The organism is Prosthecobacter sp. GW821-HT29F12, assembly GCF_058803405.1.
This window is the reverse complement of record NZ_CM179517.1, coordinates 3,043,301-3,158,643: the sequence shown is the minus strand read 5'-3', so window position 1 is coordinate 3,158,643 and position 115,343 is coordinate 3,043,301. Positions and strand designations below refer to the sequence as shown.

The following is a 115,343-nucleotide window of genomic DNA, read 5'->3' as shown; positions in this document are numbered from 1 at the left end:
CTACATAGGCAAGTAATTGTGATAGCTCAGGCAGGGAGGAGGGGCATCGGTGGCGGTATTCGTCACCCGTCGTGCCCCCACGTGTTTGGGCGAGGGCCGTCCGTCGATAGACCGGCGGGCCGCAGCGCCCGACTTCACGCGGTTGGTCATTGGCCGAGGGCGGGTAGCCCGGTTCCGGCCATGACCTTTATCCGTAGGTCGATCAAGTCCTTGTCGCCGAAGGAAACCGCGTGAAGTCGGGCGTTGAGCCCGAACACGTGGGGGCACCCGTGACAAGGCCCTGGCGCGAATCGCCGCTCAGTGAGGCCGTGCAATCGTCGTTCGCGCGTCAGCGCTCCGCCGCGATTTTTCGCGTGCCCTACATACCATGTAAATAGGGGTGAAGAGAGGGGTTCGACCGTGTCGCCCAATTCAGAGCGCAGTATCCGGCGTGGCCGTGTCCTTGAGCGTGAAAGTCGCACAGGCGTTGTCGGCCATGCCGGATACTGCGCTATTGAACGAAGCCGCTTCGGCCCATCGCTTGGAAGGCCGGTTGTCCGATACGGGGGAAAGTAACCGCGCGGGCTCGGCCAGGAGGCGGGTTTTTGGCTGGGGCATGGTACTGGCGCTCTGCTGCCGGGGCAGAGTTCCATGAGCACGGTGAGTATCGTGGGTGGTTCAGAACCATGGAAGTGGTGTCAGGCGAGTGAGGACGACAAATGCCGACGGATTGAGACAACGGCACCCCATGCCCATGCGTTGCCGGTTGCCGCGACGAAGGCTTGTTGGTGATTGACGAAGCTGGATTGCGAAATGGATGTTCATGAGCTGTCAAGGATCGCAGGAGCGCGGCTGCCAGGTGGAATGACGATGCGGATCACGACGAGCCGGATGTCCTGGCAGAACGGGCACTTCATTGGTTCGGTCTGCAGACGAGATGGTGCCTGGGGGCTGGCTGTCGTTGCCGATGTGTTCGCCGCTCGTGTGTCCAGCAGTGCTCTGGCTTGTTCGACTCGCCGGGTGCGCCCACGGTTGGCAAGCAGGCCGTAGTGCCTGATCTTGGTGAACCTGGGAGGCAGGATGTGCTGGCGGAACCTTCGCACAAACTCGCTCATGCCGAGCGTCATGGTCTTGTGTTCCGACGCATGAGCGTAGTCCTTGTAGCGGAAACTCACGGTCTGGCTGTGCTCATCGCAGGCCGCGAGACGTGAGTCGCTGACTCCCACCCGGTGCGTGTAGCGCGCCAGATAGGCGAGCACGGTTTCGGGGCCGTTGAACGGGCGTTTGGCATGCACGACCCATTTGCGGCGGCAGATGTCGCGCAGCAGGGCGTCAAACCGGCTGCGCTCTGCCAGCTCCTGGATGTGGCCGTGGAACTCCAGACGGTTCCGCTCATGAAGATCCCGCAGGCCGGAGCAGAACTTGCCGCGATACATCTTGGAAAGAGCGCGAACGGGAAAGAGCCAGTGCTTTTGCGCAGAGACCCATTGGCTGCCGTCGGCTGTCAGTCCGCCACCAGTCACGATGCAATGCAGGTGGTAGTGGTCGTTGAGCGTCTGGCCCCAGGTGTGCAGCACGGCGGTGATGCCGAGCGCGGCCTTGAACCTGTTGCGCCCGAACTCCAGCAGTGTCGTGCTGGCGGCGTTGAAGAGCAGCTCGTAAAGGGCGGTCTGGTTCTGGGCGATGAGCGCGTTGAGCTGGTGCGGCAGCGTGAAAACGAGGTGGAAGTAGGGAATGGGCAGGAGCAGCTCACACTGCCTGCGCATCCACTCCGCGCCGCGTGCGGGCTGGCAGGTCGGGCAGTGGCGGTTGCGGCAGGAATGCGGCACGAAATGCTCGCGCCCACAGCCGGAGCATTGATAAACATGGCCTCCGAGGGCGGGAGTCCGGCATGCCATCAGTGCGCGCAGCGTGCGCCAGTGGTGCGTTGGCATCTTGTGCTGGCAAAGATGCGCGGGCATGCAGGCGCGCAGAACCGCCGCCATGGTCAGCCGCTCATCCTTCGTTGCCGCCACCTTTGAAGCGGGCGGGGAATGCATGGCCGCCTACGCCTGGGTTTTGAGCTGTCCAACGTCCACCAAATCCAGCGGGCTGCGCACATTTTGCAGCCGTATCTGGCTCACATGCAGGTAGGTGGAGGTGGCGCTGAGGCTCCGATGTCCCAGCAGCCGCTGCAGCACGACGAGATCAACGCCGCTCTCCAGCAGATGCGTGGCGAAGCTGTGGCGCAGGCAGTGGATGCCGCCACGGTCAGGCAGGCCTGCCTGGCTGACCGCCCTGCGAAACACCCGCTCCGCTGTTCGCTTGGTGACCGGCCGTCCGGTTGCAGGAGAGGGAAAGAGGCTGCCTTTTGGCCGAAAGGTGCGCCAGTATGTTCGCAGCTCGTCAAGAAGACGGCTCGACAGGACGGTGTAGCGGTCTTTGCGCCCCTTGCCCTGAACCACGCGGATCTGCATGCGCTGGCTGAGGATGTCCTCGGCGCGCAGGTGGCAGGCTTCGCTGACGCGCAGCCCGGCGGCATAGACGATCATCAACAGCACGCGGTGCTTCGGGTTCAAGCCCGGCGTGCTGAACAGACGTTCGATCTCCTCAATGCTGTAAATCTGCGGACGCCTGGTTGAGGGGCGCATGCGAGGCAGAGTGTCCTCGATCTCGCTCAGGGAGCGGCCCAGCACATGCTGGTAAAAGAACCGCAGGGCGCTGACGGCCACGTTGATCGTGGAGCGTGCGAGCCTGCGGACGCGGATCAGGTGCAGCAAATACTGCCTGATCTCGTCGTCGGTGATCTGATCCGGCGGCTTGCGCCAGTGGCCGGCCAGGCGGCTCACGGCGGAGACATAGCTGTCGCGGGTCTGCACGGAATAACCGCGCAGGTCGAGTTCATCAATGAAGCGTTGGCGTAGTGGTGTCATGGGCAGACACCATCACCCGCATGTCGCACAAGATAACCTCTGCGATATGACGCGACACTCGCGTTCCTCCCAGCGCACCGCGTGGCGAAGGCTCCTGGCTCTCCGCGAAGCGGTTTAGTTCAATATTAGTTTCGCGACATGACCCCGCAAAAATGGCTTCAATGCTGGGTTTTTGCCCCGTGCGTGTCCTTGATGAACTTGGGTCGCCTGTAGTTGTTGAGGCGTGTCCTTGATCGACATGCGAGAAAATCAAAAGAGCTGCTTCGCAGCAGCCCTGTAAAAGTCGTGGTCTTGACGGATTCGGCGTCGTGTGGTGTGAATCGCAGTATTGGTGGGTGAGTTTGTGTACCGCTGAAGCGAATCAGAACAGCTTTTTCGCCTCACCGATACGCTTGCGCCAGTAGTACGGGCGGCGTTTGGCATGGGCAATGGCAAGAATGACGACACGTTCCCGCCAGACCATGTAGGCGATGTAGTGTTCGTCAAAGCGCGGAGTGAGATTGGCGCGGCGGATCGGAGGACGGCGGAGATTGTAGAGCAGCGGGTTGTCGAGGATGAGGCTCAAATGCCGGTTAAAGGTCGCATCGAAGGCGGCTGCGAGGGGTTGATCCTGATCCTGTTCATCAAAGGAGGCGTAGTGCCGGATGGTGTCGTAGAACTCGGCCTGTGCAGCGGGATGAATATCGAAGTCGATCCTCATGCCAGGCGCTTGATGCCGAGTTCGGCAAACAAGGCATCGGTGCCATGCTGCAACTCTGCGCCTGAGACGAGAGCGACGCGCCCTTCTTCAACGTCCTTCACACGCTCGGTAATTTCGGCATCCCATGCCGCTTCAACAACGGAAGCATCCTCTCCGACCAAAGGCATGGTGTATTCACTCTGAAGATCACGCAGCAAGTGATCCACCTCGTTGGGTGCGAGGCTGCGGATTTCCTGTTTGATGTGTTCAATGGTGATTGGCATGGTTGGATTGTATCAAATGGTGCCGGGGTTGTCGAGGGGGCGAATCAACGCAGCGAGTCGTCTTCGCGCACCTGCTTCTCCAGATGGCGCAACGCTTCGAGCATCGCTTCCCTCGCCTGCGGTTCGCGTTTCGCCCGGAGGGTGGCGGTGCAGCTTCCCTGCCGGTGCTTGAATTGAATGACCGAAGTAAGGCGAGGGTTTCGAGACGGACTGACACCTTGCTGGGCATGACGAGTCTCAATGCGAGCACGAATGCTGTGGGTGCTCTCCCCTGCCTTGGCGGCAGTGACCAGTTCCTCTTGAAGCTGGGAATCCCCCACCCTGGCGATTCGCAGGGCCATCTCGTAGCCGATGCCGGGCGTGGTGCGCATTTCCTCCTGCAGCCGTGCAGGCAGTTCCAGGATGCGGAGAATGCCACTCACCCACTGCTCGCTCTTCCCTACCTGGGTGGCAAGTTCACGCTGGGTCGCCACGGAATCGGAATCAAGCAGCGCGCGCAGGGTTTCTGCCAGCTCCACAGCACCGATGTTTTCACGCTGGATGTTGGAAATGAGACTCTTAAAACGGCGGGTGATTTCATCATCCGGTTCACGCACGAGCACCTCGACTTCGGCGAGACCGACCGCCTTCGCGGCACGAAAGCGGCGGTGGCCGGTGAGAATGCGGTAGCGGTCGCCGTCCTGTGTGACTGTGATCGGTTCGATAATACCGTGACGGCGGACGGACTCGATCATGTCGTCCATGTTGTTAAAATTTTTGCGTTCGTTGTCTGGATCTTCCTGGAGCCGCTCAATGGATACGATGAAGCGGCCTCGCTTTGGCAGTCCTCCCATGAGGCCGGCTTTGACGAGATCGAGACGACTTTTGCCTTCGGGTAATTTGGTCATGCTGTTGGGGCGGAGACTGCATCAAGTCGAGGTTCATCAGATGAATCCGTGCTCTCTGCTGCCTCCGGGTGGGCCTGCGGCCCGTTACTGAATAATTCCCGCACCTCTTCGACGAGGGCGGCCATGTCCTGCGCGCCTTTGGACAGCGGGCGGTAGTGGAAAATACTGCCACCATTTTCATCCACCTGTGCCATCCAGCCGCAGGAACGAATCTCGCTGCGAGCGGCGGCGATGCCATCATCACGGAGCAGCGTAAGGACACGCTTCCGTAAACCCGGCAGACGGGTCAAATTGCTCAGCACATGCAGCATGTGAAAGTCACTGCCGGAGCGAAGCTTAACGAGGAGCTTGTAGATGCTGGCGTAGCTCCTCACGGCCTTTGTACTCTCAAACGGGACGATGAAGGCATCGGCGGGAAAAATGGCGTTCTCCATGATTGGCGAAATTTGATTCGGCGAGTCGATGACGATGAAGTCAAAGCGGTCGGCGATGTGCTCCTCAGCGAGCAATTGAGTGAGCATGGACGGATAGCCTTCTGTCTGGCTGATTTCGCGTCCGAGGTCTTCGAGTCCATCGGAACTGGCGGCGAACGACAGGCGTTCAAAGCCGGTGGGCTGGATGACCTCGCTGAGCGACTGCTGCTGCGTTAGCGCAGAAACGAGTGTGCCCTCCGAGGTGAGGCCGTCCCCTGCGGCGAGCCACTGGGTGACCTGGGCCTGAGGATCGAGATCCATGAGTAGGACACGATGGCCGTAGCGAGCCAGGCCGCTGGCGAGGTTCATAGCGATGGTGCTCTTGCCACAACCGCCCTTGGCATTGATGACGGTGACAATTTTCATGCGTTGGTTTGAAATGATTGGCTGTTAATGTCGGCATCCCACTGCCAGAAGTCCGGGAGGCCGAAGAATTCACGAAAAGCGTGTGCCTGCGCTGTCTCGGTATCGAAGTGATCGAGCACGCGCTTTGCCCAAGGCTTCGGATCGGCGGCCAATTCGGCTCGTTCGCGCTCACGCTTGACCGTGTAGCGGACGTAGTCGTCCGGGCTGCTGTGTTGCATTTCCGCCTGCTGCTCGTTCAACCAAGCGAGCCATGTCGCACGGTAGGTCTGCTCGTGCTGTTCCCGGCGCTCGGTGATCGTCACGAGCTGAGTATGCAGGCGCAGCTTCTCGACCCGGACGAGGTAGCCATCGCCTAGCTGTCGAATCGCGAGCTGGAGCGATGGGAACGGATTGCGCTGTTCACGCGCCATCTGGCCGATGACGCGCCCCCATTCGGCGGGAGTGTTCTGACCGCCACTGGCGCGGACGAGACGCTGCACGAAGACTTCCGCCACCTGGGCCTCGCTTGGCGAAGGCTCATTCACCGGCTCGCCGCGATTCCCACCATAAGCGGCGTAGAAACATCGGGCGAATTCCCAACCAGAAGTGCCCAAAACTTGGGTCGCCCGTAGTTTTGCGGGTGCGGGCCATCCCTGTTCAATCGCCCGTCGGAGCAGTCCCGCTGGACTCCTTGCCGGAGCCCTAAGCGGCAGCCATGCGATTTGTTCTTCGATGGCTTGTGGGCGATTCTCCCGGATCAACTTGGCAGCCGTCTTCTCGCTGAACCCGATTGCGATGAGTTTTTGCGCAAGCGAAGTGTCAGCCGCCGGTTGCCTGTTTATAATTTCATTTCCTGGTTTCGTTTTAATACTGGTCTGAATTTCCGACTGATCGACTGGTGCGGAAATCTGACCGATGCTGGTCTGCTTTTCTGACTGACCAACCGCTGGTGCGATTTTCTGACCGATCAGGGAATCCGACCAGCGCAGGGCATAAGTCGCGCTGCGGCGTTCATCGAAACGATGGCTGAACACGCCATCGGCCACACGGATGATGTAGTTCTTTTCCAGTGCAGTGCGCACGGCCTTGGCGAGATCGGAACGGCTGCCAATGCGGGCGTAGTTCTGAATGTGCTGGAAGGAGAGCGCCACTTGCTGCCGACGACGGCCATGCTTGGTCTGAAAGCCAATGCTGTGGCGGATGACCGAGCCGACGACCTTGATGACTGAGAGCGGTTCATTGGGAATCACGACATCAAAGAACTCGTTCGGGATGTCGGTGCGATTGCCGTCGCCTTCAAAAAATCCCCGGAACTCGGCAGGCCGGGTGGTGTAGGACGCCCCGCTCCAGTTCAAGGCATAGTGCGCCGACTGACCGGCATCATGCGCAAGTTTCGGTCGTCCCTCTCGAATGCATTCGAGGATGTGACCGGCAAGGGCATCATCAAGAGCATTGCGGATCATGTCGCGGCTCACACCCGCCTTGTGCTCCAGCTCACTGTAGGACGCCTCGATCTGTTCCTCCTGCGGGTTGCCGTTGGTATCGCACCATCCCAGTGTTTTGCGAATGAGGTAGCCGACGATACGAACGACACCACGCGAGAAGTGTGGAATGACCACGTCAAAGAACTGGTTCGGCGTGTAAGTCGTGTTCGAGGTTGGCGGTCTGAAGCCCCGAAATGTCGAAGCCGCCGGGCTGGGTGCCTTGGGTGCAGAGAGGACGATTCGATTTTCCGCAACCGTGTGCTCCATGGTTGTGCGCTAAAGCCGGATTACCGGCTCGGGCTTCGCGGTCTCGACCTTTAGTTCATGCTGCTCCGCCAGCCACTTCACATACCACCGAAGGATGGCATTGATGATATAGCTGCGGCTGCGCTGCTGCTCGCGCGCCAGCCCGTCAATGAATCCGAGCACATCGCTCTCGAACTTCACGCCCGCAGATTTTCGAATGATTTTTTCCATGCCCTCATCTTACCATGAACGTGACACGACCGGTCACATAGCCCTGTGGATAACCTGCGGTGCCTCGAAACTTGGGTCGCCCGTAGTTTTGCACCTTTCTGGTTTCGTCGTATCGTTTCGAGCGAGGCTGCGGATGAGCGGGCAAGATCCCCAGGACAAGGAGGCGGGAGAAACCCTCGATACCGATACAAGGACCGAAGAAGCGCCCGGTCTTTTCATCGTCCTGCCAATAGTGGGCGACGAGGTCAGCAACTAGGCTGCGTGTGATTTGCTTTTCATTCTCGGCGGAAGCAACCGAGTTTCACAGCAGTAGCGCGAGGGTGTTATCCCGGTGCGTCCTTGGTGGACGTAAACGTGTCACGCCTGCGTGCACCGCTACTCCTTACTTGCTATTTCCAGTTCTTCCGTTAGAGACTTGTCTGTCATGTGTTCCAGCTCAAAGAAACGTTCCGTCGCCGTATTCGCCCTTGTGGCGATGATGGTGGTGCAGTTGTCGGGCGGCATTGTCAATTACTACTGCGATTGCACAGGCACGGCAGTCATCACTTTTGATGAGCATTGCCATGGTGAACATGGAGAAGAAGGGCCTCTGGATCATGCGCCTTCAGGACATCAGCATCATGACGAAGACGACCATGATGCCCCAGCGGATTCTGACAGCCATCATCACCACGAGCTGGTGAAAACGCCAACGGATGCGGTAAAGCCGACGGTGGCTGCAGCTCCGACGATTTGCGTTGCTCCTGTTCTTTGGATCGAAATCCCAGATGTGTTCGCGGTTCCCACGAAAAGGACCTGTTTGGTCATTCGGCCACCGCGTGATTATTGCGATCCACCACCGTTGCCGCTGATAGTGGCACGTTCGGTTGTCTTCCTGATTTAAGAAGGTCTGGCTGGCGGGAACCCCGTTCAGCCCTTGCGTGATGTTCCACGGAGCTTTGTGCCCGGATCACACGCTTGTCACTGTGGCGGCAGTTCATTCCGCCAATTCCCGGCATGTCGTTCGTGCCTGGACCGCTTCTGCACTCATGCACCTCCACCTTCTTTCATCATGCACCCCCGTGTACTTCCATTATTTTTACTGATCGCTTCTTATGCCCACGCTGCTGACCCTGGCGGCACCTTGTCACTGTCAGATGCGCTTGCGCTGTCTCTCCAGAAAAACCCGGAACTCAAGTCCTTTGACTGGGACATTCGCTCCGCTGAGGCCCGCCGGATCCAAGCAGGCCTGAAACCAAATCCTATACTCAGCTTTGGCGGACAAAATTTGCCTGGCAGCGGCCCCTACCAGCATGGGACGATCATGGAGCATACACTGGAGCTGAGCCAACTTGTGGAGCTTGGCGGCAAGCGTCAGGCCCGGGTCAATGAAGCGGATGCCGGACGCACCGTAGCGGAGTGGGCTTATCAGGTGCGCCGTGTTGAGGTGCTCAAGAATACGACGCAGGCTTTCATCCAGGTGCTGGCGTCGCAGCGGCAGGTGCAACTGGCCGCAGAAACCGCTGAACTTGCGGAGAAGGTCACGCCAATGACCCAGAAACGTGTGGAAGCGGGCAAGGCGAACGCTGTAGAGGTCATGCGTAGCAATGTTGCCGTGGCTTCAGCAAAGATCGAGCTGGAGCAGGCTAAGCGCATGCTTGTAACGGCCAGAATCAATCTGGCGGCTGAATGGGGATCACAGACGGCCGATTTTGATTCGGTGAAAGGCAGTCTGGAGTCCATCAAGGAAGTTCCAAAATTTTCTGAGTTGATCGCACGCATTCAGAGCAATCCTGAGATTGCGCGCTGGTCTGCTGAGCGCCAAAGACGGCAGGCATCGCTGGCAAAGCAACAATCGCTCGCGAAAGCGGACATCACCCTTTCCGCAGGACCGCGTGTGCTGGGCAAGGCGGAAGACATCTCATTCGTGGTCGGTTTCTCCATGCCGTTGCCTTTCCGCAACCGCAATCAGGGAGCCATTGCCGCCGCCGAGGCGGAAGTGGCAAAAACCGAGAGCGAACGCAAGGCCTCCGAGATGAACGTCTTTACGCAGCTCAATGCCGCTTATCAAATTCTCCTCCGTGCCACGAAAGAAGTGGAGCTGCTAAACAAGGACGTGCTGCCAGTCGCACAGCAGGCAGAGGAGGCCATCCGGCAGGGCTATGAAGCCGGGAGGTTCACCCAGCTCGAAATTCTCGACGCACGCCGCACCCTCATTCAGGCACGCAACCAGAACCTGCGCGCCCTGGCAGACTATCATCAGGCAGTCGCCGAGATCGAAGCACTCACCGCCGCACCCATCACGCTGTCTCGTGCGGACGTGCCCACACCTGCCAAAAGTCGCAATTAAGAATCTTTTCAAACTCATCTCTTCATGAATTACAAAGCCATTATCAACGCCGCCATCATCGCCATGCTGCTTGTCAGCGGCGCATATGTAGCCAAGCGCATCTTGAGCATCGAGGTCAGCACCCACAGTGAAGCCGGCGGACATGGTGGAGCCACCGCCCCAGACGATGCCAGCAAACGACGCGGCCCCCATGGAGGTCGTTACTTCGGCGATCCAGACTTTGAGTGCGAAGTGCAGATTTACGAGCCGGAGGGCATCACGCCGGAGTTTCATGTCTATTTCTTCAAGGACGGCCAGCCCTATGATCCCAAAGACGCTAAGATCGTCATCAAGCTGGAGCGCATCAACCGCACCGATACCATCCAGTTCAAAAGGGAGGCCGATTACTTCGTGGGCGATGGTCCCGTTGTGGAGCCGCATTCCTTCCACGCCTTTGTCAATGTGGCGCATGCCGGGAAAAGCTATGAATGGAAGTTCGACTCCATCGAAGGCCGTGCGGAAATGCCCGAAGAGATCCTTGCCAGAGCAGGCGTCGAAATGCTCAAGGCAGGCCCGGCCAAAATCAGGCAACGCGTGAGCCTACGCGGGCGTGTGCGACTCAATGAGCAGACGCGCGTCAGCATCATCCCGCGCTATGACGGCATCGTGAAAGCGGTGAAAAAGGAGCTGGGTGACATGGTGCAAAAAGGCGAAGTGCTGGCCCTCGTGGAGGGCAATGAAAGCCTCCAGACTTATGAAGTGCATGCCGAAATTGCCGGCACCGTCATTGAAAAGAATGTGAGACTTGGCGAGTTCGCGAACAATCAGCGCACGCTGTTCGTGGTCGCTGATCTCAGCAGTGTGTGGGTGGACTTCATCGTCCATCGCAATGATTTTCCACTGCTCAAGACCGGACAGGCAGTGACTCTTCATGCCGACGAAGGAATCGAGAGCGTGCAGGCCACGCTTAGCTATCTCTCACCTTTCAGCGCTGAGGGATCACAGACCATGATGGCACGTGCCGTGGTGCCCAACCCAAAGGGTGAGCTGCGTCCAGGTTTGTTTGTCTCCGGCGATGTCGTCTATGCGGAAGCGGATGTGCCCGTAGCCGTCAAGGCCAGCGCCCTGCAGACTTTCCGTGACTGGGATGTCGTCTTTGTCCGTGTCGGCACTCTCTTTGAAGCCATGCCCTTCAAGATAGGTCGCCGCGATGCGGAGTGGGTCGAGGTTGTTGAAGGCATTCCCTCAGGCACCTCCTACGCCGCCGAGAACAGCTTCATCATCAAAGCTGACGTGATGAAATCCGGTGCCACACACGACCATTGACCCCTGACCGCCATGATTGATTCCATCATCCAGTTTTCCATCCGGCAGCGCTGGGTCATCCTGCTGCTCGTGCTCTGCACCGCTATTCTCGGTGCCTATAATTACACCCGGCTGCCTATTGATGCCGTGCCGGACATCACCAATGTCCAGGTGCAGATCAACACCGGTGCTCCGGGCTACTCGCCACTCGAAGTCGAGCAGCGCGTTACCTTTGCCGTCGAGAACGCCATGGGTGGCCTGCCACACTTGGACTACACACGCTCTGTGTCACGCTACGGCCTGTCCCAAGTCACCGTCATTTTCAAGGATGGCACCGACATTTACTTCGGACGCCAGCTCATCGCCGAGCGGTTGCAGGAAGTGAAAAGCAAGCTGCCATCTGGCCTGGAGCCCCGCATGGGACCAATCGCCACCGGCCTCGGTGAAATTTTCATGTTCACTGTCACAGCCGATCCCGGTACCCGCAACGAAGCAGGTGAACCCTACACTCCCACCGACCTGCGCACTATTCAGGACTGGATCATCAAGCCCCAGCTTCGCAACACCCCCGGTGTGATCGAAGTCAACTCCATCGGCGGTTACGCGAAGCAGTTTCACGTCACACCCTATCCCGACAAGCTCGCCGCCTTTGATGTGACTATGCGTCAGCTCATGGAAGCGCTGGACCTAAACAATGCCAATGTCGGCGCTGGCTACATTGAGAAAAATGGCGAGCAGCTGCTCATCCGCGCCCCAGGCCAGGCCAACAGCATCGAAGACCTTCGCAGCATCATTGTTGCGCAGCGCGATGGCACTCCCATCCTGGTCAAGGACGTGGCAGACGTCATCCATGGCCGCGAGTTGAGAACCGGGGCTGCCACCGTAAACGGGGAGGAAGTCGTGCTGGCCACCGTCTTCATGCTCGTTGGTGAAAACAGCCGCACCGTTTCCCGCCGCATCGCCGCCAAACTGGAGGAGATCAATCGCACCCTCCCTGAAGGCATCCACGCCAATGCTGTATATGACCGCACCACGCTTGTGGACTCCACTATCGATACTGTGAAGAAGAACCTCTTTGAAGGGGCCACTCTCGTCATTGTCATCCTGTTCCTTCTGCTGGGCAATTTCCGTGCAGCACTGATCACCGCATGTGTCATCCCTCTTTCGATGCTGCTCACCATTTCAGGCATGGTCGGCGCGAAGATCAGCGGCAATTTGATGAGCCTAGGCGCACTCGATTTCGGCATCATCGTTGATGGGGCGGTCATCATCGTGGAAAACTGCATCCGCCGTCTCGCGGAGGAGCAGCATCAGCATGGTCGCTTGCTCACGCGGGACGAGCGTTTCAAAATCGTCTTTGCCGCCACTCGTGAGGTGAGGAAAGCCAGCATCTTTGGCGAGCTTATCATCATGGTCGTCTATCTGCCCATTCTCACCCTCACCGGCATCGAGGGAAAGATGTTCTTTCCCATGGCCTTCACTGTGCTCGCCGCTCTGAGTGCCGCGATGCTGCTGTCCGTGACGTTTGTGCCTGCCGCAGTGGCCATCTTTCTCGGTGGCCGCATCAGTGAAAAGGAAAACATCCTCATCCGTGTCTCAAAGGCTATCTATGAACCGATGCTGCGAGCCGCGCTCGCCGCGCGCAGTGCCGTCGTAGCCGGAGCCGCCGTGCTTGTTCTGCTCTGCCTGCTCCTTGCTTCACGAATGGGCAGCGAATTCATTCCACGGCTGGATGAGGGTGACTTCGCCCTCCACGCCCTGCGCATTCCGGGAACCAGCCTCACCCAGGCCGTGAATATGCAGCGCACTCTTGAGGCAAAGCTCAAGCTGATTCCCGAAGTGAAGGAAATTTTCACCAAGATCGGCACCGCAGAGATCGCCACCGACCCGATGCCCCCCAGCGTCGCCGACTGTTTCATCATGATTAAACCACGCAGTGAATGGGCTGATCCTCACATGCCAAAGTCTGACCTCGTCGAAAAAGTCCTCGCTGCTGCCAGATCCATCCCCGGCAACAACTACGAGTTGCTGCAGCCCATCGAAATGCGCTTCAATGAACTCATTGCCGGTGTGCGCAGCGACCTGGCTGTGAAGGTCTTTGGCGACCAGATGGAGGTCATGGAGGAAACTGCAGGGCAGATCGAAAAGGTGCTGAAAGGGGTGCCAGGGGCCGTGGATGTGAAGCTGGAACAGACCACGGGTCTTCCCGTGCTCACCATCGTCATCAACCGCCCAGTTCTCGCTCGTTATGGTCTCAACATCGCGGACGTGCAGGAGGTCATTGAGATCGCTATCGGCGGTAAACAAGCCGGGCAGATATTCGAGGGTGACCGGCGATTCGCCATTCTCGTACGCCTTCCTGAAAAGCTCCGCACTGATCTGGATGCGCTCAAGCGCCTCCCCATTCCATTGCCGCAAAAGGCCGACAATGGTGCCAGGCTCGCCCGCATCAACTACCTGCCCGAGTCCAGCCTTGCCAAAGCAGACACCATTCCGCTCGGTGAGCTGGCCGACTTCACGCTAGCTCCCGGCCCAAACCAAATCAGCCGTGAGAACGCCAAGCGCCGTGTCGTCGTCACCGCCAACGTGCGTGGCCGTGACATCGCCAGTTTCGTCGGCGAAGCACAGAAACGCATCGCTCAAGAAGTCACCGTGCAGCCCGGTTACTGGGTCAGTTGGGGCGGTCAGTTTGAAAATCTCATCTCCGCCAGCCAGCGCTTGAAGATCGTCGTCCCGGTCGCGTTGCTGCTCATTCTTATTCTGCTGTTCAGCGCCTTCGGTTCCGTCAAAGACGCGCTGCTCATCTTTACCGGGGTGCCTATGGCGCTTACCGGCGGCATCATCGCTCTGTGGCTCCGGGACATTCCACTGTCCATTTCTGCAGGCGTCGGTTTCATCGCCCTCTCAGGTGTGGCCGTGCTCAATGGCGTCGTCATGATCAGTTTCATCAAAAAGCTCATAGCCGATGGCATGGGGCTGGATGAGGCCATTCTCGGCGGTTCTCATACCCGTCTGCGTCCTGTTTTGATGACCGCTCTCGTCGCCTCGCTTGGTTTCGTACCCATGGCGCTCGCCACGGGTCCGGGTGCCGAAGTCCAGCGTCCGCTGGCCACCGTCGTCATCGGCGGCATCCTCAGCTCCACGCTGCTCACTTTGCTCGTGCTGCCAGCGCTCTACCGCATGTTCCACCGAGTCACACCACGCGGTGAAGTCTTAGCCCAACGAATTCTGCCATCCAACATCCCACTATGAATCCGCCACCTCCCACAAGCACTTCCATACGCGCCCTCCTCACACCGGCGCGCTGGAGGGAGATAGGGCGCATCATCATCGTGGGTTTCCTCACGCTGCTTTACTGGCGTGGCCTCCTGCCGCAGTCGGTGCTGTATGGGGCGATCGTGTTAGGTTTGTATCCGCTGGTGAAAACCGGGCTGCGTGACCTCATCCATGAGCGAAAAATTGGAACGGAAATCTTTGTCACGGTTGCCACGATTATCGCCATGGTCGGTGGGGAATACGTCGCAGGCGCGGTACTGATGACCATTATCTTGATCGCCGAATTCATCGCCGAGCTGAACACTGACCGCGCCCGCGCATCGATTAAGGCATTGGTCGGCTCCGTGCCACAAACCGCGCTGATTCGCGCCAACGGCCAGGAGCGCTCTGTCCCCATCAACGTGCTGAAAATTGGTGACACTGTGCTCGTGCGTGCTGGCGAAAAGATTCCTGTCGATGGCACGGTGGTGGGAGGACAAGGTGCGGTGAATGAAGCGCCGATTACTGGTGAAAGCCTGCCGCAGGAGAAGGGATTGGATGGCTCAGTGCTGGCTGGTACGATCCTAGAATCGGGTGCTTTGGACATTCGTACCGACAAGCTCGGCAAGGAAACCATGTTTGCTCGGATCATTGCGCTGGTGGAGGGAGCAGAAGAACTCCAGGCACCTGTGCAAAAGCTCGCGGACAAAGTTGCTGCATGGTTGATCCCCGCCGTCTTTGTCTTCTTACTGGGGGTCTATCTCGTCACGCACGACCTCCGCAAGATCGTCACCTTGCTAATATTCACTTCGCCGGCCGAACTTGGGCTGGCAACGCCACTGGTCATGATCGCTGCCATCGCCCGCGCAGCTCGCACTGGAATTCTGGTCAAGGGTGGCATCTATCTCGAACTGCTCGCCAAGGCGGACGTGATGGTATTCGACAAGACTGGCACGCTCACCGTTGGCCAGCCAAGCGTCGCGGGAATTTATCCGATTGACCCGGCTTTCGACGAGGCCGCGTTGCTCACACTCGCCGCCGCCGCAGACCGGCGCTCGGGGCATCCGCTGGCGAAAGCCGTGGTGGCGCGCGCTCAGGAAATGAAGCTGATTGTGCCGGAGCCGGAGGAGTTCGAGATGATCCGGGGTCGCGGGGTGAAGGCGATGATCGAGGGCAAAAATATTCTCTCTGGAAACGCGGCGCTTCTTACCGAGCATGGCGTCAACGCGCCTGCGCCTGCCTATGAACCGAAGGGGACTACCATCTACATTGCGGTCAATGGCAAAGCGGTAGGGACTCTTGACCTCGCCGACCAAATTCGCGTCGGCGCAAAGGAAGCCGTCGCGCGCTTGAAGGCCACTGGCGTGAAGAAGGTCATCATGCTCACAGGCGACAACGCAAAGATCTCCCAACGAGTTGGAACAGAACTTGGACTCGATGATGTAAAGGCAGGCCTGCTGCCCGAGGACAAGGTGAACGCAATCACCTCGTTGCAGCAGGCCGGGCATTTCGTGGCAATGATTGGTGATGGCGTCAACGATGCCCCGGCGCTGGCCCGCGCGAATGTTGGCATCGCTATGGGCGCGCGTGGCACGCAGGCCGCACTTGAAGCTGCGGACGTGGCTTTAATGACCGACGACCTTTCAAAGATCGTATTCGCCCGCGCCCTTGCCCGGCGTGCGTATCGCACAATCCAGGAGAATTTATACGTGGGTGTCGGCGTGGTGCATGTGCTCGGCATCACGGCAGCGCTCCTCGGTTGGATCGGTCCCGTTCAAGCAGCGATGATTCACCTTGGTCCCGACATCCTAGTGTTTCTAAACTCAGTCAAACTACTGCGTGTCAGGATCGAAACGTAAAAGCCTTTCTACCACGTAACTCAACCTCCCAATTCCATGACAGATATCACACAACTCATTCAAGGCGGTAGCGCCCACGTCTGGCTATATATCCCCGTCGCTATTCTGCTTGGTGCATTGCATGGCCTGGAGCCAGGACATTCCAAAACGATGATGGCAGCCTTCATCATCGCCATTCGCGGCACTGTCTGGCAAGCGGTGCTGCTGGGGCTTTCTGCTGCCATTTCACATTCACTTCTCATCTGGGTGCTCGCTGCGCTGGCGTTGTATTATGGTGGTCAATGGAATGCCGAAAGCACCGAACCTTACTTCCACATTGCATCGGCTTTGATGATCTTCGGACTCGCGGTTTGGATGTACCTGCGCACGCGACGCGAGGTCGCCGAAGCGCATGATCATCGAGACGGTCAAAATCATGGCCACTCCCATGCGGAACCTGTCAAAGCCGAAACTCACGAACCTGATCATTGGCAGGCTCACTCTCACTCGCACGCCCCCGTGCCAAGCCTGTTTGCGGGCGAAACGATAACCGCCGGTGGTCTCATCCTGCCCGCCGGCATGAGCCCGTCCGCAGCTGTGCCTGCAAGCAACAGCAAACAAGGCCCGCACAGAGGCATGCTGCTCGACACCGGTCATGGTTGGCTGGAGGTCTGTATATTTGAAACCGGCGTGCCACCGCGCTTTCGCATCTATCCTTGCAAAGCCTCCGGCGAAACTGTGCCCCTTCCCAAAGGCACACTGCTCAGTATTGAAACCGCACGACTCGATGGCCGCACCCAAAAGTTCGCCTTTGAATCCAAAGACACTTTCTGGGAAGCCACCAGCGAGCTCCCCGAGCCGCATGAATTCCTTGCCACCGTCAGCCTAGGTCATAACGACCATGCCCATACCTACCGGCTGCGTTTCACCGAAGATCATCACGGCCACAGCCATGCCCCAATCGCCGTTGAGGAGCCCGCAGATGATGGCATCGAATATCAGGACGCCCATGAGCGCGCGCATGCCCAGGACATCGCCAAACGCTTCGCCAACCGTACGATAACCACACCACAAATCGTCCTGTTCGGCATCACCGGCGGTCTTATGCCATGTCCCGCCGCATTCACGATTCTGCTTGTGTGCCTACAGGTTAAAAAAGTGGTCCTGGGGTTCTCCCTCGTTGCCGCCTTCAGCTTCGGCCTTGCGCTCACCATGGTGATTGTCGGAGCCGTAGCCGCCTGGAGCGTCAACCATGCGCAGAAGCGTTTCAAAGGCTTCGGCGAATGGATGCGACGAGCGCCTTACATTTCCTGTGTGCTGCTTGTTCTCCTCGCAGCCTTCATGGCGTGGCAGGGCTGGCAAGGATTGCACGGGCATGGCGGTCACGCGCATTAGGTCCATAACAGGCATGAGGCAGACTTTGAAATCGAGACGGCCGAAGTCCAATTTGCGGGATGTCATCAGGTGTCGGATTCATGCGCGTGACTTTGGAGCTGCCCCTGTGGGCTGCAACTTGAACACCTCATCATTCGCGCCTTATTTCCCCACGGCGCGTTTCAGTGCATGCTGTGCTTTGTTGAAGTCGGTCACGGCCATGACACGGCTCTGGCGGGCGCGGGTCAGTTCTTCGCGTGCGAGCAGGTATTCCAGCACCACGCCCACCTGGCTGGCCTGGCGTTCCTTGGCCAGCTTGGTCATCTCTTCGGCGGCATTGACGGCTTCGTCGTTGATCTTGATCTGGTCATTGGCGGACTGCGCACGGGTCGCGGCTTCGACGACTTCGCGACCGACGGCGGCCTTGACCTGGCTGGTTTGCAGCGAGGCGCTTTCTTCACGGGCATCCGCCAGCTTTTGACGCTGACGATCAAACAGGCCGCCGGGGCCGATCTTCCAGCCGAGGCCGAGGTAGTAGTCCTGCTGGCTGCCGAAGTTGCCCCAGCGGTTGCCGACGTTGGGGCCACCGCCGAGTCCGCCTGCGGTGTAACCGGCCTGCACGCTTGGGATCAAGGGAGCGACACGGGCGCGATCTTTTTCGGCGTCCATCGAATTGTGAATGGCCTGTGCGGCATGAATCTCGGGCCGGTTTTGCTGTGCGAGCGAGATCATCGTGGCGACGCCCCTACCGGACATCATTTTGACGGGAACGAGATCCGACTTCGCCGGACGGAGCATGGCATCGGGAGTGAGGCGGAGAATTTCAGCGAGTCGCGCGACGGCAAGATCGCGCTGCTCCTCGCCCTGGCGAATGCCAAGCTTGGCACGGCTGATCTGCGATTTGACGCGCAGCAGGTCGGCACGGAAGGCGGTGCCAGCGGTGACGGCACCTTCGAGCTGCTTGCCATAATCTTCGGTCAGATGCAGGTCGTCTTCGATGATGGTGAGCATGGCCTCGGCGGCGAGGAGATCGTAGTAGCGTTCCACGGACTGAGTCACGATGTCGATGCGTGCCTTTTCAGCGAGGTGCTCGGCGGCGAGTGCGCGCTGCTTCGCGGCGAGCGCAGCATAATAAATGTCGCCGGGAGACCAGTCGATCATGACGCCGGTGCCGACGTTGTACTGCTGCTTGTTCACGTTGAAAACGTTGCCTGCAATGTCCTGCAAGCGGCCTTCATGGCCGCGATACCCTGCGCCAAGACTCAAGGTTGGCCAGAAGCGCTGCCACGCCTGCTTGGACTCTGCTATCGCCTCGTCATGCTTGGCGCGGGCGAGCTGGATCTCGTCGTTGTTGGCACCGGCGAGACGCATGACGGTGCGCAGATCGACGAAGGCGGGATCCGCGTGAAGAATGGAGGCAGTGAAGAGGAGTAGGCCCAAATGACGAATGATTGGAGTCATGGCGTGGGAGAGATAAATTTCGGGTTTCGTCATTTCACGGTGACCGGCTGTTTGTCTGTGAGCAGTGTGGTGCCGGGCAGGAGGATCACGTCCTCTGCTTTGAGATCAGGAATCTCGACATTCGTGCCGTCATTGAAGACGGGCTTCACGGCGGTCTTCATGGCTTTGCCATCCACGTGCTTGAAGACAAAGGCGTGGGTCTTTTCCATCACCAGTCCGGCGACGGGGATGAGGGTAGCTTTGTCGTGCTTTTCGACGGCGATCTTAGCTATCGCATACATGCCCGGGCGAAGCTTGAGCTCGGCATTTTTCAAATCTGCTTCGGCGAGCATTGTGCGGGTGGCAGGATCAAGTGCGTAGGCGATGCGTGAGATGCTGGCTTCGACGGGCGCGGGACCGCTGGCATCGATCTGGGCTTTCACGGGTTTGCCAACGGCGACGAGCGCGGATTCCATCTCGGTGACGGGGATTTGCAGGCGCAGCGTGCTGGCATCGACGATCTCGACGACCTTGCCGGTGTGGGCGTTTACCAATGCTCCGACATCGACGTGACGCGCGGTGATGATGCCGTCGAACGGGGCTTTGATTTCCGCGAAGGCGAGCATGGTGTTGACGCGCTCCATGCCTGCTTTGGCGATGGCCAGCCGGGCCTCCGCATCCTCAACCGACTGCGGCAGCACGATGTCGGGTGATTTTGCGCGGGCTTCGTGCATGCGCTTCGCCTCAAGGACGGCGGCGGCGACTTCGGCTTTGCTCTTGGCGAGGTCGGCCAGGAGTTCAGGCACTTCGAGTTTGGCGATCACCTGACCGGCTTTGACGGCATCGCCTTTATCAACGCTGATGGTGGCGATGTAGCCGGTGACCTTCGCATAAAGCACCGCCTGCTGAAATGGCGCGAGCGTGGCAGGCAATGCGACCCAACGGTGGATGGTGCCGGTGGTCGGCTTGGCGGCGGGGAGGTCCAGTGCCGAAGCGAGGGTGGTGAGGAGGAGGAAGATCAGCAGGCGCATGGGAGTGGCGGAGGATTGAAAACTGGGAACTGAAAATTTTAAATTGGCCTGAGGCTTGGTGTGTTGTCGTGAGAGTTCATCGATTAGCTCTCAAGTGGCTCCAGCGAAGCAGTCTTCGCTGTCTTGCTGGCGAGCAGAGCATACACGGCGGGCAGCACGAGCAGCGTCGCGACAGTGGCGAGTGAAAGACCGCCGATGGTGGCGATGGCCAGGGGGCTGGTCTGTGAGCGGGCGAGGGCCATGGGGATCATGCCGGCGATCATGGCGAGGGTGGTCATGAGGATGGGGCGCAGACGCGTGGTGGCGCTTTCCAGCGCTGCGTCGCGTTTGCTGAGGCCGGTGAGCTGGGCGCGATGGGCGAAGGTGACGAGGAGGATGGCATTGGCGACGGCGACACCGACGGACATGATGGCACCCATGAAGCTCTGCAGATTGAGCGTGGTGCCAGTGAGCATGAGAGCGAGCAGGACACCGAGAAGAGCGGCGGGAATGGTGGTGAGAACCATGAAGGCGAGGCGCACGCTCTGGAAATTGGCGACGAGGAGCAGGAAGATCGTCACAATGGCGATGAGCAGACCGGTCTGCAGGCCGCTTTGAAGTTCTTTGAGCGGCGGCACCTGGCCACGCAGTGTGACGCTGACACCGGCGGGGGCTGGATTGTCAGCGATGACTTTTTCGACCTTTTTGGCGATGACACCGAGCGGCTGGTCGTGAAGATTCGCGGTGATGGAAACGGTGCGGGCCATGTTGTAGCGGTCATACTGGCCGATGACGCTGCCTTCAGTGATCTTGGCGATGTTACGCAGCGGGACCGGCGGTTTGTTCTGCACCGTGATGGGCACATTGCGCAGATCTTCGAGGCTCTTCATCAGCGGCTGAGGCACCTGAACCTGCAGCGAGTAGCTGACGCCGGTCTTCGTGTCTGCCCAGAAATTCGGCACGGTGAAGCGGCTGCTGGTGGTGGCGGCGACGAGGCTGCGGGTGGCATCGCTCATCTTCACTCCGAGCAGGCCGGCGCGCTCACGGTCGATATGCACATCGACGCTGGGATAGTCGAGCGTCTGGCTGAACTGCACGTCGCGAAGGTCTTTGAGTTCAGCGAGCTTGGTTTTGAGCAGCTCAGCGTGGGCGCGGCTGGCGGCGAAGTCCTTGCCGCTGACGGCTACTTCAATGGGCGTGGGTGAACCTAGGGCCATGACGCGCGAAACGATGTCCGCGGGCTCGAAGGAGAACAGGACCTGGGGAAACTCGGCGGCGAGGCGGGCGCGGAGTTTTTCGCGCAGCGGGGAGATGGCAACGCCGCTGCCGTCTTTGAGCTGGATTTGCAGGATGGCCTCCTCGGGACCGCTGTTCCACTGATGGATGAGATTGATGGGATAGCTCGGCGAATGCACGCCGATGAGGCCCATGGTGATGGAGACTTTGTCGGGGCCGGTTTCCTCGGCGATGATCGCCAGCGTGCGCAGGGCGATCTGCTCGGTGGTTTCGAGGCGCGTGGCCGTGGGGGCACGCAGGCGGAGCTGGAGCTGACCGGCATCGATTTGCGGGAAGATTTCGGTGCCGATGAAGGGCAGCAGGATGCTGATGGCGAAGATCACGCCAACGAGGTAGGCGGGAACGAGGATGTGACGGAGGGCGATGGACGGTTTGAAGAGAAGTGCGAGTCGCTGGGGTGCAGATGCCAGAGCAACCGGGACGGTTGCGCTACGGGGATCTGCAACCGGGACGGTCGCACTACGGTGCCACCAGATGTTCAGGATGGGGACGAGCGTGCTGGAGAGCAGATACGAGGCGATCATGCTGAAGCCGACGGCGAGGGACAACGGCAGGAAGAGGGCTTTCGCAGCGCCGGTCATGAAGAAGCTTGGCACGAAGACGGCGAGAACGCAGAGCATGGAAAGCGAGCGCGGGCCGATGGTTTCTTCGGAAGCGTCCAAGACAAGACGGGCAAGCGAACGGCTGCCACCTTGTTTCATGTGGCGATGGATGTTTTCGATTTCGACGGTGGCTTCATCCACGAGAATACCGACGGCGAGCGCGAGGCCGCCAAGGGTCATGAGGTTGATCGTGTAGCCACCGATCCACAGTGCGAGCACCGCTGCTGCGATGGCGAGGGGGATGTTTAGTACGACGATGAAAGCGCTGCGGAGATCGCGCAGGAAGAGGAGCACCATGAGGCCGGTGAGCGCGGCTCCCAGGATGCCTTCTTTGACGAGATCGCGGATGGCGCGGATGATCCAGGGGCTTTGATCGAACTCGAAGGTGACGTTGATGTCCTCGGGACAGGCTGCTTTGAACTTGGGCAGGTTTTGTTTCACCAGTTCGACGACACTGAGAGTGGAGGCATCGCTGCGTTTCGTGACGGGCATGTAGACGGTGCGTTTGCCGTTCACGATGGCGATGCTGTACATCATGTCGCTGCCGTCGCTGACTTCGCCGATGTCGCGCACATAGACGGCACCCTGATCGGTGACCTTGACCGGCACGGCAGCGAGGTCCTGGATGTTTTTGACGACGGCGTTGGTGGGGACGATGGGGAAGCTGTGGGGCAGCGCGAGATTGCCGCTGGGGCTGATGGTGTTTGCGGCGGTCATTGCAGCCACGATGTCATCGGGGGAAAGGCCATAGGCGCGGAGACGGTCCGGCTTCACATTGATCAAAATGGTGCGCGCACTGCCGCCAAACGGTGGTGGTGCGGAGACACCGGGCAGCGTGGCAAAGAGCGGGCGCACCATGTTGAGCGCGGCATCCTGCATCTGGCCGACGGTACGGGTGGGGTTCTCGGTGGAGAAAACGAGATTGCCAACGGGAACACTGCCCGCATCAAAACGTGTGACGAAGGCTCCCGGTGTGCCCGGCGGCATGAAAGAGCGCGCGCGGTTCACATACGCGATGGTTTCTGAGAGCGCGGCGGACATGTCCGTGCCGGGATGAAACTGCAGCTTCATGATCGAAGCGCCCTGGATGTTCTTGGACTCCACGTGCTCGATGCCGGCGATGTAGAGAAAGTGGTACTCGTAGTAGTAGGTTAGGTAGCCTTCCATCTGCAACGGGTCCATGCCGCCGTAGGGCTGTGCGACGTAGATGGTCGGAATGCCCAATGTGGGAAAGACATCACGCGCCATCTTTTCCTTGGCCTGCCACGCACCGAGGAGGATCGCCACGACGATGACGATGACGGTCCATGGATGGCGGAGGGCGAAACGGGGAAGGGACATGGGAGGGTGGGCTGGTAACTTGCGGATACAATGATTCTATCGGTTGGATCAGCCGTGGATTAGATGCCTTAGAAGTCCCAAGCCTGCGCAAGCGCCGATCACGGGCATGAGTCCGACTTTAAGGCGCTGCATGGTGATGAAGGCGGTGATGGCAAGAACAGCGACGAAGGCATCAAAGCCGCCGCTGACGGGCCACAGCGCGTGGGTGGTGAACTTCACGCCTAGATTAAGAATGACACCGACCACCGCAGCAGTGATCGCGGTGAGCGCGGCGCTAAGGCGGGGCTGCTCGCCGAGTTTTTCGATTTGGGGAGCGCCGAGGAAGATGAAGAGGAAGCATGGAATGAAGGTGACCCAGGTGGTGATGAGCGCACCGACGGTGGCTCCGGCGAAGGGCGTCAGAGCGCCAGGCTGCTGCCAGCCGCCGACGAAGCCGACGAACTGAAGCACCATGATGAGGGGGCCAGGAGTGGTCTCTGCAAGGGCGAGTCCGCTCATCATTTGCGGATGCGAAAGCCAGCCATAGTTTTCCACGGCCTGCTGCGCAACATAGGGCAGCACCGCATAAGCACCGCCGAAGGTGACGAGGGCGGCCTTGCTGAAGAACAAGCCCTGCTGCGCCTGTGTGCTGCTCCAGCCGAGCCACCCGGCGATGGCGAAGACAGGCAGCCACCACAGCGTGAGGCACAAGGCGGTGATGGTGAAGGTGCGCGCCCACGTGGCCCTGGGCGCAGGCGGCAAGATGATGGAGGGGGCGCTCTCTTTGGCGGTACCGTGGCCTTTGCCAGCGGGGAACTGTTTCGGCAGCACTTTATTGCCGACGTAGCCGAACATTGCAGCGCCGAGCACGATGAGAACAAAGGAAATCTGGAAGAAGTAGATGGCGACAAAGCTCAGCGCGGCCACGAGCCAGAGCGTGGGGCTTTTGAGCGCCTTTTTGCCGATGCGAAGCACCGCCTCTGCCACGACGGCGATGACAGCGCCAAGGAGGCCGTGGAAGATGGCTGCGAGCCATGGGAGATGCCCGCCTGCCATGTAGAGCCAGCTCAGGCCGAACAGGATGAAGACGGACGGCAGCACAAACAAGGCTCCAGCCGCGATGCCCCCCTTGGCACCATGCAAGCGCCAGCCGAGGTAGGTGGCGAGCTGTTGCGCCTCGGGGCCAGGCAGGAGCATGCAGAAGTTCAGTGCGTGCAGGAAATGGGCGTCACTGATCCAGCGGCGCTTGTCGACCAGCTCCTTGTGCATGATGGCGATCTGCCCGGCAGGACCGCCGAAGCTGATGCAGCCGAGTTTGAACCAGTAGCGCAGGGCCTGGCCGAAGGTGGGCATGGATGGAACTTCGGCGTTCATCGTTTCCTGGTGGTCTTGCTGCGGGTGGAGAGCTGGCGGTGCAACGCATCGAAGCAGTCAAAGCCACGCATGAGGATGTCGTGATCCGTCCAGCCCATCTGCGCCCAGCCGCGAAAGATGGCGAGCAGGCCAGCTCCCTCCTGCGTGCCGTGGCGGCCATCACCCAGATCGGCGTCGTGAATGATGGCTGCGACTTTTTTTAATCCAGAATCGTTGAGTGTGAAGCGTTTGATGAGCGTCTCGAAGGTGCAGTCGTCGCCATGATGGCCGAATTCAACACCGACCATGTCATACGGCAGTGCGGTGGGATGCGCGCTGACATCGGCGGCAAAGACGAAGGCGGCCTTGGGATCAATGAAGCGCTGGATCAGCCACGCCGAGCCGACACGATCCACTTCAGGGCGCGGACGCGTAAGCCAGATGCGCTTCTGGTAGTTTTTGATCGAGAGCGATTTTGATTTTGAGCCTGACGCGCCCCCATCTAGACGGCGCAGGAGCATCTCCACATCTGCCGCTTTTGGACAGTCGAAGAAATCAATCTGCCGGATGGTCTGGAAACGTGAGGCAAGCTTTTCCACCTCCTCCGGGTCTGCCTTCGGTTTTTTTCCTTTCAGCGGCAGCAGCGGGCGCGCGGCTTCGATGACCTCAACGTAGTCCGCTGTGCGAGCCTCTTGAAACATCGTCATCAGTTCGTCATCGCTGACGCCGTCCACATCATTCGCCCGCACGAGCGTGGCGTTGCCGCCCTGCTCGCGCACGCGCTGGGCCAGCCACTGAAAGCTCTCGTAGAGATCCGGCCGGTCGGGCAGTACGGAGGCGGAGGTCTTCAATGACACTGCTCCCATGCGCTTGAGCTGCCGCCAGAGGGAAAGGCGCAAGGCTCCGGTGTTTGGCGGCAGGCTGTAGAGAAGCAGGAGCCAGGAAAGTTCCGTCATTTGAAACAGGTGTTACCAGACTGAAACGAATTTTGCAAGATTAGTCTTGATTATTCCCGTTTGGCACGGCCAGTATCCGCGCAGCGTGCGATCAATCATCATCATTCCTTAAAGGGCCAATCCCATGAAACCAACCACTCTGCTTTTCACCCTGCTTGTTTGCGTTCCTATGTACGCTCCGGCGCTCGACAACGCGAAAATTGAAGAACTGACGGGCCTCAAGGGCACGTTCAACGAATCGGAGAAAGTTTTCAAAGTCACCTTTCCGCGTGGCGATCTCGGCGTCACCATTGATGAATGGAAGATGCCCGCCTTCATGGGTTTGACGACCTGGGCCGCCTTTACCGAGGGCAAGACGGCGGAGGCGATGGTCATGGGTGACTTTGTGCTGATGCAGGACGAGGTGAATCCCGTGATGAGCGATCTGCTGGATGCAGGCCTGTCCGTGACCGCGCTGCACAACCATTTCTTCTACGATGAGCCGAAGGCGTACTTCATGCACATCGCAGGTGAAGGCACTACGGAGAAACTGGCGCAGGCAGTGCGTGCCGGGATGGACAAGGTGAAGAGCATCCGTGCGGCAGCGCCACAGCCAGTGAAGTCGTTTGGCGGCGGGATTCCCGATAAAAGCTCCATTGCTGCCGCGTCGCTTGTCGCCGTGATGGGTGGCAAACCCCAGGAGAAGGACGGCATGGTGAAATTCGTCATCGGGCGCACGGCGAAGATGTCCTGTGGCTGCGAAATCGGCAAAGAGATGGGCGTGAACACCTGGGCTGCGTTTGCCGGGACGGATGACAACGCCGTGGTGGACGGTGATTTCTGCTGTCTGGAGGGCGAACTGCAATCCGTGCTCAAGAGATTGCGTGCTGGAGGCATCAACATTGTCGCCATTCATCATCACATGACGATGGAGGAGCCGCGCTACATCTTTTTGCACTACTGGGGCCGTGGGAAGGCCGCTGAACTTGCGGGCGTGCTTAAATCCGCCCTTGATGTGCAGGGCAAATAATCAGGTCACTGATCCATATGAAAGCCGTGGCGCTGTTCATGGTTCTTATCCTGTTCCAGGGGTGCGCCAGCTCGTTTTTTTTTCCGGAGCTCAGGCCTCTGTTTGCGGGACTGGATGAGACGAGGATGTCCGCCAAATCGAGAGATGCGCTGGCCGAAGCGAAGTTTGATTTCGAGCTGGCGCGCAAAGGCAAGCCTCCACAGTTTGCGCGCTTCATCAGCGATGATCCGCCTGTTGAGCCCAAGACCTATCAGGGGCGGGGCTACAAGCTGATGATCTACAATGGCGGTCCTCGTCTTCGTGTGGGGCCGGCGATTGTGGTAGAGCCGACCATCACTGGTGGCGGCCCTTTCCACTACGATGAGAGCAATGAACAATGGGATTGAAGCCAGGCGACATGGAGGTGCTAACATCTCAATCACGGTCGGTGTTCATTGAACATTCTCTGGTGGGCCTGGCTGCTCCGCCCAATGTGCAAGGCCTGACGGGAATCAGAGTTTATTCAACGAATTCCCCCAAGCCATGAACTGCGACCACCTTATCATCCACAGTGGCAAAGGGGACTCCGGCAAAACGACGGTTGGTCAGCTGATTGCTAGGTCTTGAATCATCTCTCAGGCGACTGAACATAAAAACCCCAAGGCCAATAGCCTTCAATATTTGTGAAATATAGTTTTTTGTCGGAACCCGTGCCTCAGCGCGGCTGTGGATGAGCAAGCAGAAGCCTCGTGGAAGGGTGGGGAGGCATCAGCGAAGCACAGCCAACAGTGGCGCGGTCATGGCGGGCGGAGGAATCGCCTGGCTTGCCATTCGCGTAGCGATGCCAAGCGGGGCGATTGAGGTGGCTTGATGGCCCCACGCACTTGGGATGGCGCAGATGACGAGGTTGCCGAGAGGGCGGTTTGCATCTGGGACATCTGAAGTGCCTCGAAGCCGGCGGGCGGAGATGGGACTGCGCGAAGACGCAGGCTGACCGGAGCCGGGGCTGTGAAACTTGAGGGCGTTGCGGGACACCTCCCGCTCGAAGGGGTAGCGGCGCACGAAGTAGCCGCGAGGGGAAGGCCTTCCCCAACCAAAAGCTCAAGTCCAAGGATGAAAAATACCCAACGCATGGATCGCGAGCGCACCCGGTGTTGCTGCTACTTACTGACTTCTGGATCGTATCCCAAATAGGCCAACAACATCTGCCGATTCTGCTCAGATGGAGGGTTTTTATGCAGTTCCCAATATTTGAGCGTGCCCTTTGAAATCCCCAGTTGGCAAGCCAGTTCCTTCATCGTCAGATTCTCTTTCAACCGCTTGGCCCGCACATGATCAGCAAGGCAGGTCGGGTTCAAATGCCTGTCAGACCGCAGCCACCAACGCCGCTTATAGCGCCCCCGATTGACCAACAACCGCCGTTGATGAAAAGCCAACAAACGCATCCGGGAGCAAGAAGACGGGCGGGCTGATGCCAGCAATGTAGCCTTGTTGCTGTGCAACAAGGACTGTCTCCAAATCGCCCAAGTTTTACGGTGTTTCCAACCGCAGGTGTTTGCGGCGCTTTCCCTGTTCCGCAGGAACAGGGCTACTTTAATACACCGCCTTGCGGTGAAACAGAAAGCTCTCGGCGAGCAGCAAAACCAGCGCGAGCCAGATCAGGCGCTTGGGCCAGGTGCTGAAGGAGGAGGCGGTGATGACGGGGGCGGCGGGCTGAACGGAACGCGCGGCATCCGTGGAGAGGGCGGGGAGGTTCGTCTCGGCGGCGGAGATCAGGGCGCAGGCGCCGCTGCGGTCCTTGCCGGTTTCCCAGCTGCCGATGCGGTTCAGCGCGAGGAGGCCGTGCGCGGGATCGTCGGACACTTCGATGAAGGACTCGCCGTTCCACGCGTGCCATTGCACGAGGCTGTCGGTGTGCAGCATCTCGCCGGTGTGCAGGGTGCGCATGTCGGTGAGGGCTTCGCTGTTTTCGGCGCACCAGTAGAGCGCGTTGCCGAGGATGAGGGGAAAGGAGGGCAGCAGGGCGAGCTGCTCGGACTGCGAGGGTGAGAACGCGGTGACGACGAGGCGCTGGCCGTTGAACTCTCCGGCGGCGAGCACGGGCTCGTTGCCGGCAAACCACAGCGGCTCGACCGAGGCGGGCAGTTTGAGCAGGGTGGTCTGCGTGACGGCGATGCGGCTGCTGCTGGCGCGGAAGAGCAGGGGATGGTCCGGCTGCACGGAACGCACGCCATCATGCGGGATGCTCTTGATGGCGCGTGCCTGCAGCGGGCCGGAGCTGCTCTGCGGTGTGAGGGCGATCACCGGGCGGTCGGTGGGCAGTTCCTTGGGCAGCCAGTTTTCAAACACAAACACGTCGGGCTGCTCCTTCGGCGGCCAGGCCTTGGGGTCGCCTTTGCGCATTTCGATGCGGCCGTTTTCGATGAGGGCTGAGAGCGCGAGCTCGGTGAAGGGATCGGGTTTGTCAGCAAACCACGCGACAGTGAGGGGTCTTGTTTTGGGCAGCGGTGCGGCGAGGCCATCGTCCCAGCCGAAGCAGTCGCCGGCGGTCTTCAGGCGGATCTCCATCTGCTGGCCGCGCACGCCTTCCAGAGGCAAGATGAGAGCGCTGGATTCACCGGGGGCGAGATCGAGCTCGCGGAGCTGAGCGATGCGCCCGGCGATGGAAATTTCGAGCGTGGTGGTGGCCTTGTCCTTGTTGGCGGCGGAGGCGCTGACTTTCACGAAGGCCTCGTAGCGATCACGCGCCAGCGGGCTGTGGCGGATCTGAAAGCCGGTGAGGCCCACATTGAGCGGCTCCTTGAGGGCCACGGGAATCCAATCGACCGCAGTCGTTGAGGACGGCTGTGCATCACTCGCCATCCAGATGCGGGAGTGGGTTTCGAGATCCGCGAGGCGCTGGGCCACGGTCAGTGCCGACTCCGGTTTGCCCTCGATGGGCGTGGGCGTGAGCTCTTCGAGCAGGCGCAGGCATTCGCGGTGGTTGCGGCTGCGGGAGAGCAGCACGCGGGCGCGAGCATCAAAGGCGATGAGGGATACCACGGTCTGGTCTGGTAGCGCGCGGATGCGTTCCTTCACGCGCTGCTTGGCGGCGTCCAGCCGGGTCTGGCCCTGCAGATCCTGCGCGGCCATGGAGGCGGAGCAATCGACCACCATGACGACGGCGCTGATGGCATCGGCGGAGAGATTCCCGCTGGGCCGTGCCAGCGCCAGGATGGCGAAGAGCAGCACCAGCAGCGTGAGCAGCAGCGAGAGCCACTTCTTGATGCGGCGCAGCCACGCGGACTCCTGATGCTCACGCGCGAGCGATTTGAAAAACAGCAGCGTGGAAACCGGCACCCGCTTCGCCTGCCGGCGGAAAAGCCACAGCACCAGCGGGATCAGCGCGAGCCAGAGGAGGTGCAGGTAGCTGGGGGTGAGGAAGCGCACTTGGAATGACTAATGACGAATGTGGAATGACGAATGCCGGAGGAGCCGTGGTGGCTTCGAAGATGGTTGGAATTCGTCATTCGTCATTCTGCATTCGTCATTTTCTGAGTTCATCCAGCGCCTGCTTCAGATGCCCTTCGAGGACATCCTTGCTCACGTAGGCTTCGCCGATTTTGCGCAGCAGGACGAAGCGGATCTTGCCGTTTTCGAATTTCTTGTCGGTGCGGGCGATGCGCATGATCTCCTCGGTGTCGAGATCGTCCGGCAGGCGCAGGGGGAGATCGCAGAGCTTGAGGAGGTTGAGGATGCGCTCGTAGTGATCACTGGTGAGATCGGAGACTTGGGTGGAGAGCCAGGCGGCGGCGCGCAGGCCGAGGCTGATGGCCTCCCCGTGCAGCAGCCGGCCGTAGCCTGCAGCGGCCTCAATGGCATGGCCGAGGGTGTGGCCGAAATTCAGCAGGGCGCGGGTGCCGATGGTCTCATATTCATCGGCCTCAACGATGACGGCCTTGATGGCGATGTTCCGGCGGATGAGGCCGACGATGTCTCCCTTGCCGGCGGCGATGTCTTCGATGGCCTTGAACATGGACTCATCGCGAATGCAGGCGTGCTTGATGATCTCCGCAAAGCCCTCGTTCCACTCGCGGGTGGGGAGGGAATTGAGGGTGTCGAGATCGGCGATGACGTGCACTGGCTGGTGAAAGCAGCCGACCATGTTTTTCGCATTGGGCAGGTTCACGCCGGTCTTGCCGCCCACGGAGCTGTCCACCTGGGAGAGCACGGTGGTGGGCACCTGCACATAAGGAATGCCGCGCTGGTACACGGAGGCGCAGAAGCCCGCGAGATCGCCAATGACGCCGCCGCCGAGGGCGACCACGAAGCTCTTGCGGTCCAGGCCAAAGCGCACCATCTCGCTGAGCACGGACTCGCTCCAGGTGAGGGATTTGGAGGACTCCCCGGCGGGCACGGTGATGAGGTGGGGCTTTTTGCCGGCATCGCGCAGGCTTTGCAGCACCTTCTCAGCGTAGAGCGGGCCCACATTCGAATCCGTGACCACGGCGCAGCTCGTGCGGTCCGGCAGCTTTTTGTTCACCTCTTCACCCAGCGTTTTGAGCATGTCGCGACCGACTTGGACGAGGTAGCTGCGTGGGCCTAGATTGACGAAGACGGGGCGGACGGGCTGGACGGGCGGAGGCATGGAAAAAGTTCGAGGAGATGGGGGAGTGCGTACTCTGCCGCCGGAACGGAATCGAGGCAAATCGTTTGGAAGCAGCGCTCGCGCCGAAACCACGTGATTTGTCGCTTGGCATAATGCCTAGTGGACTGCTGAATGGCGGCGAGGGTGTCCGCCAGAGACGCCTGCCCGGCCAGGTGGGCGCGGATTTCCCGCACGCCGATGGCCTTTTCCGCCGTGGGGGAGAGCGGGCCCAGGGCGCGGACTTCCTCGATGAGCCCGGCGGCAAACATGTCCAGCGTGCGCTGATTGATGCGGCGGTAGAGCGTCTCGCGGTCCCATGTGAGGATGACGCCGTTCACCTGTGGCTCGGCTTGCTCAAACGAGCGCCGCAGGCCGGACTGCGGGCGGCCGGAGAGCAGGCAGATCTCCAGTGCACGCTCCACGTAGCGGGGATTGCGCAGGTTCACGGTGGTGGCGGCTTCGGGATCGCGCTGCAGCAGCCACACGATTTTCTCTCCGGGGCTGAGGTGCTGAAACTGCGCCCGGAGCTGCGGCGAGGCGGCGGGCAGGGGAGAGAGGCCATGGGTGAGCGCCTTGATATAAAGCCCGGAGCCACCCACCACGATGGGCACGCGGCCACGTGCGGCGATGTCCTCTATCTTTGGCAGCGCCAGCGCATGGTAGCGCTGCGCATCGCAGGCCTCTGTGAGGGGGATCACGCCGTAGAGGTGGTGCGGCACGCTCGCCAGCTCCGCCGGGGAAGGCTTGGCCGTGAGGAGGTCCATGCCCGCGTAGAGCTGAAAGGCATCCGCATTCACGATCTCCCCGCCCACGTGCTTTGCCAGGGCGATGGCCAAGGCGGTTTTGCCCGAGGCCGTGGGCCCGGTGATGAAGAAGGTGCTGGCAGGAAGCATTCGGGAGTCGCAGCGGGCTGCGCCTCAGAATTTGCTTTCGATCTTGCGGCCCACGTGCTCGATGCCCTCACCGGTCTTGTGGATGGCGTGGTCCACACCACGGCCCGCACGCGTCATGGGCCCGCCACTGCCACGGCAGGAAGCGAGGGAGAAAACAGCGACAATGAGGAAAGAGGCGATGATTTTCATGGCGGCGCAAACTAGTGCAAGGGGCGGAAAGGCTCAAGCGGGGAGTGAGGGCGCATGATTCGTCCTCGTTCTCCTTCTCGTCCTCGTCCTCGTCCTCGATCCTGCAGCGCCGCTAGGTCTTGAATGCGGAATCTTTCTCCTCTTGCAGAGACGGTGCATGTGTTTCGTTCCCGATGCTTTTCCAGCCCAGCGATCCAAACGCGGGCACCGTGAAAAGGGGGAGAGCGATGGGGCCGCACCGCATGCTGGGACGAAGGAATCTACGGACGCGCACAACGCGTCCCTACCATCCCCTGCGGCGTTTTCGGGGTGGTAGGGAACCGCTGCGCCCTAACTCTTACCCACAACATGAAGCAGCTTCCAGGTTTCGGTCATGTCGTGAAGATGGCGCAGACCTCGCCAGAGGACTTCCATGCCTGGCGGTGGATCGTTCTTGCGATCCAGGTAGCCTCCCAGCCGCGCGATCCAGCGCACCGCCTCGGCGATGCTGGGTGGACTTGGAGTTTTCGTCTTGAGCTGACGCGTGGCCCAGGCGTTTAACACCGCGCACTCCTCGGCCTCCAGCCACTGGGTCGCGGGCTCCTGCGGCTTTTGACGCGCGGCATCGCGCAAGGCCATGAGCCTCCAGGCCACGATCAAGTCCAGGCTCAGCGCCTTGCGCAGTCTCTCCAGGCTGCCCAGACGCCGCGCCTCGCTCTGACAGCCGCTCTTGAGCGTGCGGTGGAACACCTCGATGCCCCAGCGCTTCGCATACCACTGCAGCTGCCGTTGAACCTGCGCCGCATCCCCGCAGGGAATGCTGGAGAGCAGCTTCCAGTGCAACGCTTCGCTGCCTTCCGGCGCGCCAGTCTCCACCGCGTCGATGGCCCAGAGATCCAGCGGTGTGCTCGCACCAAAGAACCGCGCCTTGTCCCGCGGCACCCCCAGCTTCACCGGCGCGCTGCGCAGCACCAGCGTGGCCGTGCGCTCCTTGCGCGTGCCCTGCGCTGGCACCACGATCTCAACACGCGCCAGCTCCGGCTGCGCTTCGAGGTGGTCCCACACCACCTCTCCCGTTTCGTGCAGGCGGCGCGCATGCAGGGCGCGCACGAGCACCGCACATTGCTCGTCGTGCTGCCGGTTGCTCACAAAGAGCTCGTAAAGATCGCTCTCCCGGTCAGCGACGAGCACCAGCCGAGGCTGCCTGCCGGAAGCCGCCTGACGCTGGGCCACGATGGCTTCATAAGCGCTGACCCACCGGTGGCTCTCGCGCTGATCGAGCGCTTTGCGGTTCTTTTGCGCCTGCCGTTGCCGCCGCGAGGGGCCGTCACGCTCGCGCGCCCAGGTGTGGGCATGGAGCACGCCGAGAGCTTCGCCCTGCTCGCTGAAAGCCAGCACGCTGTGCAGCAAGAAGCCCTGCGCGCAGCCATTGCCCTGGCCGATGGGGCCGACACCCTCCGTGCCAGCATGAGTCGTGTGATTGAAGCTCGTCGTGTCAGCCACGGCCAGCACGACCTCATGGCCGGCCATGCGCCCCCAGGTGGCCTCTCGATGACTCTGCCCAATGTCAGCAGCTTCGAGCCGTTCATTGGAGAGCAGACGGTAGGAAGCTTTGGCAGCCGCTTTGCTGCGGCTGCCTTCAGGGATGGAGGCCTGCGGCTGCGCCGCCCAATCTTCAAGCATGATGGCCAGCCGTCGCACAAGACGCGGATCAATGCCACTGAGATGCGCCAGCTCGCGTTGCGACCAGCCCGCCGCCACGGGACTGCCAATACTTTTGCCTTTCGATGACTTTGCTGCTGTCATCTCCCATAGTTTAACCGCACCCGTTTTTGTACAGCGCTCCTTCCTCAAACTTGTGGGTAAGAGTTAGGCTGCGCCGGGTCCGTGATTTCGGGTCTGCAGCGTCTCAGGCGCTCAAAAAGGTGCGCCGTCCTTGGGGCGATGAAAATGCAGGGGGGGCGGCTCGCTCAGACGAGGCCTGCCTGCATCAGGGCTGCCCCGAAGTTGCCGAGTTTCCACACCTAAGCATGGCAACTTGGCAACTCGCGTCGCTGAGGCTCCGCCTGCCAATGGGGCTTCCACTGTTTCCACGGTTTCAACGGGGGAGTGTGTGTCTCCCGCCACCCCCACGGCGCAGACTTCCACGGTTTCCACAGTTTCTGCGGGGGAGTGTGTCTCTCCAGCCCACAACCGTGCGGAGACTTCCACCACTTCCACAGTTTCTGCGGGGGAGAGTGTGAATCAAGCCGATGCCGAGTGGGCCATGGAAGGCTCCGAAGAATGCCAGCAAACCATGGCAACCCAAACCCCCCTTCTGGTTGCCATCCTTGGAGGTGCTTTTGGACTTGAGCGCTTTCATCAGCCTGCATTGCATTGCCACCGTTTTCCAACGGCTGCATCCTGTTGCAGCTTCCTGCGCAGTGTCTGGCACTGGTCGTCAGCGTCGTGGTTGCCGGTTGCCCACCCTAGATTCTCGCGATGGCAACCGGCAACCAGCAGCGGTGGAGCGCAGCCTGCCGATGGGAGGTTGCCACTGTTTCCACAGTTTCAACGGGGGCTGGTGTGAGTTGGTCATGGCATAGTGTTTTGGAGTTTCGCAAAACCCCTGGTAGGATCGCTTCAGATATGGACTGCGGTCGCGCAGTGAGGAACGAACGGAGCTACCGCTTTCGACGTGCTGGTCGGCTCACGTGCATCAGGGATGTTCGAAGGCGGGAGCCGGTTGAGTACCGCAGGCCGGTCAGCCCACGCCTGCCACGAGACGCTCGAAAGCGGCAGCTCCACCCCTTCAGGATTGCGCATTCGCACTCCAAAAGCGCTGGAGCCTTTCAGGCATGGGGTTTTGGAAAATGATAGATACTTCAGGACGTGAATATTCCCATCAAGGGCGGTTTTCATTCCTTGCTGCCATTGTTTTTGATCTCAGCGAAGGCGTGGGCTAGGGCTTTGCTTCCATGACCCTCGACCTCGCCTGGCAGAACTGATTCGTGGAGTGGCTGGGGAAGCCAGTGATGGAAACAGATGGCGGCCAACGAGGAGTTGTTTGTCCACCTGTCATGCTGCGTGTGGACATCCCCCCCCCCGGCGAATGTGGAGAAGTTGGCGAACTTTCTCCCGGGGCCTTGGGTCGGAATGACACCAGCCCCCGTTGAAACGGTGGAAACAGTGGAAGTCATGTGTCGGCAGGCGAAGCCACACCGCCGATGGTTGCCGGTTGCCATCGCGAGAATCTAGGGTGGGCAACCGGCAACCGAGGGGATAAGACAGCCCGAAAATTTGGGGCAGGAAGTGGCAACGGGATGCATGAGGCGGCAACGCAGTGCAGGCCGATGCAATCCATTGAGGCCACGAAAGCGCCAAAGATGGCAACCAAAAGGGGTGTTTTGGTTGCCATGTTTTTTCGCCCCCGCTTCGGAGCCTGCCAGGGCCCACCGGCGCAGGATTGTTCTCACACCAGCCCCCGTTGAAACGGTGGAAACAGTGGAAGTCTCCGCGTCCGCTGGTGGAGGAGAAGGATCATCCTGAGCCGCAGCTTGCACGCCCTGAAATCATGGCAACCAGCAGGAGGCCATAAGTTGCCGTCAGGGTGCGTCCAGTGCAGCCATGAAATACCATGGATTGCCACTCAATGCTACCAGAGGCTTCTGTTTGCGCGGGTTTGCCATTTCTGAAAAGTTGAGTTGCCGAGCTGCCGTGCTTAGGCGTGGAAACCGGCAACTCAGGAGAAGGGGCGGTGGTTTTTGGGGGCAGATGCAGGCCTGCGGAAGTATTCATCATGAGGTTTCCTCACTCTATTTTCTTCTGCCACCCGCATCTCCGCCTTCCGCCTCCTACCCGCTTGCGCGAAGTCGCCACCGCGTGCTAGGTTGGATGAAGCGGCAGGCCAGCAGTGGCTGCTGTCATCTCTGCGCTGCGATCTTCTACTCTCAATCGACCCACGAAGACTCTTTCCCATGCGAACGCCTGCCTTGCTTCTAGCGCTGTCTTTCTGCATCACGGCGGCTCTGGCAGGCGGTTATGCTCCGGATGACTTTCCGAGCTACGCCACCCTTCCCTCGCGGGCAAAGCCGTGGTTCCAGCACCTCGCGGCGGCGCAGGACAATCCGAGCGAAGTCGGCTCGCTGGCCAAGGTGCCGCAGGCCGGGCCTGCCATCGAGGAGCTGATGCAAAAAATCGCCAGCGATCCCGCAGGCAGTCCCGAGCATCTCCGTCTTGTCATCCAGGCCATTCATTGGCGCCGCGGCTTGAGCGCCGCCCATCAGGCCTGGCTGCGCGAGATGCTGCTCTCCAGACTCTCGCGTCCTAATGGACCCGTGGACGAGGTCCTGAAGACCGATGGCCTGCTGCTGCTGGAGTATTCTCCCAGCCCGGACAATGAAGCGGTGCTGGTCCAGTACCTGACCGATACTTCGGCCCCATTCACTTCACCTTATGTTGACAGGCATGCCTCCTATTACGCCATAAAAACGCTGGGCAGGACTGGCACCCTTCGCTCCCTCAGACCGATCATAAAATTCGGAGAAAGTCACTTCTCAGACCCCACAGAAGCAGGCCGAAACCTTTATTATTACGCCGTGGATGCCATCCGACTCATCGAAGGCCGTGCCGCTCCCATGAGTCCCGCGCTGAGCAAGGCCCTGGAAGATGCTTTTCCGTGGTGTATTCCCGATGGTCCGAGCATGGCACGCGCTGAAAAAGCCCTGGCCACCCGCCCGGAGTTCAAGCCCCAGCTCTTCGCCCTTCTCCAAATTCAGTATTTTGAGATCCCCAAATGGGGCGGAAGGGCAGGCACAAAGGCCTTGAGCGCGCTCGCTCTTCGCAGCGATCTCACTCCTGCTGAGCAGAAGTTCATCACCACTGAACTGGAGACCCACGTCGCTCCTGAGGACGAAAGTCCCTTCATCTCCCCGGCCATCCGTCTGCTGGCGCATTATCCCAGCCCTGAACACGAGGCGTTGGTGTTACGCTTCCTCAATCGAGATGCCAAAGACCTCCACGGCGTTAAGGTAGTATTCAACACATTGTCCATCATCGGCGGAGAGAAATCCCTGGCCGCCATGCGTGAGGTGCATGCGAGCCTGAAGGCCAGAAAGGCCGATCAGTTTTTATTGCAGGATCTCGACGGGCACATCACCAACATGCAGCACTGGATCGACCGCGGCACACCCCCGGCTCAGCGTCATTTCTGACCCATTTGGTCTTGGAACCGACACCGGAGCTGTGAGCGCTCACGGCGGCACGGTAAACGTCCCGTCACACGCATCTGCGATCTGCTTGAGCAGGGAGGGCTCGGTGCTGCCGGGCAGGGTTTCTTCGCCGATGCTGATGCAGTGGATGCGGACCTTGTACTGGGTGTGGATGCGCTGGGCGAGGTCCAGCACCATGGCGGGGGTGCCGTCGCTGGGCTGGCCGTCGCTGAGGAAGACGAGGGTGTCGATGTTGCCCTCAGGGAGGACGCGGGTGAGGGCGTGATTGAAGGCTTCGCACATGGGTGTGCCACCGGCGGCCTGGATGCGATCCACAAACTGCACGGCCTGCTTGTGGTTCTTCTCATCGTTCAGCGCCATGCCGCGAGCAGAGAAGCAGGAGTCCACGCGATCCCCAAAGGTGAGGATGCCGTAGCGCAGGCTGGCGGGCTTGTTTTGCAGCGCGGTGAGGAGGTTGCTCATCTGCCCCTTGAGCTTGCCGATGCGGTCGTCGCGGCTCATGCTGCCGCTCACGTCGAGGATGAAGAGCGCGCCTTTGCCACGGATTTCCAGGCCGTAAAATGAGGCCATGTTCACGGCGGGATCCTCCTCCAGAGGCTTGAGCAATTTCTGCAGCTTGAGGAATTCCGCGTAGTCGCTGCGGGGCAGCATTTTCCACGGGATTTTCGACCCCTGCTCGGTGATCCACGCCTTCCATTTCACCGGGTCGTCCACGAAGTCCTGACCGGTGAGCTGAAACAGCGAGGCGTGCACGGCATCGCCGATGGCCTCATCGTTCAGATAGGGCAGGAGGGACTGCAACGCCACGGCACTGCGCATGCCGCCCAGAGCCTCCGCCGCGCAGGCACGCATCACGTGCGCATTGGCAGGCTCCAGCAGCGTGGCCACGCGGGCCACCACGGGGTCCGGATTGTCCTCAAACGCGCCCAGCGCCCGGGCTGCGAGGGCGAGGCGCTCCGGCTCCTTCGCCGCCGAGAGCGGGCCCTTCGCCTGCGCGAGCAGATTCCAGAAAAAGCTGCGCGTCTCCATCAGGTGAGCACCTGAAAAAAACATCAGGGCGTCGTAATCGCAGGCGGGGTGCTTCGTCAGCCAGTCCACCAGGGCTTTGCGCCCTTCGCCCGCAGGCCATTCGGCCACGATCTCCGCCAGGCGCAGCTTCATGCCCAGGCCCACGCGCTTGTCTCCCACGAGGGAGAGCACCGCATCGCCAGCCAGCTTTTGCGCGTACAGATCCTTCAGCGGCGCCAGTGCCTCCTGATCGCCAGCACGGGCGTTTTTCACGAGGCCTTTGAGCACCGCCGCCTCTTCCGCTGCGTGCAAGCCGGTGAGCAGCAGCAGGAATACAAGGCTGGCGAGGACGAGGCGCATGGCGGCTGCGAAGGTGCGGGAGTGAAGAAAAGCCCGCTCAGGGAAGGGGAGTGGCGCATTTTCCAGCCCAGAGTATGAACCTGAAGCCCTCATAACCAAGCCCTAAAGTGAGAACGGAAGGGCAGCGGGGGGAAGGTGAAAGACGAAAATATATTCGTCTTTCTTTCGCAAACAGTCGAAATAGTCTTTGACTGTGCCCCCAATCGTCCTAGTATCGCGCCACTTTTTCGGAACAAAGCCGGGGTGTACTGTCTCCTGACGCCAGTCATGGAGGTTGCCATATCCCGGTTTTCTTGTCGAAAGAGGAGGAGGTTTCTCACCAAACCGCCGCCGGTTACGCTGTTATAGCTCAGTGGTAGAGCACGTCCTTGGTAAGGACGAGGTCGAGGGTTCAAGTCCCTCTAACAGCTCCAGTGGCAGTCCGTGGGGATCTTCGAAACACGACAAACGAACCAGTCCCAAGCGCACCCCCTCAACTAACTCCACCCATGGCTAAAGAAGCATTCCAACGCAACAAGCCGCACGTCAACATCGGCACGATTGGCCACGTTGACCACGGCAAGACCACCCTGACCGCCGCCATCACGACCGTCCTTTCCAAGAAAGGTTTCGCTCAGGCACGTGCATACGACCAGATCGACGCAGCTCCTGAAGAAAAGGAACGCGGCATCACGATCAACACCGCCCACGTGGAGTATGAGACCGACAAGCGTCACTACGCTCACGTCGACTGCCCCGGACACGCTGACTATGTGAAGAACATGATCACCGGCGCCGCTCAGATGGACGGTGGTATCCTCGTCGTTTCCGCCGCTGACGGCCCGATGCCCCAGACCCGTGAGCACATCCTGCTCGCCCGTCAGGTCGGCGTTCCTGCCCTCGTGGTGTTCATGAACAAGGTGGACATGGTGGACGATCCAGAACTCCTCGACCTCGTCGAGATGGAAGTTCGCGACCTCCTTTCCAAGTACGACTTCCCAGGTGACGACATTCCGATCGTCAAGGGTTCCGCTCTCAAGGCCCTCGAAGGCGATCCAGAGCATGAAGCCAACATCCTCAAGCTCATGGAAGCTGTGGACAGCTACATCCCGCTGCCAGAGCGTCCGATCGACAAGGACTTCCTCATGCCAGTTGAAGACGTGTTCGCGATCGAAGGTCGTGGTACCGTCTGCACCGGCCGTGTCGAGCGTGGCATCATCAAGAAGATGTCCGAAGTCGAAATCATCGGCATCCGTCCGACCGTCAAGACCACCGTCACCGACATCGAAATGTTCCGCAAGCTGCTCGACGAAGGTCGTGCAGGCGACAACGTCGGCCTTCTGCTTCGCGGCACGAAGAAGACCGACATCGAGCGCGGTCAGGTCATCGCCAAGCCAGGTTCCGTCACTCCTCACAAGAAGTTCACCGCTGAGGTGTACGTTCTTTCCAAGGACGAAGGCGGCCGCCACACCCCCTTCTTCAACAACTACCGCCCGCAGTTCTACTTCCGCACCACGGACGTGACCGGCAGCGTGAAGCTTCCAGAAGGCGTGGAAATGGTGATGCCTGGTGACAACGTCTCGATCGAAGTCGAGCTGATCACCCCGATCGCCATGGAAAAGACCATCCGTTTCGCTATCCGTGAAGGTGGCAAAACCGTGGGTGCTGGCCGCGTTGCCAACATCCTTGACTAGTCCGCTTTAGTTCGTTTGTCTCGAATCCCGCCGGGTCTGGCGCACAGACCCGGCGGTGATTTCGTCTCCCAGCCGGGAGCGGAACGAGGCGCCGGACTTGCAAATTTGATTCCATCCGTTATCCATTCCGGGAAGTCTTTCTTCGCTAACACAGGTCAGTAGCTCAATTGGTAGAGTAGCGGTCTCCAAAACCGTTGGTTGTGGGTTCGAGTCCCTCCTGGCCTGCCAGCGAAAAATTCCCCGGAAACATCCGCAGAAAACGAAACGCTTCACATGAGTCGCATCCGCAAATACATCGGCGAAGTCATCCTTGAACTCAAGAAGGCCACGTGGCCCTGGGATCCTAAAGAAAAGGGCTTTGCCAAATATCGCGAACTGATTGAATCCACAGTGGTGGTCTTCATCGCGATGATCCTCCTCGGAGCTTTCGTTGCAGCGTTTGACATCAGTTTCAAGTGGGCCTTTGAGGCCGCGCAGAAGCTGGGTGCCTAATTCTCCGTTTCCCCCCACCCACCCCCTTTTCCAAATTCTCTTATGGGAGCTATCCCCGCACCTCGCGACCAGTGGTTTGTCATCCACGTCCGCTCCGGCCTTGAACAGAAGGTCCGTGACAGCATGCTCCGCCGCATTGAGAAAGAGGAGATGGGTGATTACGTCTTCCAGGTTCTCGTGCCGATGGAGCGCGTGGCCGAAGTGAAGAAAGGCAAGCGTTCCGAAAGCAACCGCAAGTTCTTCCCCGGCTACGTCATCGCCAACTGCCATCTCCTCGATGAGCACAACCGCCTGATCGAAAAGACCTGGTACTTCGTCAAGGAAACCGACGGCGTCCTGAACTTCGCCGGCACCAAGGATCACCCGATCTCGATGCGCGCCAAGGAAGTCGAGGCCATGCTGGCCCAGGTGGGCGACAAGGCCGACGGCGCCGTGCCCAAAATCGCCTTCAATCTCGGTGACACCGTGCGTGTGGCCGACGGTCCCTTCGAAAGCCAGAACGGCATCGTCGAGGAAATCGATCCGGAACGCGGCGTGCTGCGCGTGTCCGTCAATATTTTCGGGCGCTCCACACCGGTCGATCTCGAATACTGGCAGGTCGAGAAGGCATAAGCCGACCCGCCGCCCCCTGAATCTCAACTCAAGCAAGCAAGGAACACAAAGACATGGCCAAGGAAATCATCAAACTCATCAAGCTCCAGATCAAAGCTGGTGCCGCCAACCCCGCACCGCCCATCGGCCCTGCTCTCGGTCAGGCCGGTGTGAACATCATGGCCTTCTGCAAGGAGTTCAACGCCGCCACTTCCAAGCTCGGCGGAGACGTCCTTCCAACCGTGATCACGGTTTACAAGGACAAGAGCTTCACCTTCATCACCAAGCAGCCTCCTGCTTCCAACCTCCTGAAGAAGATCGCGAACATCGCCAGCGGCTCCAAGGAAGCGAACAAGATCAAGGTCGCCAAAATCACCAAGGCCCAGCTTCTTGAAGCCACCAAGCTCAAGATCGCCGACCTCAACACTTCCGATCTCACCATGGCGTCCCGCATCATGGCGGGTACCGCTCGCCAGATGGGCATCGAAATCATCGACTAATCACTTCAACCGAAGCAGGAGAACGTCACAGTTCGCCACCACTGCACACCTACCATGCAAAAGAGAAGCAAACGTTACAAGAAAGCAGCCGAGATGGTTCCGGCAGGCAAGGCATTCACGCTTGAAGAAGCGGCCGAGCTCCTGCGCAAACTCCCTGGCACCAAGTTCAACCAGACCGTCACCCTGTCGTTCCGCATGGGTGTGGATCCGAAGAAGAGCGACCAGATGGTTCGTGGCACCTGCCCGCTGCCTCACGGCTCCGGCAAGACTGTGCGCGTCGCCGTCTTCGCCCAGGGCGCCGCTGCTGAAGCCGCCAAGGCCGCCGGTGCTGACATCGTCGGCAACGAAGACCTCATCGCCAAGGTGAAGGAAGGCTTCACCGACTTCGACGTCGCCATCGCCACTCCGGCTGCGATGAATGAAGTTCGCAAACTCGGCAAGCAGCTCGGACCTCGTGGCTTGATGCCCAACCCACGTACCGGCACCGTGACTGAAGACACCGCCGCCGCCGTCAAGGCCGTCAAGGCAGGTCGTGCTGATTTCAAGCTCGACAAGAACGGCAACATCGCCTCCTCCGTCGGCAAGGCTTCCTTCGAAGTGGCCCAGCTTGCTGAAAACGCCACCTCCCTCATCGAAGCCGTGGTGCGCGCCAAGCCCGCCTCCGCACGTGGCCGCTACGTCGAAACCATCACTCTCGCCGCCACCATGTCGCCTGCTCTCCGCATCGACGTGTCGAAGTACGTCAAACTCTAATTTATAGAAGCACTGTATCATGAAAGAACTCAAAACATTGCTCATTGATGACCTTCTGAAGCGGGTCAATGCCTCCCCATTCCTGTTCGTCGTGGATTACACCGGCCTGAAGGTCGCGAAATTCGCCGAACTGCGCAAGCGCCTCAGCGTTGTCGGGTCGGAGATTCACGTCTTCAAAAACAACCTGGTGAAGAAGGCTGCTGAAAAGGCCGGCTATCCTGGTGATCTGAGTGCCCACCTCACCGGCCAGAGCGCCTTCGTGACGGGTGCCAAGGACGTCTTCGGCGCCGCCAAAATCCTCAAGAATTTCCAAGCCGAGTTTGAAAAGCCGGTGATGAAAGTTGGCGTCCTTGACGGCAACCTTCTGGACACCGCAGCCATCAAAGTCCTTGCCGATCTGCCTTCCCGTGAAGTGCTCCTCGCCCAGCTCCTCGGTGTGCTCCAGGCTCCGGCTTCCGCCCTCGCCCGCGTGCTCCAGGCGAAGGTCGACAAAGAAGGCGCTCCTGCTGAGGAAGCCGCTCCAGCCGCTGCCGCTGAAGAAGCCGCGCCTGCTGCTGAAGCCGCCGCACCTGCTGAACAACCCGCGTAAACCCCATTTGATTAGATGGCCCGTCACACGGCCTGAATACCCCAACACCCAATGGTTCCTCGCCGGAGCAAAAGCTTTTGCTCTTAATTTATCCGCAGCTGCGGAACGCGGCGACACCGACAAAATACTATGGCTGACCTGAATAAAATCGTTGAAGAACTGAGCACGCTTACCGTCCTGGAAGTTGCCGAACTTGTGAAATCCCTCGAAACGAAGTGGGGCGTTAGCGCCGCTGCTCCTGTCGCCGCCGCCGGCGCTGGTGGTGCTGTCACTGCAGCTGTCGTGGAAGAGAAGACCGAGTTCGACGTCATCCTGACCGAAGCTGGCACCAACAAGATTGGCGTCATCAAAGAAGTCCGCGGCGTTGTTCCTGGCCTTGGCCTTGCAGAAGCGAAGAAGCTTGTCGAAAGCGCTCCGCAGACCCTCAAGGAAGGCTGCAAAAAGGAAGAAGCCGAAGAGATCAAGAAGAAATTGGAAGCCGCTGGCGCCAAGATCACGATCAAGTAGTCTCACGTTCCTGCTCTTTTCCGCGTGGCGTCTGCCATCATCCGCAGCGCCGCGCGGTCAGGAGCCTTTTCAAGTTAGTGTCAGTCTCAATCCCCTGTTCGTTTCGTTCCATCGCATGCCCGCAACCGCCCGTGATCCCCGCTTGAACCTCCGCAGCCAGTGCTACGGTTCCGGGACACCACGCGAAGTGCCGCCTGCTTCCGACAATTTTTTTGGCCTGAATTCGGGTTCACACCTGGATTCCGGCTGCTTCGTTTTCGCGACAATCGCAAGTAATGCCGGGCTGGCCGCCTGACATTGCTCTTTTGTTGCTTCGCGGAACTCCCCTTCCGCATCCCGTGCCACCGCCCATCGCCCCCTAACCGCCTCATCACTGCCTTATGTCCCAGCGCACCAACTTTGGCAAAATCCACGAAGTCGCCGAGCCCCCAAATCTCATCGAGATCCAGCTCCGCTCATACGAGGAATTTCTCCAGAAAAACATCCTGCCCTCGAAGCGCAAAGACCTCGGCCTCCAGGCCGTGTTCCGGGAGGTCTTCCCGATCACCAGCTATGATGAGAAGATGACGCTCGATTTCGTCATGTACGAAATCGGCGAGCCCAAGCTCAGCTCCCTCGAAGCCATCCATGAGGCCGAGACCTTCAGCGCCCCGCTATACGTGACCTATGAGCTCAAGGACGAGCAGGGTGCGAAGCAGGAACGCGTGTACATGGGTGAAATCCCCCTCATGACGGTGCGCGGCACCTTCGTCATCAACGGTGCAGAGCGCGTGGTCGTCTCCCAGCTCCATCGTTCCCCGGGTATCTGCTTTGAAACCAGCCAGCATCTCAATGGCCGCTGGCTCCACGGCTTCCGCATCATCCCTGACCGCGGCACCTGGCTGGAAGTGCAGTTCGACACGAACGACCTCCTCTACGTCTATCTCGACCGCCGCCGCCGTCGTCGCAAGTTCCTGGCCACCACGCTCCTGCGCGTGATCGGCTTCCCGGGCGATGAGGACATCCTCAAGCTCTTCTACGAAATCCAGGACCTCAAGCTCAAGGACAGCCTTTCCGAAGAAGAAGTCGCCACCAAGATCCTCTTCAAGGACATCCTGGACGGCGAGCTCATCGTCGCACGTGCCTACGAGCCGCTGACCTCCGGCGTCATCCGCCAGCTCATCCAGCTTGGCCACAAATCCGTCAAGGTCGTCACCGCCTCCCCGGACGATCTCCTCATCACCTCCCTGCGCAAGGACACCGCCAAGGATGAAGATGAAGCGCTCAAGGAAATCTACCGCCGTCTGCGTCCGGGCGATCCTCCGACCACGCCGAATGCACGCGCCCTCGTGAAGCGCCTGTTCTTCGATCCGAAGCGTTATGACCTCACCCGCGTCGGCCGTTACAAGATCAATCAGAAGCTCTCGCTGAAGATCGACACCGAGACCCGCATCCTCACCGCTGAGGACGTGATCTCCGCTCTGCGCTACCTCTTCCACTTGCGTGAAGGTCAGGGCATTCTGGATGATATTGACCATCTCGGCAGCCGCCGTGTGCGTGCCGTGGGTGAACTCCTCGCCAACCAGTGCCGCGTGGGCCTTTCCCGCACCGAGCGTCTGGTGAAAGAGCGCATGACCCTGTTCGACGTGAACATGGACACCATGACTCCTGCCAAGCTCGTCAATCCGAAGGCGCTCTCCGCCGTCGTGCGTGACTTCTTCGGCCGCAGCCAGCTCAGCCAGTTCATGGACCAGATCAATCCTCTGGCCGAACTGACCCACAAGCGCCGTCTCTCCGCACTCGGGCCTGGCGGTCTGAATCGTGACCGCGCCGGCTTCGAAGTTCGTGACGTTCATCCGTCCCACTATGGCCGTATCTGCCCGATTGAGACTCCTGAAGGTCCGAACATCGGTCTGATCAACTCCCTCGGCAGCTATGCCCGCATCAACGAATTCGGCTTCATCGAAACGCCGTATCGTCCGGTGAAGGACAGCGTCGTGGCCGAGAAGATCGAGTATCTCACCGCCGACCAGGAAGAGAAGCACTACATCGCCCAGTCGAACAATCCGATCGACGAAAAAGGCAACTTCAAAGGCAGCAAGATCACCGTCCGCTATCGCGGCGAGTTCATCGAAGTCGAGCCTTCGCTCGTCACCCTCATGGACGTGTCGCCAAAGCAGCTCGTCTCCGTGGCTGCCGCGCTCATCCCGTTCCTTGAGCACGATGACGCCAACCGCGCTCTGATGGGTTCGAACATGCAGCGCCAGGGCGTGCCTCTCCTTGAAGGTGAGTCCCCGCTCGTCGGCACCGGCATGGAAGGCAAGGCCGCCCGTGACTCACGCTCCGTGATCGTCGCTGACGCCAACGGCACCGTCGCCGCTGCGACTGCTGACGTGATCATCGTCACCAAGGACGGCAACCTGCCCGTCAAGGACGACAAGTTCCTCGAAAACCCGATCAAGTCCTGCGTGACCGACGAAGACAAGGGCACCCACGTGTACCCTCTCCGCAAGTTCGGCCGCTCCAACGCCGGCACCTGCATCAACCAGAAGCCTCTGGTGAAGCGCGGTCAGAAGATCAAGAAGGGCGATGTCATCGCCGACGGTCCTTGCACCGACCAGGGTGAGCTTGCCATCGGCAAGAACATGCTCGTCGCGTTCATGCCTTGGAACGGTTACAACTTCGAAGATGCCATCACCATCAGCCGCCGCGTGGTCAAGGAGGACATCTACACCTCCATTCACATCGAAGACTTTGAAGTCATCGCTCGTGACACCAAGCTCGGGCCGGAAGAAATCACGCGTGACATCCCGAACGTCGGTGATGAAGCGCTGAAGAACCTCGACGCCCAGGGCGTTGTGCGCATCGGTGCTGAAGTGAAGCCTGGCGACATCCTCGTCGGCAAGATCACTCCGAAGTCCGAAACCGAACTCGCCCCTGAAGAGCGCCTCCTGCGCGCCATCTTCGGTGAGAAGGCCGCTGACGTGAAGGACACCTCCCTGCGCGTGCCCTCCGGCTGCACCGGCATCATCATGGATGTGCGCATCGCCCAGCGCGGCATGGGTGCTGACTCTGAGAAGGAGAAGCTCTCCCCGTCCGAGTACAAGAAGCACATCAAGCAGATCGAAGAAGACTATCGTGCGAAGAAGGAAGACCTCACCGAGCAGCTCACCGAGCGTCTCTCTGACATCCTTCTCAACGAGAAGATCCCTCTCGACATCGTGAACGGTCAGACCGGCGAGCCCCTCGTCGGCGCGAACAAGAAGATCACCAAGACGATGCTTCGTCACGTGGCCGAAAGCTACGACACCATCGAAATCGACCCGAGCCCGATCCGTAACAAGATCTTCGACATCATCCAGACCTTCGAACAGAAGTTCTCTGACGCCGACATGGAACGTGAGCGCAACCTCGACAAGATCGAGTCCAGCGAAGACACCGCCGACAGCGGCGTGGTCAAGCAGGTGCGCGTCTTCCTCGCCAGCAAGCGCAAGCTTTCGGTGGGTGACAAGATGGCCGGCCGCCACGGAAACAAGGGTATCGTTGCCAACATCGTTCCTGAAGAAGACATGCCGTTCCTCGAAAACGGAACGCCTGTTGACATCGTGCTGAACCCCCTCGGCGTGCCATCACGCATGAACGTGGGTCAGGTGCTTGAAACCCACCTTGGCCTCGCCGCCAAGGCCCTGGGCATGAAGATCGCCACACCGGTGTTCGATGGTATCCCTGAAACCAAGATCATGGAATACATCAAGGAAGCCAAGAAGGTTCCTGGGTATGAATGGATGGGCCTCAACGGCAAGTCGAAACTCTTCGACGGCCGCACAGGTGACGCCTTCAGCCTCGATGTCGTCGTCGGCTACATCTACATGCTGAAGCTGAACCACCTTGTCGCCGATAAGATCCACGCACGTGCGGTCGGACCTTACTCGCTCGTCACGCAGCAGCCTCTGGGTGGTAAGGCCCAATACGGCGGCCAGCGCTTCGGGGAAATGGAAGTGTGGGCCCTTGAAGCCTACGGTGCCGCATTCACGCTGCAGGAACTCCTCACCGTCAAGTCTGACGATGTTCAGGGCCGCACGCGCATCTATGAGCAGATCGTCAAAGGCGACCACGCTCTTGAAGCCGGCACGCCTGAGTCCTTCAACGTGCTCATCAAGGAAATGCAGTCCCTCGGTCTTGACGTCAAGGTGCACAAGCGCGCCAACGCCAATGCAGATGTGGAAGCCCTTGAAAACTTTGCCTCCTCGGCGGGTGCCTAACCCTCCTTCCCCCAGAAACCCAGCGCAAAAACCTGCCACCCATCTCCACACATCATGAATGCTGACGCGAGCTTGAAAGAAATCTTCGGGGAACCCCAACACGGCGAGGAGTTCGACTATGTGTCGATCTGCATCGCCTCTGCGGACCGCACCCGCTCCTGGTCCTCCGGTGAAGTTAAGAATCCAGAAACCATCAACTACCGTACGTTCAAGCCAGAAAAGGGCGGCCTTTTCTGCGAGCGTATCTTCGGACCCACCCGTGACTGGGAGTGCGCCTGCGGCAAGTACAAGCGCATCAAGCACAAGGGTGTCGTTTGCGATCGCTGCGGCGTCGAAGTGACCCTCTCCCGCGTTCGTCGCGAGCGCATGGGCCACATCGAACTCGCCGTGCCGGTGACGCACATCTGGTTCTACAAGTGCATGCCTTCCCGCATCGGCCTCATGCTCGACATGACCGCCCGTTCGCTGGAGCGCGTGATCTACTATGAAGACTACATGGTCATCGATCCAGGCAGCACCCCGCTTCAGCGCGGCCAGCTCCTGACCGAAGTGGACCTTCGTGAAGCCGAAGAGCAGTACGGTGCAGACGCCTTCCGCGTCGGCATGGGTGCTCAGGCCATCCGTGACATCTTCGCCCAGCTCAACCTGGCCGAAGTGACCAAGGAACTCGAAGAGGCGATGACCAAGACGCGCTCCAAGCAGATCCGCAAGAAGCTCGCCAAGCGTCTCAAGCTCTGCCAGGGCTTCGCCGAAAGCCACAGCCGTCCTGAGTGGATGATCCTGGAAGTGCTGCCGGTCATCCCGCCAGACCTTCGCCCCCTCGTCCCCCTCGAAGGCGGCCGCTTTGCGACCTCCGACTTGAACGACCTCTATCGTCGCGTCATCAACCGCAACAACCGTCTCAAGAACCTCCTTCAGCTTCGCACACCGGATGTCATCATCCGCAACGAAAAGCGCATGCTGCAGGAAGCTGTGGACGCCTTGTTCGACAACGGCCGCCATGGCCGCCCGGTGACCGGCGCAGGCAACCGCCCGCTGAAGTCCATGTCCGACATGCTCAAGGGCAAGTCCGGCCGCTTCCGTCAGAACCTTCTCGGCAAGCGCGTCGATTACTCCGGCCGTTCCGTCATCGTGATCGGACCAGACCTTCTGCTGCACCAATGCGGTCTGCCGAAGAAGATGGCCCTCGTGCTGTTCGAACCCTTCATCATCCGCCGTCTCAAGGAGATGGGCTTGGTGCACACCGTGCGCTCCGCGAAGAAGATGATCGAACGCCGCACGCCTGAAGTGTGGGACATCCTGGACGAAGTGACCAAGGGGCACCCCGTTCTCCTCAACCGCGCTCCGACCCTCCATCGTCTTTCGATCCAGGCTTTCGAGCCGAAGCTCATCGAAGGTGAGGCCATTCGCGTGCATCCCCTCGTTTGTACGGCCTACAACGCCGACTTCGACGGTGACCAGATGGCCGTTCACGTTCCGCTTTCCATCGAAGCTCAGATGGAAGCCCGCCTGCTCATGCTTGCGCCGAACAACCTGTTCAGCCCTGCCAGCGGCAAGCCGGTGATGAACCCCTCCCAGGACATTCCTCTGGGCTGCTACTTCCTCACCTACCTGCGTGAGTTCCCGAACCAGGACGCCAAGGCCAAGAAGGGTGATGTCGAAGGTCGCGTGCCGATCTTCAATGACGCCCCTGAAGTCGAATTCGCCATTTCCGAAGGCGGCTTGACGGTGAACGACAAGATTCGTTTCCGCAATCCTGACTGGAACCTGCCGAAGCGCCCGTTTGGTGATCCTACCAAGGCTGTCATCGAGACAACCGCAGGCCGTGTTCTCTTCAACGAAACCTGGCCTGAAGGCCTCGGCTTCATCAACACCACCGTCGGCAAGAAGCAGATTTCCGACATCATCTGGCGTTGCTTCCAGACCGTGGGCCAGAAGGAAACCGTCCACGCGCTGGATCGTCTCAAGCAGCTCGGCTTCCGTGAAGCGACCCGTTCCGGTTGCTCCATCGGTATCACCGACATGGTCATCCCGACCGCCAAGGCCGCTGGTCTTGAAAACGCCTACAAGCAGATCGAGGAAATCGAGAAGCAGTATCGCCGTGGTATTATCACCAACGGTGAGCGCTATCAGAAGATCATCGACATCTGGACGCAGGTGGGTGAAATCGTCGCCGACGAACTCTTCCGCACCCTGGAATACAACGAGGGCAAGAAGCACCACAACCCGCTCTACGTCATGGTGAACTCGGGCGCCCGAGGCAACCGTACGCAGATCAAGCAGCTTGCCGGCATGCGCGGTCTGATGGCCAAGCCTTCCGGTGAAATTATCGAACGTCCGATCACCTCGAACTTCCGTGAAGGTCTGAGCGTGCTCGAATACTTCATCTCCACTCACGGTGCTCGTAAAGGCCTTGCCGATACCGCCCTGAAGACGGCTGACTCCGGGTACATGACCCGCAAGCTCGTCGATGTGTCCCAGGACGTCATCGTCACTGAGGAAGATTGCGGCACCGTCAACGGCATCACGCTCTCCTCCATCTATCAGGGTGACGAAGAAATCGTTGATCTCAAGACCCGCGTCTATGGCCGTGTCTCCTGCGAAACGATCCATGATCCCGTGGACAAGAGCATCGTCATCAAGGCTGGTCAGCTCGCTTCCGAAAAAGAAGCCGCTCACCTCGCGAAGATCGGCGTCGAGAAGCTCAAGATCCGCTCCGTGCTCACTTGCGAAAGCAAGCGCGGCTGCTGCTCGAAGTGCTACGGCCTCCACCTCGCCACGCACCGCATGGCGAAGATCGGCGAAGCCGTCGGTATCGTCGCCGCACAGTCCATCGGCGAACCCGGAACGCAGCTCACCATGCGTACCTTCCACGTGGGTGGTGCTGCCACTGCCTCCTTCAAGCAGCCCTTCATCAACGTCAAAAACGCTGGTACCGTCAAGTACACCGACATGCGTGCGGTTACCACGATCGAAGGCACCTGGATCGCCCTTACCAAGAACGGCATCCTCTCCATCCACGACGACGACGGTCGCGAACTCGAAAGCCACAAGCTGGTCACGGGTGCCGTTATCTCCGTCGAAGACGGTGGCAAGGTCAAGAAGGGCCAGCAGGTCGTCACCTGGGATCCATATAACGTGCCGATTATCACCGAGAAGGCTGGTAAGCTGGAGTTCCGCGACATGATCAGCGGCATCACGATCACCAAGGAAAAGAACGAGTCCACCGGCAACGAAGAAACCGTCGTCATCGAGCACAAGGAAGACCTCCATCCGCAGGTCGTCGTGGTGAATCCGAAGACGCACGAAGTTCTCGCCAGCTACACCATTCCAGCGGGCGCCCACTTGAGCGTGAAGAACAACGAGAAGGTCGAAGCTGGTACCACCATCGCCAAGACGCCTCGTAAGGCCTCCAAGACGAAGGACATCACCGGTGGTCTTCCACGTGTGGCCGAACTCTTCGAAGCCCGTAAGCCGAAGGATGCCTGCGAAATCGCCCGTATCGACGGTGTGGTTGAAATCGGCGGTCTGGTCCGTGGCAAGCGCCGCGTGATCGTCACCGACAACAAGACCGGCCAGCAGGAAGAACATCTCATCCCCCGCAGCAAGCACATCTTGCTGTTCAACGGCGACCACGTCAGCAAAGGCGACCAGATCACCGACGGTCCAGTCGTTCCGCATGACCTCCTCGAAATTCTTGGCCCACAGGCTCTCCGCGAGCACTTGGTCAACGAAGTGCAGGAAGTGTACCGCGCCCAGGGTGTGGAAATCAATGACAAGCACGTTGAGATCATCATCCGTCAGATGCTGCGCAAGGTGAAGGTCACCGACACCGGCGACACCGAGTTCCTCTGGGGCGACCAGATCGACCGCGGCGAGTTCGAGAAGGAAAACAACCGTGTTTCCGAAGAAGGCGGCAAGCCTGCAGAGGCAGAGCCCGTCCTCCTCGGCATCACCAAGGCTTCCATCGAAACCGAATCCTTCATCTCGGCTGCTTCCTTCCAGGACACCACCCGTGTGCTCACCGAAGCCGCCACCCTTGCGAAGTCCGACTTCCTGCGCGGCTTCAAGGAAAACGTCATCATGGGTCACCTCATCCCGGCCGGCACTGGCTTCATCAGCAACCGCAACTTCGAACTCCACGAAACCGAGCGCCCTGCGCTGCCTGCCATCGTGGACGAAGACGCTGCGTAAGCCCGCCCGTCCGTTCAAACCTCACCCGCCTCCCTCGGTGCAAGCCGTCGGAGGCGGTTTTGCGTACCGGGGGCGCGGCTTCCGGATCGCTGGACCTCGGCGCCCACGTCCACCCTGAAGCTCTACGAAGGAGTGTCCGAGCACACCCGGCCCCCGGATTTCATGACCCAGTTCACCACCTGGATGGGAGCCATTCTGAAGCCCGTGGAGAAGCGCTGATTCACCTTGGCGCAGACCGTTGCAACATTCCCCGATGAGTGGCTCAGGGGACCGCTGGAGCAGGTGCAGACGAATTGAGGATGGTATCGTCATATCCGCTTTTGCGGCATGAGGTTTCTCCACCCCCAATCAGCAACGTCGATGAACACAATCCTAATCCAAGGCACCTGGAACATCCTCAAGGGCAAGCTCAAACAAGCTTGCGCATTGCTCACGGGTGATGATCAGAAGTATGAAAGAGGCAAGACGGTGGAATTCCTCGGACGCATCCAAAAAAAGACCGGCGAGAAACGCGCTGCCATCCAAAGAACGATGCGCGAGTGCGAAGAATTGCGGCAGCGCATCGGCGGGTGCTAGAGTCTTTGTGGCAGAGGAACGCTTGGTCCGCCTTGGAAGTGGGGCCCCTCACTTCGGCACGATGCCCAGATAATTCCTCACCGTGCTCCAGCCGGGATGGGTGTGTTCGCGACCGTCGTTGGTGCGGAAGTAGAGGGCGGAGGAATGGCCTCCATCGAGATTGAGCGCACGGTTGACCGTGAATGCAGGCATGACGCCGGGGGTGGTGAGCAGCTCGGCAAGTTCACTCAGGGTGATGTCTTGCGCGAGGCCCAGGCACCACTGATTGCCGCCATCGTTGGCGATGAAGGTGCGGGTGCTGCGCTTCTTGGCATCGAGTCCCGCCACGGCCTGACCGCCATCGACCAGGCGCGGTCCGGCCTGCAGGAGTTCACTGGCGCCTTCGGGATTCACATCCGCATTCCACAGCAGCTGGGGATGGGAAGTGACAACGACTGCGCCGGTGAGCAGCGCGCCCGTCTGCCAGGTGCCGGTGCGCTTGCCGCTGGCGATCATGAGGCCCATGGGCTTGAATTCAGGCGTGAAGAAACCGCCGTTCACGCCGGCCACGGCTGCGGCACCGCGCATGCAGTCGGTGAGACGGTTGCCGCCGGACCAGTCTTCCGGCTGGTCGATGACCTTGAGATCAAACTGGCGGTCGTCGAAGACCACGACTCGCATCTGGAAGGTGTGGCGCTCGCGGCCGATTTTGTATTCGATTACCGAGGCACCACCAACGAGCGGCTGGCCCTTGAAATCGGAGATGGCAGTCCAGCTTGCTGTCGGAGCTGACTTGGCAGGAGGAGTTTGTGCGGCCACTTCCTCCACTGCAGGGTAGGGCGGGACGAGGGATGGCTGCCCTGACTCTGCTTGAACGGGCGCGGGAGGTGGCGGCGTGCTGCAGCCTGCCAGAGCTAGAATGAGGATGAAGATCAGCGGGCGCATAAGCTCAGGCCAGTGAGGCGAGTTGTTCCTTCATCGCCGCGAGGGCACGCGCACGGTGGCTGAGCTGGTTTTTCGTTTCGGCAGGCAGGACACCGAACGTGTCCGTGAAACCATCGGGAATGAAAAGCGCATCGTAGCCGAAGCCGCCCGCACCCACTTCCTCCGTGAGCAGACGACCTTCCACGCTGCCGCTCGTGACGTGCAGGACTTCGCCATCACGTGCGAGAACCATGCAGCATTGGAAGCGTCCGGTGAAGCGGATGTCTTGCGGCAGCTTGGCGAGTTCGGTTTTCAATTTCGCGCGGTTGTTTGCGGCATTGGCGGTCTCTCCCGCATAGCGTGCACTGCGCACACCGGGCGCGCCGTCCAGCGCATCCACTTCCAGACCGGAGTCATCCGCCAGCACCAGCAGGCCGGGCACACCGCGGCTGCCGCTCACGGCTTTGATGATGGCGTTGGCCTCGAAGGTGTCGCCGGTCTCTTCATCCAGCGTGACACCGGGATGAGCGCGAAGATCTTCGACCTGCCAATCCTCTCCGAGAATGGCGGCGACTTCTTCAGTCTTGTGGGCATTGGAGGTGGCGAAGACGAGCTGAGGCATGGCCTATGGATGGCGGTGGCGGTGGACGTTTTCAACCGGCTCCATTTATGATTTATGATTTGGGAGCCCGATTTCGACAGGCGGCTTGGCCGTCCGTGAAATCGTAAATCGTAAATCATAAATTCCCGCTAATGCATCAGCGGCTCCAGCAGCCGCTCCTCCGTGATCAGGCCGATGGGCTGCTGGCGTTCATCCACCACGATGGCGAGGCGGCGGCCGGATTTGCGCATGCGCTGCAGCGTGTGCAGGGCGGGCAGGCTGGCGGGCACGGCATCCAGCGTACGCATGTGGTGGCGCACGAGACGGTCCGGGGGGATGACAGCGGGGAGGTCGGTGGTGTCGAGCAGACCGATGAAGCTGCCATTGTCTCCCAGCACCGGAAGCAGCGTGCAGTTTTGCTCACGGGCCACAATCAAAGCCGTGCTGAGCGGGATCTCTGCGGCAAGGGCCATGCTGCGTGCCAGCGGCTGCATGATGTCGCCGGTGTTCAGCTTTTTGTAGTCGAGCACGCGCTCGATGAGATGCATGGCGTTGGCAGAAAGCTGATGCTGGGCGGCGAGCTCCTGCGCCAGCGACTTCAGATCGTCGCGCCCGCGTGTCTGCCGTGCCTCGCTGGGGACTTCACTGGTGGTGGTGCTTTTTTTGCCGGTCACCACGCGAAACAGAGGACGCGCTAGGCCGACGAGATGAACGAGCGGCGAGACACTGCGCATGGAGCGGAAGGGATAGCTGCGAAAGAGCTTCTTGGGCATCACTTCCAGGCCGATGAGAAAAACGGGCAGCGCGAGCGTGAAAGCCAGCACGTAGCCCCACAGAGTCGCATGGTGGATGATGGGAAATGCGACGAGCAGGAAGGCCGCGAGATTGGTGAGGTGATTGGCCACGGTGATGCAGCCGATCAAGGCATCACGGTCTTCCAGCAGCGGCAGCAGGCCGCGTGCGCGGCGGTCGCCGGCACTGGCTGCATGGCGCACACGCACACGGCTGACGGCCATCACCGCGCTCTCCAGTCCGGAGAGCATGAAGGAAAGAGCGAGGCAGAGGAGCAGCAGGAGCCAGGTCATGTGAGAGGGATGAAATTAGCCGGCGCTGGATTCGTCAGAAGGTTTGAGTTTGAGGCGAAGCTCCACCTCCTGAATGCGGGCACGCACGATGCGGCGCACCTTGATGTCCGCGTCGTCAAGGTTGATGCGTTCACCGGGCTTGGGCACATGACCGAGCTGATTGAAAACAAGGCCGCCGATGGTGTCGATGCCGCCGACATCCAGATCGACATTGAGATCGACATTGAGTTCTTCTTTGATGTGATCCAGCCGCGTGCCGCCATCCAGCAGGAAACGACCGCCGCCCAGATCGCGAATCTCCGAGGTTTCACCATGCCAGGGCGCGGCTTCGTAAAGCAGCCAGTCGGCGATCTCACGGCGGGTGATCATGCCTTCCAGGCCGCCGTATTCATCGGCGATGAGCACCGGTTGTTCGTCACGCTGCAGATGGTGCTCCAGGGCTTCGAGCACCGGCATGGTCTCAGGCACAAAGGCTGGCGTGCGCAGGAGCGTGCGCCAGTCCGGACGGTTCGCGAGTTTCCAGGCATTGGTGTCGAGCACGCCTTCGACTGAGTCGGGCGTCTCGCCATACACAATGACAAAACGCCCGGCGGATTTTTCCAGGATGGAGGTCGTCTTTTGCGGTGAGTCCTCGCTGCTCATGAGCGCGAGATCCACGCGCGGGATCATGCAGTCCCGCACGGTGAGGGATTCGATGTCGAGTGCCTCATGGATCATGGCGCTGTCATCGCTGTCCAGCAGTCCCTGTTCCTGGCGCATTTCCACCAGGGTTTCGAATTCATCACGCGTCACCGGCATGCGCATCTTGATGTGCCGGGTGACGAATTTTTGCAGCAGCGCGTCCGTGGTGCGATCAACAAGCAGGGCGAGAGGGTCGATCACGTTTCTCAGCGGGTGCAGCAAACGCAGGCTGCCGAGCAGAACCACCGAGGGATTGCGAGCGGCAAAAAATTTGGGAGCCATATCTCCTAGCAGGACCGTTGCCAAGAATATGACGGATGCTGTGAGCCACACATTCCACCCCGATGCCAGCAGCGGCCCGGTGACAATCCACAGCCCAAGTGCGGCGAGGGAGAGATTCAGCGCCGCAGAAAGCAGCAGAGTGTGGTGCAGCTGTGCAAAGGGATTGGCGGTGATGGCGCGCAGTCTTTGCGCCACGGCGCCTTCACCAGCAGCAAGCAGCTGAGCTTCGACATCGCGCGCACTGTGGATGGCCGTTTCCGCAGCAGAAATAACCGCGAGCAGCAGGAGCAGCGCGAAGTAGATAAGGAAGGCAACAAACAGGGGCATTGAGAGACCTCTTAGTGTGGGTGGTGGCAGCACCGAGGGTCAAGGTGAATTACGCAGTGTTCCAAATGTTCGTTCTTGCCAAAATTGTGACGTACTGATAGCAACGTTTCAACCATGCGCTCCATCCTCCTTACCTTCCTCCTGTGTGCCGCCGCCAGCCTGCAGGCCGCAGACAAACTGAAAGTCCTCATTGTGGACGGTCAGAACAATCACAAGTGGGACATCACCACGCCCGTGCTGCGCAATGCGCTGGAGAGCAGCGGCGCCTTCACTGTGGAGGTCACCACCACGCCGCCCAAAGGATCGCCCAAGGAAGCCTGGCATGCATGGAAACCGATGTTCACCGATTACGCTGCGGTGGTGAGCAACTACAATGGCGAGCCCTGGCCGCAGAATGTGCGTGATGCCTTCACGAAGTATGTGGCTGACGGTGGCGGCTTTGTTTCGATTCATGCGGCAAACAATTCCTTTCCCGAGTGGAAGGAATACAATGAGATGATCGGTGTCGGTGGCTGGGGCGGTCGTAATGAAAAGTCCGGCCCCTGGCTGTATGTGAAGGACGGCAAACTCTTCCGCGACACCGTGGCGGGGAACGGCGGCGCCCACGGCGCGCAGCATGAGTTCATCGTCGAAATTCAGAACCCTGATCATCCCATCACAAAAGGACTTCCCAAGCGCTGGCTGCACGCCAAGGACGAGCTTTACAGCAAGCTGCGCGGCCCTGCCGAAAATGTGGAGGTGCTGACCACGGCGGTGTCTGATCTCACCGCCGTGAACGAGCCGAACAACCTGGTGCTCAGTTATCAAAAAGGACGCGTGTTTCACACCACGCTGGGCCATGCGGACTACTCGATGCTGGACCGCGGCTTTTACACCATCCTTCAACGCGGCACCGAATGGGCGGCCACCGGCAAGGTGGAGCGTACAGCAGCCGTGCCTGCGGATTTCCCCACTGAAACCGCGGTGAGCGTGGTGAAGCTGGAAGGATATCCCAAGCAGGAAGCGCCTAAGCCGAAGGCAAAGTAGTCCGGTTGCGCCGCAACCGGAGTGTCCCAGACCAGTTGCGGCGCAACTGGTCTACTGGGCTGCCAAAATATCCCGCGCGATCTGCGCCTTGAGCTCATCCAGGCTGCTGAATTTCATCTCGCTGCGCAGGTGGCGGGTGAAGCGCACCTCCATGTCCTGGCCATAGATGTCGCCGCTCCAATTGAGCAGGTGGACTTCGAGGGAAGGATCAGCGTCTGCCGCGACGGTGGGCCGGCGGCCGAGATTGGCCACGCCCGGGAACCATTGCTCACCCACACGCGCCTCCACCGCATAAACGCCGAGCGGCGGGAGCTGCTCGTTTTCCACATCGACATTCGCCGTGGGGAAGCCTAGCTGGCGGCCAAGCTTCTGGCCTTCGACCACGGTGCCAAAGACGGAGTACTCGCGCCCGAGAAGCGTGGCGGCTTTGTGGAAATTCCCCTTCGAAACGGCCTCACGGATCAGGGTGCTGCTGACCACCTCAGAGTCGATTTTCAAAGGCGGCACGCCATACACAGCAAAGTCATGCTCCTGCCCCATTTCCATGAGGAGGTGGATGTTGCCTTCGCGCCCATGGCCAAAGCTCCAGGTGTAGCCGACGGAGATGCAGCCCAGCGGGCGTGAGGCGCGCACCAGCTGCTGGAGGAAATCGCGTGCGGGTGTTTTGGCCGTCTCGGCGGTGAAGGGGCAGGCCAGCAGGCAGGAGATGCCCGTTTGGGCCAGAATGAGGCGCTGGTGGCGCGGACCGCAGAGCAGTTTGGGGGCGGAGCCCGGTCGTAGCACTTGCATGGGGTGCGGATCGAAAGTCACAACGACTGCGGTGCCGTGGTGCTGCGTGGCGTGTTCCTGAGCCGCGCGAATGACCTCTTGGTGCCCGAGGTGGATTCCATCAAACACGCCCACGGCAAGAGCGAGAGGGCCGGTAAGTGTGGAAAGGGCGTCGATGGAGCGAAGAACCTGCATGCGTTGGAGCGGTGAGCCATACCAGTAGCCATGCAGAGCGCAAGGTGAAGGGCGTCAGACGCTGCCTTCAGCCTCCGGCTTACTTCATGTTGCTCAAGGTGCTCCAGAAGGTCTTCAGCACGCTCTTCTTGCCGAGGCTGATGCTGCTCTGGACGTCGGTGTGGGCGGTGCCGATGACCTTGTTCATCACTTCACCGTAAGCAGGCATCGAGTTCCAGCCGAGGGAGATTTCTTTGTTGGAGGCGGTGGAGGTGGTGGTGTTCGTTTTCATATGATTCGTAGATTTGAGATTTTTGAGGTGATTTAGGCGATGCGTTTCAGATTTGAATGAAGCTTTGTTTACGTGTGTGATAATCGAGTCACAAAAATGAGAATTAAAAGCCAGCAGGATGGCGAGGGCTGAAGCCAGCATAGTTGCGGCCCTGGGTGCGCCAGCGGGGACCTTCGCCCGTCATCTGGCCGGCGGTGTCCATGCGAAGACCACAGATGGTGATGAAAACATGCTCACCAGGCTTCACCCAGATGGTGATGAAGCGGCCCACGCCTGCTTCGCCATAGTTGGCGAACTCCTTGCTGGACAGGCAGCGATTCAGCAATCCTGCCTTCATAAGGACGTAAGAAGTGCTGCTGCTGCAGTCATAAGCGCTGTCCTCGATGTTGCGATGGCCGCCGCCCAGCACGTAGGGCTTGTTCTGGAGGGTGTTGGCAGCGTAGACAGCGAACTGAAGGGCCTGAGGAGCGGTCTGGCCGACGGAAGCGAAGCGGCCGTCAAAGCGGATCTGAGAATTGCCAATGGCGGGGCGGGGAGCGGCGGCGCGCTGAGCTGCAGCCTGCTGGGCGGCGGCCTGAGCGGCGGCTTGGTCAGCGTAGTAGCGGGCCCAACCAGCGGCGTTGGCCTGCTGCTGAGCGTTCCAAGCGGCCCAAGCCTGCGCATTGGCCTGCTGCTGAGCGTAAGCAGCCTGTGCCTGAGGGGCGGCATAGTAACCGGCGGCAGAGTAACCGTTCTGGGCGTTCGCGGCGGAAGCAACGGCGAGGAGGCTGACGGTGAGTGCGAGGCGGATGAGTGTTTTCATGGCTGCGTGTGTGGCTCTTGTTTCTGCTAGTATTTATAACAGAAATTATAGAAGGTGCAACAACCATATCAGAAATTATTCAAATATTTGTAAAATTGATAAACATATCTGTATAGATACTATACAAAAGACTCATTTTCAGTGAGTTAAAACGGGAGGGGGTGGATCGCATAATCGCGAATTCGCCCTTACAGGCTCACGCTAATCCCAAAAATGAAGAAAAAATGGGCTTCTTTGTTATAATTGGCCGTAAAATACGATCATTATAGAGAAGGCAAAAAATCACTCTTTTCTAATTCTTGCGCATGGAGCGTCTTCTTTGAGAATGGGCCTCCATGAAATCACGCCTGCAGCCTCTTCGGATACCGGTTCTGGCCTTCTTCCTTCTGGCTGCGTGCGGCCGTGGTGCTGAACCGCTGACCACGACTTATTTCTATGACGAGGAAAGCATGCGCTACCTCACCCTGCGGCAGATTACTGCCACGGGCGTGGAGGTGACCATGCGCTGGGCTTCGGAGCCGGGATCGACGGGCATGTGGACGGGGCAGGGGACCCGCAAAGACAATCTTCTTACCTTTGCCGCCTTGGTGGATGAGGGGCAGGATCGCGGTTCGTATTTCATCGCCAAGGGAGGGGAGTCGAAAATGGAGATCCTGTTCAAGCCGGGACAGAAGATGCCACAGGACCCAGGCATTCTGGGCATCTATCGCCGCGTGAGTGATGAGAAGCGGCTGCAACTGGCCCGCAAAGAATCCCAGGCGGCGGATGAACGCCTGAGCGCGGCATTGAAAGAGGCCTCGCACACTTGGTCAGGTGCAGACAAGACGGTGCCGGCTGATTGGAAGGCACGCTGGCCGGCGCTGCTGGGCCGCTGGATGAAAATTGCCTATCAGCCCCCGGAGCCGGCGAAGGCGAAACCCGCACCGCTTTCTGCTGCGGGCAAAGACAAAGACGCGCCCACACCGGAGAAGGATGTCAATTACTGGCTCAAGCTTGCCCAAGTCACAGCGGCGGCCTACGGCTTCATGCAGCAGCCAGCTGTGCTGAAGAGCTCCTCCTGGGATGGGGAGTATGACGATGGCTTTGGCGGGCACGTGAGCATCCGCCGCGCGAAGGACGGCAAGCTGCGTGTGAACCTGAACTGCACGCGGGTGAACGAAAACCAGGGCGCCGATCTGGCCGGCCAGATACCGCCTGAGTCGGTGACCTCCAAGAATGACGAGACCACTGCCACTGCTGTCTTCACCGAGACAGATGTGCCGGAAGCCGCCAAGGAGGTCAGCATCACGCTCAAGCGCAAAGGCAGCTTCCTCTGGGTGGAAACCAAACGCAAAGCGACCCCTCCCGGCAGTTTGTCATGGTTCGACGGCATCTACCGCTGGTCGCCGGTGCCGAAGGAGTGAGGGGCTGTCCGGGCGTAAGTTGGGTGTGTTTGGCGAACTAGACACTCATCAACACGCGAATGCCTCTTCGCCAAACCGCCCGACTACGAGGGCTTTCGCAGGCCCGTGTGTTTGCCGTACGCTCGCAGACGGGCGGGCTGTCGCCACACCCATCCTACGACCACGTCAAAGCCCTTGGGCTGCAAGGAAGCGCACAGATGATGCTCGCCTCAGTGCTCGATCGAAGATAGGGGAGCACATCCTCAGGCCGGCAGCCTGTGTCATCCTTCGCTACGCCTTCTTCGCAGGCTGCCCTGGCGTTTCAAAAAACGACGCGAGCGCCAGCAGGATGGCGGCGCACACGACGCAGGAATCCGCCACATTGAAGGAAGGCCAGGGATGGAAGGGCCAGAAGCCGAAGTCGAAGCGCAGGAAGTCCACGACGTAGCCGTCGAAGAATGTGCCGTCGAAAAGCTTGCCGCCGTCGTGATTGCGGAAAAGGCGGTCGGTGAGATTGCCGAAGATGCCGGAGACCAGCAGCGCCACGGCGGTGCGGCTCAGCTTGCCGGGAAACAGGCCTTTGCCATGCATCACGTAGATGAAGACGAGCGCGGCCAGCGACACGGCGGCGAAGGCGTAGTTCGCATACTGCGTGCCGTTGAACATGCCAAAGGCCACACCGGTGTTGGATGCATGGTGCAGCCAGAAGACGCCGGGAATCACCTCCTGCTCGTTTTCATACAGCCTGAAATGCTGCACGATCCAGTTCTTGGAGAACTGGTCGAGGATGTAGAGCGGCAGCGAAAGGAGCAGGAAGAGGCGGATCATGGAAGAAAATGACAAATGACGAATTCAGAATGACCAATGGTAGAAAGAGGAGCAGAGCGGATTGGCCTCATTCGGCATTCTGCATTCGTCATTGGCGCAGCAATCACGCGGGTTGAAGAACGACCTTGAGCAGGCCTTCCTTGTTATCGTAAAGGCGTTTGAACCAGCCGGCGCCTTCGGCCAGCGGGGCCACGGCGCTGAGCAGCGGCTCCACCTGGATGCTGCCGTCCTGAATGCGGCGGATGGCTTCGGGATACTCACCGGCACAGGAGCAGGAGCCCTTGATGGTGAGCTGGCGGGTGACGACTTCCTGAAGAGGGAAGGGGGTGTTGGGCTGCAGGTTGCCGATCAGCACCACCTGGCCGCCTTTGCGCACGCTGCGGATCGCGAGATCGAGAGGAGCACCTGCGCCCACGACTTCAAAGCTGGCGTCAGCGCCGTCGCCGCCGCAGATCTGGCGGATGTGCATGGCAAGGCCTTCCTGCTTGGCGTTGAAGGTTTCTTCGGCACCCAGCTTGCGGGCGAGTTCCAGACGGCTGTCATCAAGATCCACAGCGATCACCTTTTCCCAGCCGCGTGCTTTCAGCGCCTGAATGACCAGCAGACCGATCAAGCCAGCACCCACCACGACGGCGACTCCGCCATTCGCTTCGTCCGTGTCGTCTTCGACCTCGGCTCCATGGTTGTGCTCGCAGTCATGACCGCAGCCTTCGCCGTGGACGTGCTGGAAGGCCTCACCCACTTCGATGCCATCGGCCAGATTCACCGCGTGCAGCGCGATGGACACGGGCTCAGCAAAGGCGGCCTTCTCATAGGAAAGGTCATCCGGGATGCGGTAGAGGATGCGGGTTGGCAGGGCGATCTTCTCAGCGAAGCAGCCATGGCGGCGGTATTCGCCGGGGGAGACGCCCAGCACCTTGCGGTTCGGGCAGAGATTGACGTAGCCCAGCTTGCACTCCTCGCACTCGCCGCAGTATTCGGTGGAGTCAAAGGTCACGCGGTCGCCGAGGTTCCAGTCGGTCACGCCTTCGCCCACGGCGACGATTTCACCCGCGGCTTCATGGCCCATGACGATGGGCATCTGGCGGCGGCCGCTGCGGCCGTCCATGCCGTGGATGTCGCTGCCGCAGATGCCGCAGGCGGCAATCTTGACCAGCACTTCGCCGGCGGCTGCGGTGGGTTCAGGAAATTCGAGGTCGTAGTTGAACTCGGAGGGGGCGGTGAGGACGAGCGCTTTCATGGGGAGCGCGGACCATGCCCTGAGAGTGGCCGGAGGCAAGGACGTTCGCAGCTCAGTCGTCACCACCCTGCTTGCCGCGACCTTCCTTGATGCCGGCGCGGTGCCGCTTGCCTGCCACGTAGCGGCGCTTCAGGCCTCGGGGGCGGGCGCGGGTCTGGCGGCGGACTTTTTCGCGGTCGTTCTGGATTTCCATCTGCGCGGTCTTGAAGGCTGCCTCCAGGCGGTCGCATAGCTCCTGGCGGGCGATCAGGCGGTTCTGCGACTGGGAGCGCTCGCGCTGGCAGCGCACCTCCAGGCCGCTGGGGATGTGGCGCAGCACCACGGTGGAGCTGGTCTTGTTGATCTTCTGGCCACCCGCGCCGCCGCCGCGAATGAACGACTCCTCCAGATCCTCCTCACGAATGCGGAGTTTCTGCATGCGGGTGCGCAGCGCGGGGTCATCAGGCAGATCGGCCATGCCTCAACATCGAGGCAGCGAGCCTGCACTGCAACTGAGGATGCAGAAGTTGAGATGGCCGCAAAGAGGCGCAAGAAGGAGCAAAAAATAGGGAGATGGTGATGGTCGGCTGCCCGCGAGCAAATCGGTTTGGAAAATCGCGTAAAGCGGCGCAGGCCGCAGCGTGCTTCACCTTTTTGCCTTTTTTGCGTCTCTTTGCGGCCATCCCTCCGGCATTCCCACTTTCCGAAACCTTTGCATCCTGCCCGCATCCCGCTATGGCTGGACGATGGAAGAATACCACCGCCTGCTGCGCAAAGTGCTCGAACACGGAAGCTACCGTGAGGACCGCACCGGCACGGGGGCGTACTCAGTGTTTGGCGAGCAGAGCCGCTACGATCTCAGCACCACATTCCCGCTCGTCACCACCAAGAAACTGCACCTGCGCTCCATCATTCATGAGCTGCTGTGGTTCCTGAAAGGCGACACCAACGTGAAGTACCTGCGCGACAACAAGGTCACCATCTGGGACGAATGGGCGGACGAAAACGGCGACCTCGGCCCCGTCTATGGCGCGCAGTGGCGCCGCTGGCAGGGGGCCCCGGAAGCGGAGACGCACGACCAGATCGCCAGCCTCATCCACGGCATCAAAACGAATCCGTACAGCCGCCGCCACATCGTCAGCGCCTGGAACGTGCCGCACATCGAAAAGATGGCCCTGCCGCCCTGCCACTGCCTGTTTCAGTTCTTTGTGGATCGCGGCCGGTTGAGTTGCCAGCTCTACCAGCGCAGCGCGGATCTCTTTCTGGGAGTGCCCTTCAACATCGCCAGCTACGCCCTGCTCACCCAGATGGTCGCCCAGGTCTGCGACCTCCAGCCGGGTGAATTCGTCCACACCTTCGGCGATCTCCACCTCTACAAGAACCACCTCGAGCAGGCCCGCCTCCAGCTCACGCGCGAATGCCGCGCGCTGCCGGTGATGAAGCTGAATCCTGACGTGAAGGAGATCGACGCCTTTAAGTACGAAGACTTCACGCTGGAAGGGTATGATCCGCATCCGGCGATCAAGGCGGAGATCGCGGTGTGAGGTGTTTGTGGAGCGCGGAATTCATTCCGTAGCGCTCCGAATTCGCTCCAAAGAGTGGTCGCGCTGTAATGTGAAAGATCACCTCTGGCAGCACCTTTTCACGGCGATGCAATCCGCTGCCGGCTTCAAAGGAGAGCCGGGAACGAAGATCCCGCCGTTCACGGAGTTTCTCGTCAATCGGGAAAAGATCCTGCCGTGGATCGCGGAGTATTCACCCTATGCGCTGCTGACCGCCGATGATCCGCCGGTGTATCTCTTCTACAACACGCCTCCTGCCATGGGGCAGCCGCAGGAAAGCACGGCGCACAGCGCGAACTTCGGCGTGGGTTTGCAGCAGCGGTGCCGCAGCCTCCGCGTGGAGTGCGAACTGGTCTATCCCGGAGCGCCGAAGGTGAAGCATGCGGATGTAGCCCCGTATTTGATCGAGCGGCTGAAGGAGAATTGAAACAACAAAAATGCCGCAGCGCGATGGCTGCGGCATGACTTTTGTCCCTAACTTGACGGTTCGCTGCTTACCTTCCCGTCTCGATCATCCGGGCGAACTCGGCGAAGAAGTACTTCGCGTCATGCGGGCCGGGTGCGGCTTCGGGGTGGTATTGGACGCTGAGCACGGGGGCCTCGCGGTGGCGCATGCCTTCCACGGTGCCGTCGTTGAGGTTGATGTGCGTGACCTCGACGTTGCTGGGCAGCGAGGAGGGATCGATGGCGAAGCCGTGGTTCTGGCTGGTGATGGACACCTTGCCATTGCGCAGGTCCTTCACGGGCTGGTTGCCGCCGCGATGGCCGAACTTGAGCTTGAAGGTCTTGCCGCCGTAGGCGTGGCCGAGGATCTGGTGGCCGAGGCAGATGGCGAAGATGGGCTTCTTGCCGATGAGCTCCTTCACTTCCTTGTGGATGTAGTCGAGCGCGGCGGGATCTCCGGGGCCGTTCGATAGGAAAACGCCGTCGGGGTTCTTGGCGAGCACGTCCTTGGCGCTGGTGGTGGCGGGGACGACGTCCACGCGGAAGCCATGCTGGCGCAGGCGGCGCAGGATGTTGCGCTTCACACCGAAGTCATAGGCCACGATGTGGTGCTTGGCTTCAGGAAGGGGATGACGCACGACGCCATCGGCACCGGGTTCGCGATTCTGGCTGGGGCTGGGGATGTCCCAGTCGCCGCTTTCGAGGCCTTCGGGGTCCCAGAGGTAGGGGGTCTTGGTGGTGACTTCCTTGACGTAGTCACTGCCTTCCATGGGCGGGCTGCTTGCAGCCTGCTTCACCGCTTCCTCCGACGTGGCGGTGGTGGTGATGATGGCGCGCATGGCACCGCGGGTGCGCAAGTGGGCGGTCAGCGCGCGGGTGTCCACGCCCTGGATGCCGGGGATGTTCCACTGCTTGAGGTAGGAGTCGAGGCTCTGGGTGCTGCGCCAGTTGCTGGGCACCTCGCAGAGTTCTTCGATGACGAAGCCTCGCACGTGGGGCTGGTCGCTTTCCAGATCGAGCGGATTCACGCCGTAGTTCCCGATCATGGGATACGTCATGGTCACGATCTGACCGCGATAGGAGGGATCGGTGAGAACCTCCTGATATCCGCTCATGGAGGTGTTAAAGCAGATTTCGCCGGTGTGGGTGGCATCGGCGCCGAACGCCGTGCCTTCAAACACTCGGCCGTCTTCGAGGGCGAGGAGGGCTTTCTTCATCAAGGTGGGGCTGGTCATAGCCAGAAGGGCGGGCGGTGCAAGGGGGAAGGGGCGGAATGACGGAGGATGGCCGCAAAGAGGCGCAAAAAGGTGCGAAAAAAGAGGGGGAGCGCGGCGCACATCGTAGGACGGATGTGGCGACAGCCCGTCCGTCTGCGAGCGTGCGGCAAACAACAAGGCGTACGAACGTCCTCGCAGTCGGGCGGTTTGGCGAAGGGGGCCGGGATGTTCGAGTAAACATCGTACGCCAAACACACCCCAACCTACAGCCAGAGCGTGGTGCCGAGGCTACTTCTCCTCCACAATCTCCAATCGCGGAAACAGCGGCACGGGAGCGCCGAGCTGGTGGCCGCTTTGCAGCAGGCCCCACTTGAGGTCGCTGACCTTGAAGCCTTCCGGCAGTGTCCAGCCGATCTGGGCACGGGCGGTGGCCATGGCGGTGGGCATGATGGGATTGAGCAGCACGCTGACGTGCGTGAGCGCCTCCGCCAGTTGATATAGCACGCTGTCCAGGCGGGCGGCCTGCTCAGGGTCTTTGGCGAGGGAGAAGGGCTTGGTGCTGTCCACAAACGCATTCGCATGCGTGACGATCTTCCACGCGGCGGCGATGCCTTCGTGGATGTCCCAGCCGTTCATCTTTTCAAGGTAGAGCGGCGTGGCCTCGGCGACCGTCTGGCGCAGGGCTTGATTGATTTCGTCATCGTAACTGCCGGGTGTGAGCAGGCCATTGCGATACTTCTGCGCCATGTTGATGGAGCGGTTGAGCAGATTGCCCAGGCCGCCGGCCAGCTCCTTGTTGTAGGACATGGAGATGCGCTCGTCGCTGAAGTCGGCGTCGTAGCCGGTGGCGATGTCGCGCATGAGGTAGTAGCGCAGGCCGTCGGGCGTGAAGGTGTTTGAGAGCACGTTTGGGTCGATCACGTTGCCCAGGCTCTTGCTCATCTTCGAGCCCTTCACATTCCACCAGCCGTGGACAACGAGCTTGGGCATTTCTGCGTCGGTGAAGCCGAGTGCGTGCAGCATGATGGGCCAATAGACCGCATGCGCCGGCATGAGGATGTCTTTGCCAATGATCTCAGCATCCGCAGGCCAGATTTTTTCAAACTGCGGCAGGCCTTCGTTGCCCACTTCATCGGCCAGATAGCCGGCGAAGCTGATGTAATTGGAGAGGGCGTCAAACCAGACGAAGTTCACCGAGTCCTCGTCAAAGGGCAGGGGAATGCCCCAGCTCAGGCGGTCCTTCGGACGTGAGATGCAGAGGTCGATGCCGCCAGAGCCTTCGAGTGCATTGAGCACGTCATTGGCGCGGTGGGGCGGGTAGATGAAGTCGGGATTGCCCCGAATGTAGTTTTTGAGCCACTCGGTGTGCTCGCTGAGCTTGAAGTACCAGGCGTCTTCTTCGCGCCATTCGACCTCGCCCCACTCCTCGCCGAAGTTGCCGTCGGGGCCGCGTTCTTTGTCGGTGAGGAACTGCTCCTGACGCACGCTGTAGTGGCCGGAGTAGCTCTTTTTGTAGAGCTGGCCTGCGTCATGCAGTTTCTGGAGCATGGCCTGTACCACTCGTTTGTGCTTGATGTCCGTGGTCGCAGCCCAGCCGTCGAAACGCACGTTCAGCTTGTCCCACAGTGCGGTGAAATGGGTGGTGACTCCGTCCACAAACTCCTGCGGCGTCAGGCCGGCCTTCTCGGCGCTTTTCTGCACCTTCTGCCCGTGCTGATCCACGCCGGTGAGGAAGTACACCTCACGCCCGTTCAGCCGCTGAAAGCGGGCCATGACGTCTGCCAGCACCTTCTCATAAGCGTGGCCGATGTGCGGCGGCGCGTTGGTGTAATCAATGGCGGTGGTGATGTAGTAGGGCTTCATGGTCAGGCTGAGCCCTTTCCATGCCCCCCTTCCTCCTGCAATTCAAGTGTTCCTGCGGGGGAAAGCGGTGCCGCTGGACTCAGCGCACAGCCAGCGACCAAATCAATATCAGAAGCCCAAAGCCCAGATTCGCGAGCAGCACGATGCCCTGAAATCGCCAGAACCGGCGCTGCTCAGAGAGTGCGGCCGCCAGATCGGCGAAGGACTCTGACTTGGTGAACCGGGCAATGTTCAAGGCATACCGGGTCAGTTTCAGCGTGGGATAGATGATGACGTAGGCCACCACAGCAAGTCCAAGACCGAATCCGACCATGTAGCTGATCATGCTCACCAAGCTGCCTGATGAGAACACGTTCTTTGCAGCAGGGCTTCCCGTGAAGAAGACATTGAACAGGAGAAGAATCAGAAAACCTCCGCCGATGATCCACATCACCACGGCGATGAACAGCACCCAGGGCCGGGTGTTCTGCAGCTCCAGCATGACGTCAGACGGCAGCTCTCCACTGCTGCGCGAGATCACCCTGTCCGATGCAGGCGCGGCGTAGGGGTTGAGGCTTTCAGATGGCTTTGAGGCTGGGGATTTCCTGACCAAAGAGCTGAAGGAGGATGCCAGGGCCCGGGGCTGGGGGGCGGGTGAGCTGCCGAAAATTTCAGTCAGTCCCTGCCAGCCGGACATGCCTTCGCGCCAGCCCCAGTCGCTTGGCAAAAACTGGCCGGTTTGCAGGCCTGCCTGAATTTGGGAAGCTTCAAAGGAGCCAAGATTCTGACCTTCGCGGGTGACCTGATAGACGCTCATAGCTACAGGGCCTGTAGCAGCGATCTGTCCCGGATGTCTAGATGTTTTATTGAGATTTGTATGGTGAAATGGCTGTTTGTGGCTGGGGCACGCTCCAGTAGCCAAGGAGCATCTGAAAAACGCGACCGCGTCGTGGAGTGCGGTGGCAGAGATGCACGGCGCAAGCCTCATCGACGACACCGCTTTTCTTCATATCGCTTTAATTTATACGATAGCCTTCTTGGCACATAATACCGTGTGGCCACAAAGCGAATCCCCTCTCCCTGCTGCTGATGGGGCAATGCTCTAGCGGTTCTTGGGGGGGAGAGGTAGGGTGAGGGACATCCCACCCTGTTCGAAAGGTGAGTGCCGCCCCCTCACCCCAGCCCTCTCCCCGAAGAGAAAGTTCCTTTGTTGTCGTAAGTCAGGGGCGGAGAGAGGGAGTTCCCCTGTGGCCGCGCACCCTCCTCATCCCTTCGAAAGAGGTGCCGCGCCGAGGCTTGTAACCGCAGTCCAAGACGTTCCGCGCCTGCGTGAGCGCGGGCGCTTTCGACGCCGCGCTCAAGAACGCATCACGGTCTGCCAATCACGGGTGCCTTGAAGATCACTTCGGCAGCATCGTGAGATACTGGTCGTTCATCTGCTTCACCTTGGTGCGCATCGGGTCGAGCTGTGGTTGCAGCTTGGCGAGTTCGGCGGTGGCTTCGGCGATGATCTTGTCCTTCTCGGGGATTTCCTTGGTGGCGGCGGCGATGGTGGCTTCGGCGTCGGTTTTCTTCTTCTTGGCGCCTTCGAATTCACCGTTTGCCTTCGCGACTTCGGCCTTCTTGGCGTCGAGCACTTTCTGTTCGGCGTCCAGCTTGCCATGGGCGGCGGCGTAGGCCTGCTCCAGCGGTGGCAGGGCGGTCTTGGCGGCAGTGATGGCGGCATTGAGCGGAGCGATCTTAGCGGCAAAGTCTTTCTCAAGCGCAGCCGGTGCGGCCTGCTTCTCGGCGAGGGCCTTGCCCTGGGCTTCGATCTCTTTCTGGATGGCGTCACGCTGCGCACGGGGAGTGGCGGCCTGCTTCTCGGCGGCAGCGAGTTCGCTCTTCGCCTGGGCGAGCTGCTGCTCGGCGGTCTTGATAGCTGCCAGGGCTTTGTTCACGCTCTGCGGATTGTTGGCGGCTTTGGCCACGTCACGGGCTTTCGCAGCGTCGTTACGGGCGTTCTTTTTCGCACCAGCTTCACCTTCGGCGGCCTTGATGGCATTGGCGATGTCCGCCGCGGCTTTTTCAGCTTCGGCGAGCTTGACGGTGAGAGCTGCATCGCCCGCTTTCGCGGCGAGTTCTTTCTTCGCCGCATTCACGGCGTCAGCCGCAGGTTTCTGCTTGGCGCGGGTGTCAGCGAGGGCTTTTTCAGCGGCAGCCTGGGCGGCCGTGGCAGCAGCCAGCGCGGCTTCGGTGTCCTTGGCGGCTTTGTCTTTGTTGGCAAGGTCTGCGGTGGCATCTGCGTGGGCTTTCTTGGCGGCAGCCAGAACAGCGTCTTTCGGCACCACGGCATCCTGCTTGGCCTTCACGGCTTTCTCCGGGGCGGCGAGTTTGCCATTCACTTCCGCGAGGCTCTTCTTTTTCGTCTCGATCACCTTGGCGATGTCCTCGGCGGCTTTTTTGGCGGCGGCGATGGCTTCGTCCTTGGCTTTCGCCGCGGCGGCGATTTCAGCCTCCTTGGTGGTGATGGTGGCCTTCTGCTCGTTCACCTTGGCGGCGGCTGCGGCATCGGCGTCGCGTGTGGGTTTAATGGCGGTTTCGAGGCCGGCCTGCTCGCCCTGCACTTTCTTCAGCGCGGCTTCCAGTCCGGGCTGGGCGGCGGTGGATGCGGCGATGGCTTTTTTAGAGTCCTCAATGCGCGCTGCGGCAGAGACCTTGGCGGCTTCCGCGTCTTTCTTGGCTTCGGTGAAATCGGTGAAGTCAGCTTCGAGCTTGGCGAGTTTTTCCTTTTCGGCGAGCACACCGGTATTGAACTGGGCGGCCTTGAGCGCGGTTGGCACTTTTTGCAGGATGCCGATCTCGGTGCTGGCGGAATTCGCAGCAGTCTGTGCTGCAACGAGGTTGTTTTTGCCGGTGACGGCATTGGACTCGGCATTCTTGATGCGGTCCGGGCCGGCTTTCACCAAGGCAGGAAGCTTCGGCAGCTCTGCCTTCTTTGCGGCGATGCCATCGGCGGTGGCTTTGATCTTGGCGTCGGTTTCGGCGATGAGCTTGTCGAGGTCTGCCGGAGCGGCAGGAGCAGCGCCCAGCTCGGCCTTGGCTTTGGCCAGGGCGGCGGCGAGTTGATCGGCCTTGGCTTTGACTGGGGCGATCTTTTGCTGCTCAGCCTTGGCGGCGGCGAGCTTGCCTTCGCTGTCTTTGACCTTGGCGGTCAGAGCGGCATCACCGGCCTTGGCGGCGAGTTCCTTTTTGGCTGCTTCGAGTGCGGCGCTGATGTCTGCCACGGCCTTGTCAGCAGCGGCCAGTTTGGCGGCTTCTGCAGCCACAGGGGCGAGCTCTTTTTCCTGTGCGGCGATCTTGGCGGACTTTTCAGCGTGGGCCTTGATGGCGGCGGTGCGTGCGGCCTTGTCCTGCTCGGCCTTGGTGCGGGCGGCTTTCAGCGCAGCCAGGGCTTTTTCGTCATTGGCGATCTCGCCGGGGAGGTTTTTGCTGCGCGCTTCGTTGGCGGCGACTTCGGCACGGACTTTGGCCAGGGCTTCATCCCGCGCCTTGGCATCGGCCTCGGCGGCCTTGATGGCTGCCTGAAGAGTCGGGAGCTTGGTGGTGAGTTCGGCCAGACGCTGCTCGGTCTGCACGATGCGCTGGGCGATCAGGGATGGATTGCTGGTGTAGCGGCCGCTCTCACTGAGCGCCGTGGCGCCAAAGGTCCACTGAATGATGTCACCGCGCCAGTTGGCGGAGATGGCGTTTTTGGAATCGAAGAGCGAGACCACCTTGGTCACGAGATCGCCCTGGCTGGGGGCTTCACCGAGTTTGTTGCCATTGATGTCCCAGACGCGGACGAGGCCGTCGTTGCCGGAGGAAACGATCTTGCCATCGGGCGTGAAGGAAACGGACTGCACGCCGCCACCGTGAGCGGCCCAGTTCTTGACCAGCTTGCCTTCGTTCATTTCCCAGGTGCTGATCGTGCCGTCCATGGAGCAGGAGGCGAGGATGTTGGAATCGGCGCGCCATGCAAGGTCCACGCAGGAGGCCTTGTGCTGGCCGAGGATGTAGAATTCACCGCCGTTTTCGGCCTCCCAGACATTGACGTTGCCGTTGCGGTCGCTGGTGGCCAGCAGCACACCATCCGGGCTGAAGGTGGTGCTCATCACCCACTCGGTGTGCTTGCTGATGACGTATTCCTCTTCGCCGTTGGCCGTGCTGTACACTTTGACCTTCTTGGAAGGGCTGCCGATCACGATCCTCTTGTGATCGGGGCTGATATCCGCAGACATGACCTGATCGAACTCCTTGCCGACTTCGGTGATGCGTTTGCCGGTTTTGACGTCCCACACGATGGCGTGGCCGTTTTTGCCGCCACGACCACCGCCCATGATGAGCAGGGAGCCATTGCGGCTGAAGCGCAGGCTGCGCGCGTAGCCTTCGGTGTAGGGGAAAATGCCAACAAGCTGCTTGGTGTCGGTGTCGTACAGCAAGATCTGCTTCGGTGCAGCCAGAGCCATGAGCGAAGTCCACGGGCTGGCGGCCATGGCCGTGATGGCGGTGGTGTGCTGTGTGACGATGACGGGCTCCAGCAGCACGTGCTCCGGCTTGGCGATGGGGCCTTCCGGTTTGCCGCTCGTAACGCTGACTGCCATGTCCACCTTAGGCTTGGCGGATTTCTTGGCGATGCTTGACTTCGTGTCGAGGATGCCGCCTTTGATCCATGAGGCGATGAGATCGAGATCCTTTGGCCCCAGCGGCGCGCCTTCCGGCGGCATGAAGGGCTCTTCCTTCTTGGCGCAGGTGCTCCAGATGCGGCTGCTGTCCACATTGCCGGGATCCACCACAGACCCGCCGCCGCCACCGTTCATGAGGGCACCGAAGCTGGTCAGATCGAGGTCACCCTTCTTTTTATCGGGATTGTGGCAGGAGAAGCATTTGTTCTCCAGCAGCGGGCGGATGTGATCCTGATAGGTGATTTTTTCGGCAGCGTCCTGGGCATGAAGGGACACTGCGGCGAAGGCCGCGCAAGTCAGCGAAAGGGTGGTTTTGGGCATCATAGGTGGATGGCGTCCTGAATTACGCACGTGGGGGGTGAAGACTTTCGTCAGAGGGGAGGTGGCCAAGAAATGTGTCAAGAAGGGCAATCCTGACGTTCAATTTTTTGGGGGAGGAAAGCCTGCGCTAAAGGTATGCGTAGAATGGACGGGGGCGCATCCTTATCACTGGGCTGTTTCCAAGTTCTGTGAGAGTGCTTCCTTTATGGGGATGATCAAAAACGAGAGGCAGCCACTCACCTTCTTCAAGCCGCTGTTTTACGTCGCGGCATTTTTGATGGCCGGGCTTTTGCTGCCTTTTGTCTGGCTGCGGGAGACCCCGTACTTCTGGACGAATGCCAGCGGGTATCCCCTGTGGCTGCGGGATCTGGTGCAGATCGCTTACTATCCGCTCCTGCTGGTGTATGTGGGCTCGCTGTCGTTCCTGAGCTGGCAGCTGCTGTGCCAGCCTGCACGGTCCGTCAGAGGGTTTTGCGTGGAGGCCGTGGTGCTGGGGCTGTTGTGGCTGGTGGTTGCCCTCGTCCTAACGCTGATGCTCGCCAACAACATCGCCAACCTCATCGATGGGCGTCCGCTCCATGATCATTAAATCAGGGGGTAAATGATAGGGCGAGCTTCGCAGCTCGCCCTACGACATACGAAATGGGAAATTCGTTTTACTTGCCCAGCTTGTAGATCGCGCCGTTCCAGTCGAGTACGAGCATCTCTCCGGCGGCGTTGGCGCAGAAGGCGGTGGGTTTGACCAGCACGGTGGGCTTCTTCTTGGGATCAGCGGCAGGCGTCTGCGGGCTGGTGTAAAGCAGCGCATTGCTCACTTCCTTGCCGCTGTCGTCGGTCTTGAGCGCCCAGACTTTGCCGAGGATGAAGTCGCCATACACGTAGGCTCCCTGCAGCTCTGGCAGGGCTTTGCCGGTGTAAACGATGCCACCGGTGATGCTGAGGCCATCGGCGTGGCTGTAGGCGTGGACAGGCTCGATGAACTTCGCGTCGGCGGGCGGGGTGTCGGTCATCAGGGGGAATGCGGCAGGGCCTTCGCGGAAGTTCCAGCCGTAGTTGCCGCCATTCGTGATCCAGTTGATTTCTTCCCAGATGTCCTGGCCCACATCGGCGCACCAGAGGTGGCCTTTGGCGTCAAAGCTCAGGCCCCAGGGGTTGCGAATGCCGTTCGCGTAGATCTGTGGCAGGGCGTTCACGCCGTTCGCATACGGATTGTCGGCAGGAATGCCGTAGGCCTTGGAGTATTCGCGGCTGTTGACGTCGATGCGGAGGATCTTGCCGTACAGCGTGGCGTTGAGCTGGGACATCTTGAGTTCGCCGTTGCGCTTCGAGTTGTCGCCGACGCCGATGTAGAGGAAGCCGTCCGGGCCGAAGACGATGTTGCCGCCGTGGTGGTTCCAGTTCACCAGCGGGATTTCGAGCAGCGAGCGCTCGGTGCTTTCGTCCGCCTTGTCGCCGTTGGCCTTCATCTCGGTGATGACGAGGCGCTTGGGCTTCTGCAGCGTGTAGCAGAGGTAGAAGAGGCCGTTGTCCTTGAACTTCGGGTGAAAGGCCAGGCCGTTGAGGCCTTCTTCAAAAAAGCCGTCCTTCGCCTCCATGCCACGCGGGGAGAGATCCAGGAAGGTCTTGGCTTCCGTGCCCTGCTCGTCCTTCGGCAGGATCAAAATCTGTCCACGTTGGAGTGCGAGGAACTCACGACCACTGCCATCCTCCGGGATCACCACTGCGATGGGACGCTCCGTGGGGAGCTTTTCATAAACACGGGTCAGCTTATGGGTGTCGGCGGCAAAAGCAGCCGAAGTGAGGAAGGCGAGACAGAGAAGGGAGCGCATAGGTTCGAGATAGTCAGTCTATGCGGGCCGAGTCTTGCAGGGCAATGAAGAAAATCTGCATCTAAGTGATCTTCCAGCCGTGGGAGGTCATCTTGGCGCAACGGCAAAGTTTCATTTGCCTTCAATCGGCCAAGAAATAGAATTTAAAGCATGAGTCTGGAAACCCTCATGGAAGAAGCTCGCAAGCTTGGCGAACAGGAACGTCGCCGTCTGGCAGCCTTCTTGACCACGCTTAGAGGGCCTGACGAATCAAGTTTTGCAGAAGAAATGGCCCGCAGGATCGATGATAACTCGCCCGGTCATTGGGTGACGTTGGAGGAATTGAACAAGAGATACGCGGCTGATGCATGATCGAGTACCGACTGTTGCTGGCGCATGAGGTCATCGTGTTTCTCGACTCCCTCAAGTCGGCTGATCGGAAACGATTGATGAAGCGTTTTCTAGAGATCACCAGCTATCCAGCTCGATATGCTGACTACGAAGAGCGTGATGCCGTGGGTCGTCGGCTCGATGTGCATATTCATGCAGGCTACGCCATTGATTATTGGGAGGACTTCGCCGACCGGCACTTGAAGGTGCTCGATGTCAGGCCAGCCGATCATTGACCGCCTGCGGAATGCTTCTATCCTGCGTGTCCCTAATAACCATGAGCAACGCCACCGCAATCACCCCCACACGCGCCCAAGACTTTCCCGAATGGTACCAGCAGGTCGTTCGTGCCGCCGACATGGCGGAGAACTCCGAGGTCCGCGGCTGCATGGTGATCAAGCCGTGGGGTTACGGCCTGTGGGAAAACATCCAGCGCCAGCTCGATGTGAAATTCAAGGCCACCGGCCACGTGAACGCCTACTTCCCGCTGCTGATCCCCCTGAGCTATCTTGAAAAGGAAGCGCAGCACGCCGAGGGCTTTGCCACCGAGTGCGCCGTGGTCACGCATCACCGCCTGGAGGCGCAGAAGCAGCCCGATGGCACCACGAAGATGATCCCCACTGGCGAACTGGCCGAGCCCTTCGTGATTCGCCCGACTTCCGAAACGATCATCGGCGCTGCCTTCGCCCGCTGGGTGGAAAGCTACCGCGACCTGCCGCTGCTCATCAATCAGTGGTGCAACGTCATGCGCTGGGAGATGCGCCCACGCCTCTTCCTGCGCACCGCCGAGTTCCTCTGGCAGGAAGGCCACACCGCCCATGAAACCGCCGAAGAGGCCATCGTGGAAACACGCACCATGCACAAGGTGTATGAGGACTTCATGCGCGATCACCTTGCCATTCCGGTGATTCCTGGCGAGAAGACCGAGCGCGAGCGTTTCCCCGGCGCCGTGCAGACATTCACCGTCGAAGCCATGGTGCAGGACAAGAAGGCCATCCAGGCCGGCACGTCGCATTACCTCGGACAAAACTTCGCCAAGGCTGCGAACATCCAGTTCCTCGGCCGTGACAATACGCGCCAGCTGGCCCACACCACGAGCTGGGGCGTCAGCACCCGCATGATCGGCACGGTCATCATGGCCCATGGCGATGACGATGGCGTCATCATCCCACCACGCGTGGCCCCGAACCAGATCGTCATCCTGCCCGTCACGCCGAAGGCTGACACGCGCGATGAAGTCATCGCCGCCTGCGAGGCGCTGGCACAAACACTGCGCACCCAGTTGTTCGCCGGTGAGCCTCTGCGCGTGCACGTGGACAAGCGCGACCTTCAGGGCGGCGCGAAGAACTGGGAATGGATTAAGAAAGGTGTGCCAATGCGTCTCGAAATGGGACCTCGCGATATCACCAGCCGCAGCGTGGCCGTTTGCCGCCGCGATCAGGGGCCGAAGGCCAAGGAGTTCGTGCCCAAGGAAGAGTTCATCCAGTCCGTGACGGAGCGCCTGCAGGAGATTCAGGACGCGCTGCTCGCACGTGCCACAGCACTGCGTGACGCGAACATGAAGAAGCTCGAAACGCTGGAAGAGTTCAAAGCCTTCTTTGCCGAAGACTCCGAAGGCGGCTTCGCCCTCATGCACTGGGCCGGCAGCAGCGACGATGAAGACACTCTCAGCAAAGACCTGAAAGTCACCATCCGCTGCATCCCTCACGGCGATCAGTTTGCCGAGGAAGGCAAGTGCTTCCTCACCGGCAAGCCAAGCTCTCGCCGCGTGGTGTTTGCGCGGAGTTATTGAGGCATATCGTAGGATGGGTGTGGCGACAGCCCACCCGTCCGTGAGCGTGCTGCAAACTCCAGGGCGTACGAAAATCCTGGAGGTCGGGCAGTTTGGCGGAGAGTGCTGTGGGGCGTGGGATGGATCTGCGCGCCAAACACACCCAACCGACGACCGGAGGCGGCGAATCAGCGCAGCACCTCGCCCTTCGTCACGTCTCCGGGCACATCCAGCAGCATGATCTGATTGATCGTCTTGAACTGGGCGTGGTCGGCCACGCTCCAGACGATCTTCTTGTCACGAGTGACTTCGATGACCTGGGCTTGCTCGCCGATGTGGCCATGGCCGAGATAAACGCAGAAGACGGTGTTGCCATTTGGCAGGCGCTGGCAACCGGCCATGAGGCGCAGGGGGTAGCCGGGGATGTCGTTTTCAGCGAGTTCCCAGACGATGTTTTCTTTGGCGTCCAGTTCACGCACCTGATGGCCATCGCCGCAGGTGATGAGCAGGTGGCCTTCGGGAAGCGGCACAACTTCATGCGGATCTCCAGGAACCTTGATCTGGCGCAGCACTTTGCCGTCGGCATCGAGTTCGACGATTTTGCCTTCGCCTTTGAAGCAGACGAGGTAGTGGCCGTTAGCGAGTTTGCGCGTGCCGCGAAACTGGTTGTGCAGCTTGATCTCAGGAGCTGCGGTCAGCTTGATCTCCTTGGCGATCTTTCCGGCGCGATCCACCTCGATGATGCGGCTGGTGCCACATTCCACGATCATCACATTCCCATCCGGCAGCGGCTGGCAGGAATGGACTTCGACTTTCACATCCGTCGGCGCCTTGTACTCCCACACGATTTTCTTGTCCGGTGTCACCTCCATGGCGCCACTGACAAAGCAGAAGAGGTAGTTTCCATTCGGCAGTTTCCAGCAGTCCTGCGGGCTTTTGCAGTCCCACTGCCATTCGATTTTCCCTTCGGCGGAAACCACGCAGACCTTGCCGCCGCCATAGTCGCAGCAGAGAAACGGATGTGCCGCAGAGGCGGTGGAGACAAGGGCGAAGAGGACGGCGAGGAGTCGGAGCATGGGGAGGGTCGGAGGGTGAGTCCGACATCAACGCATGCCGCAGCGCGTTTGCTTCAACTCATTCTCAGCCACACGGCACCGAAAAATCAGCGGATGAAGTAGCTCAGATTCTCCAACTCCACGGCCAGATCCACGCTGTTCACGACGACATTCTCCGGGACATCGAGGACGGTGGGCGAGAAATTCAAGATGGCCTGGATGCCGTGCTGCACCAGATCATTGACCACGGACTGGGCATTGCTGGCGGGCACGGTGAGGATGGCCATTTTCACATTCTGGCGGCGGATGAATTCGGCCATTTCAGTCATCGGCAGCACGGGCACAGTGACCTGCGGCTGCTTGCGGGGAGCGAGATCAAACGCGGCCGCGACTTCAAAGCCCTCCTTGCGGAAGCCTCCGTAGCGCAGCAGTGCGGAACCGAGATTGCCGACGCCAACCAGAATGACCGGCTGCAGTTTGTTTTGTCCCAGCACATCGCCGATCGTGCCGCTGAGGGCGTCCACATTGTAGCCCAGACCCCGGGTGCCGAGCTGGCCGAAATACGCCAGATCTTTGCGCAGCTGCGTGGACTTCACCCCGGCCGCTTTTGCCAATGCGGCAGACGACACGGTGTCCACCTGGTTCTCACGCAGACGCTGCAGGCAGCGCTGGTAGATCGAAAGGCGGTAGATCGACTTGCGGGGGATGTCTATTTTGGCAGGCATTGGTTGAACAATGTGAAAATTCACCCGAAAGCATCGGATGTCAACCAAGCTAGGCTACCAGCCTACTGCCGTTGCGGACCGGACTGAGGATCTGGGATTGTTCTTACCGGGCCTGCATCAGGAATGCGCTGAGCTGCGGGGATGTGGAGATTATGTTCCAGCATCTTCAGAAATTCGATCAGCCCGGGGGTGGCCTTTTTTTCGTCGTAGAGCTTCTTCAAAATAGCGTAACCCTTGGCCCATGAGTCGGGATCGTTTGCCTGCGCATAGGCAAAGCCGGCGAAGCGCTCGGTGAAATTCAGCCCACCGTGCTTGAAGGAGTTCAAGTAGGCATCGCCAGAGGCTTTGAAGTCCTTGCTGCGGTTCCAGTGCAGGTCTCCCAGCTTTTGCCACAGCCGGGGATTGTCCGGCATGATCTTTAAACCCTCCTCCAGAATGTCCATGCCACGCTTCACATAGTCATGGAACAAGGTGCCGCGCAGTCCCCCTTTCAGCTCTTTGTTGTAGAGGTAGTACGAGGCCGCATTGTATGCCATGTGCCATGAGGCCTCCTCCCAGTAGCGGGCATTGCGCGGCTGGAGCTGCGTCACAAAGCCATAGTATTTGTCCACCTGCGCCCAGTTCACCCGCGTGAACTCCACATGGGCGCGCAGTTGGAAAACAGTGGCGATCAACCCGCGCAATCCGCCGAACGCTGCGGCAAGGCCCATCTGCCCCATGTTGCCCTTCACGCCCAGATGCAGCGGCTCATCCACCAGATGCATCGTGCGCAGATCATGCGTCACCCGCTGCTCCAGCGGCAGTTTCAGCACACCAAAGATCAGCAGCACAGCAGCAGCCTGGAGTTTTCGTTTCATAGTTCCTTCTCCACAAAGACCAGGTGAGTGACGAAGAGGTACACTGTCATGTAAAGCGCCGCGATGCCGGTCATTTCATAGACCGCAACCCAGGGCACGATCTCACCGTTGGCCACGCTGTCCACGACATCGAACTGCGCCAGGTCGGGGCAGATGGTGGCCAGCAGAAAGGTGGCGATGCGTGTGGCGGTGCTGCCGAGATTGGGCTGGAAAATGAACTCGCGGATCATCGCATGGCCATGGCCGATGATGGTGATGCAAAAGGTGATGACGATGGTGAACAGCGTCGAACTCGCGATGCAGGAGAGCAGCAGGGCCACGGTGGTCACCACAGCGGCCTTCAGGAAGATGGCCCACACCGCCCAGTGAAGGTTCCAGGTGAGCCCCTGCCGGGCCACGATTTCACGAACCTGTGCCACCGCCTCGGGCGAATCCTGGTTTTCCGAATGCAACTGGGACACAGCGGAGGCGAACAGCATGGACTGCTGCAACCACAAGATTAGGCTCAGCACGGCATCAATAATCACGAGGCCTGAGGCGATGAGCATCAGCACTCCGATCAGCTTGCCGAGCAGGTAGTCAAAGCGTGGCACCGGCTTTGACAGGATCGTGTAGAGAGTGCGGTCCTCCAGATCTTTCGGCAGCAGCAGGGCCGTGGCCACAATGCCGAAGACGATGCTGAACACCTGCAGCACACCCAGGGACATGGTCTTGAACTGGCTGAGTTGCTGCTCGGGATTGATGGTGGAAAAGCCAAAGCCCATGGCCGCCACCAGCGCGCAAAACAGCAGCAGGAAGGGCAGGATCTTCATCCGCATAAGCTGCGTCATCGTCGCATAGGCCAGCGTCCACACGCGTTTGGGGGAGAAGCGAACTGGAGCCACGGAGGCGGCGGCAGAACTAGGGGAGGCTTGGCTCATGGTTTTTTCGGTTCGTTGGTTGCTTCAATGAACAGGCGTTCCAGAGTCGTACGCGGGTGGCCGCTGCGCAGCAGGCGCGTGCCGCCGCCTTCGGCCTTCACCAGCGCATCAATCTTGGCCAGCAGGTCAGGGGAGGCGTTTTCAAGAACCAGCTCAGTTTGATTTTCCACGGCGATCAGTTCGTCCAGCCGTCCTTCGCGGACCATGCGCCCGTGCGCCATGATGCCCACTCGGTCGCATACCTCCTGCATCTGCTCCAGCAGGTGCGAAGTGACCAGCACAGTGATGCCACGGGAGCGAAACTCGATGATGAGATCCCGGATGATGCGTGAGCCGGAGGGGTCCACACCGGCGGTGGGTTCATCCAGCACGAGGAGCTGCGGCTCATGGATCAGGGCCTGCGCCAGGCCGAGCCGCTGCAGCATGCCTTTGGAATAACCGCCCACGCGCCGAGTGGCCGCATCTTCAAGCCCGGTCAGCGCCAGCATTTCTTCCGCGCGGGATTTCAACTGATCACCGCTCATGCCGCACAGCTTGCCGTAGAAGTGCAGGGTCTCGCGTCCGGTCAGGTGCTTGTAGAAATACGGATTCTCTGGCAGGAAGCCCACGCTGCGGCGGCTGGCCACTTCCGTGCTCGGGATGCCGAAGATGCTGGTGTGGCCTTCAGTCGCATTGAGCAGGCCCAGAATGGCCTTCATCGTGGTGGATTTGCCGGATCCATTGGGGCCGATGAGGCCATAGACCTCTCCGGGTTGCACCGTGAATGAGACATCATGCACGGCGCGAAAGGCGCCTTTGCCAAGGTGGCCTTTGAAGACCTTGGTCAGGTGGTTGACGGAAACGGCGGGCGTGGCGCTCATACGGGTTGGGACAGGTTAATCACGCAGAATGCTGAATCCACGCAAGTTTGGCTCTGCGGCGATGGCTTTGACCTCACGCTGCTTGATGTGCGAGCCCAGGCTGCTCTGCTGGATGTCTTCGAGGAAGGCGTCCAGTTCATCGGCATCCAATGCCTGCGCCAGCATTTCCACGCGGCCATCGGGCAGATTTTTGACCCAGCCCGTCACATCAAAGCCCGAGGCGATGCGCTTCGTGCTGTAGCGAAAGCCCACGCCCTGGACGCGGCCTGAATAGAGAACATTTTTTGCAGTCATCACTTCATCAAAAGTTTCAAGGCGGCCCTGGCTTCTTCGCTGGCCGCTTCAATCAAGACCACGCCTGCGTCACCGCGATTGCGCAGCAGGCTGACAAACCGGCCCTGCGCGGTGAATTCACCTGCGCCCTGGGTTTTGTAGCGCTCCTTCAGGCAGTTCAGCATCGCCTTGTAAAAGGCATCGGCGGAGGACTTGTCCATGAACAGCGTCTGCCATGCCGCGTGGTCGCGTTTTGCCCCGCCATCCGCCGCCCAGGCCAGCAACCGGTCTGCCACGAGTCCGTGCGCACCGAGCGCCGCGTCTTCATCCTTGTTGTAGGTCCGCAGGGCTGTGACGCAGGCGAACTTGCCAAGGCAGTCGTCGAGATATGGCAGCACGCCCTTGAGCTTCACCTCCCCCAGCTGGATTTCCACCGGAGCAGGGCGCTCCTGATCGAGATAGATTTCCGGCTCGATGACTTCCGCCGTGCTGATGGGGGGGCGGCTATAGGCGGAATTGAGCTGCGGGAAACTGCCGGCGCTGTGAAGCGTCTGGGCAAAATCGAAACCCCGATTGAATGGGAACAGCGCCAGCTCCCGCAGGTAAGCCGGCATGGGCACCTGGTTGATGGGATGGTCCGGGTCTTCCGCAGGCAGATCATCCTTCAGCTCGGAAGCCGGGTTTTGCAGTGAGTGCAGGAACCGTGTGAGCGCCGCATCTCCCGAGATCAATGAATCCCGCGCCAGCCGCATGTCAGTCTTCATGGGGCCATGCTGAGGCTGATACAAAATGCTGCCATATTCGCGCAGCAGCTGCCCGAAGGCGATCCCCAGCGGTTCGTTCGAAGTCACCGCCGGACCCGAAGCCGTGGATGGATCAATCGTGAACATGGTCTCCGACTCATCGTCATACCAGCCTCCCAGCTGGCGGGCCAGCAAGGCGGCGCGCAGTGGCAGGGGATCAATCGCTTCAGGAATCCAGCCCAGCGCCGCGAGTCCGCGCGCCAGTTTCTTTCCCTCTTCATTCGGCTGCTGGCGTTTGAGCCAGGCCAGGATGACTTTTTCCACTTCCTCCTGGCTGACCGCGGTCGTGACGAGGGGGAGCGCATGCAGCTTGCGCATTTTCATCATCTCCAAGCCCATGCCCACAAAGTCAGGTGCCACATCATCCTCACCACTCTTGGGTGCCATCTTCGGCACGTCCTTCATGCCCAGCGTGCCGAGCTTCTGAATCAGCTGCGCGTTCTCATCCTTCAGGGCATCATTCTGGCCCTGGAGATATTCGATCTGGCCTTCCAGCAGCACGATCTGCTTCTTGAGGTCTTCCACCGCTTTGTTGGTGACGTCGATCGGTGTCGCTTCTTGTTTTACCGCAGCCACCGGGGGCTGCATGTTCACCGCTGGCGGCGGTTCCGGTTTCATCCCCGCCAGAAACAAAGCCGCCGCACCTCCAAGCGCGAGGAGGATGATCAGCAGGGTGGCCGGGTTGAGCTTCATCATCAAACCATGCAGCGGGAAAACGGTGCGGGCAATATCACGGGCTGTTTTTCCTCGTACTTTTCTGCTTGGCGGAAACCCGATCCAACTCAACATACCCGGTACCGGGCTGAGCCGCCCGCACCATCCATGTTCCGCTGGCGATTTGGCAACCACGACCTCGATCTCACCCATCGCGGTCTCATCATGGGCATCGTGAATGTCACGCCCGACAGCTTTTCGGACGGCGGGCGCTTCAATGATCCCGGCCGTGCCGTGGAGCATGCTTTCACGCTGTTGGCGGAAGGCGCAGACATTCTGGACATCGGCGGCGAATCCACCCGCCCCGGCGCCGAGCCAGTGAGCGAAGCCGAGGAACTGCACCGCGTGCTGCCCGTGATCCGCGCCGTGCGCTCACAAACCAAGGCGCTCATTTCCATCGACACCATGAAGGCCTCCGTCGCTCGTGCCGCGCTGGATGCCGGGGCCGACATCATCAACGATGTGACCGGCCTGCGTGGCGATGCCGCCATGCCCCGTGTCGCTGCGGAATCCAAGGCGGGACTCGTCGTCATGCACATGACCGGCACACCGCAGACGATGCAGGCCCATCCGCAGTACGATGATGTCGTCGCTGCCGTGTCAGACTACTTTGAAAACCGGCTGCGCGTGCTGCAAAACGAAGGCATCGATCCCGAGCGCATCGTGCTCGATCCCGGCTTCGGCTTCGGCAAAACTCTGGAGCACAATCTCACCCTCATGCGCGAGCTGCCGCAGCTTTGCACCCGGCGTCCGCTGCTCGTGGGCATCTCACGCAAATCCACCATCGCCCGCGTCATGCACTCCGAAGCCATGGAAGACCGCTTCTGGCCCACGATTGCGCTGAGTGCTTATGCGCGGGAGCATGGGGCGCGCATCGTGCGCGTGCATGATGTGAAGCCGAATCGCGAAGCGCTGCGGATGATGGAGGCGATTTTGGGTGCTGGTGACTGAGACAACTCTGACCATGAACGACGGCGCAGACAACTCACGGTCATCTCCCAGTTCGTCGGCCATTGTGGCGGTCGTGGTGCTGCTGCCACTGATCTATGCGCTTAGCTTTGGTCCCGCTGCTTTCGTCTTTAACAAATACTCAGCCTTGAAGCCCATGGAGAATGCTGCCCTGGCATTTTATGCACCCTTGTTCTGGCTGCATGAGAATACTTCACTGAAGCAACCATTGCAAAGCTACCTGGAGTGGTGGGAGCGGCTGGCCAGGAAGTGAGCGTGCCCGGGACCATTGCCAATCAGGTCTTTTCTGCCCCGACAATGGATCTGACTTCACACTATTAATAGATGCGCGAAGATTTTCGACATGCACCGGACAGAAATGCCGCAGGCCTCATGGCTCTTCTCCTGGCGCTGCCGTTGGCTTATGTGCTCAGCATCGGGCCCGTGCTGTATTTTATGACAAAGTTCCACGCACCAATGACCGCGAATCATTACGCGGCGGCTTTTTACCAGCCTCTTATCTGGATGCGTGAAAACACTTCGTTCAAACAGCCGCTCGATGCCTATGTCGGGTGGTGGTTGGAAATGGCCATGCGCTGATTTCAGCGGGTGTGGCACACACGCCTCTCATGCGCTTTGGCAAAAACCTCCCTGCAAACGCAGATGTGGAACGAAGGCTGAAATCCAGTCTTGCCACATGCAGACTGTCAATGGCAGAATCTCCCGCGATGGATGACGCCCCCACCAGCAAAAGCTCCAATACAACAGTGCGCGTTGCAATCCTCGCGGTCCTGCCGGTGCTGTACGTGCTGAGCGCAGGGCCTGTGGGCTGCCTCCTTGATGAATTGGCATGGTGCCGCCGGCGCCCGCGGCTGAAGAATGCTGTGTATGCTCTATACAGCCCCTTGAGGCCGCTATTTGAGCATGAATCCCTGGGTCCGCCTTTCCGGCGGTACCTCGACTGGTGGTCTAAGCTGGCCGCACAGCGGAACATGGCTCCGGATCCGTTTCTCCCTGCTGCCCAAGGCTCCGCAGATCCTTTCGCCCTGCCAGCAAATCCTTTAACGGATCAAGATCCAAAATAAGGCACGCCCAGCTTCTTCGCCAGACGCTTCGGCCTGCGCATCGCTTCTGTCATGCGCTGCGCTTCATCCGCACCGCGCAGGTCTTTGCAATCCGGATGAGCCTCAGGGGATTCAATGAGGCCGAGCTGGTGCAGCACATGCGCCGTGCTGTGTTTGTAGGGCGAGGCGCTCATGCGGTCGTCGAGGCGAAAGACGAGGTCTTCGAAGGACTGGAAGGCTTCGAAGAGTTTATAGACGCGCGTGTCAAAGCTGCCGGTGCCGGTCTTGAATTTCTTGTCGGCCACACTGTCCAGCAACCACATGTCGCGGGCAGCGCAGATGAGCGGGCAGGCGCTGACGCCCGCACCGATGAGCAAAGGCAGACCGAGCTTGATGGCGGTGGCGATGCCGTAGTCATCTCCGCTGTGCGGGGAGAAGGGCAGGTTCAAACCTTTGCACATGGCCGCCCAGTAATGGAAGTGCGGCTCGTCGAGCGTGCTGACCTTGCCGCCGACATAGCTCGGGTGCTGCGCGATCTCATGGAACAGCCACGGATCAAACGGCGTGGCCCAGGGCACGAAGGAAGGCTCCAGCGCATGCGCGAGGCCGGGGCGGATGAGATGCTCGGCGATCTGAAAGTAGGCGTCGCGTCGCGGCTCGTTTTCCAGCGTGTTGAGCAGCTTGCTGGTCATGATCATCATCTCGCAGTTGTCATGCTCCTGCGCGATGTCGAGCAGCGGCCAGTAGCGCTCGGCTTTGAACTCGGTGTCATTCTCCGCGCCGCGTGCGGTGATGCCGGTGATGAAGCGCTGCGCGGGAAATTCCGCGCGGAAACGCTTCAGCACTTCGGCATACAATTCATTGCTGAGGTCAAAGATGTACCCGGTGTCCGCGTTGAGCACGAAAACCATCTCCACGCCATAATGCGCAGCGCACTGCTGCATCCATCGCACGCTTTTGGTGAAGCCGTCCCAGTCGGGCTTCTTGTCCTTGAATGGCAGCAGCGTGGCCACGCAGAGGCGGGCCTTCGTGGTGTGATCGACGAGTTCCTCCTCGCTCGTGTAGGCCCAGACCGTCTCGTTCCAGGCGGTGGAGGGCTGCAAATCTGTGGGATTGGAAATGAGGGCGCGTGGGTCTGCCATGCGCTCAGTAGAGCATGACCATTCCAAGGGGCCAAGACGAATTGCGAATGCCCGGGATCGGAAATTCTGATTACCGGATGATCTTCAGCGTGCCCGCTTTGCCCGAAGGCCACGCCGCACCTTCCTTGACCCACTTCGTGAGGATCGCGTATTCATCCTGCGTCAAACGTTCACCCACAGCTGGCATGACACTGGCATGTTGATGGGCGGTCTTCACATTGGCCAGGAGCAGGCTGATCTCCGGATGCCCCGGCACAATGTAGGCCCCCAGCGCACCCGAGCGAACCGCCTCCTTGCGGTTTTCGAGACTCCCGTGGCCGGGCAGCGCCTCGCTGTTGTGACACATGACACATTTGGCCTCCAGCACCGGCTTCACATGGGCCGTGAAATCGACGGGGCCTGTCTTGGCCGCATGGATCGCTTCCTTGCTCAGCACATTTTCACCCATCGGCTTGGTTTCCGAATCAGGTGGTGTGGCGCAGGATGCGAGAGCGAGAACGCAGAGCAGGCTGGAGAGGTGGCGGATGTTCATGGGTGGACTGGAATGCTAAATGATGCCGCATGCAATACGTACGTCAGTGTCTTTTTTGAGGGGTTGCATGCATGACGTGCTCTGCGTTACAAACAATCACCCATGAACCGCCGCCAATTCATTCGCTCCGCTGCCGCACTGCCCTTCATCTCCGCCATCGCTGCAGAGAAGCCCCGGCGTCTTATCCTGCGCTCATCATGGCAGACGGTGAACATCGGTGACATCGCCCACACGCCGGGCGTGCTGGCGCTGCTGGAAAAACATCTGCCAGACGTCGAGGTGTGGCTGTGGCCGAGCAATCTGGACAATGGCGTCGGGGAGATGCTCGCGGCGCGTTTTCCCAAGGTGAAGGTCATTCGCGGTGAGGACGTGAAGAAGTCCTTCGAGGAATGTGACTTTCTGCTCCACGGCTCCGGCCCCTCGCTGGTGGCACAGGCAGATGTGGTGAAATGGAGTCAGGCAACGGGCAAGCCCTACGGTGTGTATGGCATCACCTTTTCAGGTCAGCAGAATCCGAAGGTCATCAAGGACAAGTCCGTCAAGCCGGTGCAAACCATCGACGTGCTCAACGGTGCGAAGTTTGTCTATTTCCGTGATTCCGTGTCGCTGGAACTGGCGAAGAAAATGGGCTGCACCTGTCCGCGCATGGAGTTTGGCCCCGACGGTGCCTTTGCGGTGGACCTGAAGGACGACGCGAAGGCCGAAGCCTTCCTGAAGGCCTGCAATCTCGAAGAAGGGAAATTCCTCTGCTGCATTCCACGCCTGCGCAACACCCCCTACTGGACGCTGCCGGAAAAGAAGGCGGCGCTGGATGAGAAGAAGGACGCACGCAACAAAGCCATGATGGACCACGATGGCAAACCGCTGCTGGATGCCATTGTGAGTGTGATCAAAAACACCGATCTCAAAATACTGCTCTGCCCGGAAGACAAGACGCAGATGAAGATCGGCAAAGAGATGCTCTACGACAAGCTGCCGGAAGATGTGAAAGCGCGCGTGGTATGGCGCGAAAACTACTGGCTCACCAATGAGGCCATCAGCACCTACCGTCGCAGTGCCGGACTCTTTGGCCACGAGATGCACAGTCCGATCATGTGCATCGGCAACGGCATTCCCGCCATCGTCTGCCGCTGGGCGGAGCAGACAAGCAAGGGCTACATGTGGCGCGACATCGGCCTGAACGACTGGCTCTTCGACCTCGACAAGGAGGATGAACTCCAGCGTGTCGCCGCCACAGTACTCGCAATGGCGAAAGACCCTGTCGGATCCAAGGCGAAGGCTGAGAAGGCGCGTGAACTGGTCTTGGGAAAGTTTGCAGCGAGCATGGGTGTTGTTAAAAGTTGTCTGCCATTGGATTGATTCTGAGTTGAATACGGGCGCTGGCTTAGTACAGCAATCCACATTCATGCGCATTTTGGTGATTGAAGATGAACGTCAGCTGGCCCGGCATATCTGCTCGGCCCTGACGAGGAATGGCCATGCCGCCAGCGCATTGCATGACGGCGCTGAAGGTTTGATGTCTGCCTTGAAGGACCCTCCTGAGTTGATCATCCTGGATCTCAACCTTCCGAGCCTGGATGGTTTCAACGTCCTAACCCAGCTCCGCCAAAAACACAGTCCGGCGCGTGTCTTGATCCTGACAGCTCGCGGAGAGGTGGAGTATCGCATCAAAGGATTGAAGGCCGGTGCGGATGATTACCTGGGCAAGCCTTTCTCCATGGATGAACTGGTGGCGCGTGTGGAGGCGCTTGGACGTCGTGCAGCTACACCCGAGGCCAGTGACCTGTTGAAGGTTGGAGATTTGCACCTCGATGTGCATCGCAGGCGTGTGATGCGTGGCGGACAAGACATTCCGTTGTCCCCGCGTGAGTTTGAACTGCTCCAGGTTCTCATGGAGGAGCCCGGCCGCGTGTTTTCACGCATTGAACTGTGTGACCGCGTCTGGCAGCGTGACCATGGCTATGACACGCGCACGGTGGAAATCTTCATCGTGAGGCTGCGCAAAAAGGTGGATGCTGGTTTTGACCACCCGCTCATTCATACCATCCGTGCAGCTGGCTACATGATCAAGGCGCATGGCTGAGGCACTCATTTCACGCTCGAATTTTCATTCTTACATATCATGAATCCTGCAATTCTCTGGCTGCTTCTTCTGACCCTGGTGCCGGGCGGATTGATGGCGCAATGTGCAGTGGAGGGGAAGGTCATGCTGCCCCGGACACGCACCACTCCAGTGATGAACAAGCGCTATGAAATCGTCACGAAGGGCGGTGTGATGACCACCAACCCACCTCTCGCGGTGGTTTATCTTGAGGGTTTGTTTGCAAAGCCGCCAGCACCACAGGTCAAACAAATCATTCAGAAGGATTTCATGTTTTCCCCCACGCTGCTGCCGGTGCAGACCGGCACCAAAGTGGAATTTCCGAACCTCGACGACACCTACCACAATGTGTTTTCCTTCTCTCCTGCGAAGCGTTTTGATCTGGGGCGCTACCGCTCGGATGAGACTCCGATCCCGTCCCAAGTTTTGGACAAGGCGGGGCTCATCACGCTGCGCTGCGATATTCATGAACACATGCGAGGCATCATCCTCGTGCTCGACACGCCTTATTTTGTGGTGAGCGATGCTGATGGCGGCTTCAAGCTCAAAAATCTTCCTCCGGGTTCCTACAAGCTCAAGGCATGGATCAGCAGCCGGACCACGCTGGAGAAACCCGTCACCCTCAGCAGCGGCTCCGTGCTGCGTGTGAATTTCCCGTGAGCCCTTTATCTGCACTGCCGAAGCAGAGCGTCACAGGATTCCGTGCGCGGCTGCTCGTGGGTATGATGCTCCTGGTCTCGGGCATCACCGCAGTGGTTTTGTATGTCGTGGAGCGGAAAGTCGCGGCAGACACGGAGCAGGCTTCACGCATGGCGTATGAAAAGGAGCTGGCAGGCATGCACCGCCTGCAGGAACTGCGGCACGCGGCGCTGGTGGAACGCTGCAGGACGCTGGTTCACCGCCCGCGCATTCATGCCGCTCTGGAGGACAATGCGCTCGATCTACTGTATCCGAGCGCCCGCGATGAACTGCGTGATGTGATGGATGCTGAGGATGAAGTGGGCATTTTGCACGCCACATTCTACCGGTTTCTGGACGCCAGCGGGAAGGTGATCAAGCCTCCGCTGGATGCAGACGTGGGAGACCTCAGCTCGGAGGAGGAATCTCATCTCGCGCTCAAACAGGCGCCGGCATTGCAGCAAACTGGCTACCTGCTGCGCAAAGCGGCAGATGGCGGGGAGACCGTGGATGCCGTGATTGCAGCTCCGGTCATTTCCACCGAGACGCATGAGGTCATTGCGGCACTGGTGCTTGGCTTCAAGCCTTTTGCTGACAAACCACAGGAGGAAGGCATCCAGCGTGCGATCTGGGTGGATGGGCGAATGAACCCGGCGCTTGTGGAGGGGGAGGGGATGTCGGCTCTGGCACGGCAGATGAACCACGCGCTGGCACTGCCAGACACGGCCATCAGCAGCCTGCAGCTTCACGTTTACGGTGTGCCACATCGCGCGTTTTTCATGCGCTTGAATCCAGATTCCATGTTCGCGCCCGCGTTTGAGGTGAGCCTTCATTCTCTCGCGCCTTCGCAGCAGCGTCTTCAGCAGTTGCGCTGGCAGATTGTCAGTGCTGGAGCGGTGCTGCTTCTGGTGGGCCTGGCTGCGAGTCATTTCATCTCCGCACGACTTTCGGTTCCCGTGGAAAAACTGGCCCATGATTCTGCAGTGAATTTCGCCGGTCGTGAGCAGGCCGAAGCCGCGTTGGTGATGACCAACGTGGAACTGCAGCGCTCGGTGCGATTTTCCGCCGATGCCTCCCACCAGCTGAAGACGCCTGTGACAGTGCTCCGCGCAGGGCTGGAAGAACTGATGCAACAGCCGGGGCTTTCCAGCCAGTCGCGCGAGGAGATTGAAGCTTTGATCCGGCAGACCGCCAGGCTTACAAGCATGATCCACGATCTGCTGCTGCTCTCGCGCATGGATGCAGGTAGGCTGCGGCTGGACATGGTTCGAGTGGATCTCTCGCAGCTTGTGGCTTCGCTGGCAGATGATTTGAGCGTTTTGCCAGACGCTGCTGACGTCACGGTGGAAATTGATGTGCCTGATGGTTTGCACGTTCTGGGCGAGAAACGCTACACGGCGATCATCCTGCAAAACCTGCTGGAGAACGCCTGGAAGTACAATGAGCAAGGCGGGCGTGTGCACATCGCGGCCACGGTGGAGCAGTCACAGGTGAGCTTGTGTGTGGGAAACAGCGGTGTCGGCATTCCGAAGCTGGCACAGCCGCATGTCTTCGAGCGGTTTCATCGTGCAGCGGCCAATGAGGGCACGCCAGGACATGGTCTCGGTCTCGATCTGGCGCGTGAACTGGCACGGCTCCATGGCGGCGAACTGAGCCTTGTGTACTCTCATTCTGGCTGGACAGAGTTTAAAGCCACTTTCTTGCTCGCCACCAAGGAGGACTCAGCATGAATCCTGTCTGTTTCATCACAATCATTGCCATTCTCACCTGCTTCATTTCCGCACGTGCCGACGATGTGTTGGATCGTGTCGAAGAGGCGCTGAGCTTCAGCACGCTGGCCGGTGAGGTCCATGGCAAGATCAGCGGGCTGGCCAATCTTGAAGCCTATCGCTTCAGTGGTACTCCTCTGGGATCTGTATTCACCTCCAGGCGCGACTTCTTTAATCCACGCCTCATCATGTTTGCCGATGTGCAGATGGGGCAGCATTTATACGGCTTTGTGCAGTCACGTTTTGACCGGGGTTTCAATCCACGTGACAACACCACGCAACTCCGCCTGGATGAATACGCGCTGCGCCTGACACCCTGGCTTGATGGTCGTTTCAATCTTCAGATAGGCAAATTCGCCACGGTGGTTGGGAACTGGGTCGGACGCCATCAGTCCTGGGAAAATCCGTTCATCAATGCGCCGATGTTGTATGACAACTTCACCGCCATTTATGACGCGGAGATACCCGCCACTGTCAAACAGTTTCTTTCCGGGGCCACGGATGATCGCTATGACTACAATCCGGTGGTCTGGGGACCGTCTTATGCCACGGGAGCTTCAGTCTCCGGACTGATTGGAAAGTTTGACTACGCTGCCGAGATCAAGAACTCCAGCCTGGCCTCACGCCCCGAGTCCTGGGAGCTTCGCTCCATGAACTTCTCGCATCCAACGATCAGTTCGCGCATCGGCTTTCGGCCGGATCAGGCGTGGAATATTGGCGTGTCCTACAGCGAAGGCGCCTATCTGCTGCCGAGAGCCTTTGCCAGTCTGCCTTCCGGTGCAGGGCCGGGTGATTATCATCAGCAGGTGATCGCGCAGGACATCAGCTTTGCCTGGCATCACTGGCAGCTTTGGGCGGAGGTCTTTGAGGCGCGCTTCCAGGTGCCGAATGCAGGCAATGCCGACACGCTGGGCTATTACATCGAGGTCAAGTACAAGTTCACGCCGCAGTTGTTCGGCGCGGTGCGTTGGAACCAGATGCATTTTTCCAGAATGTCTGATGGTGCAGGCGGGGGCTCCCCGTGGTTTCCGGACATGTGGCGAGTGGACGCCGCCACCGGTTATCGCATGACGGCGCATACCCAGCTCAAGCTGCAATACAGCCTGCAGCATGAGAGTGTTTCGTTTCGCCCTCTGTCACACATGCTGGCGCTGCAGCTCACGGTCCGTTTTTGAGGACGGATGCAGGCATGGATGAGCAAGGGGTAAAACGTAACAGTTTGGCAGGATGGTAACAACCACGTTACGGTGGCGATCTTCCTGTTTTGCAGCGGTGGCTTAATAATTCGTGTGTAATTCATCACCACTGATGGTGATGAGAAAAGTCAGCATCCACACACAAACCAACTAGCATATGAAACTCATCCTCCCTTATCAGACGCTTCTGGCCTGCCTCACCCTCAGCGGTCTTTTCCTCTCCTCCGCTGCCCATGCCAAGAATGGAGCAACGGATCCCATTCCCGGAACCAGCAAAGGCGCGGTTAAAACCGGGGGAGCCTCAGGCGGCGGTGGTGGGGGCGGCGGCAAAAGCACGACAACTCCTGTGACGCTGCCTCCTATTCCCAGCACGCCTGTTCAGCCGCTGGTCACGGGAACTTTGACGTTCACCGCGAGCAGTTACAACAGCTCTACCCCGACCTGCGGTGGCACTTATCGCATCGACCCTTACTACCCCACCCTCTCACTCATCACGGTGGACGTTTCGGTCAGTTCTCTCGACACACCTGACGGCTCGCCGTTGTTTATCGTTGTCAATGGCGCAGGCGGCACGTTCTATCCGTTCCTTGGTGGTTCCATGAGTGTGGCAGGTGGCAGCGCTACCGGCTCCTCCCAGATTTACTGCACCCCCGGCTCTTCCATCACCAGCGTTTCCATTGTGGACCTGAATGGCACGGTCATTGCCACCGGCAAGTAATCCGGCACTATATAGAACGTATCCGCAGAGGTCAGCCGACCTCTGCGGATTTTTTATGAATGAGATGGGAAGTTCATCGTTGGCGCAAAAAATTGACGTGTTTGGTCAGGTCAAAATTTGTTGAATGGCAGGAGCCATGCGCATTCTCACCTGCGGTGAGGGCATGAGCCCTCTCCAACACGCCATGCATCTTTTTCCTTCTGGGGGGCTCATTTCATCTTCAAAATCAGTGCCGTCCAGGACAGTGCGTGTTGCTCGGTCCATGGTTGATGAATACTAGGCGGTGTGCGTCTTCGGTGGGCGTTTTAGCGGTTGCTATGAATGGCATCGCGGCTTCGTTTGTCTCTCCTCATGAAGCCGCAGCTACTGCTTTGGGTGCTTCTCCTCACTGTGTCCGCGCGCAGCGGGGATCTGGCGTTCTTCGAAACCAAGATTCGCCCGGTGCTGGTGAAGCATTGTTATCAGTGCCACTCGGTAGAATCAGGCAAATCAAAGGGCGGGCTGATTCTGGACACGAAGCAAGGGATTCGCGCCGGGGGCGATACCGGGCCTGCGGTGGTGCCTGGTGACGCGACGAAAAGTCTGCTGCTGGCGGCGATCAAGCACAGCGATCCAGATCTCGAAATGCCACCGAAGAAGCCAAAGCTGCCGGACGCGGTCGTTGCGGACTTTGAAACCTGGATAAAGGCGGGGGCAGCGGATCCGCGTGAATCTGCAGTGAAGACTGCGGAACGTCCGCCGGTGGATGTGGAGTCAGGGCGGAAATTTTGGAGCTATCAAAAGCCGAAGCTGGTTGTTGGCACGATTGATGGATTCATTCGAACAAAGTTGAGGGAGCAGGGCCTTGAACCCGCGCCTGCGGCGGAACCTGTGGTGGTGCTGCGCAGATTGTATTTCGATCTCATCGGCCTGCCGCCGACACCGGAGCAGGCGGCGGCTTTTTCCATAGATAAACTGGAGGCAACGGTGGATGAACTGCTGCGCAGTCCACGCTTTAGCGAGCGCTGGGGCCGCCACTGGCTGGATGTGGCGCGCTATGCGGAATCCAACGGTCGTGAATCCAATCTGACCTTTCCGCATGCGTGGCGTTATCGTGATTACGTCATCGACGCGGTGAATGAGGATGTGCCCTTTGACCGCTTCATCACCGAACAAATCGCGGGAGATCTGCTTCCTGCGCAGGAAGACGCGGAGCGGGGCCGGTTGCTCATCGCCACGGGATTTCTCGCTCTCGGTCCCAAGGGCCTCAATGAAATGAACCCGGCGCAGTTTGCGGCGGATGTGGCCGATGAACAGCTAGATACCGTGACACGGGCGGTGCTCGCCAGTTCGATCGCCTGCGCTCGCTGCCATGATCACAAGACCGAGCCCTTCAGCATGGAAGACTACTACGCACTTGCGGGCATTTTCAAAAGCACGCAGACCTTCTACGGAAACTGGATCGACTCAGAGAACAACAACCACGGCCATCTCATCCGCCTGCCAGAATTGCCGGGGCAGGTCATCCCAAATCGTGCCGTGACGGCGGACCGTGTGAAGCAGCTCAAGAATGATCTAGCGAAGCTCAACGCCGAGGAGATTGCGCAGAACGCATACATCACCAAAGCGAAGCTGGAGGGCCGCGACATCAGCGCTGAAGCCAACAAGCTTCTGGGAAATGCGATCCGCATCCTATGGACTCGCGGCGGTATTGAAGGACAGCTGGAAACCGTGGATGACCAAGGGCATGCACTGCCCTTGTGCATGGGCGTGCAAGACGCGAAACGCATTCAAGATTCGCAGCTTTATGATCGGGGCGAGATCGCACATCCAGTGAAGCAGGTGCCGCGCGGCTTTCCGCAGGTCATGGGGATCAAGGCGGCGCTGCCGAAGGATCACAGCGGCAGGCTTGAACTGGCACAGTGGCTTGTCAGCCGTGAAAATCCGCTCACCGCCCGCGTGATGGCAAATCGTGTGTGGCGGCATCTGTTTGGCGCGGGAATCATCCGTACAGTCGATAACTTCGGCTTCAGTGGTGAACGGCCGAGCCATCCGGAACTGCTTGATCATCTCGCCCTTCGTTTCATGGACGGCGGCTGGTCAGTGAAGAAACTGATCAAGGAGATCGTGATGTCGGAAACCTACCGGCAGGCTTCCACGCATCGCAGTGAAGCCTTCAACAAAGATCCGGACAACCGTCTGCTCTGGCGTGCTAACAAACGTCGTCTCGATGCCGAAGTGATTCGCGATTCCATGCTCGCGGTTGCAGGTGTGCTTGATACCTCGCGCAGGCCCGGCTCACTCGTGGCGGAGCTTGACGGGCAGTCGGTGTCGCTCATCGGCTTCAACACAAAACTGCCGTCCGATCTCGATGGCTCGAAGCGTCGTTCGATCTATCTTCCTGTATTGCGGGATCACATGCCGGACGTGCTGGAGCAGTTTGACGTGGCCAATCCCAATCTCGTCACGGGTGACCGCGATGTGACCAATGTGCCTCTGCAGGCGCTCTACCTTCTCAATGGTCCCTTTGTGCAGGAACAGGCGGCGGCGCTGGCAAAACGGATTCAATCATCACCCGACCGCGTGCATGCTGCGTTTCAGCTTTGCTTCAATCGACTGCCAAAAGCCAGCGAGGTTGTGCTGGTCGATAAATTCCTTCGCACCCGAGCCGCAGACGAGTTGAAGTTGCTGACGGCATTCTGCCAGTCGCTGTTCGCGAGCGCAGAGTTTCGCTTCGTTGATTAAACACCATGAACACGATCCATACACGACGTGAGATGTTGACGACGCTGTCGTCCGGCATCGGCTGGCTGGCCTTTTCTGCGCTGGCGCAGGCGAAGAGCGGATTGGCAGCACAGCAGCCGCATTTTCCTGCGCGCGCAAAGCGCGTGATCTTCCTCACAATGCGCGGTGGCCCCTCGCATGTGGATCTGTTTGATCACAAGCCGGAGCTGATCAAGCGTGATGGACAGACTGCGAGTTTGGGCCGCGATTCGTCGGGAGCCAAATTGTTTGGCCCAGTGCATCCACTGAAGCAGTTTGGGAAGTCGGGGCAATGGATTACGACGCTGTACCCCAAACTGGCACAGCATGCGGATGATCTGTGCATCATCAATTCCATGCACACCGATCTGCCGAATCATGCTCAGGCCTTCGGGCAGATGCACACGGGCAGCTTTCAGTTTGTGCGACCCTCGATGGGTGCCTGGACACTGTATGGCCTCGGCACCGAGAATGAAAATCTGCCTGGCTTCATCACGCTGAATCCTCCGGCGGACAATGGCGGCGCGCAGAACTACGGCAGCGCTTTTTTGCCGGCGATCTGCCAGGGCACGCGGATCGGCGGATCACAGCTGCCAGAGCTCTATGCCGCGCTGTTAAAAAAGGATGCAACTCCCGGCCCGCCAATGAAGAACATCGCGAATGCCAATATTCCGCGTGACCTTCAGCGGGCGCAGATTGATCTCATTCGCGGCCTGAACGAACGCAAACTGGAGCGTGATGGGGTTCATCCTGAGATCGAAGGCGCGATCGAATCCTTTGAACTCGCCTTCCGCATGCAGAGCGAAGTTCCCGAAGTGCTCGACCTCCGCAGCGAACCGGAGCACATTCTTAAACTGTATGGCATCGGGCAGGGAAAAGATCAGTTCGCGCGGCAATGCCTGCTCGCACGGCGCATGGCTGAGGCCGGAGTGCGCTTCATCGAAATCGCATCTCCGGGGAACTGGGATCATCACAATCGTTTGCGCGAATTGCTGGCCACGAACTGCGCCTCGACAGATCAGCCCATTGCCGCCCTGCTGACGGATTTGAAATCACGCGGCATGCTCAAGGACACCCTCGTCGTGTGGGCGGGAGAATTTGGCCGCACACCTTACGCGCAGAGCGGTGATGGCCGCGATCATAATCACAAAGGCTACTCCATCTGGATGGCGGGGGGCGGTGTGAAAGGCGGCCTCACATATGGCGCGACGGATGAGGTGGGCCACAAGGCCGAACTCAACCCCATGCACATCCACGACTGGCATGCGACGATCCTGCACCTCCTTGGTCTGGATCACACCAAGCTCACGTATTCGTATGGCGGTCGAAACTTTCGTCTGACAAACGTCAGCGGCGAGGTGGCCTCGGGCATTCTAGCCTAAGTTTAGGATTGCACCCGCCCCGCAGTGAGCGGTAATATCGAACCAATCCCCATGCAGGTTTGTCTGTGTGGAGCAGACTGAATCAAACCCCGAAATGCCATGAGCAACGGTTCCTCTGATGATCCTGCATCCTCTGCCAGGCGGCCCGCTGGATGGGGCAAGCTGTTCACAGGCCTTCTTTTGGGAGGAGTTCTTGGCGCCGGTGCTTTGTATGTGACGAAGGTGGATCCATCCTTGCTGGCAAAGGCGACATCGTCAGCGCAACCGCCCGCCGCTGCAGTTCCGGGCGAGGAGGTGGAAGTGCCGGTGAAGCATGAGGGGCTGCCACGCACTCCGTTTGAGAAAGGCATGCTGCCGGCGGACGAGCCGGTGGAGTCGATCAAGATCACACTGGGCGTCGGCACTGGCGGCGCAGCTTTGAGCGAACCTGTGGATGTGCACCTGGGCCTCGGCTTTCCGCTGCGCTTGTATCCGCTGGGTGGTGTGAAACGGGAGCCGTCGTTTGCGGCATTTCCGCACAAGTCATCGCTGGAGGGCATGTCGGATGCCATTCAGCCGGGGCAGATGGCGACATTTGAATTTTCTGCAAAGGATGATGATGCCGGACTCGATGCCCTGCGCACTTCGCAGCAATTGCTGACGGGAGTGAAGTGCGGGGACCTGCAGCGCATTGGCTTTGCTTCGCAGGGGCGCAGTGACTGGGTTCTGGCGGGGTATCGCATTGAGGTGAACGGCAAGCTCTTTGCTGCGAACGGTCTGGTGGATGCACGGGCGCAGGAGAAGCTGGCATCGAGCCGTGCCAGCCTCATGAAACTGCTGCCGGACTATGAGGCGAAGACGAATGCGACGAATCTGACCGAGAAGGAAAAAGCGGAACTCAAGACCACTCATGCGCTGGTTCGCGCTCTCAGCGGACGCGTCGTGGGAGCGGTTCCATGGTTTGAAGAAAGTGATGAAGCTTTGAATGCTGCAAGACCGGCAGGCGCCAAGGTGGAGAACCTGCGCATCACGCTCACAGGCGGCAAAGGACCGCAGCAGGGGACACGTAATCCGGTGTATCTCGTGGCCGGTGCGCGGAAGTTCCTGCTGTCTTCGGAGATGGACCCGCTGCGTGATGTCAACGAGCCTCAGCTTTTTGACCTCGCCGCATTTGAGCTGGCGATGAATCCGCTCACCAAAGAAACTTTGAGTACACCCGGCGTGGGCATCATCGGCAGCGGCGCTCCCACCAACAAAATTCCGGATCGTGCCCAGCTACAAAGTGTGAAGATTGAGGCCGATGGGCAGGTGGTTTATGACAGTGACAAGCAGCCGGAGGATCAGAAGACACTGCCTGAGATCTGGCTCACTCCTGCTGCCTATTACAATGAAGCAGGAGATCTGATGCGGCCAACGGCCACAGCCACGGAGGTGCCGGTGTGGAAATCAGGCATGACGCTCCCAAGCCCTCCTCCCGCAGTGCCATTGCCGCCGGAACCGCCACTGGTGATTGTTCCCCCGATTCCTCCGCTCCCCCCGCCCCCGCTGCTGCCGCCTATGCGCACCATTTTGCCGGGTGGCCTGCCGCCTCCGGGCGGTGGACTGTTCCCGCTGCTCAATGCACTGGCACAATTGCTCTTCCCTCTGCCACCGCCTGCAGCACCCCTGATCAGCGGCGTGCGCATTGCTCCTGCCACACCGATCGTGTGTGATGGTGATGCGGTGACGGTGACTTGGAATGTGGGTGGCAACACTTCCAGCATCGCCTCCTGGCGCGTCGATCTGTTTGCCGTGCTGCCGCACAAAGCCGCGCCGGTGTTGATCACTCCTATGGCGACCAAGATCGGTGGTTTTCCCGGAGCCACGAGTGCCTTGATGCCACCCATCAATCGGGCTGCCATCGCGGGTCTGCTGACGGCGGGTTCCGCGGAGGCGCTTTACCTCTATGTGCAGCCGCGTGTTACCGCGCTGGGCCCCTTGGGGAATGTGATCACTGCGGCCAATGGTTCGCTGCTGCCATTGTTCCCAGCGGGTACGACGACGGCCAATGTGGGGCTGAAACGCGGAGGCATTCTGCCGCCCTTTGGCCTCGGCAATGCACCTGCACCCAGCTTTCAGGTCACACCCACGGTGACGCCGCCGTTTCTAAAATGGCAGGGCATGGCCTTGGCGGATCCGCTGGCCATTCGCAATGCGTGGAGCCTCACAGCCGAGCATGGCAGCCATTTTGGCCTCCTGTTTGCCAGTCATGAAAACATCCCCGGCGCGGTCACGCTGCCCGCATGGAGCACGGCGGCGCGTCCCACTGGCAATGGCAGCGAGATGATCACCGTTCGGTTCGAAGGACTGGTGCCACTGCCAGCGGCTGCCAATGGTCTGCGTGCCGTGGCATACATCGCCTTCGTGGGTGGTTCTTCGCCTGCCACCAAAGCCCAGGTGCTTGCGCGTGCAGAGCTCAGCAGCGGACCCATCCGGCGCAATACTGCGGGCAATGTCATGCCGCTTCCCTTTGGTGCGCAGCCGTTCTTCACACTGCAAACCACCAGCCTGGTGCCAGCAGTTTCCTTGGCCAAATCTCAGCCATTGCTGCTGGTGGACATGCCCTTGCGGTTTGACCGCATGGCGGCAAACAATTTTGTCGGCTACCCGCTCGATCCTGTGAATGGCGCCAGTTATTCTTTCGCGGGTCCGCCCGCCTTCAATTTTCCCGCCTACACCGCCCAGGCCGGCACGGGCACGATGTACGTCACGCTCACCTACATGGTCACGCTGAACACCGCGGATGCGACGGACGCCGTCGGTGTGCTCGGAGTCCGTCTTGTCCCTGACAACACGCCATGAAAACGCTCCTGCCTCTTTTCATTCTCCTTGGGGCGCCGCTGCTGCATGCGGCGGATGGCGGCGTACATGGCCGTGTTTACGGTCAGAATGAAAAGGGCGAAAACCTCGGTCCGGTGGCCCATGCGAAGATCGAATTGAAAAGTGAGGCGGGCGCCGCTTCGTCGACGGTGACAACCAACGAGTACGGCTACTACCAGATCGCCACGCTGGCGGCGGGGGCTTATCGTTACAAGGTCACCGCAGCCGGATTCCGTGATGAAGATGAAATGCGCGGCTTTGCCATGCCGCAGGACACACGCGAGTATGTGCATGACTTCCTCCTCACACGTGAGGCAAAGCCCGGCAGCTCGCCGCCGCAGTCAAACATCGTCCTGCCTGCCGTGCATGGTCGGGTGTATGGTCAGACTGAAAAAGGCGAGAACCTCGGTCCAGTTCCCGGAGCGAAAGTGGAGCTGCTCTCCGGCCCGGGTGGTAAGGTGGTGGCGACTGCCTCGGCCAGTTCCCCCGGCGGTTATTATGAGATCAAAAATCTGCCTCCTGCGGACTACGCCTATCGCGTCACAGCAGCCGGCTTCGCGCCGGAGGATGCGGGGCGCGGTTTCACCGTGCCCCAAGGCACCCTCGAATACGTGCATGATTTCCTTCTTTCGAAGACGCCGCCTAAACGCGAGAAGTGCGATCTGGCCGTTCTCGTCGTGAAACGCATCAGCAGTGGAAACGACCGTTCGAATGATGCCCGTGTGCCGGTGGCGAATGCGCGGCTCGTGCTCCAGCCCGCAGGGAACCTCCCCTCACCGCTCAACCAACCTTTCGTGACGGATGCGAAGGGCGAATACAGCGCGAAGGATCTCGCGGAGGGAAGGTACACCGTCGCTATCGACGCCCCCGAGTGCGAGCCGTTCACCGGAGATTTGACAGTGAAGTGCGACAAGGATGGAAACGTCATCTTTGAACTCAAACCCTGCAATGAACTCCTCCATGGCTATGTGCGCGCCATCGTGAACGAGGGCTGGGGACCGTCGCCACAGGCGAAGGCCGCAGCGGAGCGGGCCTATCAGCGTGCGATGAAGGCGGATGCCAAAGATGGCAGCGTGAACTACGCCCATGCGCTCGCGCTGCTCAGTGCGGGGGATTACCCCGCTGCACAGCAGAGCCTCTCGGCAGCAATTGGCAAGAAAAGCGACAGCACCACCTGGGATCGTGCGTGTGAGGCAAGAGTGTGGATGACCCTGTGCCTGCATCAGACCACCGAGGCCGTTCGTGAAATCCGCTCGCTGGCGCAGAATCATTATTCGACTCGTGCATCCACCCAGGCGGCGAAGGACACGGCGCATGTCTGCGGCATTGGACTGGGTTTGATTCAGGGACCTTGGAAAGATCAGGTGAGCGCTGGTGATGCCGTGCTGCTGGAGCGCGAACTGCTCGCTGCCTTCAAAGGCGACCTCCTGTCCGAATGCACGAAGGCGCGTGACCATGTGGCGGCTGAATACGGAAAGCTCAAAGCTGCGGAGGATGCTGCGCGCAACACGCTGATGGCAGGCATCACGGAGAAGCGCAACGCGGAGATCGCACGTCTGGCGGAGCGGCAGACCGCCATTAGCAAAGAGGTTGCCGCGCTTGATCCCGATATTCAAACTTTGCAGGCCAGTGTGAACCAGTTTGACCAGCAGTATCGCATCCAAGTGGCCGGGTTCACGCAGCAGCAGCAGGCCAATGCGGTGCAACTACAGGTTCTGAATGCGAGATTGCAGCAGATCAACGTTTGTATGGCGCAGGACCAGGTGCGGCTTCAGGGGGCTGCGCAGCAGCAGATGCCGCAATCTCCCACCACGCAGCCGGGCATGCGCCCCGGCATGCAGCAGCCGGGCGCGGGCACGCAGGCCATCATGGCGGAGATCCAGCAGCATCAGGTGGAGATTCAGCAGATCCGCCAGCAGATGCAGGTCATCCAAAACCAGAATGCGCAGATGGGCGCAAACGTGGCGAATTTGCAGGCGCAGTTTAATCGCAATGCAGGTGCTGCACAGACGGATCTGAATCTCAAGCTGCAGCGCCGGGGAGTGCTGACTCAGGAGTTTGAAACTCTCGACCGCCAGCGCACGGCGCCGTTTGATCCCAATGCTTTCAGTACGCCTGAGATTGATGATCTTGTCCGGCGCGGGCGCTCCCTGAAAATCTACCGCGATCTGCCGCTGGAAGTGCGCCGCGAGGAGCTGCTGGATCAGTTTGACTGCGGTGCGGCAAAGGAGCCAAAGCGTCCCGAGAACACAGCCAAAGCGGCAGAAATCAAGGAGCCGGCGTTCATCAGCGCCAGGTCTCCAGCCAAGAATACACCTTCATCAGTGCCCTCTGTCATGCCCGCGCAGCCGGTTCCGGAAAATTCCGGAATGCCTCCGCTCAAACCGCTGCCGCCCGAGGCCACCGCCGTCAAACCTCCGCCCAACGCGGGTGATCCCGCCGAAGTCGTCATCACCAACAACCACACGGGTGCGGTGCGAATTTTTGGTCTGTCACCGGGCGCGGACAATGAGATCTTCGTGCGTTCTCTCGAGGCAGGCGAAGAAGCCATGATCCCCGTCCGCATCGGTCAGACGTTGATCATGCGCCCCTCTGCCGGCGGGCGGGAGCTGCAACGCCACAAGGTGGGCAAGAAACTGGAAGTATTGAAGTTGGGCAGTGCGCCGCAGTAAAGTTGTCCAGTTGCGCCGCAACTGGACTCCATTCCGGCGCGAAGGATCAACTTTACGCGTGTCGACCTTTAAAAGTCAGTTCAGCAATGCCGCTCTTGTCGAGCCCACCCAGACCCAGCGAGACCATCTTCTCATACTGCGCCTTGGTGGCATCATTGAGCGGCAGATGCAGGCCAACGGTCTTCGCCACTTCGGCTGCAATCCCGCTGTCCTTGGCGGCATGCTCGGCGGAGAACCAGCAGTCATGCTCGCGGGCCACCATGTCGGCGCTGTCGGTTTCCAACACGCGGGAATTCGCCCCTGTCTGGCTGAAGACCTCGCGGATCATGTTCAAATCATGGCCGAGCGCGGCGGCGAGCCCCAGGCCTTCAGCAAGACCGGCGGTGTTGATGTTCATGACCATGTTGACGAGGGCTTTCACTTCGGCGGCCCGGCCCGGACCACCGATGAAACGGCGGTTCACACTCATCTGCTCGATCATGGTCTGCACCCGCTGATAGATGGCTTCATCACCCGCCAGCATGAGGTAGAGTTTCCCTTCACGGGCATGGCTGATGGAGGAGGCCATGCAGGCTTCCAGGCTGTGAGCGCCCGCTTTGGTCGCCGCGTCATACACCTCGCGATGAATCGCCGGAGAAAGAGTGGCGCAATTGATGAAAATCTTGTCGCTGGCGTTTGTGAGCAGGCTGTCCCCGCTGCCGAGGAAGATGCCGCGCATCGAAGCGTCGTTGGTCACCACGGTGAAAATGACATCGGCGGCGGCGGTGATGTCGGCCAGTTTGGTGCAGGCTTTGCAGCCGAGTTCAGCGGCCAGATCAGCGGCGGCCTGTGTGTTCACATCGAGAACAGCAGTGATATTGTAACCACAATCTTTGAGGCGGCGGGCCATGTTGGCCCCCATTTTACCGACTCCGACGAATGCAACGGTTTGGGACATGATGGGTTGGGCTGGTTGGGTTTACTTGAACTCAGGATAAAACGGATTGTGGGCTTTTTCTTCGCCGACGGTGGTCATGGGGCCGTGGCCGGGGCAGATCACCGTGTTGTCTGGCAGGGTGAAGATCTCTTTCCGGTTGGTGGCAAGGGCTTCAGCATACGAAACCATGCCGCCGCCCATGCTGGAGGCGAACAGGGCGTCTCCCACGATGGCGATGGGGTGCTTCAAACCGCTGACAAGATAGGTGATGCCGCCCTTCGAGTGGCCCCAGGTGCTGCGTGCCTCAATGCGCAGACCGCCCGATTCCCACGCCTCGGTATCGCTGAGCTGGAAGGTTTTCGCACCGGGGCAGGGTTCCTTCTCATGGACAAAGGCCGTGACGGCACCCTCAGCGGACAATTTGGCGAGATCCATAATGTGGTCCGGATGCGTGTGTGTGAGGAAGATGAGGCTGAGATTGAGCCCCTTTTTCTGGATGAAGTTGATCATGGGGGTAGCATCAGTCCCGGTGTCGAATGCCACCGCGTTTTTCGTTTCTGCGTCCCAAACGAGATATGCGTTCACCGTCATATCGTGGTACGTGGTGTTGAACTGCTCCAGGCCGGACACGTTGACGGGCATTGGACGCCATTCATTATGTGCCATGGCCACAAGCGACAAGCCTTCAAGCTGCAGGTGCGGGGCGATTTTGCGCAGCACAAGGTCATCCACTTTGCCGGATTTGGCAGCGGCAATGTCTTCGACACTGGCGCCGGAGCGGGCGGCGAGGTCGGCGTCATTGATTCCAAGCCCACGCATGGACTTGGCGATCACATCATTAAACAGGTCTTCGAGGGGGAGCAGCATGGGTGGCGAATTCAAGGCGTTCTGACGGCGAAGGCAAGGGCTATGTGCCGCCGACCCGGCACAAACCAAAGCGCCATCTGCCAGCGGCGAGTCCTTGCCTCCTGCAGACTCGCTAGTAACATCGGCCCGCTATGACAGATCTCGACATTCGTGAAATCCATTTTCTCCGCGGACCCAACATCTGGACGAACGATCGTGTGTTGGAAGCCTGGGTGGATTTGGGGGGCCTCAAGGACACGTCTTCAGATATCGTTCCGGGTTTTTCCGAACAGCTCAAGAAGTGGTTCCCGGGCATGATCGAGCACCGCTGCAGCATCGGCGAGCGCGGCGGCTTTTTTCAGCGGCTCGACACCGGCACCTGGCCGGGGCACATTTTGGAGCATGTGACTTTGGAACTACAGACTCTGGCCGGACACACCGTCGGTTTTGGCAAGGCGCGGGAAACCTGCGTGGAAGGCCTGTATAAAGTGGTCATCGAGTATCTGGATGAGGTGGTGGCGGAAGCCTGCATGCGCGAGGCGCGCGAGATCCTCCTGGCCGGATATGCCGGCAAGGACTATGACATCGCAGACGCCGTGGCGCGTATGAAGCGCGTGGTGGACCGCAATGCGCTCGGTCCCAGCACCAACGCCATCATTGCCGCCGCAGAAAAACGCGGCATCCCATGGCGTCGACTTCGGGAGGGCCGCAGTCTGGTGCAACTGGGGCAGGGGGTGAATCAGCGCCGCATCTGGACCGCGGAGACAGATCGCACGGGGGCCATTGCGGAGCACATCGTGCAGGACAAAGATCTGACGCGTACCTTGTTGAGCAAAGCAGGGGTTCCCGTCCCTGAAGGACGAGTCGTTGCCAATCCAGACGACGCCTGGGAAGCGGCTGAGGACATCGGCACTCCTGTGGTGGTGAAACCGCAAGATGCGAATCATGGCCGTGGCGTGTTCATCAACCTCACCACGCGTGAGCAGGTGGAGAGCGCATTTCAAACTGCCTCGACCGAAGGCGATGGCGTCATGGTGGAGCGCTTCATTCCCGGCAATGATCACCGTCTGCTGGTCGTCGGCGGGGAATTGATCGCCGCCAGCCGTGGCGATCACGCGGTCGTCATGGGCAACGGTACCGATACGATCGGCGTGTTGGTGGACACCCAGCTAAACACCAATCCGCTGCGCGGAGTGAGTGACTTTTGCCCATGGTCAAAGATTGACACGGAAGAGTGGGATCCTGCGATTCTCTCGGAGCTGGAGAAACAAGATTACCAGCCCGACTCGATTCCCAATGCTGGTGAGCGTGTGCTGATCTCGCGTTTTGCCAATTGGTCCACCGAGGTCACTGGCCTGGTTCACCCACGCAATCGTGATCACGTCACCATCGCTGCGCAGGTCGCGGGTCTTGATATCTGCGGTGTTGACGTGGTTTGCACGGACATCGCCAAACCCCTAGAAGAACAGGGCGGTGCTGTGGTGGAGCTGAATGCCAGCCCGGGGCTCATCATGCACCTGCGTCCAGCTACCGGCGAGGTGCGGCCCGTGGGGGAGGCGATCGTCAACATGCTGTTCCCAGCTGGAAAAAATGGCCGCATTCCCGTGATCGGCATTACCGGCACTCATGGCAAGACCACCACCACCCGGCTGCTGGCGCATCTGATGAGCGACACCGGAAAATTTCTCGGTGTGTGCCACAGCGGTGGATTGCAACTGGGAGCGCGCCGCGCCTGCACGAACAAGGGGGACCGCACCAGCGGCACGCACGGGGTCTTGCTGCATCCCTGGACGGAGATCGCCATTTGCGAGACCAGTGCTGAATCAATTCTTCTCGAGGGCCTCGGCTACGATCGCTGCCAGATCGGCGTGGTGCTCAATGTGGGCACCGAACACCTCGGACTGGGCTACATAGACACCCTGGAACAGATGACGAAGGTGAAGCGCTGCGTGGTGGACGTCGTGCTTCCAGAGGGAACTGCCGTGCTCAATGCCGATGATGCTCTCGTGGCTGGTATGGCTGAATCGGAGCACTGCCGCTGCAGTGTTATGTTCTTCTCTCGCATGGCGGATAATCCTGGGGTCGTTGCCCATCGCGCCAAAGGTGGTCGCGCTGCCTTCGTGCGGGACGAGGCGGTTTATCTGGCCGAAGGAGAAAATGAGCGCCGTCTGTGCGCACTGAGTGAGGTGGCCATGCCGCTCGCTGGTCATTTTAGCTTCAATGTTCACAACGTTCTCGCCGCCGTGGGCGCCGCATGGGCCTATGGACTGGCTGATCAGGCGATCATTAAAGGGTTGAGCACCTACGAATAAATTCGTAAATAAGGAAGGAACTGGGGTCGAAGTCACGTGTTCTAAAGGCAGCAGAGGTGCTGCCTGAACACGACTTCACTTCATGCCTTACATTCATACTCAGCCCAGTGGTCATTCCTGGCCGTCCTTTCTCTCAGCTTGCAACCCAGTGCTTGGCTGAGGATGAAATCGGGTATTTGCATTCGATTTGCCTCCTCCTCCGGCAGGTCGCTTTTATCTTCGGAATGGAGTCGTCTTGGGATGGAAACCTGGGTGGTGTGCCATGAGCAAACCTTCTCTGGCTCAGCCTGCCTGCTGCTTCACCTTGCCGAACATCAAGCCTCAGCATGGATGCCCGGCTTTGACACCCTCAGACTCGCTGAAACGCTCAAGCTCGATGTCCGCCGCCGGGAGGATGACCTGCTGCGCGAGATCTGGCTGACGTTGCTGAATTGCCCGGTGTTGCTGGAGTTTCCAAGTGCTGAGGAATTGATGGCTGCAGTCAGAATCCGTCGGAACATCGTCGTCAACGCTTCCCGAACCTGCTTGAACTTCCACACATCCGCCATCGAGCGTCCGGTGGACTGCTGGCGTCATTCGGAAGAAACAGGCTTCGTTCTCATTCCCGGCAGTCTTTTGATCGACTCTCTGAAAAAGGCCTGTCAGCCCGGAGTTGGCAAACAAGTGTATTCTTTCTCCTGCAATCGGGCCACCGAGTATGTGATCCTGCTCGCGATTGCCGAGGAGGCCCGGACCAGTCATCCCGAACTGCTGTGCCAGCTGCAGGCTCAGTGGGAGAAAAAGGCGATTTCATTCGAGCAGTTTCAAGATGTCTTCCTCAATGAACTGGGCGCACTGGAGGATCCTCTTCCCATGCACTACTATGTTCCTGGAGATCGCGTTTGGTTTCGCAATCCCGATTCCCATTCGTCGGATGTCCGCGGCTTTGAAGGCTCCTGGGTGTTCTACCTGGGCGGTGGAATGTTCGTGAATTTCTGGAAACGCGACCAGCCTTTTAATCTGCTCTCCAAGTGCGTCGAGATTTATCACTGGAGCCACGCCACTTTTCGAGATGCGCAGGGTGATTTGCAAATGGACGAAAACAAGGTGGACCAGCTCGTGGCAGAGACCCTGGCCTCTCCCGAGAACTCCGCACGCATCTTTGAGCGCATGCACCGCTATCGCGATGGTCGGGGAATCTATGCCGAGGGAGGCTGCATGGATGCCACCCGGGAGACGCCAAAATTTGTGCTGGCGCCACACAGTGATCTGATCCGGTCGCTGCAGGCCTTATAGCCTGATGTAGATCTTGCGGCGGTACATCCACAGCGCCACCAGCCAAAAAGCCACGAAGGTGCAAAATCCAATGGTGACCGGCCTGAGCTCCTGGCCAAAGACATCAAAGACGCGGGTGCCGAAGTGTTTCTGAAGAGTTTCGGAAAACCAGATGTCCAGTGTGTGGCGCATCACATAGAAAGCCAGCGAGTTCACGCCGACGACCAGGAAGGGAAAGGACCAGCGCCGCCATTGCCTGACATCAATGATTTGATACAGAGCCGCCAAAATCAGCAGGCAGCCGCCGCCGCTGAAAAACACCCAAGCCGGAGTCCACAACCGTTTCACGATCGGGCAGATGCCGCCGAAGTGCAGCACAAAACTGAAGGCAAGGCAGGCCACACTCGCGACCATGAGCAGCCTGGCCGGCTGCTCTCCTCGCTTGATCCAGGTGCCTGCCATCAGGCCTAGGATCATGGTGGCGATGGTTGGGATAAAGTTCAGCGTGGTGTAACCGCCCAGATATCCAAGGTAGGGGCTCTCCCGCGGGAACTGGTTGAGCAGCCAGCGGTCAAAGCTCCAGCCCACATTGCGGTTGTGATTCCAGTGCGCAAAAAAGCCGGTGAAATCATGCTGCCAGCCTTCCGGAGTGTTGAAGTCCATCGGATTGGCATGCGGCGGCATGATGGGATAGCAGGCATACATCAGCCATGAGGCGGTCAGGATGATGCCCAACCAGATCCACCGTGTCCGTGTGCAGCAGTAAGCCAAAGCATACACCGCCATGTAACCCAGACCGGTCTGGGTCAAAGTCTCGTCAAAGGTCCAGTGCGTCATGTCACGGTCCACACTGCGCAGGAAAATCCCGAGGAATATCAGCGCCACTGAGCGCCACAGCGCATGCAGTGTCATATGCCATTGCGACTGGCCTTTTCTCGAACGTGCCGAAACAGAGAACACCAGCGACGCTCCGGTCAAAAAGGCAAACGACGGGTGGATCAGGTCGTTCAGTGAACAGCCCACCCATGGAATGTGGGATGAATGATGTCCGAGAAACTGCCAGATCGCGCTGTCGGGAAAGTGCACGGCCACTTCATCGAGTTCCAGCAGACGCAGACCGAGCAGAAACATCACGATGCCTCGATATACATCGAGCGAACCGATACGTGGAGGCGTGGCGGGCGGGGTGTTAACGGAGTTCAAGGTCAGTAGTAGTGCTCCAGCTTGCGTTTGCTGATGCGGTCCAATCTGGCGACATTGGGTATGAGATAGCGCGTGTTCCCCCGGTCCACAACGACCAGCCGCCCATGGCCGAGGGACTGGATGCTTTCATCCGTCTCCACTTCAAAGCTGGTGTCCCCCCGATCCGTGGTGACGTGCCATTCATGACCATTTGCCAGACGTACGATGCGGTGGATCACCTGAATAATGGGGACGAAGTCTCGCCGGGCCAGTGCCTCAAGCAGCAGGGTGCGCGAAGGTTCGGGGAGGCTCTGCGGATCCTCGATGCACAGAATCTCTCGCGCTCCTTCGGACTGGATGGAGATCCAGTGGTCCTTCTCGGTCAGCGGGAACAGTTTGACGGGATGCACATTCGCATGCCGGATGCCGTTGCTGTCCACCAGCGCCAGCCGGCCCTGGCTTTCTTTGGCAAATTCAATATTCAGTGGCTGTGGCGTGCTCATGCGTGGTTCACCTCCAACATGGCCTGATGCAGTCGCGCATAGGTGCCGCTGCTCTCCAGCAGTTGCTCATGAGACCCAATTTCCTTGATGCGGCCTTCCTCGATCACCACCAGCCGGCTCGCCTTGCGCAGGGTGCCCAGGCGATGCGCGATGGCAATGGTGGTGCGGCCTTTGACGAGATGATCCAGCGCCGCCTGGATTTCACGCTCCGTTTCAGTGTCCACAGAAGAAGTCGCCTCATCCAGGATCAAAATGGCCGGATCCACGAGCAGCGCACGCGCGATGCTGATGCGCTGCCGCTCACCGCCAGAAAGCTGCTGGCCACGCTCTCCCACCAGCGAATCATAGGCGTCCGCCAGCCGCATGATGAAGTCATGTGCACGTGCCGCACGCGCCGCAGCGACGATCTCCGCCCGCGTCGCATCCGGCTTCCCATAGGCGATGTTTTCCGCGATCGTGCCATAGAAAAGATAGGGCTCCTGCAACACCAGTCCGAGGTTTCTGCGGTAGTCCATCACATCGACGTCACTCAGATTGTAGCCGTCCACCAGCACCGCACCTTCGCTCACCTCGAAGAAGCGACATGCCAGGTTGACCAGGGTCGTTTTGCCCGCGCCGCTTGGCCCCACGAACCCGACCATCTCACCCGGGGCGATCTTCAAACTGATGCCACGAATGATTTCACGCGATCCGTAGCGGAATTTCACATCACGGAACTCGATCTCTCCACGCAGGCGGCCCACTTTGATTGCATTGCGCTGCACGGGCACGTCCGGCTTCACATCCAGCACATCAAAGACGCGGTGCGCACTGGCGGCCGCCCTTTGCATGGAAGCGGTGAAGCGGCTCATCGAGTCCATGCGCTCGTAGAAGCTGCTGATGTAAAGCACGAAGCCGGTCAGCACCCCCACCGTGATGCTGTCATGCGCCACACTCCAGGCACCGACCGCCCACACGATCAGCAGGCCCAGGTCCGTCAGCAGCTTGATCATCGGCGTGAAGAACGACCAGGTCTTGTTCACGCGGTCATTGGTGTCAAAGATGTGCTTGTCCGCCACGCGAAAGCGCTCGATTTCGCGTTGCTCCTGGGCAAACGCCTTGACCACGCGCACGCCAGGAATGGTATCCGCCAGCACGCTGGTGAGCTGGCTGCCCGCACGACTGGCGGCGGCAAACCCGCCTCGCAGATGTTCGCGCACGCGCTGCACCAGCCAGGCAACAATGGGCACCGGCCCCAGGGCGGCCACGGCCAGCAGCGGATTGATGCTGAACAAGATGACCGCCGTGAAAATGAACTGCAGCACGTCACAGAAAAAGTCGATGAAGTTCACCGAGATGAACAGTGAGAGATGCTCCGTGTCCGAACCAATGCGTGAAATGAGGTCGCCGGTGCGCTTGCGGTTGAAGTAGGTGAGTGAGAGCCGTTGCAGGTGCTCAAACGTCTCCCGCCGCATGCGGCTGGTTACATGCTCGGCTATGCGCGCCACCACGAAGGTCTTTCCCCAGTTCAGCGCCCAGGTCAGCAGCGCGGCCAGCGCCAGTTCGGTGATGAACACATACACTTTGTGCACGTGCACCCGCTCAGTCTGGCTTTGCAGCGGGATCAGTACGTCATCCACCAGAGACATGGTGAGCCACGGCGCTATCATTTGCGCCCCGGTGCTTGCCATCGTCAGCACCAGCCCGAGAAACAGCAGCCGGTACCATGGGCGGGCAAAGCTCAGCAGTCGCAGCAGCGGCTTCCCTGGCGGTATGTATCCTTCGGCATCTTCAGCGGCAAAGATCTCCTCCTCATCTTCCTCTTTTTCATGGCCGCCATTTTCGGAACCAGCCGCCTCACCGCTCAGCGTCCGGCATTGATCACGGAACCGGGCCAAAAAGGCCTCTGCCTGGCGCAGGCAGCCAGAGGTCACACGCCACTGGCCGAGGAGCGTTCCGTTTCCCATGAGGTGCAGCGCAATGGTCGCGCCCATTTCCTCCAGTTGGAATTCCTGCAGATCAGCCAGCTTCCAGGCGACGAATCGCGGCTGGCTCGTGCCCTCATCCTCAAAATGCAGCAGGCGGGTGTTGGTTAGCACGATCAGTCCATGCCTGAAATGCAGCCCTGCATCCAAATCCGTCATCAGACGGGCGATCGTGCGCTCACCGGATGCCAGTTTGGACTCGGCATGCTGTAGCAGAAGTTCGGGAAGGTCTTGTAAAGGTGGACGCGGCAAAATGGAGGCGGATCGTGGAACCCGCCGAAAGTCCGATGTTACCGGAGCTTGTCAAACTGGGGCGGTTATTTCCCAAAACGTGGCGCAGGAATGACTATCCCATCTCATTTCATGCCGATGTTTCCCTTGACCTCCCGCAGGTATGTGGACAATTCCGCGCTTTCCATTCCTTGCTTGCCTAATACAGCTCCATCCAGCGAACTTCGCTCCACCATTGTTCGCAAAATCCTTGCGTTGCGCGGCCCGAATCTCTGGGCGCGTGAGACGGTTCTGGAATGCAAAGTGGAGTTTCCTGAACTGACCGACTACGTCACGAACTGGCGTTCCTGGCTGCTTTCCTGGCTGCCGACTTTGGAGCCGCAGCTTAGCGAAACCAGCGTCACTCCTCAGGCGGAGTCCCTCGCGGCCCTGCTGCAGTCCATCACCCTGCATTTGCAAAGCCGCTCCGATCTTCAGGTCAGTTTTGGCAAGGTGATGCCCACCTCCCAGCCTCTGACGTTTCGCATCATCACCCAGTTTGATGAGGAATCCGTCGCCCGTGCCGCCTTCGAACTCGCCCGGCGTTTGATCGACGCGGCGCTCTTTGGCCAGACCATGGACGTCAATGCGGCCATCACGGAACTGAGTGAGCTCGCTCAGGAAGTATGCCTCGGGCCTAGCACACGGGCCATGGTGGACGCCGCACGTCTGCGGGGCATCCCGGTGCTTCGTCTCACCGAAGGCAGCTTGGTCCAGCTTGGCTGGGGCTCGAAACAAAAGAAAATCCTCGCCGCAGCCACCAGTCAGACGAGTGCGATCGCTGAGGACATCGTGCAGGACAAAGACTTCACTCTGCGAATGCTCAATGAGATCGGTCTGCCGGTGCCGCAGGGCCGGCCTGTGAAAGATGCGGACGATGCGTGGGCCGCCGCCAACGAAATTGGTCTGCCTGTCGTCGTGAAACCTCTGGACGGGAACCAGGGTCGTGGCGTCGCCTTGAATTTATACACCCGCGAGCAGGTAGCCACCGCCTACGCTGCCGCCCGCGAGGAAAGCCGGTCGGTCATTGTCGAGCAGTTTGCCGAGGGGGAGGACTATCGCGTGCTCGTCATCGGACGTGAACTCATCGCCGCCTCCCGTCGTTATCCTGCGCATGTCATCGGCGACGGTGAGCACACCATTCAGGAACTCGTTGCCGAAAAGAACCGCGATCCCCGCCGTGCCGCCGACCACGCCGCCGCCCTGAGCCGCATTCGCATTGATGCCGTCGCCATGGCCGTGCTTGCTGAGCAGGGCGTCACTCCTGAATCGATCCCCGAAAAAGACCGGATGATCCTCATCCGCCGTAACGCCAACCTCAGCACTGGCGGTACCGCCGTGGACTGCACCGCCGAGGTTCATCCCACGATCTGCGCCGCCGCTGTCGAAGCTGCGCAGATGGTCGGCCTCGACATCTGCGGTCTCGACATGATCGCGCCCGATATCACGCAGCCCCTGAGCGCGCGCAATGGCGTCATCATCGAGCTCAATGCGCGTCCTGGACTGCGCATGCACCTGTATCCCTCGGAAGGTGAACCGCGTCCCGTGGGCAAAGCGGTGATCGACACCATGTTTGCTCCCGGCTGCCGAGGTCGCATTCCCATCGTCGCCGTGACCGGGGTGAATGGCAAAACCACCACCACACGCTTCATTGCGCATCTGCTGACTCAAAACCAATGGCGCGTGGGTATGACCAGCACGGATGGTGTCTTCGTCGGTTCGCGGATGATCGACAGCGGCGACTGCAGCGGCCCCAAGAGCGCGCGCAGCGTCTTGTCCTACCCGCTGTGTGATGCCGCTGTGCTGGAAACCGCTCGTGGCGGCATTTTGCGCGAAGGTCTGGCTTTTGACCACTGTGACGTCGCTGTTGTCACGAACATCGGTGCTGGCGACCACCTTGGCATCAATGACATCGATACTCCTGAGCAGCTCGCCGAGGTGAAGCAGTGCATCGTCGCCGCTGTGCCTGCAGACGGCACAGCCGTGTTGAACGCCGCTGATCCGCTCGTCGTGAAAATGGCGGACACTTATCCTCGCAAGACCATCTTTTTTGCTCTGGATGCGGAAAATGCCATCATCGTCCGCCATCGCATTCAGGGAGAGCGCGCCATCTATGTGCGGGATGGGAACATCGTCCGCGCCACCGGTCCGAACGAGGATGTGTTCATGCCGTTGAGCGAAATCCCGCTCACCCATGGCGGGCGCATCGGCTTTCAGGTGGAAAACACCCTCGCCGCCGTGGCGGCTGCATGGGCGCTGGGCATGGAGGACGACCTCATTCGCCAAGGGGCGCGCAGCTTTGTCCCCAGCCTTGATCAAAATGCTGGTCGCTTCAATGTGCTCGATCTGAAGGGCATCACGGTCATCGTTGATTACGGCCACAATGTGGATGCCCTTCGTGCGTTGCTCGACGGTTTGCGCCAGTTTGACAATGCACGTCGCATCGTCGTTTACAGCTCCGCAGGAGATCGCCGGGACAGCGACATCATTGAACAAGGCCGCATGTTGAGCGCAGAATTCGATGAAGCCTGGCTGTACGAAGGCGACTATGTGCGTGGTCGGGAATCGGGCGAGATCATGAAGCTTCTCGCCACCGGCCTGGAAAACGCCCCGCGCACCCGCCGCGTCGAGTCCATTCTCGGTCATCTCAAGTCGGTCGATTTGGCCCTCGAATCCGCACAGGCGGGGGATTTGGTGATGATTCAGGCGGATACGGCGGATGAAACCGTGCA

General features: G+C 59.8%; 94 protein-coding genes and 2 tRNA genes (2 of these 96 running past the window's edge). 46 read left to right on the top strand and 50 right to left on the bottom strand.

What is annotated here, in order from left to right:
- Positions 1 to 16, top strand: the 3' end of a protein-coding gene (locus tag AC3RLQ_RS13100) for a hypothetical protein (RefSeq protein WP_493037732.1). It extends 1,964 nt beyond the left edge of the window; only the last 16 of its 1,980 coding nucleotides appear in the window; its start codon lies beyond the left edge, outside the window; its stop codon occupies positions 14 to 16.
- A 784-nt stretch (positions 17 to 800) separates the two neighbouring features.
- Here the strand turns inward: AC3RLQ_RS13100 and AC3RLQ_RS13095 are convergent.
- From AC3RLQ_RS13095 to AC3RLQ_RS13060, 8 genes are all read right to left on the bottom strand, one after another.
- Positions 801 to 2,018 (bottom strand): IS91 family transposase, encoded by a 1,218-nt coding sequence (locus tag AC3RLQ_RS13095; protein WP_493037730.1) that lies wholly within the window; start codon positions 2,016 to 2,018, stop codon positions 801 to 803.
- 6 nt (positions 2,019 to 2,024) lie between these two features.
- Entirely contained in the window at positions 2,025 to 2,891 is an 867-nt protein-coding gene (locus tag AC3RLQ_RS13090; protein WP_493037728.1) for a tyrosine-type recombinase/integrase, read from the bottom strand.
- 361 nt (positions 2,892 to 3,252) lie between these two features.
- Positions 3,253 to 3,591, bottom strand: a complete 339-nt coding sequence (locus tag AC3RLQ_RS13085) for a type II toxin-antitoxin system RelE/ParE family toxin (RefSeq protein ID WP_493037726.1) — start codon at positions 3,589 to 3,591, stop codon at positions 3,253 to 3,255.
- Positions 3,588 to 3,854 carry an addiction module protein gene (locus AC3RLQ_RS13080; protein WP_493037724.1) on the bottom strand — a complete coding sequence of 89 codons (267 nt, stop codon included), beginning with the start codon at positions 3,852 to 3,854 and terminating at the stop codon, positions 3,588 to 3,590. Before AC3RLQ_RS13080 ends, AC3RLQ_RS13085 begins: the two co-directional genes overlap by 4 nt.
- A gap of 44 nt (positions 3,855 to 3,898) precedes the next feature.
- Entirely contained in the window at positions 3,899 to 4,741 is an 843-nt protein-coding gene (locus tag AC3RLQ_RS13075) for a ParB/RepB/Spo0J family partition protein (RefSeq protein WP_493037722.1), read from the bottom strand.
- On the bottom strand, positions 4,738 to 5,580 hold the full coding sequence (locus tag AC3RLQ_RS13070; protein WP_493037720.1) for a ParA family protein: 843 nt from the start codon (positions 5,578 to 5,580) through the stop codon (positions 4,738 to 4,740). Before AC3RLQ_RS13070 ends, AC3RLQ_RS13075 begins: the two co-directional genes overlap by 4 nt.
- Complete coding sequence (locus AC3RLQ_RS13065) at positions 5,577 to 7,310, bottom strand: hypothetical protein (protein ID WP_493037718.1); 1,734 nt, start codon at positions 7,308 to 7,310, stop codon at positions 5,577 to 5,579. Before AC3RLQ_RS13065 ends, AC3RLQ_RS13070 begins: the two co-directional genes overlap by 4 nt.
- A gap of 9 nt (positions 7,311 to 7,319) precedes the next feature.
- Entirely contained in the window at positions 7,320 to 7,520 is a 201-nt protein-coding gene (locus tag AC3RLQ_RS13060) for a hypothetical protein (RefSeq protein ID WP_493037716.1), read from the bottom strand.
- Positions 7,521 to 7,887: 367 nt separating this feature from the next.
- On the opposite strand from AC3RLQ_RS13060, the gene AC3RLQ_RS13055 reads away from it, so the two are divergent.
- From AC3RLQ_RS13055 to AC3RLQ_RS13030, 6 genes are all read left to right on the top strand, one after another.
- The gene (locus AC3RLQ_RS13055; protein WP_493037714.1) at positions 7,888 to 8,403 is read left to right on the top strand and encodes a hypothetical protein; all 516 of its coding nucleotides are present in this window, start codon (positions 7,888 to 7,890) and stop codon (positions 8,401 to 8,403) included.
- Positions 8,404 to 8,643: 240 nt separating this feature from the next.
- Positions 8,644 to 9,849 carry a TolC family protein gene (locus AC3RLQ_RS13050; RefSeq protein ID WP_493037712.1) on the top strand — a complete coding sequence of 402 codons (1,206 nt, stop codon included), beginning with the start codon at positions 8,644 to 8,646 and terminating at the stop codon, positions 9,847 to 9,849.
- Positions 9,850 to 9,873: 24 nt separating this feature from the next.
- Positions 9,874 to 11,154, top strand: a complete 1,281-nt coding sequence (locus AC3RLQ_RS13045) for an efflux RND transporter periplasmic adaptor subunit (RefSeq protein WP_493037711.1) — start codon at positions 9,874 to 9,876, stop codon at positions 11,152 to 11,154.
- Between the two features lie 12 nt (positions 11,155 to 11,166).
- Complete coding sequence (locus AC3RLQ_RS13040) at positions 11,167 to 14,385, top strand: efflux RND transporter permease subunit (protein ID WP_493037710.1); 3,219 nt, start codon at positions 11,167 to 11,169, stop codon at positions 14,383 to 14,385.
- A complete protein-coding gene (locus tag AC3RLQ_RS13035; protein ID WP_493037708.1) occupies positions 14,382 to 16,247 on the top strand; it encodes a heavy metal translocating P-type ATPase in 1,866 nt (621 codons plus the stop codon). Before AC3RLQ_RS13040 ends, AC3RLQ_RS13035 begins: the two co-directional genes overlap by 4 nt.
- Before the next feature lie 36 nt (positions 16,248 to 16,283).
- Complete coding sequence (locus AC3RLQ_RS13030; RefSeq protein WP_493037706.1) at positions 16,284 to 17,621, top strand: HoxN/HupN/NixA family nickel/cobalt transporter; 1,338 nt, start codon at positions 16,284 to 16,286, stop codon at positions 17,619 to 17,621.
- Between the two features lie 141 nt (positions 17,622 to 17,762).
- On the opposite strand, the gene AC3RLQ_RS13025 is transcribed toward AC3RLQ_RS13030, so the two are convergent.
- The 5 genes from AC3RLQ_RS13025 to AC3RLQ_RS13005 form a co-directional block, all read right to left on the bottom strand.
- Entirely contained in the window at positions 17,763 to 19,061 is a 1,299-nt protein-coding gene (locus AC3RLQ_RS13025) for a TolC family protein (protein ID WP_493037704.1), read from the bottom strand.
- 29 nt (positions 19,062 to 19,090) lie between these two features.
- Entirely contained in the window at positions 19,091 to 20,071 is a 981-nt protein-coding gene (locus tag AC3RLQ_RS13020; protein WP_493037702.1) for an efflux RND transporter periplasmic adaptor subunit, read from the bottom strand.
- Between the two features lie 83 nt (positions 20,072 to 20,154).
- Positions 20,155 to 23,289, bottom strand: coding sequence for an efflux RND transporter permease subunit (locus AC3RLQ_RS13015; RefSeq protein WP_493037700.1), 3,135 nt, complete (start codon positions 23,287 to 23,289; stop codon positions 20,155 to 20,157).
- A gap of 48 nt (positions 23,290 to 23,337) precedes the next feature.
- The gene (chrA, locus tag AC3RLQ_RS13010) at positions 23,338 to 24,642 is read right to left on the bottom strand and encodes a chromate efflux transporter (protein WP_493037698.1); all 1,305 of its coding nucleotides are present in this window, start codon (positions 24,640 to 24,642) and stop codon (positions 23,338 to 23,340) included.
- The gene (locus AC3RLQ_RS13005) at positions 24,639 to 25,577 is read right to left on the bottom strand and encodes a chromate resistance protein ChrB domain-containing protein (protein ID WP_493037696.1); all 939 of its coding nucleotides are present in this window, start codon (positions 25,575 to 25,577) and stop codon (positions 24,639 to 24,641) included. Before AC3RLQ_RS13005 ends, chrA begins: the two co-directional genes overlap by 4 nt.
- A gap of 124 nt (positions 25,578 to 25,701) precedes the next feature.
- Here AC3RLQ_RS13005 and AC3RLQ_RS13000 point away from each other — a divergent pair, with 124 nt between their 5' ends.
- Together AC3RLQ_RS13000 and AC3RLQ_RS12995 are read left to right on the top strand one after the other, a co-directional pair.
- Complete coding sequence (locus AC3RLQ_RS13000; RefSeq protein ID WP_493037694.1) at positions 25,702 to 26,586, top strand: DUF1259 domain-containing protein; 885 nt, start codon at positions 25,702 to 25,704, stop codon at positions 26,584 to 26,586.
- 125 nt (positions 26,587 to 26,711) lie between these two features.
- Positions 26,712 to 26,972 carry a hypothetical protein gene (locus AC3RLQ_RS12995; RefSeq protein ID WP_493037692.1) on the top strand — a complete coding sequence of 87 codons (261 nt, stop codon included), beginning with the start codon at positions 26,712 to 26,714 and terminating at the stop codon, positions 26,970 to 26,972.
- A gap of 753 nt (positions 26,973 to 27,725) precedes the next feature.
- Here AC3RLQ_RS12995 and AC3RLQ_RS12990 read toward each other — a convergent pair.
- The 7 genes from AC3RLQ_RS12990 to AC3RLQ_RS12960 form a co-directional block, all read right to left on the bottom strand.
- A complete protein-coding gene (locus AC3RLQ_RS12990; RefSeq protein WP_493037690.1) occupies positions 27,726 to 28,010 on the bottom strand; it encodes a helix-turn-helix domain-containing protein in 285 nt (94 codons plus the stop codon).
- A gap of 148 nt (positions 28,011 to 28,158) precedes the next feature.
- Entirely contained in the window at positions 28,159 to 29,994 is a 1,836-nt protein-coding gene (locus AC3RLQ_RS12985) for a vWA domain-containing protein (RefSeq protein ID WP_493037688.1), read from the bottom strand.
- A 97-nt stretch (positions 29,995 to 30,091) separates the two neighbouring features.
- Positions 30,092 to 31,192, bottom strand: coding sequence for a 3-dehydroquinate synthase (gene aroB, locus AC3RLQ_RS12980; RefSeq protein WP_493037686.1), 1,101 nt, complete (start codon positions 31,190 to 31,192; stop codon positions 30,092 to 30,094).
- Positions 31,147 to 32,085 (bottom strand): tRNA (adenosine(37)-N6)-dimethylallyltransferase MiaA, encoded by a 939-nt coding sequence (gene miaA / locus AC3RLQ_RS12975; RefSeq protein ID WP_493037684.1) that lies wholly within the window; start codon positions 32,083 to 32,085, stop codon positions 31,147 to 31,149. The genes aroB and miaA overlap by 46 nt, the downstream gene beginning before the upstream one ends.
- A gap of 24 nt (positions 32,086 to 32,109) precedes the next feature.
- On the bottom strand, positions 32,110 to 32,274 hold the full coding sequence (locus tag AC3RLQ_RS12970) for a hypothetical protein (RefSeq protein ID WP_422320256.1): 165 nt from the start codon (positions 32,272 to 32,274) through the stop codon (positions 32,110 to 32,112).
- 330 nt (positions 32,275 to 32,604) lie between these two features.
- Positions 32,605 to 34,059, bottom strand: a complete 1,455-nt coding sequence (locus AC3RLQ_RS12965) for an IS4 family transposase (RefSeq protein WP_493036248.1) — start codon at positions 34,057 to 34,059, stop codon at positions 32,605 to 32,607.
- A gap of 1,713 nt (positions 34,060 to 35,772) precedes the next feature.
- Positions 35,773 to 36,033, bottom strand: coding sequence for a hypothetical protein (locus AC3RLQ_RS12960; RefSeq protein WP_493037682.1), 261 nt, complete (start codon positions 36,031 to 36,033; stop codon positions 35,773 to 35,775).
- 176 nt (positions 36,034 to 36,209) lie between these two features.
- Here AC3RLQ_RS12960 and AC3RLQ_RS12955 point away from each other — a divergent pair, with 176 nt between their 5' ends.
- Positions 36,210 to 37,445 carry a hypothetical protein gene (locus tag AC3RLQ_RS12955; RefSeq protein WP_493037680.1) on the top strand — a complete coding sequence of 412 codons (1,236 nt, stop codon included), beginning with the start codon at positions 36,210 to 36,212 and terminating at the stop codon, positions 37,443 to 37,445.
- Positions 37,446 to 37,484: 39 nt separating this feature from the next.
- Here AC3RLQ_RS12955 and AC3RLQ_RS12950 read toward each other — a convergent pair whose 3' ends face one another.
- Entirely contained in the window at positions 37,485 to 38,831 is a 1,347-nt protein-coding gene (locus tag AC3RLQ_RS12950) for a vWA domain-containing protein (RefSeq protein WP_493037678.1), read from the bottom strand.
- Between the two features lie 338 nt (positions 38,832 to 39,169).
- On the opposite strand from AC3RLQ_RS12950, the gene AC3RLQ_RS12945 reads away from it, so the two are divergent.
- The 12 genes from AC3RLQ_RS12945 to AC3RLQ_RS12890 all read left to right on the top strand — a co-directional run bounded on the left by AC3RLQ_RS12945 (position 39,170) and on the right by AC3RLQ_RS12890 (position 52,947).
- Positions 39,170 to 39,244 (top strand) — tRNA-Thr (locus AC3RLQ_RS12945).
- Positions 39,245 to 39,319: 75 nt separating this feature from the next.
- Entirely contained in the window at positions 39,320 to 40,504 is a 1,185-nt protein-coding gene (gene tuf, locus AC3RLQ_RS12940; protein WP_493037676.1) for an elongation factor Tu, read from the top strand.
- 152 nt (positions 40,505 to 40,656) lie between these two features.
- A tRNA-Trp gene (locus AC3RLQ_RS12935) sits at positions 40,657 to 40,732 on the top strand.
- Positions 40,733 to 40,777: 45 nt separating this feature from the next.
- Positions 40,778 to 40,996: a preprotein translocase subunit SecE gene (locus AC3RLQ_RS12930; protein WP_397384804.1), complete on the top strand. Its 219-nt coding sequence runs from the start codon at positions 40,778 to 40,780 to the stop codon at positions 40,994 to 40,996.
- Between the two features lie 42 nt (positions 40,997 to 41,038).
- Positions 41,039 to 41,608, top strand: a complete 570-nt coding sequence (nusG, locus tag AC3RLQ_RS12925) for a transcription termination/antitermination protein NusG (protein ID WP_422320811.1) — start codon at positions 41,039 to 41,041, stop codon at positions 41,606 to 41,608.
- A 53-nt stretch (positions 41,609 to 41,661) separates the two neighbouring features.
- Positions 41,662 to 42,087 (top strand): 50S ribosomal protein L11, encoded by a 426-nt coding sequence (rplK, locus tag AC3RLQ_RS12920; protein ID WP_422320810.1) that lies wholly within the window; start codon positions 41,662 to 41,664, stop codon positions 42,085 to 42,087.
- 54 nt (positions 42,088 to 42,141) lie between these two features.
- A complete protein-coding gene (gene rplA / locus AC3RLQ_RS12915; RefSeq protein WP_395734234.1) occupies positions 42,142 to 42,840 on the top strand; it encodes a 50S ribosomal protein L1 in 699 nt (232 codons plus the stop codon).
- 19 nt (positions 42,841 to 42,859) lie between these two features.
- Positions 42,860 to 43,429 (top strand): 50S ribosomal protein L10, encoded by a 570-nt coding sequence (rplJ, locus tag AC3RLQ_RS12910; RefSeq protein ID WP_422320809.1) that lies wholly within the window; start codon positions 42,860 to 42,862, stop codon positions 43,427 to 43,429.
- Between the two features lie 129 nt (positions 43,430 to 43,558).
- A complete protein-coding gene (rplL, locus tag AC3RLQ_RS12905) occupies positions 43,559 to 43,936 on the top strand; it encodes a 50S ribosomal protein L7/L12 (RefSeq protein WP_493037672.1) in 378 nt (125 codons plus the stop codon).
- Positions 43,937 to 44,316: 380 nt separating this feature from the next.
- Positions 44,317 to 48,177 (top strand): DNA-directed RNA polymerase subunit beta, encoded by a 3,861-nt coding sequence (gene rpoB / locus AC3RLQ_RS12900; protein WP_422320807.1) that lies wholly within the window; start codon positions 44,317 to 44,319, stop codon positions 48,175 to 48,177.
- 54 nt (positions 48,178 to 48,231) lie between these two features.
- Positions 48,232 to 52,371 carry a DNA-directed RNA polymerase subunit beta' gene (gene rpoC / locus AC3RLQ_RS12895; protein WP_493037669.1) on the top strand — a complete coding sequence of 1,380 codons (4,140 nt, stop codon included), beginning with the start codon at positions 48,232 to 48,234 and terminating at the stop codon, positions 52,369 to 52,371.
- A gap of 360 nt (positions 52,372 to 52,731) precedes the next feature.
- A complete protein-coding gene (locus AC3RLQ_RS12890; RefSeq protein WP_493037667.1) occupies positions 52,732 to 52,947 on the top strand; it encodes a CsbD family protein in 216 nt (71 codons plus the stop codon).
- A 48-nt stretch (positions 52,948 to 52,995) separates the two neighbouring features.
- On the opposite strand, the gene AC3RLQ_RS12885 is transcribed toward AC3RLQ_RS12890, so the two are convergent.
- The 4 genes from AC3RLQ_RS12885 to AC3RLQ_RS12870 all read right to left on the bottom strand — a co-directional run bounded on the left by AC3RLQ_RS12885 (position 52,996) and on the right by AC3RLQ_RS12870 (position 56,826).
- Complete coding sequence (locus tag AC3RLQ_RS12885) at positions 52,996 to 53,871, bottom strand: phosphodiester glycosidase family protein (RefSeq protein ID WP_493037665.1); 876 nt, start codon at positions 53,869 to 53,871, stop codon at positions 52,996 to 52,998.
- A 4-nt stretch (positions 53,872 to 53,875) separates the two neighbouring features.
- Positions 53,876 to 54,472 carry a non-canonical purine NTP pyrophosphatase gene (locus tag AC3RLQ_RS12880; protein WP_493037663.1) on the bottom strand — a complete coding sequence of 199 codons (597 nt, stop codon included), beginning with the start codon at positions 54,470 to 54,472 and terminating at the stop codon, positions 53,876 to 53,878.
- 128 nt (positions 54,473 to 54,600) lie between these two features.
- The gene (locus AC3RLQ_RS12875) at positions 54,601 to 55,536 is read right to left on the bottom strand and encodes a CNNM domain-containing protein (protein WP_493037661.1); all 936 of its coding nucleotides are present in this window, start codon (positions 55,534 to 55,536) and stop codon (positions 54,601 to 54,603) included.
- Positions 55,537 to 55,551: 15 nt separating this feature from the next.
- The gene (locus AC3RLQ_RS12870) at positions 55,552 to 56,826 is read right to left on the bottom strand and encodes a CNNM domain-containing protein (protein ID WP_493037659.1); all 1,275 of its coding nucleotides are present in this window, start codon (positions 56,824 to 56,826) and stop codon (positions 55,552 to 55,554) included.
- A 114-nt stretch (positions 56,827 to 56,940) separates the two neighbouring features.
- On the opposite strand from AC3RLQ_RS12870, the gene AC3RLQ_RS12865 reads away from it, so the two are divergent.
- Positions 56,941 to 57,852, top strand: coding sequence for a ThuA domain-containing protein (locus AC3RLQ_RS12865; RefSeq protein ID WP_493037657.1), 912 nt, complete (start codon positions 56,941 to 56,943; stop codon positions 57,850 to 57,852).
- 51 nt (positions 57,853 to 57,903) lie between these two features.
- Here AC3RLQ_RS12865 and AC3RLQ_RS12860 read toward each other — a convergent pair whose 3' ends face one another.
- The 3 genes from AC3RLQ_RS12860 to AC3RLQ_RS12850 all read right to left on the bottom strand — a co-directional run bounded on the left by AC3RLQ_RS12860 (position 57,904) and on the right by AC3RLQ_RS12850 (position 59,888).
- Complete coding sequence (locus tag AC3RLQ_RS12860; protein WP_493037655.1) at positions 57,904 to 58,815, bottom strand: bifunctional riboflavin kinase/FAD synthetase; 912 nt, start codon at positions 58,813 to 58,815, stop codon at positions 57,904 to 57,906.
- A 79-nt stretch (positions 58,816 to 58,894) separates the two neighbouring features.
- The gene (locus tag AC3RLQ_RS12855; RefSeq protein ID WP_487680864.1) at positions 58,895 to 59,086 is read right to left on the bottom strand and encodes a hypothetical protein; all 192 of its coding nucleotides are present in this window, start codon (positions 59,084 to 59,086) and stop codon (positions 58,895 to 58,897) included.
- 103 nt (positions 59,087 to 59,189) lie between these two features.
- On the bottom strand, positions 59,190 to 59,888 hold the full coding sequence (locus AC3RLQ_RS12850; protein WP_493037653.1) for a hypothetical protein: 699 nt from the start codon (positions 59,886 to 59,888) through the stop codon (positions 59,190 to 59,192).
- A gap of 335 nt (positions 59,889 to 60,223) precedes the next feature.
- Between AC3RLQ_RS12850 and AC3RLQ_RS12845 the strand changes: the two genes are divergently transcribed.
- Positions 60,224 to 61,291, top strand: coding sequence for a hypothetical protein (locus AC3RLQ_RS12845; protein ID WP_493037651.1), 1,068 nt, complete (start codon positions 60,224 to 60,226; stop codon positions 61,289 to 61,291).
- Positions 61,292 to 61,561: 270 nt separating this feature from the next.
- Here AC3RLQ_RS12845 and lspA read toward each other — a convergent pair whose 3' ends face one another.
- The 3 genes from lspA to AC3RLQ_RS12830 form a co-directional block, all read right to left on the bottom strand.
- Complete coding sequence (gene lspA, locus AC3RLQ_RS12840; protein ID WP_493037649.1) at positions 61,562 to 62,098, bottom strand: signal peptidase II; 537 nt, start codon at positions 62,096 to 62,098, stop codon at positions 61,562 to 61,564.
- A gap of 103 nt (positions 62,099 to 62,201) precedes the next feature.
- The gene (locus AC3RLQ_RS12835) at positions 62,202 to 63,338 is read right to left on the bottom strand and encodes a galactitol-1-phosphate 5-dehydrogenase (RefSeq protein ID WP_493037647.1); all 1,137 of its coding nucleotides are present in this window, start codon (positions 63,336 to 63,338) and stop codon (positions 62,202 to 62,204) included.
- A 52-nt stretch (positions 63,339 to 63,390) separates the two neighbouring features.
- Positions 63,391 to 63,795, bottom strand: coding sequence for a peptide chain release factor family protein (locus tag AC3RLQ_RS12830; RefSeq protein WP_461523697.1), 405 nt, complete (start codon positions 63,793 to 63,795; stop codon positions 63,391 to 63,393).
- 268 nt (positions 63,796 to 64,063) lie between these two features.
- Between AC3RLQ_RS12830 and AC3RLQ_RS12825 the strand changes: the two genes are divergently transcribed.
- Positions 64,064 to 64,861, top strand: a complete 798-nt coding sequence (locus tag AC3RLQ_RS12825; RefSeq protein ID WP_493038723.1) for a thymidylate synthase — start codon at positions 64,064 to 64,066, stop codon at positions 64,859 to 64,861.
- A 106-nt stretch (positions 64,862 to 64,967) separates the two neighbouring features.
- On the top strand, positions 64,968 to 65,306 hold the full coding sequence (locus AC3RLQ_RS12820) for a hypothetical protein (RefSeq protein WP_493037645.1): 339 nt from the start codon (positions 64,968 to 64,970) through the stop codon (positions 65,304 to 65,306).
- A 67-nt stretch (positions 65,307 to 65,373) separates the two neighbouring features.
- Here the strand turns inward: AC3RLQ_RS12820 and carA are convergent, their stop codons facing one another.
- The 4 genes from carA to AC3RLQ_RS12800 form a co-directional block, all read right to left on the bottom strand.
- Positions 65,374 to 66,540, bottom strand: coding sequence for a glutamine-hydrolyzing carbamoyl-phosphate synthase small subunit (carA, locus tag AC3RLQ_RS12815; protein WP_493037643.1), 1,167 nt, complete (start codon positions 66,538 to 66,540; stop codon positions 65,374 to 65,376).
- Positions 66,541 to 66,828: 288 nt separating this feature from the next.
- Positions 66,829 to 68,403, bottom strand: a complete 1,575-nt coding sequence (metG, locus tag AC3RLQ_RS12810) for a methionine--tRNA ligase (RefSeq protein ID WP_493037641.1) — start codon at positions 68,401 to 68,403, stop codon at positions 66,829 to 66,831.
- A gap of 79 nt (positions 68,404 to 68,482) precedes the next feature.
- Entirely contained in the window at positions 68,483 to 69,370 is an 888-nt protein-coding gene (locus AC3RLQ_RS12805; RefSeq protein WP_493037639.1) for a hypothetical protein, read from the bottom strand.
- Between the two features lie 412 nt (positions 69,371 to 69,782).
- Positions 69,783 to 73,409, bottom strand: coding sequence for a c-type cytochrome domain-containing protein (locus tag AC3RLQ_RS12800; protein WP_493037637.1), 3,627 nt, complete (start codon positions 73,407 to 73,409; stop codon positions 69,783 to 69,785).
- Positions 73,410 to 73,443: 34 nt separating this feature from the next.
- Between AC3RLQ_RS12800 and AC3RLQ_RS12795 the strand changes: the two genes are divergently transcribed.
- Positions 73,444 to 73,995, top strand: coding sequence for a hypothetical protein (locus AC3RLQ_RS12795; protein WP_493037635.1), 552 nt, complete (start codon positions 73,444 to 73,446; stop codon positions 73,993 to 73,995).
- Between the two features lie 67 nt (positions 73,996 to 74,062).
- Here the strand turns inward: AC3RLQ_RS12795 and AC3RLQ_RS12790 are convergent, their stop codons facing one another.
- Positions 74,063 to 75,235 (bottom strand): PQQ-dependent sugar dehydrogenase, encoded by a 1,173-nt coding sequence (locus tag AC3RLQ_RS12790; RefSeq protein ID WP_493037633.1) that lies wholly within the window; start codon positions 75,233 to 75,235, stop codon positions 74,063 to 74,065.
- Positions 75,236 to 75,385: 150 nt separating this feature from the next.
- On the opposite strand from AC3RLQ_RS12790, the gene AC3RLQ_RS12785 reads away from it, so the two are divergent.
- Genes AC3RLQ_RS12785 through proS form a run of 3 tightly spaced genes read left to right on the top strand, consistent with a single transcriptional unit; the run spans position 75,386 to position 77,396 of the window.
- On the top strand, positions 75,386 to 75,586 hold the full coding sequence (locus AC3RLQ_RS12785; RefSeq protein ID WP_487680895.1) for a hypothetical protein: 201 nt from the start codon (positions 75,386 to 75,388) through the stop codon (positions 75,584 to 75,586).
- Positions 75,583 to 75,840, top strand: a complete 258-nt coding sequence (locus AC3RLQ_RS12780; protein ID WP_493037631.1) for a hypothetical protein — start codon at positions 75,583 to 75,585, stop codon at positions 75,838 to 75,840. The genes AC3RLQ_RS12785 and AC3RLQ_RS12780 overlap by 4 nt, the downstream gene beginning before the upstream one ends.
- 41 nt (positions 75,841 to 75,881) lie before the next feature.
- Entirely contained in the window at positions 75,882 to 77,396 is a 1,515-nt protein-coding gene (gene proS, locus AC3RLQ_RS12775) for a proline--tRNA ligase (protein ID WP_493037629.1), read from the top strand.
- Positions 77,397 to 77,563: 167 nt separating this feature from the next.
- Here proS and AC3RLQ_RS12770 read toward each other — a convergent pair whose 3' ends face one another.
- From AC3RLQ_RS12770 to AC3RLQ_RS12740, 7 genes are all read right to left on the bottom strand, one after another.
- Complete coding sequence (locus AC3RLQ_RS12770; protein ID WP_493037627.1) at positions 77,564 to 78,451, bottom strand: beta-propeller domain-containing protein; 888 nt, start codon at positions 78,449 to 78,451, stop codon at positions 77,564 to 77,566.
- An 86-nt stretch (positions 78,452 to 78,537) separates the two neighbouring features.
- Positions 78,538 to 79,155, bottom strand: a complete 618-nt coding sequence (locus AC3RLQ_RS12765) for a redox-sensing transcriptional repressor Rex (RefSeq protein ID WP_487680906.1) — start codon at positions 79,153 to 79,155, stop codon at positions 78,538 to 78,540.
- Between the two features lie 62 nt (positions 79,156 to 79,217).
- Positions 79,218 to 80,012, bottom strand: coding sequence for a hypothetical protein (locus AC3RLQ_RS12760; RefSeq protein WP_493037625.1), 795 nt, complete (start codon positions 80,010 to 80,012; stop codon positions 79,218 to 79,220).
- The gene (locus tag AC3RLQ_RS12755) at positions 80,009 to 80,932 is read right to left on the bottom strand and encodes a hypothetical protein (protein ID WP_493037623.1); all 924 of its coding nucleotides are present in this window, start codon (positions 80,930 to 80,932) and stop codon (positions 80,009 to 80,011) included. Before AC3RLQ_RS12755 ends, AC3RLQ_RS12760 begins: the two co-directional genes overlap by 4 nt.
- Complete coding sequence (locus AC3RLQ_RS12750; RefSeq protein WP_493037621.1) at positions 80,929 to 81,792, bottom strand: ABC transporter ATP-binding protein; 864 nt, start codon at positions 81,790 to 81,792, stop codon at positions 80,929 to 80,931. Before AC3RLQ_RS12750 ends, AC3RLQ_RS12755 begins: the two co-directional genes overlap by 4 nt.
- 15 nt (positions 81,793 to 81,807) lie before the next feature.
- Positions 81,808 to 82,086 (bottom strand): acylphosphatase, encoded by a 279-nt coding sequence (locus AC3RLQ_RS12745; RefSeq protein WP_493037619.1) that lies wholly within the window; start codon positions 82,084 to 82,086, stop codon positions 81,808 to 81,810.
- Positions 82,086 to 83,564 carry a hypothetical protein gene (locus AC3RLQ_RS12740; protein WP_493037617.1) on the bottom strand — a complete coding sequence of 493 codons (1,479 nt, stop codon included), beginning with the start codon at positions 83,562 to 83,564 and terminating at the stop codon, positions 82,086 to 82,088. Before AC3RLQ_RS12740 ends, AC3RLQ_RS12745 begins: the two co-directional genes overlap by 1 nt.
- Before the next feature lie 126 nt (positions 83,565 to 83,690).
- On the opposite strand from AC3RLQ_RS12740, the gene folP reads away from it, so the two are divergent.
- The 3 genes from folP to AC3RLQ_RS12725 all read left to right on the top strand — a co-directional run bounded on the left by folP (position 83,691) and on the right by AC3RLQ_RS12725 (position 85,130).
- Complete coding sequence (gene folP / locus AC3RLQ_RS12735) at positions 83,691 to 84,533, top strand: dihydropteroate synthase (RefSeq protein WP_493037615.1); 843 nt, start codon at positions 83,691 to 83,693, stop codon at positions 84,531 to 84,533.
- 13 nt (positions 84,534 to 84,546) lie between these two features.
- Positions 84,547 to 84,804 carry a hypothetical protein gene (locus tag AC3RLQ_RS12730; protein ID WP_493037613.1) on the top strand — a complete coding sequence of 86 codons (258 nt, stop codon included), beginning with the start codon at positions 84,547 to 84,549 and terminating at the stop codon, positions 84,802 to 84,804.
- Between the two features lie 71 nt (positions 84,805 to 84,875).
- The gene (locus tag AC3RLQ_RS12725; protein WP_493037611.1) at positions 84,876 to 85,130 is read left to right on the top strand and encodes a hypothetical protein; all 255 of its coding nucleotides are present in this window, start codon (positions 84,876 to 84,878) and stop codon (positions 85,128 to 85,130) included.
- A 469-nt stretch (positions 85,131 to 85,599) separates the two neighbouring features.
- Here AC3RLQ_RS12725 and AC3RLQ_RS12720 read toward each other — a convergent pair whose 3' ends face one another.
- Positions 85,600 to 86,736: a hypothetical protein gene (locus AC3RLQ_RS12720; RefSeq protein ID WP_493037609.1), complete on the bottom strand. Its 1,137-nt coding sequence runs from the start codon at positions 86,734 to 86,736 to the stop codon at positions 85,600 to 85,602.
- Between the two features lie 70 nt (positions 86,737 to 86,806).
- The gene (locus AC3RLQ_RS12715; RefSeq protein WP_493037607.1) at positions 86,807 to 87,268 is read right to left on the bottom strand and encodes a c-type cytochrome domain-containing protein; all 462 of its coding nucleotides are present in this window, start codon (positions 87,266 to 87,268) and stop codon (positions 86,807 to 86,809) included.
- A 102-nt stretch (positions 87,269 to 87,370) separates the two neighbouring features.
- On the opposite strand from AC3RLQ_RS12715, the gene AC3RLQ_RS12710 reads away from it, so the two are divergent.
- The 10 genes from AC3RLQ_RS12710 to AC3RLQ_RS12665 all read left to right on the top strand — a co-directional run bounded on the left by AC3RLQ_RS12710 (position 87,371) and on the right by AC3RLQ_RS12665 (position 103,364).
- A complete protein-coding gene (locus tag AC3RLQ_RS12710) occupies positions 87,371 to 88,627 on the top strand; it encodes a polysaccharide pyruvyl transferase family protein (RefSeq protein WP_493037605.1) in 1,257 nt (418 codons plus the stop codon).
- Between the two features lie 46 nt (positions 88,628 to 88,673).
- Positions 88,674 to 89,351, top strand: a complete 678-nt coding sequence (locus tag AC3RLQ_RS12705; protein ID WP_493037603.1) for a response regulator transcription factor — start codon at positions 88,674 to 88,676, stop codon at positions 89,349 to 89,351.
- A 39-nt stretch (positions 89,352 to 89,390) separates the two neighbouring features.
- Entirely contained in the window at positions 89,391 to 90,029 is a 639-nt protein-coding gene (locus AC3RLQ_RS12700) for a hypothetical protein (protein WP_493037601.1), read from the top strand.
- Positions 90,026 to 91,777: a sensor histidine kinase gene (locus tag AC3RLQ_RS12695; RefSeq protein ID WP_493037599.1), complete on the top strand. Its 1,752-nt coding sequence runs from the start codon at positions 90,026 to 90,028 to the stop codon at positions 91,775 to 91,777. Before AC3RLQ_RS12700 ends, AC3RLQ_RS12695 begins: the two co-directional genes overlap by 4 nt.
- Positions 91,774 to 92,991: a hypothetical protein gene (locus AC3RLQ_RS12690; RefSeq protein WP_493037597.1), complete on the top strand. Its 1,218-nt coding sequence runs from the start codon at positions 91,774 to 91,776 to the stop codon at positions 92,989 to 92,991. Before AC3RLQ_RS12695 ends, AC3RLQ_RS12690 begins: the two co-directional genes overlap by 4 nt.
- 178 nt (positions 92,992 to 93,169) lie before the next feature.
- Positions 93,170 to 93,730, top strand: a complete 561-nt coding sequence (locus tag AC3RLQ_RS12685) for a hypothetical protein (protein WP_493037595.1) — start codon at positions 93,170 to 93,172, stop codon at positions 93,728 to 93,730.
- 351 nt (positions 93,731 to 94,081) lie between these two features.
- Positions 94,082 to 96,454, top strand: a complete 2,373-nt coding sequence (locus tag AC3RLQ_RS12680; protein ID WP_493037593.1) for a PSD1 and planctomycete cytochrome C domain-containing protein — start codon at positions 94,082 to 94,084, stop codon at positions 96,452 to 96,454.
- Between the two features lie 5 nt (positions 96,455 to 96,459).
- The gene (locus AC3RLQ_RS12675; protein WP_493037591.1) at positions 96,460 to 97,854 is read left to right on the top strand and encodes a DUF1501 domain-containing protein; all 1,395 of its coding nucleotides are present in this window, start codon (positions 96,460 to 96,462) and stop codon (positions 97,852 to 97,854) included.
- 99 nt (positions 97,855 to 97,953) lie between these two features.
- Positions 97,954 to 100,674, top strand: a complete 2,721-nt coding sequence (locus tag AC3RLQ_RS12670) for a hypothetical protein (protein WP_493037589.1) — start codon at positions 97,954 to 97,956, stop codon at positions 100,672 to 100,674.
- Positions 100,671 to 103,364, top strand: a complete 2,694-nt coding sequence (locus tag AC3RLQ_RS12665) for an MSCRAMM family protein (RefSeq protein WP_493037587.1) — start codon at positions 100,671 to 100,673, stop codon at positions 103,362 to 103,364. The genes AC3RLQ_RS12670 and AC3RLQ_RS12665 overlap by 4 nt, the downstream gene beginning before the upstream one ends.
- 52 nt (positions 103,365 to 103,416) lie before the next feature.
- Here the strand turns inward: AC3RLQ_RS12665 and AC3RLQ_RS12660 are convergent, their stop codons facing one another.
- Together AC3RLQ_RS12660 and AC3RLQ_RS12655 are read right to left on the bottom strand one after the other, a co-directional pair.
- Positions 103,417 to 104,301 carry an NAD(P)-dependent oxidoreductase gene (locus tag AC3RLQ_RS12660; RefSeq protein ID WP_493037585.1) on the bottom strand — a complete coding sequence of 295 codons (885 nt, stop codon included), beginning with the start codon at positions 104,299 to 104,301 and terminating at the stop codon, positions 103,417 to 103,419.
- 21 nt (positions 104,302 to 104,322) lie between these two features.
- Entirely contained in the window at positions 104,323 to 105,147 is an 825-nt protein-coding gene (locus AC3RLQ_RS12655; RefSeq protein ID WP_493037583.1) for an MBL fold metallo-hydrolase, read from the bottom strand.
- 131 nt (positions 105,148 to 105,278) lie between these two features.
- On the opposite strand from AC3RLQ_RS12655, the gene AC3RLQ_RS12650 reads away from it, so the two are divergent.
- Complete coding sequence (locus AC3RLQ_RS12650; RefSeq protein ID WP_493037582.1) at positions 105,279 to 107,438, top strand: cyanophycin synthetase; 2,160 nt, start codon at positions 105,279 to 105,281, stop codon at positions 107,436 to 107,438.
- A 240-nt stretch (positions 107,439 to 107,678) separates the two neighbouring features.
- Entirely contained in the window at positions 107,679 to 108,713 is a 1,035-nt protein-coding gene (locus tag AC3RLQ_RS12645) for a hypothetical protein (RefSeq protein WP_493037580.1), read from the top strand.
- Here AC3RLQ_RS12645 and AC3RLQ_RS12640 read toward each other — a convergent pair.
- Genes AC3RLQ_RS12640 through AC3RLQ_RS12630 form a run of 3 tightly spaced genes read right to left on the bottom strand, consistent with a single transcriptional unit; the run spans position 108,708 to position 112,593 of the window.
- Complete coding sequence (locus tag AC3RLQ_RS12640; RefSeq protein ID WP_493037578.1) at positions 108,708 to 109,895, bottom strand: acyltransferase family protein; 1,188 nt, start codon at positions 109,893 to 109,895, stop codon at positions 108,708 to 108,710. The genes AC3RLQ_RS12645 and AC3RLQ_RS12640 overlap by 6 nt on opposite strands.
- A 2-nt stretch (positions 109,896 to 109,897) precedes the next feature.
- On the bottom strand, positions 109,898 to 110,377 hold the full coding sequence (locus tag AC3RLQ_RS12635) for a DUF1854 domain-containing protein (RefSeq protein WP_493037576.1): 480 nt from the start codon (positions 110,375 to 110,377) through the stop codon (positions 109,898 to 109,900).
- Positions 110,374 to 112,593 (bottom strand): cyanophycin metabolism-associated ABC transporter, encoded by a 2,220-nt coding sequence (locus AC3RLQ_RS12630; protein ID WP_493037574.1) that lies wholly within the window; start codon positions 112,591 to 112,593, stop codon positions 110,374 to 110,376. The genes AC3RLQ_RS12635 and AC3RLQ_RS12630 overlap by 4 nt, the downstream gene beginning before the upstream one ends.
- A gap of 174 nt (positions 112,594 to 112,767) precedes the next feature.
- On the opposite strand from AC3RLQ_RS12630, the gene cphA reads away from it, so the two are divergent.
- A protein-coding gene (gene cphA, locus AC3RLQ_RS12625) for a cyanophycin synthetase (RefSeq protein WP_493037572.1) crosses the window boundary here: on the top strand, positions 112,768 to 115,343 show its 5' portion. 31 nt of this gene lie beyond the right edge of the window; 2,576 of the gene's 2,607 nt are visible here — the first part of the coding sequence; its start codon is at positions 112,768 to 112,770; the stop codon falls past the right edge of the window.

Bases quoted from the DNA above. Each gene is read 5' to 3' on its own strand.
- AC3RLQ_RS13095 (WP_493037730.1), bottom strand. From the start codon at position 2,018: ATGCATTCCCCGCCCGCTTCAAAGGTGGCGGCAACGAAGGATGAGCGG.
- AC3RLQ_RS13090 (WP_493037728.1), bottom strand. From the start codon at position 2,891: ATGACACCACTACGCCAACGCTTCATTGATGAACTCGACCTGCGCGGT.
- AC3RLQ_RS13085 (WP_493037726.1), bottom strand. From the start codon at position 3,591: ATGAGGATCGACTTCGATATTCATCCCGCTGCACAGGCCGAGTTCTAC.
- AC3RLQ_RS13080 (WP_493037724.1), bottom strand. From the start codon at position 3,854: ATGCCAATCACCATTGAACACATCAAACAGGAAATCCGCAGCCTCGCA.
- AC3RLQ_RS13075 (WP_493037722.1), bottom strand. From the start codon at position 4,741: ATGACCAAATTACCCGAAGGCAAAAGTCGTCTCGATCTCGTCAAAGCC.
- AC3RLQ_RS13070 (WP_493037720.1), bottom strand. From the start codon at position 5,580: ATGAAAATTGTCACCGTCATCAATGCCAAGGGCGGTTGTGGCAAGAGC.
- AC3RLQ_RS13065 (WP_493037718.1), bottom strand. From the start codon at position 7,310: ATGGAGCACACGGTTGCGGAAAATCGAATCGTCCTCTCTGCACCCAAG.
- AC3RLQ_RS13060 (WP_493037716.1), bottom strand. From the start codon at position 7,520: ATGGAAAAAATCATTCGAAAATCTGCGGGCGTGAAGTTCGAGAGCGAT.
- AC3RLQ_RS13045 (WP_493037711.1), top strand. From the start codon at position 9,874: ATGAATTACAAAGCCATTATCAACGCCGCCATCATCGCCATGCTGCTT.
- AC3RLQ_RS13040 (WP_493037710.1), top strand. From the start codon at position 11,167: ATGATTGATTCCATCATCCAGTTTTCCATCCGGCAGCGCTGGGTCATC.
- AC3RLQ_RS13035 (WP_493037708.1), top strand. From the start codon at position 14,382: ATGAATCCGCCACCTCCCACAAGCACTTCCATACGCGCCCTCCTCACA.
- AC3RLQ_RS13030 (WP_493037706.1), top strand. From the start codon at position 16,284: ATGACAGATATCACACAACTCATTCAAGGCGGTAGCGCCCACGTCTGG.
- AC3RLQ_RS13025 (WP_493037704.1), bottom strand. From the start codon at position 19,061: ATGACTCCAATCATTCGTCATTTGGGCCTACTCCTCTTCACTGCCTCC.
- AC3RLQ_RS13020 (WP_493037702.1), bottom strand. From the start codon at position 20,071: ATGCGCCTGCTGATCTTCCTCCTCCTCACCACCCTCGCTTCGGCACTG.
- AC3RLQ_RS13015 (WP_493037700.1), bottom strand. From the start codon at position 23,289: ATGTCCCTTCCCCGTTTCGCCCTCCGCCATCCATGGACCGTCATCGTC.
- chrA (WP_493037698.1), bottom strand. From the start codon at position 24,642: ATGAACGCCGAAGTTCCATCCATGCCCACCTTCGGCCAGGCCCTGCGC.
- AC3RLQ_RS13005 (WP_493037696.1), bottom strand. From the start codon at position 25,577: ATGACGGAACTTTCCTGGCTCCTGCTTCTCTACAGCCTGCCGCCAAAC.
- AC3RLQ_RS13000 (WP_493037694.1), top strand. From the start codon at position 25,702: ATGAAACCAACCACTCTGCTTTTCACCCTGCTTGTTTGCGTTCCTATG.
- AC3RLQ_RS12995 (WP_493037692.1), top strand. From the start codon at position 26,712: ATGTCCGCCAAATCGAGAGATGCGCTGGCCGAAGCGAAGTTTGATTTC.
- AC3RLQ_RS12990 (WP_493037690.1), bottom strand. From the start codon at position 28,010: ATGCGTTTGTTGGCTTTTCATCAACGGCGGTTGTTGGTCAATCGGGGG.
- aroB (WP_493037686.1), bottom strand. From the start codon at position 31,192: ATGCCTCCGCCCGTCCAGCCCGTCCGCCCCGTCTTCGTCAATCTAGGC.
- miaA (WP_493037684.1), bottom strand. From the start codon at position 32,085: ATGCTTCCTGCCAGCACCTTCTTCATCACCGGGCCCACGGCCTCGGGC.
- AC3RLQ_RS12970 (WP_422320256.1), bottom strand. From the start codon at position 32,274: ATGAAAATCATCGCCTCTTTCCTCATTGTCGCTGTTTTCTCCCTCGCT.
- AC3RLQ_RS12965 (WP_493036248.1), bottom strand. From the start codon at position 34,059: ATGACAGCAGCAAAGTCATCGAAAGGCAAAAGTATTGGCAGTCCCGTG.
- AC3RLQ_RS12960 (WP_493037682.1), bottom strand. From the start codon at position 36,033: ATGATGAATACTTCCGCAGGCCTGCATCTGCCCCCAAAAACCACCGCC.
- AC3RLQ_RS12955 (WP_493037680.1), top strand. From the start codon at position 36,210: ATGCGAACGCCTGCCTTGCTTCTAGCGCTGTCTTTCTGCATCACGGCG.
- AC3RLQ_RS12950 (WP_493037678.1), bottom strand. From the start codon at position 38,831: ATGCGCCTCGTCCTCGCCAGCCTTGTATTCCTGCTGCTGCTCACCGGC.
- tuf (WP_493037676.1), top strand. From the start codon at position 39,320: ATGGCTAAAGAAGCATTCCAACGCAACAAGCCGCACGTCAACATCGGC.
- AC3RLQ_RS12930 (WP_397384804.1), top strand. From the start codon at position 40,778: ATGAGTCGCATCCGCAAATACATCGGCGAAGTCATCCTTGAACTCAAG.
- nusG (WP_422320811.1), top strand. From the start codon at position 41,039: ATGGGAGCTATCCCCGCACCTCGCGACCAGTGGTTTGTCATCCACGTC.
- rplK (WP_422320810.1), top strand. From the start codon at position 41,662: ATGGCCAAGGAAATCATCAAACTCATCAAGCTCCAGATCAAAGCTGGT.
- rplA (WP_395734234.1), top strand. From the start codon at position 42,142: ATGCAAAAGAGAAGCAAACGTTACAAGAAAGCAGCCGAGATGGTTCCG.
- rplJ (WP_422320809.1), top strand. From the start codon at position 42,860: ATGAAAGAACTCAAAACATTGCTCATTGATGACCTTCTGAAGCGGGTC.
- rplL (WP_493037672.1), top strand. From the start codon at position 43,559: ATGGCTGACCTGAATAAAATCGTTGAAGAACTGAGCACGCTTACCGTC.
- rpoB (WP_422320807.1), top strand. From the start codon at position 44,317: ATGTCCCAGCGCACCAACTTTGGCAAAATCCACGAAGTCGCCGAGCCC.
- rpoC (WP_493037669.1), top strand. From the start codon at position 48,232: ATGAATGCTGACGCGAGCTTGAAAGAAATCTTCGGGGAACCCCAACAC.
- AC3RLQ_RS12890 (WP_493037667.1), top strand. From the start codon at position 52,732: ATGAACACAATCCTAATCCAAGGCACCTGGAACATCCTCAAGGGCAAG.
- AC3RLQ_RS12885 (WP_493037665.1), bottom strand. From the start codon at position 53,871: ATGCGCCCGCTGATCTTCATCCTCATTCTAGCTCTGGCAGGCTGCAGC.
- AC3RLQ_RS12880 (WP_493037663.1), bottom strand. From the start codon at position 54,472: ATGCCTCAGCTCGTCTTCGCCACCTCCAATGCCCACAAGACTGAAGAA.
- AC3RLQ_RS12875 (WP_493037661.1), bottom strand. From the start codon at position 55,536: ATGACCTGGCTCCTGCTGCTCCTCTGCCTCGCTCTTTCCTTCATGCTC.
- AC3RLQ_RS12870 (WP_493037659.1), bottom strand. From the start codon at position 56,826: ATGCCCCTGTTTGTTGCCTTCCTTATCTACTTCGCGCTGCTCCTGCTG.
- AC3RLQ_RS12865 (WP_493037657.1), top strand. From the start codon at position 56,941: ATGCGCTCCATCCTCCTTACCTTCCTCCTGTGTGCCGCCGCCAGCCTG.
- AC3RLQ_RS12860 (WP_493037655.1), bottom strand. From the start codon at position 58,815: ATGCAGGTTCTTCGCTCCATCGACGCCCTTTCCACACTTACCGGCCCT.
- AC3RLQ_RS12855 (WP_487680864.1), bottom strand. From the start codon at position 59,086: ATGAAAACGAACACCACCACCTCCACCGCCTCCAACAAAGAAATCTCC.
- AC3RLQ_RS12850 (WP_493037653.1), bottom strand. From the start codon at position 59,888: ATGAAAACACTCATCCGCCTCGCACTCACCGTCAGCCTCCTCGCCGTT.
- AC3RLQ_RS12845 (WP_493037651.1), top strand. From the start codon at position 60,224: ATGAAATCACGCCTGCAGCCTCTTCGGATACCGGTTCTGGCCTTCTTC.
- lspA (WP_493037649.1), bottom strand. From the start codon at position 62,098: ATGATCCGCCTCTTCCTGCTCCTTTCGCTGCCGCTCTACATCCTCGAC.
- AC3RLQ_RS12835 (WP_493037647.1), bottom strand. From the start codon at position 63,338: ATGAAAGCGCTCGTCCTCACCGCCCCCTCCGAGTTCAACTACGACCTC.
- AC3RLQ_RS12830 (WP_461523697.1), bottom strand. From the start codon at position 63,795: ATGGCCGATCTGCCTGATGACCCCGCGCTGCGCACCCGCATGCAGAAA.
- AC3RLQ_RS12825 (WP_493038723.1), top strand. From the start codon at position 64,064: ATGGAAGAATACCACCGCCTGCTGCGCAAAGTGCTCGAACACGGAAGC.
- AC3RLQ_RS12820 (WP_493037645.1), top strand. From the start codon at position 64,968: ATGCAATCCGCTGCCGGCTTCAAAGGAGAGCCGGGAACGAAGATCCCG.
- carA (WP_493037643.1), bottom strand. From the start codon at position 66,540: ATGAAGAAAGCCCTCCTCGCCCTCGAAGACGGCCGAGTGTTTGAAGGC.
- metG (WP_493037641.1), bottom strand. From the start codon at position 68,403: ATGAAGCCCTACTACATCACCACCGCCATTGATTACACCAACGCGCCG.
- AC3RLQ_RS12805 (WP_493037639.1), bottom strand. From the start codon at position 69,370: ATGAGGCTTGCGCCGTGCATCTCTGCCACCGCACTCCACGACGCGGTC.
- AC3RLQ_RS12800 (WP_493037637.1), bottom strand. From the start codon at position 73,409: ATGATGCCCAAAACCACCCTTTCGCTGACTTGCGCGGCCTTCGCCGCA.
- AC3RLQ_RS12790 (WP_493037633.1), bottom strand. From the start codon at position 75,235: ATGCGCTCCCTTCTCTGTCTCGCCTTCCTCACTTCGGCTGCTTTTGCC.
- AC3RLQ_RS12785 (WP_487680895.1), top strand. From the start codon at position 75,386: ATGAGTCTGGAAACCCTCATGGAAGAAGCTCGCAAGCTTGGCGAACAG.
- AC3RLQ_RS12780 (WP_493037631.1), top strand. From the start codon at position 75,583: ATGATCGAGTACCGACTGTTGCTGGCGCATGAGGTCATCGTGTTTCTC.
- proS (WP_493037629.1), top strand. From the start codon at position 75,882: ATGAGCAACGCCACCGCAATCACCCCCACACGCGCCCAAGACTTTCCC.
- AC3RLQ_RS12770 (WP_493037627.1), bottom strand. From the start codon at position 78,451: ATGCTCCGACTCCTCGCCGTCCTCTTCGCCCTTGTCTCCACCGCCTCT.
- AC3RLQ_RS12765 (WP_487680906.1), bottom strand. From the start codon at position 79,155: ATGCCTGCCAAAATAGACATCCCCCGCAAGTCGATCTACCGCCTTTCG.
- AC3RLQ_RS12760 (WP_493037625.1), bottom strand. From the start codon at position 80,012: ATGAAACGAAAACTCCAGGCTGCTGCTGTGCTGCTGATCTTTGGTGTG.
- AC3RLQ_RS12755 (WP_493037623.1), bottom strand. From the start codon at position 80,932: ATGAGCCAAGCCTCCCCTAGTTCTGCCGCCGCCTCCGTGGCTCCAGTT.
- AC3RLQ_RS12750 (WP_493037621.1), bottom strand. From the start codon at position 81,792: ATGAGCGCCACGCCCGCCGTTTCCGTCAACCACCTGACCAAGGTCTTC.
- AC3RLQ_RS12745 (WP_493037619.1), bottom strand. From the start codon at position 82,086: ATGACTGCAAAAAATGTTCTCTATTCAGGCCGCGTCCAGGGCGTGGGC.
- AC3RLQ_RS12740 (WP_493037617.1), bottom strand. From the start codon at position 83,564: ATGATGAAGCTCAACCCGGCCACCCTGCTGATCATCCTCCTCGCGCTT.
- folP (WP_493037615.1), top strand. From the start codon at position 83,691: ATGTTCCGCTGGCGATTTGGCAACCACGACCTCGATCTCACCCATCGC.
- AC3RLQ_RS12730 (WP_493037613.1), top strand. From the start codon at position 84,547: ATGAACGACGGCGCAGACAACTCACGGTCATCTCCCAGTTCGTCGGCC.
- AC3RLQ_RS12725 (WP_493037611.1), top strand. From the start codon at position 84,876: ATGCGCGAAGATTTTCGACATGCACCGGACAGAAATGCCGCAGGCCTC.
- AC3RLQ_RS12720 (WP_493037609.1), bottom strand. From the start codon at position 86,736: ATGGCAGACCCACGCGCCCTCATTTCCAATCCCACAGATTTGCAGCCC.
- AC3RLQ_RS12715 (WP_493037607.1), bottom strand. From the start codon at position 87,268: ATGAACATCCGCCACCTCTCCAGCCTGCTCTGCGTTCTCGCTCTCGCA.
- AC3RLQ_RS12710 (WP_493037605.1), top strand. From the start codon at position 87,371: ATGAACCGCCGCCAATTCATTCGCTCCGCTGCCGCACTGCCCTTCATC.
- AC3RLQ_RS12705 (WP_493037603.1), top strand. From the start codon at position 88,674: ATGCGCATTTTGGTGATTGAAGATGAACGTCAGCTGGCCCGGCATATC.
- AC3RLQ_RS12700 (WP_493037601.1), top strand. From the start codon at position 89,391: ATGAATCCTGCAATTCTCTGGCTGCTTCTTCTGACCCTGGTGCCGGGC.
- AC3RLQ_RS12690 (WP_493037597.1), top strand. From the start codon at position 91,774: ATGAATCCTGTCTGTTTCATCACAATCATTGCCATTCTCACCTGCTTC.
- AC3RLQ_RS12685 (WP_493037595.1), top strand. From the start codon at position 93,170: ATGAAACTCATCCTCCCTTATCAGACGCTTCTGGCCTGCCTCACCCTC.
- AC3RLQ_RS12680 (WP_493037593.1), top strand. From the start codon at position 94,082: ATGAAGCCGCAGCTACTGCTTTGGGTGCTTCTCCTCACTGTGTCCGCG.
- AC3RLQ_RS12675 (WP_493037591.1), top strand. From the start codon at position 96,460: ATGAACACGATCCATACACGACGTGAGATGTTGACGACGCTGTCGTCC.
- AC3RLQ_RS12670 (WP_493037589.1), top strand. From the start codon at position 97,954: ATGAGCAACGGTTCCTCTGATGATCCTGCATCCTCTGCCAGGCGGCCC.
- AC3RLQ_RS12665 (WP_493037587.1), top strand. From the start codon at position 100,671: ATGAAAACGCTCCTGCCTCTTTTCATTCTCCTTGGGGCGCCGCTGCTG.
- AC3RLQ_RS12660 (WP_493037585.1), bottom strand. From the start codon at position 104,301: ATGTCCCAAACCGTTGCATTCGTCGGAGTCGGTAAAATGGGGGCCAAC.
- AC3RLQ_RS12655 (WP_493037583.1), bottom strand. From the start codon at position 105,147: ATGCTGCTCCCCCTCGAAGACCTGTTTAATGATGTGATCGCCAAGTCC.
- AC3RLQ_RS12650 (WP_493037582.1), top strand. From the start codon at position 105,279: ATGACAGATCTCGACATTCGTGAAATCCATTTTCTCCGCGGACCCAAC.
- AC3RLQ_RS12645 (WP_493037580.1), top strand. From the start codon at position 107,679: ATGGAAACCTGGGTGGTGTGCCATGAGCAAACCTTCTCTGGCTCAGCC.
- AC3RLQ_RS12635 (WP_493037576.1), bottom strand. From the start codon at position 110,377: ATGAGCACGCCACAGCCACTGAATATTGAATTTGCCAAAGAAAGCCAG.